Source organism: Pedococcus sp. P2_F6 (assembly GCF_056403675.1).
The window spans coordinates 226,981-333,644 of the sequence record NZ_JBFUEZ010000005.1 but is presented as its reverse complement, the minus strand read 5'-3'; the positions used below and the strand labels follow the sequence as shown (position 1 = coordinate 333,644).

Genomic DNA, 106,664 nt, shown 5'->3' with positions numbered 1-106,664 from the left:
AGCCTGGGCAGCGGGCGCGGCGGGCGCGGTGGGCGCCTGGGCGGCGGGAGCTGCCGGAGCCGACGCCGGGGACCCGTTGGGCCCGGATCCGTTCGCGGTGTCGTCGCCCGGCTGGTAGCCCGCACCGGGCTGGTAGTCCTCGAACAGGGACCACCACACCTTGTCGACGGAGTTCTTGTCGTTCTTGTACTGCTCATACAGCTCGTCCACGAGCCACTCGTTCGGCCCGAAGGCCGACATGGGGTCGTTGGTCGGGGACTGGTCGGGCACGGCGGATACGCCTCTTTCGTAGCGTCGACAATGACGGGCAATGGGTGTTCCCAGCCTAGCCCCGCCCGCCGTGCCGTGCGGAGGCGGGCAAGACTTTCCGATGGGCTCGTCACCACGCGCCCGAACGACCGCCCGTCGACCAGCGGCGGGTATGCCGCGGGGCCGGCTCCCGTGGTGGGAACCGGCCCCGCGGCATACCTGCGTGGTCTAGCTGATGTCGCTGCGCACCGTGCGCCAGGAGCCGAACCCGGCCAGCACCGCGGCGTAGGCGGCCAGCACGAGGGCACCGGCCCACCACGCGAGCGGCTTCACGGCGTTCTCCCCACCCTGGGTCACGCCGTTGACCATGGCCTGCGTGGCTGCGGACGGCAGGTACTGGACGATGTGGTCGCGACCCCAGTCCCAGAAGCTGAGCCCGAAGCCGGCCAGCGGCTCGACGATCCACGCGACACCGATCGAGATCAGCAGGGCGGCGACCTGGTTGGGGATGAGGATTCCCGCCCCGAGTCCGATCAGCGCCCACAGCCCGAGGACCAGCAGGCTCAGGGCCAGCGTCCGGAAGACCCCACCGGTCGGGAACGGCGCGAATCCCCGGGCATTGAGCACGATGGCGCCGGCGATGATCGACCCGGCCAACGAGATGAGGCCGTAGATGGCGCCGATGCCGAGCAGCGCGATGACCTTGGCGCCCATCACCCTGGCCCGCTTGGGCGTGCCCAGGAACGTGCTGGTGATGGTCTTGTGGCGGTACTCGCTGCCGATCTGGAGGACGCCGATCGTCAGGGTGAGCAGGTAGCCGATGCTCAGGCCGCTGGTGTAGACGCTGTTGGCGATCTGCTCGGGCGTGCCCGTGGGCGGGCCCTGACCGGCCGGGACGCTGGGGTCGGGAGCCTGGGTGAACAGGAATCCGAACAGCACGGCGAGGCCGGCTCCGGCGAGGAACATGGCGATGGCCAGGCCCCACCACATCCGGGTCGTGAAGAACTTGCGGAACTCTGCGCGGATCGCGGCGGTCATCCGTTCGCCCCTTCCTCTCCGGTGATGGCATCTCGCTCGGTCGCGGCGCCCTGTCCGATCGACGCGCCGTCGCCGAGGTTGCGGTTGGTGCCTTCGGTCAGCTCGAAGAACAGCGCCTCGAGGTCGGTCGTGGCCTGGCGGAGCTCGTAGACGGGGAGCCCGGCTCGCAGCGCCACGTCGCCGATGAGGCGCAGGTCGTGGGTCTCGGCGAGCAGGGCGCCGTCCTTGACCTCGCTGGTCACGTCGGCGACGCGCAGGGCTCCCGCGAGCGCGTCGAGGTCGGTGGTGCGCACGATCGCGTGGGCCTCGCCGTGCAGGTCCGCCATCGCGCCCTGCTTGACCAGCTTGCCGTTGTTGATGATGACCACGTCGTCGACCGTCTGCTCGACCTCCTGCAGCATGTGGCTGGAGATGAGCACCGTCTTGCCCTGGGCGGACAGGTGGCGCAGGAACCCGCGCAGCCAGCGGATGCCCTCGGGGTCGAGGCCGTTGGCGGGTTCGTCGAGGATCAGCACCTGGGGGTCGCCGAGCATCGCGGCCGCGAGGCCGAGCCGCTGGCGCATGCCCATGGAGTAGCCGCCGGCGCGCTTCCGCGCCGCTGCCGGGATGCCGACGAGCTCGAGCATCTCGTCGACCCTCTGGGCCCCCACCCCGGCGGTGTCAGCCAGCACCCGCAGGTGGTCGCGTCCGGTGCGGCCCGGGTGGAAGTTGGTGGCCTCCAGCGCCGAGCCGACGACCGCCATCGGCTGGGTGATGTCGTGGTAGGCGAGGCCGCCGATCGTCGCCGCGCCGCTCGACGGCTTCACGAGGCCGAGCAGCATGCGCAGCGTGGTGGTCTTGCCCGCGCCGTTGGGCCCGAGGAAGCCGGTGATCCGGCCGGGCTCGACGCTGAAGGACAGGTTGTCGACGGCGGTGAAGGTGCCGAACCGCTTGGTCAGGTCGCGCACCTCGATGCGGGTGCCGTCGCTAGGCCTGCTCGCTGTGGTCGTGGTCATCGTTCCCCCGGGTTGAGTGGCATGCGCTCATCCTGCCAACTGACGTGGGGGGAGGGTCAACCGGGTTGTCGGGTCGACGCGTTGCCGGGCCCCGCGCCCCCGCGTGAGGTATGCCGCGGGGCCGGCCCCGCGGCATACCCCGCCGTCGCCGGCGAGTCGGCTGGGACGCGGCCCGGACCTTAGGATGTCCGCACTATGACCGAATGGTTGCTGGTCCTGACCGGCGTGGGTTTGACGATCGGCACAGCCATCTTCGTGGCCACGGAGTTCTCCCTGGTCGCCCTCGACCGGCCGACGGTGCAGAAGGCGGTGGACGCGGGGGACGCGCGAGCCGAGGTGGTCCTCGGGTCGCTGCGACGGCTCTCGACCCAGCTCTCAGCGGCCCAGGTCGGCATCACGCTGACCACGCTGGTCCTCGGGTTCCTCGCGACACCCTCGCTCGGTGCGCTGCTCGAGACGCCGCTGAAAGCGTTGGGGCTGAGCGGTTCGACGCTCGACTCGGTGGCCGCCGGACTGGCGCTGCTGATCGCGACGCTGTTCTCGATGGTGTTCGGTGAGCTCCTCCCGCAGTTCCTCGGCATCTCCGCGCCACTGGCCACGGCCAAGATCGTGGCGATGCCGGTGCGGGGGTTCGCGCTGGTGGCCCGCCCCCTGATCTTCGTGCTCAACGGCTCGGCCAACCTGTTCCTGCGCGCGCTGGGCATCACACCTCGCGAGGAGCTGTCCGGTGCCCGCACACCACAGGAGCTCGCGTCGCTGGTGCGACGCTCCGCCCAGGCGGGGACGCTCGACCCGGGCACCGCGCGGCTGGTCACCAAGTCGCTGGACTTCGGTGAGCAGACCGCCGCCGACGTGATGAGCCCGAGGGCCAGGGCCTCGTCGATCGAGCGCACCGCCACCGCCGAGGACGTGGTGCGGCTGGCCCGGCGCACGGGCCACTCGCGTTTCCCCGTCACCGGCGAGGACTGGGACGACATCGACGGCGTCGTGCACGTCAAGCGCGCCATCGCCGTGCCGCACGAACGGCGTGACGACGTGCCCGTGTCGGCGCTGATGGTGCCGCCGCTGCTCGTGCCGGAGACGATCCGGCTCGACCCGCTGCTGCTGATGCTGCGCGAGCACGGACTCCAGCTGGCCATCGTCGTCGACGAGTACGGCGGGACGGCCGGCATCGTCACGTTGGAGGACGTCGTCGAGGAGATCGTCGGCGAGGTGTCCGACGAGCACGACGTCTTCCGCACGACCGGCCGCGAGTTCACCGACGGGTCGTGGACGGTGCCCGGGCTGTGGCGACCAGACGAGGTGCGCGAACGCCTGGGAGCGGTGGTCCCGGACGGACCTGCCTATGAGACGACCGGTGGCTTCGTCATGGCCGAGCTCGGCCGGATCCCCGTGGTCGGTGACACCGTGCGGATCCCCGGCTGGGAGATCACGGTCCTCGCCATGGACGGCATGCGGGCCGACCGGCTGCGGTTCGTCCCGCTGGCGACCACCGAGGGTGGTGCCGACGGCGAGGTCGAGGGCAGTGCCGACGCTGGCTCTCGCGGCGAAGCACGTCCGGTCGGCGACAGCCAGGTGGAGTCGTGAGCACCGGCGCCGTCTGGGTCACCATCCTGCTGCTCCTGCTGAACGCCTTCTTCGTGGGTGCGGAGTTCGCCGCGATGTCGGCTCGACGCTCCACCCTCGAACCCCTCGCCGCCTCGGGGTCGCGCCGGGCCCAGGTCTGCCTCGACGCCCTCGAGCAGATGGGATCGCTCCTGGCCTGTGCCCAGCTCGGCATCACGGTGTGCTCGGTGCTCCTGGGCGCCATCTCCGAGTCTGCCCTCCACCATGCCCTCGAACCCGTCGTCCACCACCTGTCCCTGCCCGACGGGGTCACCGACGGCGTGGCCCTCGCCCTGGCCCTGCTGGTCGTCGTCTACCTGCACGTCGTGGTCGGCGAGATGATCCCCAAGAACCTCGCGCTGGCCGGACCCGAGCGCTCGGCACTGATCCTCGTGCCCGTCCTGCTGTTCGTCACCAAGGCGCTGCGTCCGATCATCTGGGTCATGGAGGCCATCGCGAAGTCGCTGGTGCGACTGTTCGGCGTTGAGCCCAAGGACGAGATCACGTCGGCGTTCACGGTCGAGGAGGTCGAGCACATCCTGGCCGAGAGCAGGCACGAGGGGCTGATCGAGGAGGGCCAGCACGGCCTGGTCGGCGCTGCCCTGGAGTTCAGCGACAAGGACGCGGTGGACGTCGCCGTGGCGCTGGAGGACCTGGTGACGCTGCCGTTGACGGCAACCCCTGACGACGTCGAGCGACTCGTCGCCAAGCGGGGCTTCTCGCGCTACCCCCTGCTGAACCGGGCCGGAGAGCTCACCGGCTACCTCCACCTCAAGGACGTGCTCTACGCCGACGACACCGAACGCGACATCGCCGTCCCGGTGAAGCGGGTCCGCAAGCTCGCGACGGTGCAGGCCGCCGACGAGGTCGAGGAGGTGCTCCGCACGATGCAGCGCACCGGCGCGCACCTCGCGCGGGTGGTCGACCCCGAGGGCCGTGACATCGGTGTGGTCTTCCTCGAGGACGTCATCGAGGAGCTGGTCGGCGAGGTCACCGACGCCTCCCAGCGCTGACCTCCACCTGCCCGGTCGAGTGGTCAGGAACTCACTCTCCTGAGCCGGTCGGCCGTCGATTTGTGGCCTCTCGCGAGGTATCTGTGGATGACGAGGCACGAAGGCACGCGGCATACCGCACCCTGAACGCATGCCGCGCATCCCCATCCCCGTGGCCCTGCGGGGTGGAGCCTTCACGGTGGCCCAGGCCAGGGCGGCGGGCCTCGGGGCGAGTCGCCTCGGAGGGCCGGACCTGAGTCGACCCACGCACGGAGTCCGCTCCCTGGCGACGCCCGAGACCTTCCGGGACCGGGTCGTCGCGACCCGAGTCGCGCTCCCCTCCGATGTTGCCTTCTCCCACCTCACGGCTGCCCGGTTGTGGGGGCTCCCTCTGCCGCGTGAGCTGGAGGACGGTCCGATCGACGCCATGCGGGCGACCTCGGTGGCGCGGGTCCGCCGGCGCGGCTGCGTCGGAAGGCGCGGATTGGAGTCCCGGGCGACCACCAGGAACCACGGCCTGCTCCTCACCTCGCTCGAGGACACGTGGTGCGACGTGGGCGAGACCCTCGAGCTGGATGACCTGGTGGTGGTTGGCGACGCCGTGGCGCGGCGGCTCGCAGACGTGACGCCGCTGCGCGATGCGCTCCTGCGGCGGGTACGGCCGAGGGGCGCCGTCGCGCTCAGGGCAGCCCTCGGACTGGTCCGGGTCGGCTCTGACTCACCCATGGAGTCCCGTTGTCGACTGGTCTTCCATCGGGCCGGCCTGCCGGAGCCGGAGCTCAACGCCGTGATCACCCACCCCGGTGGTGGCTTTCTGTGCCGGGCCGATTTCGTCTGGCGTGAGCGGCGCGTCCTGGCCGAGTACCAGGGCAGCGACCACTTCGAGTCGTTCCGCCGTGGAGATGACGACATCTCGCGACGGCTGCTGCTCGAGGACGACGGCTGGAAGTACGTGGAGATGACCAAGCGTGACTACTACAACGCAGCGAGACGGGCCGGGCTGCTGGCCAGGCTCGCGGCACACCTGGTCTGACGCGCGGGCCCATGACGAGAGGCCCGGAACTGACGTCCAGCGATGGGCTGGACATTCGTTCCGGGCCTCTCGACCTGTGTGCCCCCGGCAGGATTCGAACCTGCGCCACCGCCTCCGGAGGGCGGTGCTCTATCCCCTGAGCTACGGGGGCGGACACGTGCGCCCCGCGAGGGAGGCGCGAGCCGAGGTTAGCAGCCTAGGGTGGGCCCCATGGAACCAGGGGGACTGGTGTACGTCTGCGACGACACAGAGCAGATCAGGCGCCTCATACGGGTCAACCTCGAGCTCGAGGGCTACGACGTCCGCGAGGCGGCTGACGGTGCGCAGCTGGTGGACGAGCTGCGCGCGCGCACGGACGTACCCGGAGTCATCACCCTCGATGCCCAGATGAGTCCTCGCGACGGCTGGTGGGCGATCTCCCAGATCCGCGCGGACCCCCGCCTGGCCAACGTCCCGGTCATCATGGTGACGGCTTCCGTCCAGCAGCACGACCGGGTGCAGGCCGAGGGGTCGGGGCTCGACGCGTTCGTGTCCAAACCGTTCGACCCGGACTACCTCATGAAGCTCGTCGGCGGCTTCATGGCCGAGGGCAGGGCACACCAGCCCGCGCCCTAGACTTGCGCGGGTGACTCCCGAAGAGCTCTCCGCAGCCATCCGCGCCGCCCTGGTCGAAGCCGTCGCCGCCGGCGACCTCCGCGTGGACGTGCCGGCGGAGGTTCGCGTGGAGCGACCCCGCAACCGCGACCACGGGGACTGGTCCACCAACATCGCGCTCCAGCTCGCCAAGGGCGCGGGTATGCCGCCGCGAGACGTGGCCACCCCGCTCGCCGAGCGCCTCGGCCAGGTGGCCGGCGTGAAGGCCGTCGACATCGCCGGCCCCGGTTTCCTCAACATCACGCTCGACGCGTCATCGGCCGGCGAGCTCGCCCGGTCCATCGTCGAGGCCGGTCAGGCCTACGGCCGCAACGACTCCGAGGCGGGCCACGTCATCAACCTCGAGTACATCTCGGCGAACCCCACGGGGCCGCTGCACCTCGGTCACACCCGCTGGGCCGCCCTCGGTGACTCGATGCACCGGCTGCTGCTGGCCTCCGGGGCCGACGTCAAGGCCGAGTACTACATCAACGACGCCGGGGCGCAGATGGACAAGTTCGCCGGGTCGGTGCTGGCGCGGGCCAAGGGGGAGCCGACCCCTGAGGGTGGTTATCCCGGCGCCTATGTCGACGACCTCGCGGCGCAGGTGCTCGCAGCCCAGCCGGACCTGCTCGAGCTGCCCGAGGACGAGGCGTTGGCCGTGACCCGGGCCGTGGCCTACCGGGCCCAGCTCAAGGACATCCAGGACACCCTCACCGACTTCGGCGTCACGTTCGACGTGTGGTTCTCCGAGGCCGAGCTGCACGCTTCGGGTGCGGTGGAGCGGGCCGTGGATCGCCTGCGCGAACAAGGGCACGTCTTCGACAAGGACGGTGCCATCTGGCTGCGCACCACGGACTTCGGCGACGACAAGGACCGCGTGCTCGTGCGCGCCAACGGGGAGCCCACGTACTTCGCCGCGGATGCCGCCTACTACCTGAGCAAGAAGGACCGCGGCTTCGACGAGAAGATCTACCTGCTGGGCGCCGACCACCACGGCTACATCAATCGGCTCAAGGCGATCGCGGCCTGCGCGGGCGACGACAAAGAGCACAACATCGAGGTCCAGATCGGCCAGCTGGTCAACCTTGGCGGCGCCAAGCTGTCCAAGCGGGCCGGCAACATCATCGAGCTGCGCGACCTGATCAACTGGATCGGGACCGACTCGATCCGCTACTCCCTCGCCCGCTACCCCGCCGACAGCCCGCTGTCGCTCGAGGGGGAGGAGCTGCGCAAGCAGACCAACGACAACCCCGTGTTCTACGTGCAGTACGCCCACGCCAGGACCTCCAACGTGGCGCGGCTCGCCAACGAGGACGGGGTGCTGCGGCAGGACGGGTTCGACCCGTCCCTGCTGACCGACCCGACCGAGGCGTCGCTGCTGGCGATCCTCGGCGACTTCCCGCGGGTCGTGGCCCACGCAGCCCACCTGCGTGAGCCGCACCGGGTCGCCCGCTACCTCGAGGACCTCGCGGGGCACTTCCACAAGTGGTACGACACGTGCCGCGTGCGGCCGATGACCGCCGACGAGGAGCTCACCGACGTCCACCGCACCCGGCTGTGGCTCAACGACGCCACCCGCCAGGTCTTGGCCAACGGACTGGACCTCCTGGGGGTCTCCGCACCCGACAGGATGTAGCCCATGCGCGCTCACGAGGCTGGAGCCCTCCACGCCGAGGGATACGGCGGACCGCCGCACTGGCTGCCGTGGCCCACCGACGTCATGGAGCTGCTGCCGCAGCTCTGGCCACAGACGATCGGTCGTGATGCGCAGGGCCGGCTGACCGTCGGTGGGCTCGACGTGGTGAGTATCGCGCGCGAGTTCGGCACCGCGGCATACGTCGTCGACGAGGAGGACTTCCGCGCCCGGGCGCGGGCCTTCCGCGACGAGTTCGCCGAGCCGTTCGCGGAGCTCGGCGGGGTCGACGTGTTCTATGCCGGCAAGGCGTTCCTGTGTACCGAGGTGGCACGGTGGGTGGCCGACGAGGGCCTGTGCCTCGACGTCTGCTCGGGTGGTGAGCTGGCGGTGGCGCAGCGGGCGGGCTTCCCTGCGGAGCGGATCGGGTTGCACGGCAACAACAAGTCGGTGGCCGAGATCCGCCAAGCACTGGACTACGGCGTGGGACGGATCGTCGTCGACTCGTTCGAGGAGATCGACCGCGTCGCCGACGTCGCCGGCGAGCTCGGCGTCCGGGCCCCCGTCATGGTGCGCGTCACGGTCGGGGTCGAGGCGCACACCCACGAGTTCATCGCCACCGCCCACGAGGACCAGAAGTTCGGCTTCTCCCTGGCGGGGGGCAAGGCTGCCGAGGCGGTCAGCCGCATCCTCGCGCACGGCGACCGGCTCGAGCTCCTGGGACTGCATTCCCACATCGGCAGCCAGATCTTCGACACCGCAGGCTTCGAGGTCTCGGCCCGGCGCCTGATCGGGTTGCATGCCGAGGTAGCGAGAGAGCACGGCCTCCACCTGCCCGAGCTGGACCTCGGTGGCGGCTACGGGATCGCGTACACCACCGAACACACCCCGCTGTCACCCCGCGAGCTGGGTGAACAGATGGCCGACCTCGTCCGGCGCGAGCTCAAGGCGGTCGGCGACGGGAGTCCTGACACCCCCACGCCGAGGATCTCGATCGAACCGGGACGCGCCATCGTGGGCCCGAGCACCTTCACGCTCTACGAGGTCGGCACGGTCAAGGACGTCGATCTCGGCGGGGGGATGGCCCGCACGTACGTCTCGGTCGACGGCGGGATGAGCGACAACATCCGGACCGCCCTCTATGACGCCGACTACTCCTGCACGCTGGCCAGCCGCCGCTCGGACGCCGCGCCACGGCTTGCCCGCGTGGTCGGCAAGCACTGCGAGAGCGGCGACATCGTCGTCATGGACGAGTACCTGCCTGACGACATCACCGCGGGCGACCTGATCGCCGTCCCCGGCACGGGCGCCTACTGCCGCTCCATGGCCAGCCAGTACAACCACACCCCGCGACCCCCGGTGGTCGCCGTCCGCGACGGTCGGGCCCGGGTCCTCGTCCGCCGCGAGACCGTGGAGGATCTGCTGGCGCTGGACGTTGGCTGACGAAGGATTGGCGCGGATGGACGCGGCAGCGACAGTTCGTCCGGATGACGGAACAATGAGCGTCCACACCGTGGACACCGGCACGATGGCCGGGATCCGGGCACGATGGCCTGGATCCAGCAGCAGGCCCACCAGGGCGCGAGGAGCACGCAGTGAGGGAAGTCAGCGTGAGTGAGAGCGAGCAGGCAACGGCCGAGCGGCCGCTGAGGGTGGCACTGCTCGGGTGCGGTGTCGTCGGCTCGTCCGTGGCCCGGATGCTCACGCAGCACTCCGACGACCTCGCGGCCCGTGTGGGTCGGCCCCTCGAGCTGATCGGCATCGCGGTGCGCCGGGCCGGCAAGGACCGCTCCGACCTGCCCGTCGATCCCGCCCTCTTCACGACCGACGCCGAGTCGATCATCACCTCCGCCGACATCGTCATCGAGGTGATCGGGGGCATCGAGCCGGCCAGGACCCTCATCGAGCTGGCCATGAAGAACGGCGCCTCCGTGGTGTCCGCCAACAAGGCGCTGCTGGCCGAGGCGGGTCCCGCCCTGTACGCCGCCGCGGCAGAGCACGGCGTCGACCTCTACTACGAGGCCGCGGTCGCCGGGGCCATCCCGATCCTGCGGCCGATCCGCGAGTCGCTCGCCGGCGACGACGTGCGCAAGGTGCTCGGCATCGTCAACGGCACCACCAACTACGTCCTCGACAAGATGGACTCAACGGGCATGGGGTTTGCCGAGGCCGTCGAGCAGGCGCAGGCGCTCGGCTATGCCGAGGCCGACCCGACAGCCGACGTCGAGGGCTTCGACGCCGCCGCCAAGGCCGCCATCCTCGCCTCGCTCGCCTTCCACACGCGCGTCTCCAGCGACCAGGTCTACCGCGAGGGGATCACCGAGGTGTCCGCTGCGGACATCCAGGCCGCACGCGAGATGGACTGTGTCGTCAAGCTTCTCGCGATCTGCGAGCGCACCGAGGTCGTCGGCGCCGACGGCAGGCTCGCGCCCGGCGTCAGCGTCCGGGTCCACCCGGCCATGATCCCTCGGTCGCACCCCCTCGGCGGTGTGCGCGATGCCTTCAACGCGGTCTTCGTGGAGGCCGATGCGGCCGGCCAGCTGATGTTCTACGGCAAGGGTGCCGGAGGTGACCCCACCGCCAGCGCCGTGCTCGGTGACGTGGTGGCCGTGGCCCGGCACCGCGTCGGCGGCGGTCGTGGCCCCGGCGAGTCGGCCTATGCCGACCTGCCCGTGCTCGACATGGGTCAGGCCCTCACGAGGTACCACATCAGCCTCGACGTGGCAGACCGCCCGGGCGTCCTCGCCCAGGTCGCGACGGCGTTCGCCGAGCACGGCGTGTCGATCGAGACGGTCCGCCAGCACCTCATCGCCGCCGACCCGGACAGCCCCGACGGCGACGCCGCCGAGACCCGCGCCAACCTCATCGTCGTGACGCACATCGCCCCAGACGCCGCCCTCGCGGCGACCGTCGAGGCCCTCGCCGGGCTCGACACCGTCCGCGAGGTCGTGTCGGTCATGCGGGTCGAGGGGGAGTGATGGCCGGGCTGTGGCGCGGGGTGATCCGCGAGTATGCCGATCGGTTGCCGATGCTCCAGGGCGCACCTGTGGTGACGCTCCAGGAGGGCGGCACGCCGCTGATCCCCGCGGAGCACCTGTCCGAGCTCACCGGGGCACAGGTCTTCGTGAAGTACGAGGGACTGAACCCGACGGGGTCCTTCAAGGACCGGGGGATGACGGCGGCGATCTCGCTGGCCGCAAAGCACGGCGCCAAGGCCGTGATCTGCGCGTCGACCGGCAACACCAGCGCCAGCGCGGCGGCCTATGCCACCAAGGCGGGCATGGCCTGCGCGGTGCTCGTCCCCGACGGCAAGATCGCCATGGGCAAGCTCAGCCAGGCGATCGCGCACGGCGCGACCCTGCTCCAGGTGGACGGCAACTTCGACGACTGCCTCACGCTGGCTCGCAAGCTGGCCGAGTCCTATCCCGTCGAGCTGGTCAACTCGGTCAACCCCGCGCGGATCGAGGGCCAGAAGACCGCCTCCTTCGAGGTCGTTGACGCGCTCGGCGACGCCCCCGACATCCACTGCCTCCCGGTGGGCAACGCGGGCAACATCACCGCCTACTGGAAGGGCTACCGCGAGTACCACCGCGGCAGCGAGCAGCCCGGCCCGGCGACGAGGCTCCCGCAGATGTGGGGCTTCCAGGCGGCCGGCGCCGCACCCATCGTCCTGGGACATCCCGTCGACGACCCCGACACGATCGCCACGGCGATCCGCATCGGCAACCCCGCGTCGTGGAAGCAGGCCGAGGCCGCCCGCGACGAGTCCGGCGGCCGCATCGAGTCCGTCACCGACGAGCAGATCCTCAGCGCGCACCGGATCCTCTCGGCGCGCGAGGGCATCTTCGTCGAGCCCGGCTCGGCGGCGTCGGTCGCCGGCCTCCTGCAGGCTGCCGAGGCCGGACACGTCCCCGCCGGTGCCACCATCGTCTGCACGGTCACCGGGCACGGGTTGAAGGACCCGCAGTGGGCGCTCAGGAACGCCGACGGCTCCGACGTCACCCCGACGCGGGTGCCGGTGGACGCCTTCACGGCCGCGCAGGCCCTGGGGCTGCAGGACTGATGGGCGAGCTCCTCGCCGGCAGCTCCGTGCAGGTGCGGGTGCCGGCCAGCAGCGCGAACCTGGGGCCGGGCTTCGACTCGGTCGGGCTGGCCCTCGGACTCTGGGACACCTGCGTCGCGACCGTGACCGACGAGCCAGGCGTGCGGGTCGACGTCGAGGGCGAGGGCGCCGACGAGGTCCCCCGCGATGCCAGCCACCTGGTCGTCTGCGCCATGCTGCGGGCGTGGGAGGAGCTCGGCACCCAGCCTGCCGCCGGACTGCACCTGCAGTGCCGCAACGAGGTGCCGCACGGGCGCGGACTGGGGTCCTCCGCCACGGCGATCGTGACCGGAATCGTTGCGGCACAAGCACTTCACGACGTATGCCGCGGGGTCACCGATCCGCCCGACCTCACCTTCACCAACGACCTCGCGGCCCGCCTCGAAGGGCATCCGGACAACTCGTCGGCGTCGGTGTACGGAGGTCTCACGCTGTCCTGGGCCGACTCGCCCGAGGGCGGCACCCAGACCCTTCGCCTCCAGCCCCATCGCGACGTGCGTGCGCTGGTGCTCGTCCCCGCGGCCCAGCTGTCCACCGCGAAGGCACGGTCGGTCCTGCCGACCCACATCCGGCACGGTGACGCCGCCCTGAACTCGGCCCGCGCGGCCCTGCTCGTCCAGGCGTTGACCAGCCAGCCGGCATACCTGCTGGCGGCGACCCGGGAGTGGCTGCACCAGGAGGCGCGCAGGGACTCCTTCCCGGCGTCCATGGCCGTCGTCGACGAGCTGCGCGACCGCGGCCACGCAGCCGTGATCTCGGGGGCCGGACCCTCGGTGCTCGTCCTCACCACCGACGACCGGGTGTCCGCCATCGCCGGGGAGGCTGGCGACTCGTGGCAGGTCCTCGACCCGGGCATCCCGGAGACAGGTGCGCAGGTCAGGCGCCTGCGACACGGAGGGGACATTCTGGGCAGTCGGGACTGACGCAAGCGCCAACGGTGTTACATTGGGTGCGCACTCGCAGCCGATGCCTCCTCTTGCGCATCCAGCAGCGAACTGCACCCACCACATGTCGGCGGCCTTCGTGCTGCCACGCCTCCCTGTGCTGCATGTGGCTCCATCGGTCAGCACTTCTGACCCAAGCACCGGTCCGGGATCTGAACACCGGACCGCGAACGAGGGGGAAGGATCCTTCGTGACAGACACCACCACTCTCGACTCTGCGGGTTCGCAGGACGAGAAGCCGCGCCGCTCCGGCGCACTGAGCACCATGAAGGTTGCCGAGCTCCAGGGCCTGGCCGCCAGCATGGGCATCACCGGCACCGCCAAGATGCGCAAGGGTGACCTCGTCACCGCCATCAAGGACCGCCAGTCCGGAGCAGGAGCGCCGGCACGCCGGACCGCCCCGCAGCAGGAGCGTCCGGCCCGGGCCGAGGCGCCCGCCACCGACCAGCAGGCCGGCAGTGAGCAGCAGTCAGGGCAGGAGTCGGGCCCGCAGTCCCGCACCGCGCGCGGCGACCGTGCCGAGCGCGGCGACCGCGCCGACCGCGCCGACCGTGCCGAGCAGGGCGACCGCGCCGACCGTGCCGAGCAGGGCGACCGCGCCGAGCAGGGCGAGCAGGGCGACCGGGACGAGCGCCCACAGGGCGAGCGCCCGAACCGCAACCGGGCCGACCGGGCAGCGCGCCTGCAGGCTCAGCGCCAGAACCGCGAAGGCGCGCGCGACGGCGACCAGCAGGACCGTGGACCGGACCGCGACCAGCAGGACCGTGGACCGGACCGCGACCAGGTGGGCCGCGACCAGAACCGTGACCAGAACCGCGACCAGGACCGGGACCAGAACCGGGACCAGAACCGGGACGCAGCACAGGCCCGCGACAACCGCGACGACCGTTTCCAGGGTGACCGACGCGAGCGTCAGCAGGCCGACCGACAGAACCGCGACGACCGTTTCCAGGGCGACCGGGACAACCGGGACAACCGCGACGACCGCGACGACCGGGGTGGCCGCCAACAGGGCGGGGCGGCCGGTCAGGGCCAGCAGGGCGGCCAGCGCAACCAGGGTCAGCAGGGTCAGCAGGGCCAGCAGGACCAGCAGGGCTACGACGACGACGGCGACGGCCGCGGCGGACGTCGCCGCAACCGCAACCGGAACCGCAACCGTGACAAGCGCGGGCAGCGCGGCGACTACGGCAGCGACTACGAGAACGAGCCGATGGTCGAGGAGGACGACGTCCTCGTGCCCGTCGCGGGCATCCTCGACGTGCTCGACAACTACGCCTTCGTCCGCACCTCCGGCTACCTGCCGGGCCCCGGCGACGTCTACGTCCCGCTCGGCATGGTCAAGAAGAACGGCATGCGCAAGGGTGACGCGGTCACCGGTGCCGTGAAGGCCCAGCGCGAGGACTCCCAGCAGAACCAGCGGCAGAAGTTCAACGCGCTGGTGCGCCTCGACACCGTCAACGGGATGACCCCCGACGATGCCCGCAAGCGGGTCGAGTTCGGCAAGCTCACGCCGCTGTACCCCCAGCAGCGCCTGCGCCTCGAGACCGAGCCGGGCATCCTCACCACCCGCGTGATCGACCTCGTCGCGCCGATCGGCAAGGGCCAGCGCGGCCTCATCGTCGCCCCGGCCAAGGCCGGCAAGACGATGGTCATGCAGGCCATCGCGAACGCCATCACGACGAACAACCCCGAGTGCCACCTGATGGTCGTGCTCGTGGACGAGCGTCCCGAGGAAGTCACCGACATGCAGCGCGCGGTCAAGGGTGAGGTCATCTCCTCGACCTTCGACCGACCCGCCGAGGACCACACGACGGTCGCCGAGCTCGCGATCGAGCGGGCCAAGCGTCTCGTCGAGATGGGCCACGACGTGGTCGTGCTGCTCGACTCGATCACCAAGCTGGGTCGCGCCTACAACCTCTCCGCCCCGGCTAGCGGGCGCATCCTGTCCGGTGGTGTCGACTCCGCGGCGCTCTACCCGCCGAAGAAGTTCTTCGGGGCCGCGCGCAACATCGAGAACGGCGGTTCGCTGACGATCCTCGCGACCGCCCTCGTCGAGACCGGGTCCCGCATGGACGAGGTCATCTTCGAGGAGTTCAAGGGCACCGGGAACATGGAGCTCAAGCTCGACCGTGGTCTGGCCAACCGCAGGATCTTCCCTGCGGTCGACATCAACAACTCAGGCACCCGCAAGGAGGAGATCCTCCTGTCGGGCGACGAGCTCAAGATCATGTGGAAGCTCCGGAGGGTCTTGGCCGCGCTCGACCAGCAGCAGGGGATCGAGCTCCTGATCGACCGGCTCAAGAAGACCAAGAGCAACATGGAGTTCCTCATCCAGGTCCAGCAGAACTCGTCCATCCGCCTGGATGACGGCGACAAGGACTGACTCCGACCGGACTTGTCGGCACGACAGCCGGCCTGACAACCGGCACGACAGCCGGCACGACAAACGGCACGACAACGGGCTGGGGTCCGCCACCAGGTGGTGTCGGACCCCAGTTGCGTGTCTCACGGCCTAGCATGGGTACGCGCACCACCAACTGCACGACGACCGAAGGGAATGGCAGTGACCGCGGCAGAGGCAATCCGAGTGCTCGTCGCTGACGACGACCCGGATATTCGCGATCTCGTCGAGTTCAAACTCACCCAAGCCGGTTATGCCGTGCAGGCTGTTCCCGACGGACTGAGCGCCTGGGAGGCGTTCCAGGCCGAGGCGCCGGCGCTCGTCATCCTCGACGTGATGATGCCCGGCCTCTCGGGCATCGACGTCCTGCGCAAGATCCGGGACAGCGGTGCCGCCACCGTCCCGGTCCTGTTGCTCAGCGCGAAGTCGCGAGACAGCGACGTCGACACCGGCTTCGCCGTCGGCGCCGACGACTACGTCATCAAGCCATTCAGTCCACGAGAGCTGTTGCACCGGGTCAACGGGATCCTGGCGCGCGTCCGGTGACCCGGCACGACCTGCTGTGGGCCTCCTCAGCTCTGGTCCTGCTGGCCTGTCTTGCCCTGGTGCTGCTCATCGTGCTCACCAAGGTGTCGCGCACCGTCCGCGAGCGACGCACCGCTGAGCTCGTCGCACCCCATCGTGCGCACCTGCTCGCTGTCGCCTCCGGTGAGGACGATGACGGGAGCCATCGTGACGCCCTCATGGAGGTGGACGGTCCCGCCCGCGAGGCAGTGGATGACGTCGTCCTCGAGCTCCTGGGCAAGGTGCGCGGGGTCCCGGCAGAGGAGCTGGCGTCGGTGCTCCTCGTCCATGGCGCCGTGGACCGCGCACCCCACGACCTGCGCGACCGCAGCACCCTGCGTCGGGCACGGGCGGCGCACATCCTCGGCCTGTGCCATGTGGGCACGGCGCTGCCGCTGCTCGTCCAGGCGCTCGGCGACCCCGCGCCAGAGGTCCGCGTCGCCGCGACCAGGGCCCTGGGCCGGCTCGGCGAGCCGACGGCGTCGGCCGCCCTGCTCGTGGCCGTCGGGGCCGAGCGCGTGGTCCCGGCCGGGCCCGCTGCTGACGCCCTCGAAGGAATGGGGGTCGGCATCTCCGGATCGCTGGTGAACGCCCTGTCGGCGAGCAGCCCGACCACTCGCACGGTCGCGGCATACCTCAGCGGGGAGGGCAGCTTCTCGCGGTCCCTGGACGCGCTGCGCGTCGCCCTGGCGAGCGACGACGACCACACCGTGCGTGAGGCGGCGGCGGTCGCCCTCGGACGGATGGGCCGGGCCGAGGACGTGGCGGGGCTCCTGCGCCAGACCGCAGCGGACCGGCCACGATCACTGCGTCGGGCTTGCGCCGCGGCCTTGGGTGAGCTCGGCGAACCCTCTGCCGTCGACGGTCTGGGCGAGCTGCTGGGCGACCCGGATCCGCGGTTGGCCGAGATGGCGGCCACCTCGCTCCTTGCCCTGGGCCCGGCCGGGCGTGCCGTGCTCGAGTCGGCGCCGACCAACGCGTCTGTCGAGACGGCACTGGCCCTGGCCCGCCTGAAGGGGAGCGCGGCGTGAGCTGGGAGGGCTCCGTCGACGGCCTCCGGGCCGCGGTGGTCTGGGTGATGGACTTCAGCTCGGTGCCGATCCTTGTCTACTTCGCGGTCATCAACCTCTCCTACCTCCTGCTGATCGTCCTGGCCAGCATCGACTTCCGGGCCCAGCACCGCCGTCGCGAGGCCGTGGTCGAGACCTTCGGTGGTGCGCTGACCCCGGGGGTCTCACTCCTCGTGCCGGCCCACAACGAGGAGATGGGCATCGTGACCTCGGTGCAGGCGCTGCTCTCACTGCGCTATCCCCGGCACGAGGTGGTCGTCGTCGACGACGGCAGCTCCGACGCGACCTTCGAGCGACTGCGCGCGGCCTTCGACCTGGTCCCCATCCCGCGCGAGATCCCGCAGGACGTCCCGATCCGGGCGCGGATCATCGACGTGCACGTGCCCCGTGACGGTCGGACCCGGCTGCTCGTGGTGCGCAAGGAGAACTCCGGCCGGTCCGAGGCGATCAACGTGGCCCTCAACGCGGCCACCGAACCACTCGTCGCCATGATCGACGCCGACTCCATCCTCGAGCCCGACGCCCTGCTCCGGGTGACGCAGCCATTCGCCGACGACCCGATCCGCATGGTGGCGGCCGGGGGTGCCATCCGGCCCGTCAACGGCAGTCGGGTCGTCTCCGGGCGCATCGTCAAGGTCCAGATGCCGAAGCCGTGGCTGGCCCGCATCCAGGTGGTCGAGTACCTCCGCGCGTTCCTGCTCGGCCGGACCGGGTGGTCGCGTTTCGGGGCCCTCATCCTGATCAGCGGGGCGTTCGGCCTGTTCCGCCGCGACGTCGTCGTCGAGGTCGGTGGGCTCGACCCCGACAGCATCGGTGAGGACTTCGAGCTGGTCCTGCGCATCCACCGCAAGCTGCACGACGAGAAACGCGACTACCGCGTCGGGTTCGTCCCGGAGCCGGTCCTGTGGACCGAGGTCCCCTCGACCTTCTCGGTGCTGCGCAACCAACGGCGACGCTGGCACCGCGGGCTGTGGGAGACCCTGTGGGCCTACCGCGGCATGCTGCTGCGGCCCCGCTACGGCAAGGTCGGCCTGATCGCGTTGCCCTACTACTGGGTCTTCGAGCTCTTCGCCCCGCTGCTGGAGTTCTTTGGCATCATCATCGTGCCGCTCGCGCTGGTCCTCGGCGTGGTCAACATCCCCTACGCGCTGCTGTTCCTCGCGCTGGCCTACGGTCTCGCGGTCCTCGTGACGCTGTCGGCCATGGCCGCCGAGGAGTGGTCGTTCCACCGTCACGAACGGTGGCGCGACCTCGGGCTCACCCTGGTCGCGTCGGTGCTGGAGAACGTCGGCTACCGCCAGCTCACCGTGTGGTGGCGCCTCGAGGGCTGGTGGGCGAGCTTGCGGCGCAAGAAGCAGGTGTGGGGTGTGATGACCCGCACCGGCTTCGGCGAGGCGGGCGAGTGACCAAGCTCGGCAGCCGTTCGGTCTCCCGACAGCTCAGGGTCCTCGGGCTCTCGCTGGTCCTGTTGTTCCCCATCGTCGCGATCGCGTCGCTCTCGAACATCACCAGCCAGAGTCGCGACGTCCAGGCGCTGACGCTGTCCTACGGCCCCGCCTTCGACGCCAACAACGCCGTCCTCATCGAGATGACCGAGGCCAACGCCGGGTGGAGCCAGCTGATCGGCGGCTCCGCCCCGCTGACGCGCTACGACCTCAAGCGCGAGCCGGTCTCCGCGGACCTCGCCACCATCGAGCGCGCCCTGAGGTCCCCGACGATCCGCGCCGAGACCCGCTCGACGTATGCCGCGTTGCTGGGCACTCAGCGCGCTGCCGTCGACGCGTGGTTCAAGGCGGCGCGGGCAGCCGAGGTCGGCGCGCAGGGCACCCCGTCGGCGCGCAGCGTCCTCGAGGCCGACGCGATCGACCGGTTCCGGCAGTTCCGCGCCAGCAACCGGGGTCTGCACGAGGAAATCCGACTCGAGCGGGACGCGGCTCGGGAGGGCGCGCGGGACTCGGTCCAGAGGATCGTGGCGATCGCGGCCGGCACCATGGTGCTGGCCATGGCCATCGTGCTCGGTGGGTGGCGGCTGCTGGAGCGATCGGTCAGCGGCCCGCTGGAGCGGTTGCGATCGGTCGTCGAGCGCCAGCGTGACGGTGACCGCGACGCCCTGGCCGACGTCGAAACCGGCGCCGCGGAAGTTCGCGGACTGGCTGCCGACTTCAACGGACTGACCCGCTCCAACCAGGTGCTCCAGGAGCAGCAGTCGGTCGTCCTGCTCGCCCACCAGCTGGTGCTCGACGTCGCCCGGGTGGTGCACGGGGCGCCGGACATCGACTCCGCCCTGCACACCGTCTGCGCGATGCTCGGGCAGGGCCTGTCCGTCGACCGGATCATGCTCTACACCCACGACGAGTCGGGGGTGATCGACCAGCGGACCCAGTGGCACCGTGACGACCTGCCCGACCTCGGGGCGCTGCCACCATCCCTCGCCGGCGAGGTCAAGGAAGTCGGGGACGAGCTGCGCCGCGAAGCCACCGTGTTCGTCCTCTCGGACTTCCTCCACGCAGAGGTCCAGACACAGGACCGCGCCGGGCGGTTCTACCGCGCCACCGGCGCCAAGTCGCTCCTCATGGTGCCCGTGGGCATCGGCGAGCAGGGCCTGGGCGTGTTGTCCCTGATGACGGTCGACACCCCGAGGCGCTGGCGCCGCTACGAGATCCAGGCAGTCCAGCAGTGTGCGGGCTACGTCGCCCAGTCCATCGTCGACCTTCGGCTGCGCGAGATGCGCGAGGCGCAGGTCGACCAGCTCACCGCACTCGACCGGCAGAAGACCGACTTCATGGCCACCGTGTCCCACGAGCTGCGGACGCCGCTGACCTCCATCAACGGCTACCTCGAGCTCCTCGAGGACGGTGACTTCGGCGACCTCTCCACGGCACAACGTGGTGCCCTCGACATCATCGGACGCAACGCCAGCAGGTTGCGCGGCCTCATCGAGGACCTCCTCGTGCTCAACAAGATCGAGGCCACCGGGTTGCAGTCCTCGGTCGAGGAAGTCGCCGTGGACGAGCTGGTGGCGGACGTCGCCGACATGCTGCGCCCCGTGGCCGACGCGGCCGGCGTCACGCTGGTCGTCGAACCCATCGACCCCCAGCTCCTGATCCGGGTCGACCGGGGTCAGCTGGAGCGCAGCCTCATCAACCTCGGGTCGAACGCGGTCAAGTTCACCAGGTCCGGCGGGCAGGCAACCATCGGCGCAGCGGAAGCCAACGGTCGCGTCGTCGTCACGGTGGCCGACACCGGCATCGGCATCCCCGAGGGGGACCTGCCGCAGCTGTTCGGCCGCTTCTTCCGCGCCTCGAACGCCACAGCCGCCGCGATCCCCGGCACGGGTCTGGGGCTGGCAATCGTGCGGGCCATCGTCGAGGGCCACGGTGGCGAGCTGTCCATCGACTCGGTCGAGGGCGAGGGCACCGTCATCCGGGTGGCCCTGCCGACGGGGAATGTCGGCACCCTGTCCACCGTTTAGGAGATGTGCGCCGCTCTCTGGCACACTTGACTGCTGACCGGTTCACGGCATGGACACGTCCAGGGCAACCCGCCCAGCCGACCCGGCCACATGACTCAAGGAGCACGTTTTGCAGAAGGACATCCACCCCGAGTACGTCGAGACCACGGTCACCTGTACCTGTGGGTCCACGTTCACCACTCGCAGCACCGCGACCTCCGGCCAGATCCGCGCCGAGGTGTGCTCGCAGTGCCACCCGTTCTACACCGGCAAGCAGAAGATCCTCGACACCGGTGGCCGCGTGGCCCGGTTCGAGGCCCGCTACGGCAAGAAGGCTGCTGCCGAGAGCAAGTAGCTTTCCCGATGCGCCGGTCCTGACCTCTGGGGTCAGGGCCGGCGCATTGCTTTCCCCGCCTCGCCGTCCCTGCCACGTCGCCGTCCGCGCACCACCACCCGGCACCACCACCCGCACGACCTCAGGAGCCCTCATGTTGGAGTCCGCTGCAGCGCTCGTCCAGGAGCATGCCGACCTCGAGAAGCAGCTGGCGGATCCCGAGGTCTTCGGCGACCAGAACCTGGTCCGCAAGCTGAACAAGAGGTATGCCGCGCTGGCGCCGACCGTCGCGGCATACCACGCGTGGCATGCTGCGACCGACGACTTGGCGGCTGCGCGCGAGCTCGCCAAGGAGGACGAGGGTTTCGCCGCCGAGGTGCCCGGGCTCGAGGCACGTCTCACCCAGACCGAGGACACCCTCCGCAGGCTGCTCATCCCGCGCGACCCCGACGACGACCGCGACGTGATCCTCGAGGTGAAGGCCGGTGAGGGTGGCGAGGAGTCGGCCCTGTTCGCCGGCGACCTGTTGCGGATGTACCTGCGGTTCGCTGAGCGGCGCGGGTGGAAGACCGAGGTCATCGACGCGACCGAGTCCGACCTGGGCGGCTACAAGGACGTGCAGGTGGCGGTGAAGGCCAAGGGCACGCCGGCGCTGGGGGAGGGCCCCTGGGCGAGGCTGAAGTACGAGGGCGGCGTGCACCGCGTGCAGCGGGTGCCCGTCACGGAGAGCCAGGGCCGGATCCACACGTCCGCGGCCGGGGTCCTGGTCATGCCCGAGGCGGAGGAGGTCGAGGTCACCATCGACGCCAACGACCTCAAGATCGACGTCTACCGCTCGTCCGGGCCCGGCGGCCAGTCGGTCAACACAACCGACTCGGCTGTGCGGATCACCCACCTGCCGACGGGGGTGGTGGTGTCCTGCCAGAACGAGAAGAGCCAGCTCCAGAACAAGGAGTCGGCGATGCGGGTGCTGCGCGCTCGGCTCCACGCTGTCGCCAAGGAGGCCGCCGACGCCGAGGCGAGTGCGGCCCGACGGAGCCAGATCCGCACGGTCGACCGCTCGGAGCGGATCCGCACCTACAACTTCCCCGAGAACCGGCTGTCCGACCACCGCACGGGCTTCAAGTCCTACAACCTCGACGCCGTGCTCGACGGCGACCTCGAGGCAGTGGTCCAGTCCGCCGTCGACGCCGACGAGGCCGCGCAGATGGCGGCCGTCGCCGAGGGCGCCGGTCAGTGACGACCTTGCGATCGGAGGTCGTGCGGGCCACGGCTGAGCTCGCCGAGGAGGGTGTGCCCTCGCCCGAGGCGGACGCCGTCGCCCTGGCCGCGTTCGCCCTCGGCAGCGATGTCGCGGAGGTCAGGCGTCGCATGGTGATGCTCGACGAGGCCGATCCCGGTTTCCTCGATCGCTACGCAGGTCTGGTCGCGGAACGTGGTGCACGGATCCCGTTGCAACACCTGACCGGGCGGGCGGGGTTCCGCCGGCTCGAGCTCAGCGTGGGGCCCGGCGTCTTCGTGCCGCGGCCCGAGACCGAGTTCGTCGCCGGGCTGGCCATCGACGCCGCACTCGCACTGGAGGCGCCGCTGGTGGTGGACCTGTGCACCGGTTCGGGCGCGATCGCGCTCGCGGTCGCCGACGAGGTGCCGGCCGCGACCGTGTATGCCGTGGAGCTGGGTCGCGAGGCGCACGCCTGGGCCGAGCGCAACGTCGCCGACTCCGGCCTCGCGGTCGACCTGCGTCAGGGCGACGCCACCGAGGCCCTCCCCGAGCTGGAGGGGACGGTCGACGTGGTCGTGTCGAACCCGGCCTACATCCCGCTCGGCATGGTGCCGCTCGATCCCGAGGTCCGCGACCACGATCCCGAGCTCGCGCTCTATGGCGGCAGCGAGGACGGTCTTGCCATCCCCCTGGCTGTGGCGGCGCGCGCGGCTGTGCTGCTGCGCCACGGTGGGTTGCTGGTCATCGAGCACGCCGACAGCCAGGGAGTCACGCTGCCGGGTGCCCTGCGCCGGACCGGCGAGTGGACCGAGGTGGCCGACCACGACGACCTGACCGGTCGTCCGCGAGCCACCACCGCCATCCGGGCCTGACCCCGGCGCCGCGGCCCGGGTCGCAACGACAGCCCCGTCCGACCCGACGGCCGTCAGCGCAACAGGTAGAACCGCCAGAACCCGAAGTCCTCGATCGGCAGCACCTCGAGGGAGCTGAAGCCGGCCTGCTCGGCATAGCGACGAAGGGTCGAGGGACGCATCACCGTGCCCGTGCCGACGCTGTCGTGGCCGGACATGCCGTCGGGCAGGCAGATCAGCAGGCTGTAGCCGTACATGACGCGCTCGAGCTCGTCGCCGTCCGGCGCGAACTCCTCGGCGACTGCCTCGTCCATCACCACCATGAAGCCGTTCGGCGCGAGCGAGGCCCGCGCGGCGGCCAGCACCTCCACCGGGCGGGGCATGTCGTGGACGCACTCGAAGGCGAACGCCGCGGTGAACTGCCCCACCGGCATACCTGCGGCGTCACCGGCCGTGAACGTGACCCGGTCGGCCACGCCCTGCTCCGCGGCGTTGGCGGTGGCCATCGCCACCGAAGGGGCGTCGATGTCGTACCCGTGGACCGTGGCGCCGGGATAGGCCTTGGCCAGCGCGATGCTGGACCAGCCGGCCCCGCAGCCGACATCGGCGATCGTTGCCCCGGGAGCCGACAGGGGATCGTGCACGGACGGGACCGCGGCCAGGGCGTCAGCGAGCCGCAGCTCGTACCACGGCCGGTTGGCATCGGCCTGGGACTCACGGGCATCGGTCCCGAGCTGGTCCCAGCTCACCCCACCGCCGTGACGGTAGGCGTCGAGCAACCCGCCGAGCTGCGGACCCACGGCCGCGAACATGCGCGCCACGGGAGCCAGGTAGCTCAGGCTGCTCTCGTCCGTCAGCACCTCCTGGGCGGCCGCCGGGATCGAGTAGACGCGGGAGTCAGGGTCGTCGTCGGGGCGGTCGAGGGCCAGCAGGCCCGTCACGGCCTGCTGCTCCAGCCACTCGCGCGCGTACCGTGGGTGGGTGCCGGTGCGTTCGGCGAGGTCCGGTGCCGTGGCCGGTCCGTCAGCAGCGAGGGTGCGGTACCAGCCGAGCCGGTCGCCGAGGTAGATGGACATGATGTCGGCGGTGCCGAGCAGGGCCCCGAAGATCCGTTCGGCGAGCTCGTCGGTGGTCGGAGTCGTCGGCGGGGGCGTCGTGGGGGGCAAGGTGGTGTTGCTCATCCCGACATGGTGCCGCCGCTCGTGGGGCCCTGCCCTCGGCCACCTGACGTACTGACCTGCGACGGGTCCTAGGCTGGCGAGCATGAGTCCGGTCTATGACTGCAGCACCGAAGAAGGCCGTGTCGAGGGCGTCGCCAAGGCGGTCGAGGCGGTCCGCGCCGGGGAGATCGTCGTCCTGCCCACCGACACGGTCTACGGCGTCGGTGCCGACGCGTTCTCGGCCGAGGCGGTGGCGTCCCTGCTAGCTGCGAAGGGACGCGGTCGCGAGATGCCTCCGCCGGTGCTGGTGCCCAGCGTGCGCACCGTCGACGGGCTGGCGACCGACGTGCCGGCCTGGGCGCGCGACCTGATCCGCGAGTTCTGGCCAGGGCCACTCACCCTGGTCTTCAAGGCCCAGTCCTCGCTGATGTGGGACCTGGGCGAGACCAACGGCACCGTCGCGCTGCGGATGCCCCAGGACGACATCGCGCTCGCAGTGCTGAGCGAGGTGGGGCCGATGGCGGTGACGAGCGCCAACCTCACCGGCCAGCCGGCGGCCACGACCGTCACGGCGGCGGCCTCCCAGCTCGGTGCGGCCGTGACCGTCTACCTCGACGGCGGGCCGACCACGAGCACCGAGGTGTCGACGATCCTGGACTGCACCGGCGAGGAGTTCGTCCTGCTCAGGGCGGGAGCCATCACTGTCGAGCAGATCAGGGCCGTGCTCGAGACCGAGGACGCCTCGGAGGACGACGCGTCGGGCACCCCCGAGGACGCACACGACGAGGCAATAGAGTTGCCTGCGGATCCCACCGTCGACAGCCCCCTGCCAGGAGACACCCATGAGCGCTGACACCTTCTACGGTTCCGACTTCGGTGCCCTCGAGTCGTTCGATCCCGAGATCGCGGGGGTGCTCGTTTCCGAGCTCGACCGCATCCGCGGAGGTCTCCAGCTGATCGCGTCGGAGAACATGTCGAGCCCCCGGGTGCTCACGGCACTGGGCTCCACGCTGTCCAACAAGTACGCCGAGGGCTACCCGGGTCGCCGCTACTACGGCGGCTGCTCCGAGGTCGACAAGGCCGAGATCCTCGCGATCGAGCGGTGCAAGGCCCTGTTCGACGCCGACCACGCCAACGTCCAGGCGCACTCCGGCGCCAGCGCCAACCAGGCGGTCTACGGCGCGTTCATGCAACCCGGCGACACCATCCTCGCGATGGCCCTGCCGATGGGCGGCCACCTCACGCACGGCACCAAGGTGTCCTTCTCCGGCAAGTGGTTCAATGCCGTGCACTACGGCGTCGACAAGCAGACCGAGAACATCGACTACGCCGAGGTCGAGCGCCTCGCCAAGGAGCACCGACCCAAGGTCATCCTCGCCGGCGGGTCGGCGATCCCACGGCTCATCGACTTCGAGTTCTTCCGCAAGCTGGCCGACGAGATCGGCGCGATCTTCTGGGTCGACGCCGCCCACTTCATCGGCCTCGTCGCAGGCAAGGCGATCCCCAGCCCCGTGCCCTACGCCGACGTCGTCAGCTTCACGACCCACAAGGTGCTGCGCGGACCACGCTCGGGCGCTCTCGTCTGCAAGGAGGAGCACGCGGCCAAGCTCGACAAGGCCGTCTTCCCGATGATGCAGGGCGGCCCCCAGATGCACACGATCGCGGCCAAGGCGGTCAACTTCAAGGAGTGCGCGACTCCTGAGTACCAGGCCTACGCCAAGCAGGTCATCGAGAACGCCTCTGTCCTCGCGACCTCGCTGGGTGAGCGGGGGATCCGTCCGACGACCGGCGGCACGGACACCCACCTGAGCCTGCACGACCTCCAGGGTGTGGGCGTCACCGGCGCCGACGCCGAGGCGCGGGCCGACGCCGCGGGCATCGTCCTCAACAAGAACGCCATCCCGTTCGACCCGCAGAAGCCCAACATCGCCAGCGGCATCCGCGTCGGCACGCCGTGCGTGACCACCCAGGGCATGGGCACCGACGAGATGCGCGAGATCGCCGAGCTGATCGCCAAGGCCGTCACGGAGGGTGACGCCGACCCCGACCACGCCGTCTCCAAGGAGGTCCGCGCCAGTGTCACGGACCTCGTCACCAGGTTCCCGGCCTACCCTCGAGGCTGAGTCCCGACCCACCCGAGCTCTGGGAGACACGCCTAGGTGCGCGAGTACCTCCTCGTCCTGATGGTCGCCGCGGTGATCACGTATGCCGCGACGCCGCTGATGCGCGCTGTCGCGGTGCGGACGGGCGCCTTCACGCCGGTGCGTGACCGGGATGTCCACTCGACCCCGATCCCGCGGCTCGGGGGAGTGGCGATCTACCTGGGGTTCGCCGCCTCGATGGTCGCGGCGAGCCACCTGCCGTTCCTCGGCCAGGTCTTCCGGCTGGGGCCAGAGCTCCGGGGGGTGCTCGTGGGCGCCGGCATAGTCTGCGTGATCGGCGCGATCGACGACATCCGTGAGATGGACTGGTTGACCAAGATGGGCGGCCAGATGATCGCCGCGGGGATCATGGCCTTCAGCGGGGTGCTGCTCTACCAGCTGCCGATCGGCGGCGTGACCGTGCTCCCGCAGCCGATCATGGTGGGGCTGACGGTCTTTGCCGTCGTGCTGTTCACGAACGCGGTCAACTTCATCGACGGGCTCGACGGGCTGGCCGCCGGCGTCGTCGTGATCGCGGGTGCGGCGTTCTTCATCTACAGCTACGGCATCTCGCGCAGCTACGACCCGCCCAACGTCTTCTCGTCGGCGACCCTCATCTCGGCGGCGCTGATCGGCTGCTGCGTCGGGTTCCTCCCCCACAACTACCACCCGGCCCGGCTCTTCATGGGCGACTCGGGCGCCCTGCTGCTCGGGCTGCTGCTCGCCGCCGCGACGATCTCCACCACCGGAAACGTCACGCCCGCGCAGGTGAGCACGAACCCTGTCGCGGCGACCCTGTTGCCGCTGGTGGTCCCCGCGGCGATCATCCTGCTGCCCCTGGTCGACATCCTGCTGGCCGTGGTCCGCCGGACCCGGCGCGGCGAGCGACCGTGGCACCCGGACAAGCAGCACCTGCACCATCGCATGCTCCAGCTCGGTCACGGTCACCGCCGCGCGGTGTTCCTCCTGTGGCTGTGGGCCGCGGTCGCCGCGCTCGGGTCGGTGAGCTTCATCTTCATCGACGACGCCAGGGTCGCCGGCGGGGGAGTGCTGGCCGCCGTCGTCGTCACCGGGGTGCTGACCATCTGGCTGCCCCGCTGGTCCGTCCCGGGACACCGCCCGAAGCTGACTGACGCCGCCGGCTAGCTAGCCGCCCGGCATACCCAGTCGTCGTTCGAGGCCGGCCCGCACGGACGGCCACTCCTGCGCCAGCACGCTGAAGACCACCGTGTCGCGGAAGCTGCCGTCAGCGCGCTTGGTGTGCCGTCGCAGGATGCCCTCACGGGTGGCGCCGAGCTTGGCGATGGCCGCCTGCGAGCGCAGGTTGACCGCGTCGGTCTGGATCTTGACCCGACCGAACCCGCAGTCGAACGAGTGTCCCAGCAGCAGCAGCTTGCACTCGGGGTTGACCTGGGTGCCCCACCACCGGGACGCGTACATCGTCCAGCCGAGGTGCACCCGCTCGTTGGCGAGGTCGACGTCGCCGAGCGAGGAGGTGCCCACGATCGTGCCGGCCTCGCCGAGCCCACCCTCGCCTGTGAGCCGGACCGTGTATGCCGTGCGGCCGGCAGCGCGTGCCGCGATGTTCCCGGCGGTGTCCGCGCGGGTGGCGGCGAGGTCGGCCGGGGGCGGTCGCATGATGAAGCCCTGGTCGTAGACGGCCGGGTCGGTGTAGACCGCGTGCAGGCCTTCCGCGTCGCCGGGCGCCATCACGTCGAGGCGGACGAACCGGCCCGGGAGGGCGTCACCGGTCGGGGGAGTGGCTGACATGTCGGCAGGCTATCGGTGCCCGGAATCCCGTCACAGCCAAGGAGATCCGTGCCACGTGACGCGCGGCGGCATCCGGGCACGGACCCCCGGTAGCGGGGTCCAAACGCTTGTGATACCTTTCACAAGCACCCCAAGGAGGGTGCAGACCACCCCGTTCGCCAGGCACCGCAGCCCCGACGAATCAGGCAGGCCAGATCGATGAGCGAAGCTCCGCAGACCGACCGCGACCCGTTCGCGGTAATGCTGCGTGGGGCCTTCCTGCCGACGTTGGCCGTCGGACCAGTTGCCGTCGTCGTGGCGGCGGTCGTGGGCGGTGGCAAGGCGGCCCTGGGCGCTGCCCTCGGCTTCGCGATCGCCATGGTCTTCTTCGCCCTCGGCCTGCTGGTCATGCGCCGCCTGGGTGGGGCGTCAGACCCCCTGCGCTTCCTCGCCAGCGCCCTGGCCGTCTTCATGGGCCAGATGATCTTCCTGCTGCTCGTCATCATCGCGCTGCAGGACGCGTCCTGGCTGGACGGCACCGCCTTCGGTGTCGCCGTCCTCGCCGTCGCGCTGGTGTGGCAGGTGTTCCAGGTGATCGCCTTCGTCCGTTCCCGCAGGCTTGCTTTCGACGCACCGCAGGAAACCGGGCAGGATGGGGGCTCGGCCACATGACCATGGGAGCTCACCGTGACCACACCCTCCTCGCAGCCGTCGCCGGAGTCCCGGCAGACGCCGCTGCAGCAGGCAGACTCGGGTCATCAGCGGCTCGACGAAGCACGGATGTGGAACGTCGTGTCCTACCTCATCACCGGGCCGGCGATGTTCGGCGCGGCAGGGTGGGGACTGGACCGCTGGCTGGGCACGACGTGGCTGGTTGCCGTGGGGATCGTGGGTGGGATGGCCCTGTCGCTGTACCTCGTGTGGTTCCGGTACGGTACGCAATGACTTCCGCAGGTCAGCTCCCCCCTGTGTATGCCGGGCCCGGGCGCGAGAACGCTGCCTTCGTTGGCCCGTGGACTGTTTCGAACGCAAAGCTCAAGGAGAACCTGTGAGTCTGAACGTGCTGGGCACCATCAGCCTGGCTGCCGAGGGCGGTGAGGGCGAGGGCTTCCACGCCCCGACGCCGGCCGAGTTCTACCAGCCCCTGATCGGGCACGGCGACTTCGCGATCACCCGCCCGATGGTGGTCCTGGCCATCTCCGTGGGCTTGATCGCGTGGTTCCTCGTGGCGACGACCAAGCGTGCAGCGGTCGTTCCGGGCAAGGGCCAGTGGGTCACCGAGAACGCCTACAACTTCGTGCGCAACGGCGTGGCCCGCGACATCATCGGCAGCCACGACTTCCTCAAGTTCGTCCCGTTGCTGTTCAGCATGTTCATGCTGATCCTGGTCAACAACCTCTTCGGCATCATCCCGCCGATCCAGTACCCCACGATGAGCCGCATCGGCTTCCCGATCGCGCTGACCCTGCTGGTCTTCGTGATCTACCACGCTGTCGGCATCAAGAAGAACGGCGCGTGGGGACACGTCAAGCACATGATCCCGCCGGGGCTGCCCAAGGGCATCTACGTGCTGATCATCCCGCTCGAGCTGCTGACCTACTTCGTGACCCGCCCGCTGACGCTCGCGCTGCGACTGTTCGGCAACATGTTCGCCGGCCACATGCTCCTGCTGCTGTTCATCACCGGCGGCGAGTACATGCTGATCCACGGCGGGCTCGGGCTCAAGGTCGCGGGCGTCGGCTCCTTCGGCATGGCCTTCGTGCTGACCGCCTTCGAGGGACTGATCGAGTTCCTGCAGGCCTACATCTTCACGCTGCTCGCAGCCACCTACATCGCCGGCTCGCTCGCCGACGAGCACTGAGATCGTCCGGGCCTCGAGGCTCGGTGCAGGACCGCCAGACCCACAACTGAATACGCCACACGAACTCCCGCTCGGCGAGGTGCCGACGGATCTGATAACCGAAAGAGGACCTCTGACATGACTGGCAACATCGCCATCCTCGGCTACGGCCTGTCTGCGATCGGCCCCGGTGTGGGCATCGGCTTGATCTTCGCCGCCTACATCAACGGTGTCGCCCGCCAGCCCGAGGCGCGCGGCGTCCTCCAGGGCATCGCCATCCTCGGCTTCGCCCTCGCGGAGGCGCTGGCCATCTTCGGTCTGGTTCTCGCGTTCGTCTTCAAGTAAGCCGAACCACCCAGCCCAACGCCCCCTGGCACCACAGCACTAGGAGAACCCGTGCAGCACTTCACCGGCATCACGCAGGTGGTTGTCGCGGCCGCCGCCGAGGACAAGACCGGCGAACGCCTGCCGATCCTGCCCCTCTGGGGTGAGCTGATCTTCGGCGTCATCGCCTTCGCGATCCTGTACTGGGTCGTGGCCACCAAGGTCGTGCCCAACCTCGAGAAGGCGTACGCCGAGCGCACCGCCGCGATCGAGGGCGGGATGCAGCAGGCCGAGGAGGCCCAGCAGCAGGCCCAGGCGGCACTGGAGCAGTACCAGGCCCAGCTGACCGAGGCTCGTGCCGAGGCTGCGCGGATCCGCGAGGAGGCTCGCGAGCAGGGTGCGGCCATCGTCGTCGAGATGCGCGGTCACGCGCAGACCGAGGCGGCGCGCATCACCGAGGCGGCCCACAAGCAGATCGAGGCCGAGCGCCAGCAGGCGGTCGTCTCGCTGCGTGCCGAGGTGGGTCGCCTGTCGACCGACCTGGCCAGCCGCATCGTGGGTGAGTCGCTGCACGAGGAGACCCGCCAGAAGGGCATCGTCGACCGGTTCCTGGCCGAGCTCGAGGCCGGGGAGATCCAGCCCGAGAAGGTCGGGGAGGACGCCTGATGCGTGGATCGTCGCGTGCGGCCGCCATCGCCGGGAGCAAGGCGCTCGACGCCGCGCTCGCCGGTGGGGCAGACCCTCGCGCGCTCGGTGACGAGCTGCTCGCAGTCGTCGGTGTCATCGACGGGTCGGCCACCCTGCGCCGCGCCCTCGCCGACCCGTCCCGCGAGGGCGTCGAGAAGCAGACCCTGGCCGAGCGCCTGCTCGAAGGCAAGGTCTCGGCCGAGGCGATCGTCGTGGTCAAGAACCTCGTCGGGCAGCGCTGGTCCACCGAGCGTGACCTGTCCGACACCCTCGAGGAGCTTGCCGTCACGGCGATCCTCGCGGGCGCCGAGAAGGCCGGCCGGATCGACCGGGTCGAGGACGAGCTGTTCCGCTTCGAGCGCATCGTGGCGGGCAGCCCCGAGCTCCGCGACCGCCTCACCAACCGCCAGGGCGACGTCGACGCCAAGGCCGGCGTGGTGAGCCAGCTGCTCGACGGCAAGGCCAGCGAGGAGACGGTGCACCTGGCTCGCCAGGCCGTGCTGCATCCGCGTGGTCGCAAGCTGGACCGCACGCTCGAGCACTACCTCGGTCTCGCGGCCAGGCGTCGTGAGCAGATCACCGCGGTCGTGACGGCGGCGACCGACCTCACCGAGCAGCAGCGCGAGCGGTTGTCGGCGGCGTTGCAGAGCATCTACGGCAAGCCGGTCCTGCTCCAGGTCGTCATCGAGGAGCAGGTCCTCGGCGGCATCCGGGTCCAGGTCGGTGACGAGGTCGTCGACGGCACCGTGCTGCGGCGCCTGGACGAGGCCCGCCGGCACATCGCCGGCTGACCCACCGCCCCAGCGCCACGACACCAAGAACGTGGCATACCGCACCACAACTGAAGAAGCTGGACCACACCACAGACTTTGGCCCGACCCACCGGGCCAGCAATCGAGGAGAAGAGATCACATGACGGAGCTTTCGATCCGTCCGGAGGAGATCCGGGACGCGCTGGACAACTTCGTTCAGTCCTACGAGCCCGGGACGGCCTCGCGCGAAGAGGTCGGCCGGGTCAGCGACGCCGGTGACGGCATCGCGCACGTCGAGGGCCTGCCGTCGTGCATGACCAACGAGCTGCTCGAGTTCGAGGACGGCACGCTGGGCCTCGCGCTCAACCTCGACGTCCACGAGATCGGTGTGGTCATCCTCGGTGACTTCTCCAAGATCGAGGAGGGCCAGGAGGTCAAGCGCACCGGAGAGGTCCTGTCGGTCCCGGTCGGCGACGCGTTCCTCGGTCGCGTGGTCAACCCCCTCGGCCAGCCGATCGACGGCCTCGGCGCGATCGAGACGACCGAGCGTCGCGCCCTCGAGCTCCAGGCGCCCACGGTGGTCCAGCGCAAGTCGGTGCACCAGCCGCTGCAGACCGGCCTCAAGGCCGTCGACGCCATGACCCCCATCGGTCGCGGGCAGCGCCAGCTCATCATCGGTGACCGCCAGACCGGCAAGACCACGGTCGCGGTCGACACGATCATCAACCAGAAGCAGAACTGGGACTCCGGCGACCCGGAGCAGCAGGTCCGCTGCATCTACGTCGCCATGGGCCAGAAGGGCTCCACCATCGCTGCCGTCCGCGGCACCCTGGAGGAGGCCGGCGCGCTGGAGTACACCACGATCGTCGCGGCCCCCGCGTCCGACTCGGCGGGCTTCAAGTACCTCGCGCCCTACACCGGTTCGGCCATCGGCCAGCACTGGATGTACCAGGGCAAGCACGTCCTCATCGTGTTCGACGACCTGTCCAAGCAGGCCGAGGCCTACCGCGCCGTGTCGCTGCTGCTACGCCGCCCGCCGGGCCGCGAGGCCTACCCCGGTGACGTGTTCTACCTGCACTCCCGCCTGCTCGAGCGTTGCGCCAAGCTCTCCGACGACCTGGGCGCGGGCTCGATGACCGGTCTGCCGATCATCGAGACCAAGGCCGGCGACGTCTCGGCGTACATCCCGACCAACGTCATCTCCATCACCGACGGCCAGATCTACCTCCAGGCCGACCTGTTCAACGCCAACGTGCGTCCCGCGATCGACGTGGGTGTCTCCGTCTCCCGAGTCGGTGGCGCCGCGCAGATCAAGGCCATGAAGGACGTCTCCGGTCGTCTGAAGCTCGACCTCGCGCAGTTCCGCGCGATGGAGGCCTTCGCGATGTTCGCCTCGGACCTCGACCCGGCCTCCCGCGCCCAGCTCGCGAAGGGTGCCCGCCTCGTCGAGCTCCTCAAGCAGCGCCAGGCCGCGCCGTTCCCGGTCGAGGAGCAGGTCGTGTCGATCTGGGCCGGCACCGCGGGTCAGATCGACTCCGTCGCCGTCGAGGACGTGTCCCGCTTCGAGAGCGAGTTCCTGGACTACCTGCGCCGCGAGAAGTCCGGTCTGCTGAGTGCGATCCGCGAGTCCAAGAAGTTCGAGGACGAGACCCGCGCCGGACTCGAAGAGGCCGTGACCAAGTTCAAGGAGCAGTTCCAGGCGTCCGGCGCCGAGAACACCCCCGTGGGCCACGAGGCCGACCCGGGTGCGCTCGAGCACGACGTCGAGCAGGAGAAGATCGTCAAGCAGAAGCGCTGACCGGTATGCCGGGTGCGCACCTCGTGCGCACCCGGCACCGCAGCGACCGTGCCGCCCACGCGGCATACCCGACAGTGCAGGACCAAGACGTGCAGCACACGACGACACGAAACTGAGAGAGGCGGCAACATATGGGAGCGCAGATGCGGGTCTACCGCCAGCGCATCCGGTCCGTCCAGGCGACCAAGAAGATAACGCGCGCCATGGAGCTGATCGCAGCCTCCCGCGTGGTGAAGGCGCAGCAGCGGGTGCGGGAGTCCTCGCCCTATGCGCGCGCCCTGACCCGAGCGGTCTCGGCCGTCGCGACCTTCTCCAACGTCGACCACCCGCTGACCACCGAGCACGAGGACGTCCGCCGTGCGGCGGTCCTCGTGGTGACGTCCGACCGCGGTCTGGCCGGCGCCTACAGCTCCTCGGTGCTCAAGGAGAGCGAGCGCCTGATCGGCGACCTGCGGGGCGCCGGCAAGGAGGTCGTCCCCTACCTCGTCGGCCGCAAGGCGGTGGGGTTCTACAAGTTCCGCAAGCGTGAGTTCGCGGACGAGTGGACCGGGTTCACCGACCAGCCGACCTTCGAGGTGGCGCGGGAGATCGGCGACGCGCTCGTCGCCGCGTTCAACCAGGACTTCGCCGAGGGCGGGGTGGACGAGGTCCACATCGTCTTCACGCGCTTCGTCAACATGGTGACGCAGGAGCCCGACGTCATCCGCATGCTGCCGCTCGAGGTGGTCGAGGGTGAAGAGGCCCCCGCCGAGGACGACGTCCTGCCCCTCTACGAGTTCGAGCCGAGTGCCGAGCAGGTGTTGGACGCGCTGCTGCCCAAGTACGTGGGTGCGCGCATCTACAACTGCCTCCTGCAGGCTGCCGCGTCCGAGCTGGCCTCGCGCCAGCGGGCCATGAAGTCGGCCACGGACAACGCCGAAGAGCTCATCAAGAAGTACACCCGGCTGGCCAACCAGGCTCGCCAGGCCGAGATCACCCAAGAGATCAGCGAGATCGTGGGCGGCTCCGACGCCCTCGCCGACGCCAGTTGAGAAGGTAGAGAGAAACCAATGACTGCCACTGTCACTGAAGAGACCAAGGCCGCCACCCCCGGTGGCATCGGCCGCATCTCCCGCATCATCGGCCCGGTCGTCGACGTCGAGTTCCCCGCCGACGCGATGCCCGAGCAGTACAACCTGCTGACCACCACGGTCGAGCTCTCGGGTGAGAAGAACAACCTCAACCTCGAGGTCGCCCAGCACATCGGCGACAACATGGTCCGCGCCATCTCGCTCCAGCCGACCGACGGCCTCGTCCGCGGCACGCAGGTGCAGGACACCGGCGGCCCCATCACGGTCCCCGTGGGCGACGCGACGCTCGGCAAGGTCTTCAACACGACCGGTGACGTCATGAACCTCGCCGAGGGTGAGACCTTCGAGGTCAAGGAGCGCTGGGGCATCCACCGCAAGGCCCCTGCCTTCGACCAGCTCGAGTCCAAGACCGAGATGTTCGAGACCGGCATCAAGATCATCGACCTGCTGACCCCCTACGTGCAGGGTGGCAAGATCGGCCTGTTCGGCGGCGCCGGCGTGGGCAAGACGGTGCTCATCCAGGAGATGATCGCCCGTGTCGCCCGCGACCACGGTGGTGTGTCGGTGTTCGCCGGTGTCGGCGAGCGCACCCGTGAGGGCAACGACCTCATGGTCGAGATGGAGGAGGCCGGCGTCCTCGGCCAGACCGCCCTCGTCTTCGGCCAGATGGACGAGCCGCCGGGCACCCGCCTTCGTGTCGCGCTCTCCGCGCTGACGATGGCGGAGTACTTCCGCGACGTGCAGAACCAGGACGTGCTGCTCTTCATCGACAACATCTTCCGCTTCACCCAGGCCGGTTCCGAGGTCTCCACCCTCCTCGGCCGGATGCCGTCCGCCGTGGGCTACCAGCCGACCCTGGCCGACGAGATGGGCACGCTCCAGGAGCGGATCACCTCGACGCGTGGTCACTCGATCACCTCGATGCAGGCGATCTACGTGCCGGCCGACGACTACACCGACCCGGCCCCGGCGACGACCTTCGCCCACCTCGACGCGACGACCGAGCTGTCCCGCGAGATCGCCTCGCTCGGCATCTACCCGGCCGTGGACCCGCTCAGCTCCACCTCGCGGATCCTCGACCGCCGCTACATCGCGGAGGACCACTACTCCACCGCGGTGCGGGTCAAGCAGATCCTGCAGCGCAACAAGGAGCTCCAGGACATCATCGCGATCCTCGGGATCGACGAGCTCTCCGAAGAGGACAAGATCCTCGTCAACCGCGCCCGTCGCATCCAGCGCTTCCTCGGTCAGAACACCTACGTCGCCAAGCAGTTCACCGGCATCGAGGGTTCGACCGTGCCGCTGGCCGACACGATCGAGGCGTTCACCAAGATCGCCGACGGCGAGTACGACCACGTGCCGGAGCAGGCGTTCTTCATGTGTGGTGGCCTCGACGACGTCGAGCGCCAGGCCGCCGAGATCGAGAACAGCCTCTAGGTCGGCGGACGCCGTCCCTGAGGACAACGAGACGTAACTGGAATGCCACTGGGGCCGGCCGCACTGGGTCGGCCCCACGGCATACCACTGGTCGGCGGGGCACCCACCGCGGGCCGATAGACTTCACACGCACCACTCGTGCCGTACCACCGGAGGACACCGTGAGCACCCTGCAGGTTGAACTCGTCGCAGCGGACCGCAAGGTCTGGGAAGGCGACGCCGACATGGTCGTGGCCCGCACGGTCGACGGCGAGCTGGGCATCCTGCCCGGCCACACCCCGCTGCTCGGCGTCCTGGTCGAGGGTGAGGTCCGGATCAAGTCCGGCGAGGGTTCGCAGTCCGCCACCATCGACGGCGGGTTCCTGTCCGTCGACCGCGACAAGGTGATCATCATCGCCGAGGCCGTCGACGCCTCGGCCTTCAAGGCCTAGCCGCCGGGACACTCAGCCGGGACACTCGGAAGGAGAGAGCATGTCGCCCGTCATCTCCGCGGAGATCGTCGCCGGCGCGCTCATCCTGCTTGCGGTCCTCGCGCTCACGTACATCTTCGTGCGGCGCCGGCTGCTCGCCTCCGGTGCGCCGCTCATGCTCTGCGCGCTCCAGCCCCACGGTCGGTCTCAGTACCGCCTGGGGCTGCTGCGGTTCTCGGGCTCCAGCCTCGAGTGGTACACCCTGATCGGCCCGTCGCCGCGGTCGGCCAGGACGTGGGACCGGACCCGTCTCGAGCTCGGGCCACCAACGCTACCGGAGACCACGATCGCCGGGCTCCCCGAGGCCGTGACCGTGGACTGCCACTACGGCACCGACACCTTCTCCCTCGCCCTGGCGCCTTCTGCCTACACGGCCATGCGCAGCTGGCTGGAGAGCTCGCCTCCCGGCTTCAACGTCAACGTCGCCTGAGGGCAGGCGCTCTGGTCGCCAGCGGGCCGGCGCGGTCGGTGCGCGCTAGGCCTTCCGTTTGCCAGGACCCTCGGCACGGCCGCCGCCGGGCTGCCAGAGGACGTCACCCCCGATGGGGAGGTTGGCGACGCGGGCGAGCACGAACAGCAGGTCGGACAGCCGGTTGAGGTACTTCGCGGTCAGGACGTTCACGCCACCCTCGCCCTTGGTTCCAGAGCCGGGCTGGTCGCCGTAGGCCGCGATGGCTGCCCAGGCCTGCCGCTCCGCGCGGCGGACCACCGTGGTGGCGACGTGCAGGTGGGCCGATCCCACGGTGCCGCCGGGCAGGATGAACGAGCGGAGCTTCTCCACCCGTTCGAGGTAGTGGTCGCAGTCGGTTTCGAGCTCGTCGATCCAGGCGGCCTCGACGCGCAACGGTGGGTACTCATACGTCTCCTGGAGCGGCGTGCACAGGTCGGCGCCGACGTCGAACAGGTCGTTCTGGACCCGCAGCAGGGTGGCTCTGATGTCGTCGGGCAGCTCGCCTGCCGCCAGGGCGACCCCGATGGCGGCGTTGGCCTCGTTGACGTCGGCGTACGCGAGCAGCCGCACGTCGGTCTTGCTCGTCCTGCTCATGTCACCGAGGTGGGTCTGGCCGTCGTCGCCCGTGCGGGTGTAGATGCGCGTGAGGTTGACCATGGCTGCAGCCTCTCAGACGGCGGCGTCGAGGACGTCACCACCCGGCATACCCGTGCCTGTGCACTCGCATAGGGTGGGCGGGTGGCAGAACGTTTCCGGGTCGTCGGCGGCACCAGGCTGCGCGGCGAGGTGGCCGTCTGGGGCGCCAAGAACAGCGCCCTCAAGCTCATGGCGGCAGCGCTGCTCGCGGTGGGTCGCACCCGGCTGACCAACGTCCCGGCCATCCTCGACGTGACGATCATGGCCGAGCTCCTGCGCCGACTCGGCTGCACCGTCGACTACGACGCCGTCGCCGGTGTCGTGGAGATCGAGGTGCCGGACCAGATCGGGCACCGCGCCGACTACGACCTGGTCCGCGCCCTGCGAGCCTCGACCGCCGTGCTGGGCCCGCTGGTCGCGCGCACCGGTGCGGCCGACGTCGCGATCCCCGGTGGTGACGCCATCGGGTCGCGTGGCCTGGACCTGCACGCCGCAGGACTCGAGGCGTTGGGCGCCAGGGTCCACGTCACCCACGGCTTCCTCGTCGCGGAGGCGCCCGGGGGGCTCGACGGGGCCGAGATCCGCCTCGACTTCCCGAGCRTCGGCGCCACCGAGAACGTCCTGACCGCCGCGGTCCTGGCGCGGGGGACGACCCGCCTGGAGAACGCCGCCCGCGAGCCCGAGATCGTCGACATCGCGGAGATGCTCATCGCGATGGGCGCCCGGATCAGCGGGGCCGGCTCGTCGGTGATCGACATCGAGGGCGTCCGGTCGCTGCGACCCACCGAGCACGCCGTCGTCCCCGACCGGATCGCGGCAGGCACGTGGGCGTTCGCGGCGGCCGCCACGCGCGGCGACGTCGAGGTGGTGGGAGCCCGGCCGGAGCACCTCCTCAGTGCCCTGGAGCTGGTCAGGGCGAGCGGCGCCACCGTGACGACGACGGACCGTGGGTTCCGGGTGGACTCCGGAGGCCGTCGACCGCAGGCCTTCGACGTGGCCACGCTGCCCTATCCCGGCTTTCCCACCGACCTCCAGCCGTTCGCCCTGGCGTGCAACGCGGTGGCCGAGGGGTCGGCGATGATCACCGAGAACCTCTTCGAGGCTCGGTTCCGCACCGTCCAGGAGCTCAACCGGCTCGGTGCCGAGACCCGCATCGACGGCCACCACGTGATGGTCCACGGTGTGGAGACGCTGTCGGGAGCGCCGGTCGAGGCCAGTGACATCAGGGCGGGGGCGGCCCTGGTGATCGCGGGGCTCGTGGCCGACGGGATCACGACGGTGAGCGGTGCCCAGCACATCGACCGCGGCTATGCCGGGTTCGCCGAGAGCATGCAGGGGCTGGGGGCGGACGTCACGCGTGAGCCGGATGACGACCCCTTCGTCTGAGCCGTCTCAGCACCTTTACCAGATCTTGATCTGGGTCGCGGCAACCGAAGCCCCCCAACCAGGCGTCCTTGTGGGTGAATGTTCACGGACAAGGGGGTTCGCATGTCGATCAGCGCTACCGGGGCTCTTCCGGTCCAGGTTCGTGCCATGCACACCGGCCAGGAGGTCGCGATCATCGGCCGGATCGACGTGCACTCCGTCCCCGACGTACGACTACTCCTGCACGAGATCATCGACACGGGTTGCGGGGACGTCCACATGAGGCTCGCGGGCGCCGAGATCGGCGACGCCACCGGGCTGGGAGTCCTCGTCGAGGCCTACAACCGAGCCCGCCGTGCGGGTCGCCGGCTGGCCGTCGTCGACATGACGGAGCGCACCGGTCGGCTGTTGCGTGCATCACGCCTGGACCGTGCGCTGGTGCTCCGCGAGGCCGTCCCCGCCGCCACTGTGGTGGCCGTCACCGCCTGAACGGCTCCCTCGGCGCACACCGCCGCCGGTACCTTCGGCCCTATGGCTGAGCACAGTGACGTCCCGACCTCCCCCTCAGCGTCGCCCGTCAGCCCGGCGTCCGTGACCGATGCGTCAGCACCGTCCCGTCCGGAGCGTGACCGCCCCTGGGTGATGCGCACGTATGCCGGCCACTCGAGTGCCGCTGCCAGCAACGAGCTCTACCGTCGCAACCTCGCCAAGGGCCAGACCGGCCTGTCGGTCGCCTTCGACCTGCCGACCCAGACCGGTTACGACCCTGACCACCCTCTGGCGCGCGGCGAGGTCGGCAAGGTGGGTGTCCCGATCTCGCACATCGGTGACATGCGCGCGCTGTTCGACCAGATCCCCCTGGACCAGATGAACACGTCCATGACGATCAACGCCACGGCGATGTGGCTGCTCGCGATGTACCAGGTCGTGGCGGAGGAGCAGGCCGAGGCGACCGGCGCCGACCCGCTTGCGGCCGTCCGCGCCCTCGCCGGCACGACGCAGAACGACATCATCAAGGAGTACCTGTCCCGCGGGACCTACGTCTTCGCGCCGGGCCCCTCGCTGCGCCTGATCACCGACATGGTCGCCTACACCGTCTCCGACATCCCCAAGTGGAACCCGACCAACATCTGCAGCTACCACCTCCAGGAGGCGGGCGCGACTCCGGTACAGGAGATCGCGTACTCGATGTGCACCGCCATCGCCGTGCTCGACGCGGTGCGCGACTCCGGCCAGGTGCCGCCGGAGCGGTTCGGCGAGGTCGTCGCCCGGATCTCCTTCTTCGTCAACGCCGGCGTGCGGTTCGTCGAGGAGATGTGCAAGATGCGGGCCTTCGTCGAGCTGTGGGACGAGCTGACCCGCGAGCGCTACGGCGTCACGGACGCCAAGCAACGCCGTTTCCGCTACGGCGTCCAGGTCAACTCCCTCGGCCTGACCGAGGCCCAGCCCGAGAACAACGTGCAGCGGATCGTGTTGGAGATGCTCGCCGTCACGCTGTCGAAGGACGCCCGCGCCCGGGCGGTGCAGCTCCCGGCCTGGAACGAGGCGCTGGGCCTGCCGCGACCGTGGGACCAGCAGTGGTCGCTGCGGATGCAGCAGGTGCTGGCCTTCGAGTCCGACCTGCTCGAGTACGACGACCTGTTCACCGGGTCCCTCGTCGTGGAGGGCAAGGTGGCCGAGCTCGTCGCCGGCGCCAAGGCCGAGATCGCCCGGGTGGAGGAGCTGGGCGGGGCTGTCCCGGCCGTCGAGAGCGGTTACATGAAGTCGGCCCTCGTGGCCTCGCACTCGCTGCGTCGTCAGCGCATCGAGGCCGGCGAGGACGTGGTCGTGGGCGTGAACCGGTTCCAGACCACCGAGCCCAACCCGCTCACGGCGGACCTAGACGCGGCCATCCAGACCGTCGACCATGACGTGGAGGCCAAGGCGGCAGCGGCTGTCCGGGAGTGGCGCGAACGGCGTGACGCCGAGCCGCGTGGCCGGGAGCGCGCGGCCGCGGCCCTCGCTGCCCTCGGCGCCGACGCCCGCAGTGGAGCGAACCTCATGCCGGCGTCGCTCGAGGCCGCGCGTGCCGGGGTGACCACCGGTGAGTGGGCCCAGGCGCTGCGAGAGGAGTTCGGCGAGTTCCGCGCCCCGACGGGGGTCTCGGGTTCGGTCGGTGTCTCCAGCGGCGGCAGTGACGAGCTGAAGGCGGTTCGGGAGGAGGTCAGCCGAACCGGTGAGGAGCTGGGGGAGAAGCTGCGTGTCCTCGTCGCGAAGCCGGGGCTCGACGGTCACAGCAATGGCGCCGAACAGGTCGCCGTCAGGGCGCGCGATGCCGGTTTCGAGGTCGTCTACCAGGGGATCCGGCTGACGCCGGAGCAGATCGTCGCAGCCGCGGTCGCCGAGGACGTGCACCTGGTCGGGATCTCGATCCTGTCGGGCTCGCACATGGAGCTGGTGCCCGAGATCCTCGCCGGCCTGCGAGCGGCAGGTGCCGGCGACGTGCCCGTGATCGTCGGAGGGATCATCCCCGACACCGACGCCCGCGCGTTGCGCGCCCTCGGCGTGGCCGCGGTCTTCACTCCGAAGGACTTCGGACTCAACGACATCATGGGCCAGTTCGTGACGATCATCAGGTCCGCACGCGGGCTGGAGACGGCCGCCGCGACCGGCTGAGGGACCGACACGCAAAAAGTTTTGTGCGCGTTGTGGCGATTCGCGTCCGGCTCGCGCCGCAATGGCCTAATTTCAGCGACGGCGTGGTGAACCAGTGGGGGCGCGTGTCCTTCACACGTGACGGGCGATCCCCGGGGCGAATGGTCGTGGCCGCGCGCAGAAGGAGACCACGTGTCGATGGAATCTCAGGGAAGGCGCCGCGGCTACACAGCTGTCGTCGGCGTCAGTGCCCTGTCGATAGTGGCTGCGGCAGCCCTCAGCGCTGCGCCGGCCATGGCGAGCACCCAGCCCAGCCCGGTCAAGCACCGCGGGACCGCCCACAAGGTTCCCGCAGGACTCACCGGTGCGGGCTCCTTCGGGTTGGGCACCCAGCGGTCACAGGCGGAGAAGCTCGACCGCAGCCTCGTGGGTGCCAAGGGCCCGGTCGACGTCATGATCGAGCTCGACCCGGCACCCGCGTCGGCTGCCTACGGCCAGGCTCGGTCGCGGGGTGGCTCGGCAGCCCGGCTCGCTGCGCGCACCCAGACGGCCACGATCAAGCGCGCCCAGGCGTCGGTCGAGGCCCGCTTCGGGGAGTCGCAGACCAAGGCGCGCACCCTCTACCGCGCGCACGCCCTGTACTCCGGTATCGCCGTGCGCACCGATGCGAGCAAGCTGAAGGCACTCGCCGCCATCCCCGGCGTGAAGGCGGTCCACCGCATCACGCCCAAGTCCCCGTCCAACTCCTCGTCGGTGCCGCTCATCGGAGCCCCGGAGGTCTGGAAGGGACGCAGCGAGACCGGTGAAGGCGTCCGAGTCGGCGTCATCGACACCGGCATCGACTACACGCACGCGGACTTCGGCGGACCTGGCACCGGCGCGGCATACGCCACCGCCAAGGCCTCGAACACCTTCACGCCCACCGCCAAGGTGGTCGGCGGCTACGACTTCGCGGGTGACGCCTACAACCCCGGTGACGGCGTTGCCGTTCCGGTGCCCGACCCCAACCCGCTGGACTGCGAGGGCCACGGCTCCCACGTCAGCGGCACGGCGGCCGGTCTCGGCGTGACGAAGGCGGGGGCGACCTACACCGGTGGCTACGCCACCGACATCGACCCCGCGTCCCTGGCCATCGGTCCCGGCGTCGCACCCGGTGCGTCGCTCTACGCACTCAAGGTGTTCGGCTGCGAGGGCGACACCAGCGTCGTGGGCCAGGCCCTCGACTGGGCGGCCGACCCCAATGGCGACGGTGACCTGTCCGACCGCCTCGACGTCGTCAACATGTCGCTGGGTTCCAGCTACGGCTCCCCGGACGACCCGGACGCAGTCGCGTCCAACAACCTCGCCGCCCTCGGCACCGTCGTCGTCGCCTCGATCGGCAACAGCGGCGACGTCTACGAGGTGGGCGGCTCGCCGGGCAACGCCACGCGCGTGCTCGCCGTCGCCGCGTCCGACGACCGCGACTCGGTCGTCGATGGCCTCAAGGTCGAGAGCCCCAGCGGCATCGAGCCGGCCGACACCGTCGACGGCACCCAGGACAACGTGTTCGGCGCCCTGAAGTCGGTGGCCTACGACTGGGCGACCAAGCCCGGCCTGACGAACACCGACGTCGTCACCCTCGGCGACTGGAGCCAGACGGCCTCGGCCACGAACAACACGGATGGCTGCTCGGCCTTCTCCACCGCGGATGCGGCCAAGGTCGTGGGCAAGATCGTCATGACCAAGTGGTTCGACGGCACGGGCCGTCGCTGTGGCTCGGTCGGTCGTTCGGGTCAGGCCAAGGCGGCCGGCGCAGCCGGGGTCATCTTCGGCAGCGACGTGAATGCGTTCTCTGCCGGCGTGACCGGTGACGTGGACATCCCGGCGATGCTCACCGTCAACCAGGCGACCGTCGCGATCAAGGGACAGCTCGACGGGGGAACCCCGGTCAAGGTGACGATGACCAACGCGCTGCGCAACAGCGTGACCATCGTCAGCCCGGGCGCCGTCGACCAGGTCGCGGGCTTCTCCTCGCGGGGTGTCGGCATCGCCGGCAACGTCAAGCCCGACGTCGCAGCCCCCGGTGTGACCACGTTCTCCGTCGCCGTCGGCACGGGCAACGAGGGGATCGCCGAGAGCGGCACCTCCATGGCTTCTCCGCACGTGGCCGGCGAAGCCGCGCTGGTGCGTGGCGCCCACTCCACGTGGACCTCCGAGGAGGTCAAGGCCGCCATCATGAACACGGCGACCCAGGACGTCTTCGTCGGCCCGAACCACACGGGTGCGGTCTACGGACCTGAGCGTGTCGGTTCCGGTCGCGTCAAGGCCGACGACGCCGTCGACACCACGACCCTGGCCTACGTCAAGGACACCCCCGGTGCCGTCAGCGTCTCCTTCGGGCCGGTTGCAGTGACTGCGGCCACCACGACCCTGACCAAGACCGTGCACGTCGTCAACAAGCGCCCCACCGGGTCGGCGTCGTACACGATCGGCTACCAGGCGGCGCACCCGTCCCCGGGTGTGACGTACTCCTTCAGCCCCAGCCAGGTCAGCCTCCCGGCCGGCGGTTCGGCTGACGTCACGGTCACGGCCACCATCACGCGCTCGGCGCTCACGGCGGTCCAGGACCCCACGACGGCAAAGGACCCGCTGACCTACGGCATCGACCGCAGCTACCGCGCTGACGCCAGTGGCCGCATGGTGCTGACGCCTGCCGGTCTCACGCCGGGCTCGGCCCTTCGCGTGCCGGTGTGGTCCGCTCCCCGCCCGGCCTCGGCCATGGCGGCCGCGGCCAAGAGCACGGTCACGGGCGCGGGTGCGGTCAAGAACGGCACGCTGGCCCTCGGCGGCCTGGGTGTCTCCCAGGGCGTTGGCACGACCGGCTACGAGTCGACCGTGTCCACCTTCCAGCTGCAGGCCAGCAGCCCGAAGATCCCGAGCTGCTCCTCGGCCCTGGTCGTCGACTGCATCGCCTTCGCCGACGACCGCTCGGCCGACCTGCGCTACGTCGGTACGGGTTCGGACGCCTTCTTGTACGCCCCCGCCGACATCGGCGGCTCGAAGCTCAGCTTCGGGGTCAGCAGCTACGGTCCCTGGCGCACGCCGGCCTCGTACACCGAGTTCGACGTGTACCTCGACACCAACCCGTCGACCCCGGGCCCGGAGGCCGTTGCCTACAACACCAGGGTGTCCACCACGGACGACTACGACTACTTCGTCGTGGACGTCGTCGACCTTCGCACGGGGCCGAACCGGTTCCACTCGATCTTCGACTCGTCCGAAAACTACGGCCCGGAGTCCGTCAACAACGTCGACGGTTCCTTCGACACCAACCTCTTCAACAGCGACTCACTGGCCCTTCCGGTCTCCGTGGGTGCGCTGAGCGAGGCAGGTCTGGTCGCGGGTGCAACGCCCAAGATCAAGTACTGGGTCGAGTCCTACACCGCCGAGGCCGGTCAGGTCGACGCGGTTGGTTCCCAGGCTGCTCCGATGACCCTCAGCGTGGCCTCGCCCGCGCTGGCGGCCTACAGCGACGACTACGGCACGATGCTCAGCACCGACGCCCCGGGCGCCGTGCTGAACGTCCGTCGCGACGACGCGTCGTACGCCTCGGACAAGCCGCAGGGTCTGCTGCTCATCCACCACCTCAACACCGATGGTGCGAGGGCACAGGTCGTCGCGGTGAAGGCTGCGTCGTCGACCAGGCTCACCTCGAGCTCGACGTCGTACACCTACGGCGGCAAGCCGGTCTTCACGGCCTCGGTCACGCCGTCCACCGCGACCGGGACGGTGTCCTTCAAGGACGGCGGCAAGGTCGTCAAGACGGTGGCGGTCAGCGGTGGCAAGGCGATGTGGACCGCTTCGGGCCAGACCCGTGGGACGCACTCGATGACGGCCACCTACAACGGAGATGCGATCACGAACGCCAGCACCTCCGCCGTCGTCAAGGTCACGGTCAAGGGGCTGGTGAGCAAGACCTCGCTCAGTGCCAACGACCGCGACTTCTTCAAGGGCTACCGCCCGACCCTGACCGCCACGGTCAGCCCGTCGGCTGCCACCGGAACGGTGACGTTCCGGGACGGCTCGAAGGTGCTGGCCAAGGTCGTGGTGACCAAGGGCAAGGCCGTCTACCGGGCGCCGGTCCTGGCGCGCGGCACGCACAAGCTGACGGCGACCTACAACGGGTCAGGGGTCTACAACCCCTCGGCCTCGGCGGCGGTCTCGGTGGTCGTTCGCTGACAGCAACTCAGCAAGGCTGAGCTCTGGGCCCCTGCCTCTCGGCGGGGGCCCAGAGCCGTCTCGGCCAGAAGTGGAAAGGCGTGGGTCAGAGCCAGGTGCCGCGTCGCAGCACCCGCTGCACCGACAGGTCCTCGTCAACGACGACGAGGTCGGCTGCGGATCCTGCCGACAGCGACCCGACCTCTGGCAGCGCCAGCGCCCGCGCCGGGGTCGCCGAGGCCGCCTTCACCGCATCGGCCAACGGGACGCCCAGCCCGTCGACCAGCCAGCGCACCTGGTCCACGAGGGTGCTCACCCCGCCGGCGAGGCTCCCGCTGTCGGTCAGGCGGGCGGCCCGATCGCGGACCGTGACGTCGAGGCCGCCCAGCGAGTAGGCGCCGTCAGGGAGGCCGCTGGCAGCCATCGCGTCGCTGACCAGGGCGATGTGGTCGGCTCCCACGGCGTCGAACACCATCCGCACCGTGCCACCGTCGAGGTGGACGCCGTCGGCGATCAGCTCGAGCACCGCCTCGCCCCGCGCGGCTGCGGCGATCGACGCGGCGACCGGTCCCGGTGCCCGTGACAGGAGCGGTGGCATGCCGTTGAAGAGGTGGGTCACGAGCGGCAGCCCACCCCGGGCGCGTTGTGCCGCAACGGATTCCAGAGCGCGCGAGGCGAGGCTGTAGTCGGCGTCGGTGTGCCCCAAAGAACCCAGAGCGCCGACGCGAGCGAGTGCCGTGGGCACGGCGTCGCCCCCGGCGCGCTCGGGCGCCCACGTCATGTGGGCGAACGAACCCTCCCCGCCCGCCTCGGCCAGGGCTTCGACCAGGGCGACGTCGGCGTCGATGAGGGCGGCAGGGTTCTGGGCGCCGCACCGGACCGTGGACAGGAACGGCCCTTCGAGGTGTATGCCGGCCAGCTCGCCACCGCGCACCAGCTCGCCCAGGGCGTGCGCCCCGTCGAGCAAGGTCCGTGCCGGAGCCGACACGAGTGACCCGATGACCGTGGTCGAACCGTGGTCGTGGTGGTGCGTGGCGGCCCTGCGCCCGCTCTCGACATCCGGCCCGAACTCGCCACCGTTCCCACCATGGCAGTGGATGTCGACCAGACCCGGCAGCAGGGTCAGTCCCGCGCGCCAGCCCTGCGGCGAGGCGACGCCCACCCAGTCGGGAGGCAGGGAGCTGCGCTCACCGGCATACGAGACGACGGTGTCCGTGACGGCGACGGCGCCGTCGGCCACGACGCGGTCCGGCAGGACGACGGTGCCGGTGAGCAGGATGCGGTGGGCGCTCGGGGTCGCAGGGGTCACGTGAGGATGATGGACCGTGACAGGTGCCGGGGTCGATCCGGGTCCACGCCGGCCTGCTCCGCCTTGGCGACGCAGAGTCGGTGCAGGCGCACGAGGTCGGCCAAGGGGTCGATGTCCCGGTGCTCGAAGTGGGCACCGGTGGCGCGGACGTCCTCCGGCAGCCCCTCGGGGACCTCTCCGAAGGCCCACGTCGCCCGTCCCGCGTTCGCGATGCTGATGGGGCCGTGGCGGTACTCCATGGCGGGGTAGGCCTCGGTCCAGAACTGCGCCGACTCGCGCAGCTTCAGGGCTGCCTCCTGGGCGAGCCCGTTGGTCCAGCCGCGTCCCACGAAGGTGATCTGCTCGACGTCACGCAGGCCTGCGAACGCGGTGTCCGCGTCCTGCGCGAGGACGTCCTCGGCGTCGGCGATGGCACCCGTGAGGTCCTCGCCCAGCGCGGCTCGCAGCAGCGCGAGGGTCGTGGTGGCGAAGCGGGTCTGGACGACCGACCGCTCGTCGACCTCCGGCAGCATCAGCTGGTGGGTGCTCAGGGAGGGGATCGGGGTTCCCTCGGTCGCGACGATGGCGGTGGTGACCTGTCCGCGGGCGTTCAGCGCCTCGAGGAGCTCCACCACCTCGGTCGTCGTGCCCGACCTGGAGATGGCCACGACGTGGTCGTAGGTGCGCTCGAGCGGGAACTCGCTGGCCGCATGGGCGTCGGTGTGGCCGAGGCCCGCCGACTCGCGCAGGGCGGCATACGCCTGGGCCATGTAGAAGGACGTCCCGCACCCGGTGACGGCGACGCGGGCGCCGTCGGAGGGGAGGGCCGCGCGGGCCTCGGGCACCCGGCTCAGGACGGCTCGCCAGTCGGCGGGCTGGGTGGCGATCTCGGCGGCCAGATGCGTGGTGGACACGACGCGGAACTCCTTCAGTGAGTGGATAAGACCGAACTAGATGGTCTTCCATCAGATTCGATCAGTCAAGAGGATGACCCATTTACCCCGGTTTGTTTGGATTGACGCCTGAGATTGCTTTCAAATTCCTCCGCCAGGAGGCTTGACTGGGCAACGGTGTGGGGCCAGTGTGTTGTCGAGCCTCGCTGATCCTGAGCGAAGCGCGCGTTAACCGCTACGAAACGATCAATGTTGAGAGATCAGGGGCGAAACCGGTCAGGCAACGGCGCCTGATCGTCCACGAGAGATGTGAGGTATGACGTGAGCACCAGACGACACCTGCCGGTTGCAGGTCTGATCGCGGGGACCGCGGTCGTGGCACTCGGCCTCGCGGCCTGCGGAGGCGGGACGGGAGCCGGTTCCACCGACGGCGGAGGAGGATCGAAGAAGGGGACGACGATCAAGCTCGTCGCAGCCGAGTACTCCAAGGACCACACCAAGGCCTTCTGGGACCAGTTCGCCACGGCGTACAAGGCCAAGACGGGCAACACCCTCGAGGTGCAGATCGTCAGCTGGGACGACATCGACCAGCAGAGCTCGACGATGGTCCAGAACAACAACCCGCCGGACATCCTCAACCTCAACGCCTACGCGAGCTACGCCAAGGACGACCTGCTGTACAGCTCCGACGAGGTGCTGTCCGACTCGGTGAAGTCCGACCTGCTCGACGCGTTCGTGAAGTCGGGCACCTACAACGGCAAGATGTACGGCATGCCCGACCTCAGCTCGGCCCGGGCGATGTTCTACAACAAGACCCTCTTCAAGGAGGCCGGCATCGCCGCGCCGCCCAAGACCTGGGCCGAGTTCGAGGCGGACGCCCAGAAGATCAAGGACCTCGGCAAGGGCACCATCGGCTACGGCCTGCCACTCGGCCCGGAGGAGGCCCAGGGTGAGTTCTCGATCTGGCTGTTCAACAACGGCGGTGACTGGAAGAAGGACGGCAAGTGGGCCATCAACAGCCCCGAGAACGTCGAGACGCTGACCTTCCTCAAGAGCCTGGCCACCAAGAAGCTGACCCAGAACAACCCCGGCAAGTCCAACCGGCAGGACGCCTTCGACCTGTTCGCGTCCGGCAAGGTCGGCATGGTCGTCGGCTTCTCCCCGCTGGCCGGGACGCTCGACAAGGACAAGAAGGTCGACTACGCCGTGGCGCCGATGCCGACCAAGGCTGACGGTGGGACGCCGCAGACGTTCGGCGTCACCGACTACCTCATGGCCTTCAAGAAGAAGGGGAACCAGGACGCGGTCAAGGCGTTCTACGACCTCTACTACCAGAAGGACCAGGTCAACACCTTCATCAAGGCAGAGGGCTTCCTGCCGGTCACCAAGTCCGGCATCCAGGAGTTCTCCTCCGACGCCGCGCTGAAGACCTACCTCGAGACCCTGCCGAACGCCCACCTCACGCCGACCGACGACCCCACGTGGGACAAGGTCAAGCTCGCGGTGCAGCAGAACCTCGGAACGGCTGTCACCGGCGACCCGAAGGCGGTCCTGGACAAGCTCCAGCAGTCCGCCGAAGCCGGCGGCTGAGCGTGACCCAGCCCATCGGTGCTGGAGCGGGTGTGGTCGGGCAACCGGCCGCACCCGCACCATCCGCCCCGCCCTCGCCGCCGAGCCGTCGTCGGGGAGTCCGGTCCGCACGGCACGGTCGCGGCGGACGAGTCTCCGGCTGGACCGCGCTGCTGTGGCTCGGCCCGGCGCTCGCCCTGATCTTCGGGGTGGTCGTCTGGCCCGCGGTGGAGCTCGTGCGGGCTTCGCTCTCGCGGTACTCGATCACCGGGCTGCGCAAGGGTGACGCCGGGCTGGACAACTACCGCAACGTCCTGGCCAACGAGAGCCTCGGCACGGTCCTGACCAACACCCTCGTCTGGGTCGTGGCCGTCGTGGTGCTGACCATCCTGATCAGCCTGGGTCTGGCCCAGTTCCTGACCAAGGACTTCTGGGGTCGCCGGCTGGTCCGATGGGCCGTGATCGTGCCGTGGGCGGCGTCGCTGGTCATCACCGCGCGGCTGTTCACCCTGATCTACAGCTACTACTACGGCACCATCAACGCCGTGCTGCTCGACCTGCACATCGTCGACACCCCGATCGACTTCCTCGGGAGCGACCGCCTGATCATGTCCTCGATGGTGGCTGTCGGCGTCTTCGTGTCGATCCCGTTCACCGCGTACGTCTTCGTTGCCGGCCTCAACGCGATCCCGACCGACGTCTACGAGGCGGCCCGGATCGACGGGGCGTCGCCGTGGAAGATCTGGCGACTGATCACCCTGCCCCTGCTGCGGCCGGCGATCCTCGTGGCCACGGTGCTCAACATGATCTACGTCTTCAACAGCTTCCCGATCATCTACACGCTCAACGAGTCCAACCCGGGCTTCAGCCACGACACGACGATCACGTTCATGTACAAGCTCGCCTTCAAGAGCGCGGAGAAGGACGTGGGGCAGTCGGCTGCGGCCGGCCTGTTCAACGTCTGCCTCATCCTCGTGGCGGTGCTTGTCTACCTGCGGGTCTCCCGCTGGCGCGAGGAGGAGTCGTGACCGCCACGACCACGACCAGGGGTATGCCGCGCAGCGCGGCACCCGAGCCCGCCCGTCCGAGCGGCTGGCGCGGCATCCGCCCGTGGGCGATGCCCCTCATCGGCCTCGGCGTCGCGTTCGCCTTCGTCTGGCCCTACCTCGTCATGCTGCTCGACGCGTTCCGTCCGAGCAGCGACGTGGTGCGGACACCGCCCTCGGTCCTGCCAGAGGTGTGGAAGTGGACGACGTTCTCCGAGGTCCTCGGCGACGAGCGCTTCCTCCACTGGCTCCGGACGTCGGTGATCGTGGCCGTCGCCTCCACGGCGATCGTCGTCGTGGTCGCCATCCCAGCGGCCTACTTCACCGCACGCTTCAAGTTCCGTGGGCGGATGGCCTTCCTGTTCCTGGTCCTGGTCACCCAGATGTTCTCGCCGACCTCCCTGGTGGTGGGCATCTACCGCGAGTTCTTCACGGTCAACCTGGTCAACACCTACCTCGCCCTCATCCTCACGAACGCGGCGTTCAACCTGGCCTTCGCGATCTGGATCCTGCACGGCTTCTTCGCCTCGATCCCGCGCGAGCTCGAAGAGGCGTCGGAGCTCGACGGCTGCGGGAGGCTCGGCACCCTGTGGCGGGTCATGCTTCCGCTCACGCTCCCCGGTCTGGTGACGGCCACGATCTTCACCTTCATCGCAGCGTGGAACGAGTACGTCGTGGCGCTGACCCTGATGCTCGACGACGCCAAGAAGCCGCTCACCGTCGGGATCAACTCCTACGTCACGGGCTACGAGCAGAACTGGGACCAGCTGTTCGGGGCCTCGATCATCGCGATCGTCCCTGTCGTGATCCTCTTCGCCCTCATCGAGAAGCACCTCGTGGGCGGCCTCACCTCCGGAGCGGTCAAGTGAGCGAGCCGGACGGGCGCAGCATGGACCGCGGCGCGCGCTGGAGTGCGTTGCTCGGCCTGCTCGCCGAGCACGGGCGGCTCAGCGTCGCCCAGGTGGTGGAGTCGCTGGGCGTCTCCGAGGCCACCGTGCGTCGCGACTTCGGGGACCTCGCGGCCCAGCAGCTCGTGACCCGCACCCACGGCGGCGTGGTGGCCAGCGCGGTGGCCTACGACCTGCCCGTGCGCTACAAGCAGGGGGGCGGCGACTCGGCCAAGGAGCGGATCGCCGCCTGCGCCGCCGACCTCATTCCGGAGGGTTCCGTCGTGGGCTTCAACGGCGGCACGACGACCAGCGCCACCGCGCGCAAGCTCGCGGCGAGGGCCGACCTCGCGGCGTCGTCCCGGCGTCCCTCGATCACGGTCGTGACCAACGCCCTCAACATCGCGACCGAGATGGTGCTGCGGCCGTTCATCCGCTGCGTCTCGCTCGGTGGGGTGGCGCGGCCCGAGTCCTACGAGCTCTCGGGCCCGCTGGCCTCGATGGTGCTCAGCGAGCTGTGGCTGGACACCGTGGTCCTGGGCGTCGACGGCGTGTCCGCCGTCGGGGGCGCGACGTGCGAGCACGAGGGCGAGGCCGGGATCAACTCGCTCATGGTCCAGCGCGCCGACCGCGTGGTGGTCGTGAGCACTGGGGACAAGGTGGGTCGACGCGCCTTTGCCCGGATCTGCTCCTCGGAGCGGATCCAGGTGCTCGTGACCGACGCCACTGCACCGGCTGCCGCGCTGGCCGAGTTCCGGGCGGCCGGCGTCACGGTCGAGATCGTCTGAACCGCACCCCTCACACCCGCGCCAGGCGGCATACCCACCATCGCTCGGTCGCTCGGTCGCTCGGTCGCTCGGTCGCTCGGTGCTCGGTCGCTCGGTCGCACGGTCGCACGGTCACTCGGGAGCCGCTGCGGGTTCTACCCTCGAAGCCATGAGCGACCTGCACTGCGCCGCGACCCTGCTCATCGCGCGCCACGGCGACGCCGAGTACGGCCACCCGTCGGTGCTGTCCGACGAGGGTGGCTGGCTGTCGCCGAAGGGGGTCAAGCAGACCGAGTCCCTGGCCGCCGCGGTGGCCGCCCGCAGGATCGCCCGGGTCTACACGAGCACCTTCGCCCGGGCCATCGAGTCGGGCGCGATCGCCGCGCGGACCCTCGGGGTCGAGCCGCGGGCCGTCCCCGGGCTGGAGGAGTTCTCCGTCGGGGCCCTGGCCGGTCGGCCGCACGACGACCCGGAGCTCGCCTCGGTCTTCAAGTCCTGGCTGCACGGCGACCTGCGACGGTGCATCCCCGGCGGGGAGACGGGGGAGGAGGTCGTGGCCCGGTATCGCGAGGCGCTGCAGGGGATCGCCGACCAGTTCAGGGGTGAGACCGTGCTGGTCTTCTCGCACGGCGGCGTCATGTCGTTCGTCCTGCCGCGGATCTCCGGGAACGTCCGCGACGACCTCGCCGCCGCCAAGTACCTCCCCAACTGCGGCGTGGCCGAGGTGTCGGTGGACGGGGACGGCTTCGAGGTGCTCAGCTGGCCGGGATCGACCGACCGCGCCGTCGTCTAGCTCGTCCAGTCGGTCGTGCCGCTGCGTCCCCGGCTAGAACAGGCGGTGCTCGCTGTTGTCGATGCCCTTGAGGGCGTCGTAGTCGAGCGTGACGCAGCGGATGCCACGGTCCGTGGCCAGGGTGCGCGCCTGGGGCTTGATCTCCTGGGCGGCGAAGACGCCCGTCACGGGGGAGAGGTGCGGGTCGCGGTTCATCAGCTCGAGGTAGCGGGTCAGCTGCTCGACACCGTCGATGTCGCCCCGGCGCTTGATCTCGACGGCGACCGAGCCGCCCGTGGCGTCCTTGCAGAGGATGTCGACCGGGCCGATGGCCGTCATGTACTCACGTCGCACGAGGCTGAAGCCCTCGCCCAGGGTGTGGATGTGCTCGGCCAGCAGCTTCTGGAGGTGAGCCTCGACGCCGTCCTTGATCAGCCCCGGGTCGACGCCCAGGTCGTGCGCGGAGTCGTGGAGCACCTCGTGGATGAGCACCCGTAGCCGGTCCTCCGACTTCGCGTGCTGCACCTGCCACACGGCGGTGACCCCGTCGGCGGCCTCGTGGGTCTCGGGCTCGACCTCGGCCATCGCGCACGGGGGCGACATCCAGTTCAACGGCTTGTAGGAGCCGCCGTCGCTGTGGACGAGCACGGAACCGTCCGCCTTGACGAGCAGGAGCCTCGTCGCCAGGGGGAGGTGGGCCGAGAGACGTCCGTCGTAGTCCACCGAGCACTTCGCAATGACCAACCGCACGAGGGGTCACTCTACGGCCCGCGGACCGTTGCGCGTGCCGGGGTGCTGAGCGCACACTCATGGGCAAGAGGTGAGTGGTATGCCGTCCGTCCTGGGCAACGTTGCCGGTCTCGCCCTCGTGATGGGCACCCTCGTGAGTGGGGTGCGCTGGCTCACCACGGGCCAGCCACCCAGGCTGCTCGAGCCCACCGTCACCAGGGCGCAGTCGTGGCGCGCCTCGCGGCGCCCAGCGGTGGAACCCATCCCGCCCGTCCTGCTGGCCCTGGAGCTCAGCCGTCTCGCCGCGCACATCCGCCGGGTCGAGGAGGGGGACCAGCCCCGCAAGGCCGAGCGGCTGATGTCGGCGCGACTGGCCTACGACCACGCGTTGCGTGACTACTGCAAGGCGGTGGACATCCCGGTGCCGACCGCGATCCGCGGGCTGTCCCGCGAGCAGCGCTTCCACATGGAGTCCGCACTGATCGGGGCCGGTCACGACTGGTGAGGCCTGGTGACCGAGCAGGCAGGGTGGTGACCGTCACGCTGCCCGGGGGTCCACGCGGCATACCTGCTCTGCCAGACTCGCGGCATGGCTCGTGAGTTCAGCAAGGTCGGAGTAATCGGTCTCGGCACCATGGGTGCGGGCATCGTCGAGGTGTTCGCCCGCAACGGCATCGACGTCGTGGCAGTCGAGGTCGACCAGGCGGCGGTCGAGAAGGGCCGCGGAGTGCTCGAGCACTCCACGGGCCGGGCAGTCAGCCGCGGCAAGCTGAGCGAGGAGGACCAGGCGGCGCTGCACGCGCGAGTGCACTTCACGTCGAGCCTCGACGAGCTCGCCGACTGCCAGCTCGTGGTCGAGGCGGTGCCGGAGCACCTGGAGCTCAAGAAGGAGCTCTTCGGCAAGCTCGACGCGATCGTCGGCCCCGATGCCGTCCTCGCGACCAACACGTCGTCGCTGTCGGTCACCGAGATCGCGGTGGCGACCGGCAACCCCAAGCGGGTCGTCGGCATGCACTTCTTCAACCCCGCCCCCGTCCTGCAGTTCGTCGAGGTGATCCGCACCGTCGTCACCGAGGACGAGGCGTTCGAGGACGTCAAGGCGCTCGCGATCCGGCTCGGGAAGCAGCCGGTCATCGTGGGGGACAAGGCGGGCTTCATCGCCAACGCCCTGCTGTTCGGCTACCTCAACCACGCCGTCTCGATGTTCGAGTCGCGCTATGCCAGCCGCGAGGACATCGACGCGGCGATGAAGCTGGGCTGCGGCTACCCGATGGGTCCGCTGGCGCTGATGGACCTGATCGGACTCGACACCGCCTACGAGATCCTCGACACGATGTACAAGCAGGGCCGCGACCGCCTGCATGCCCCGAGCCCGGTCATCAAGCAGATGGTCAGCGCCGGACTCAAGGGTCGCAAGAGCGGCCGTGGGTTCTACACCTACGCCGAGCCCGGCAGCAGCCAGGTCGTCGACGACGGGCTCACCCCGGCGTCGGCCGGCGAGTCCGGGGCCACCCTGCGCGAGGTGCGCACCGTCGGCGTCGTGGGTTCGGGAACCATGGCGACCGGCATCATCGAGGTCTTCGCCAAGGCCGGCTACGACGTCGTCTACGTCACCCGCAGCCAGCCCAAGGTCGACGCGGTGACAGCGGCCATCACCAAGTCGCTCGAGAAGGCCGTCCAGCGCGGCAAGCTCAGCGAGGAGGACCGCGCCGCGGCCCTGGGCCACCTGACCGGTACCACGTCCCTGGACGACCTGGCCACCGCCGACCTCGTGGTCGAGGCCGTCGTCGAGGACCTGGCGGTGAAGAAGGCTCTCTTCGAGAACCTCGACGAGATCTGCAAGCCGGGCGCGATCCTGGCCACCACGACGTCGTCGCTGCCCGTCGTCGACTGCGCGGCCGCCACCTCGCGCCCGCAGGACGTCATCGGGATGCACTTCTTCAACCCTGCCCAGATCATGAAGCTCGTCGAGGTCGTCCACACGGTCTCGACCGCGCCGGACGTCGTGGCGACCGTCCAGGACGTCTGCGCCAAGGTCGGCAAGCACGCCGTCACGTGTGGCGACCGCTCGGGGTTCATCGTCAACGCCCTGCTGTTCCCCTACCTCAACGACGCCGTCAAGATGCTCAACGCCAACTACGCCACGGCCGACGACATCGACACCGCGATGAAGACCGGCTGCGGGCTGCCCATGGGGCCGTTCGAGCTGCTCGACGTCGTCGGCAACGACGTGTCACTGGCGATCCAGCGCGAGCTCTACCTCGAGTTCCGCGAGCCCGGTTTCGCGCCGGCCCCGCTGCTCGAGCACATGGTCACGGCCGGCTACCTCGGTCGCAAGACCGGGCGCGGCTTCCGCACCTACGCCTGAGCGCCGCCGTCGCCGTCGCCGCGGCGAAGGCGCTGGTGCGGTTCTGCGAGAATCGGATCCATGCCCCGAGCCAACCGGCGTCGCCGTGACGACGCCCCGCTGAACCTCGACCGCGCGGTCGGGGGGACCGCACGTCGGGAGGGGTATGCCGGGGGCGAGTGGTTCGTTCGCCGCGTCACCGGCAGTGCTGCGAGCCGCGCCTACCTGTGTCCGGGCTGCCAGCAGAACATCCCGATGGGCACGCCGCACGTGGTGGCGTGGCCCGCCGAGGGGATGGGTGGCCTGGACGACCGTCGGCACTGGCACACGCCCTGCTGGGAGGCGCGCGACCGCCGGCACACCCGCGGCGCCACCCGCTGACCCACCCCAGACCCCGGCGTCCTCGGCCGTCGATCTGGGGCGTCAGTGGCACGGATGAACGTGACAGGCGCGGTTCCAGGTCGATCCGTGGCGCTGGTGGCGCGGATGGCCGCACCAGCACGCTGGCCAGCGAGATCAGTGACGGCGCTGCCGCGGCAGCAGGACCTCTTCGTAGAGCAGCAGCAGGCCGGCTGCCACCGGGATCGCGAGCAACGCACCGAGGACACCCAGGAGCGTGCCGCCGGCGAGGGCTGCCACCACGGTGACGGCGCCCGGAACCGACACGGTGCGCTGCATGATCCGGGGCGCGACGACGTAGTTCTCGACCTGCTGGTAGACCACGTAGTAGATGATCGCGATCACGGCCTTCTTGGGTTCGTCGAACACCGCGACCAGGCAGACGACCGAGGCCCCGATCGTGGCACCGACCATCGGGATGAGCCCGAGGAAGCCGACCGCCACCGCCAGCACCGCGGCATACGGGATGCCGACGATCAACATCATGATCCACGAGCAGATGGCATTGATGGTCGCGACGGCGACCTGGCCCGCAGCGTAGGAGCCCGTCCTGCGCATGATCTCCTCTGACAGCGAGATGACCCGGGGACGACGCGAGGCCGGGACGATCGCATAGGCCCCCTGCTTGACCCGCGGGAAGGACGCGAGGAGGAAGAGCGTCAGGACGAGCACGGTGAAGGTCTGGAAGATGCCGCCGATGACGGCGGCCCCGACGCCGAGCACGCCGCCGAAGACCTGGCTGATGAAGTTGCCGTCGGTGATCCGCTTGTTGAACTCGGCCTGGATCTTGTCGACGACGTCGTAGTGCCGGTCGAGGTCCTTGACGAAGTTGCTGCGCAGGATCTGGTCGAGGTAGTCGGGCGCCTTCTGCGCGAGGTCGCTGCCCTGGGTGATGACTGGTGGGACGACCACGAGTCCGAGCAGGGTGAAGACGGCCACGACGCCGGCGAAGACCACCGCCACGGCTCCGCCGCGGCGCATGCCGTGGCTGGTGAGGAACTCGACGAGCGGGTTCAGCGTGAGGGCGAGGAAGAAGGCGATGACGACGAGCGTGAGGACCGTGGTGAGCCGACCCATGGTCTGCCACAGCAGCAGCGCGGTGAGCACGCCGATGCCCCCGACGAAGCCCATGTAGAACGGTGACTGCCGGTTGAGCGGTCTCCCGGCCTGTCCGTAGCGGCGGCCCCGCCCCTGCTGCTGGCCACGCCCACGCTCCTGGTCGCCGCCCTCGTCGGCGTCGTCGCCCTCGTCGATGCGGTTGTCTCTCCCGTCGGCGAGTCCTTGGTCGCGGCCCCGGTCAGGGCGTCCGTCCGCGCCCGCTCCGGCCTCCCCGTCGTCGCCCGCTCCGGCCTCCCCGTCGTCGCCCGACCGGCGAGCGGGCAGGATGTCCGCGAGCAAGCCGGTCGGCGAGAAGGTCGTCTCGGACTCCGCGACCTGGTGCGGATGGTTGCTGGCGAGCAGGGCGGCGCGCTGAGCGCGGCGGAACTCACGCCACCTGTCCAGGGCTGACATGGGTCCGAGCCTATGGCACGGCAGTAGGACGCTCGGGCATCGCCGCAGGTCAGGTGTTGCGGAACCGGTCGATCTGCGGGAGCAGGGCGGCCCGCTTCTCGGCGTCCGTCACGCCGAGCCCAGCCTCGGGGGAGAGGGTGAGCACGCCGACCTTGCCCTGGTGGGCGTTCCGGTGCACGTCGAGCGCAGCCTGCCCGACCTCGTCCATGGTGTAGGTCTTGGAGAGGGTGGGGTGGATGAGGCCACGGTTGATGAGCTCGTTGGCCTCCCACGCCTCGCGGTAGTTGGCGAAGTGGCTCGAGATGATCCGCTTGAGGTTCATCCACAGGTAGCGGTTGTCGTACTCGTGCATGTAGCCCGACGTCGAGGCACAGGTGACGATGGTGCCGCCCTTGCGCGCGACGTAGACGCTGGCCCCGAAGGTCTCGCGCCCGGGGTGCTCGAAGACGATGTCCACGTCGTGACCGCCAGTGAGCTCACGGATCTTCTTGCCGAGCCGCTGCCACTCACGCGGGTCCTGCGCGGTGTTGTCGTCGTTCCAGAACTTGTAGCCCTCGGCGCTGCGGTCGATGATCAGCTCGGCGCCCATGTCGCGGCAGATCTGGGCCTTCTCCGGCGAGGAGACGACGCAGATCGGGGTGGCGCCACCGGACAGCGCCATCTGGGTGGCGTAGGACCCCAGACCACCTGAGGCGCCCCAGATCAGGACTCGGTCGCCGAGCTTCATGGCGGCGCCGTTCTTGGAGATCAGCTGGCGGTATGCCGTGGAGTTCACCAGGCCGGGAGAGGCCGCCTCCTCCCACGTCAGGTGGGCCGGCTTGGGCATCAGCTGGTTGGACTTGACGATGGCGAGCTCGGCGAGGCCACCGAAGTTGGTCTCGAAGCCCCAGATCCGCTGCTGCGGGTCGAGCATGGTGTCGTTGTGGCCCTCGGCATCCTCGAGCTCGACCGACAGGCAGTGCGCGACAACCTCCTGACCCGGCGTCCACTTGGTGACTCCGGGCCCGGTCCGCAGGACGACGCCGGCGAGGTCGGAGCCGACCACGTGGTAGGGCAGGTCGTGCCGCTTGGCGAACTCGGAGGTGCGGCCGTAGCGCTCGAGGAACCCGAAGGTCGACACCGGCTCGAAGATGGAGGTCCACACGGTGTTGTAGTTGATGGCGCTGGCCATGACGGCGACGAGCGCCTCACCGGGCGCGAGCTCGGGCACCGGGACGTCGTCGAGGTGCAGCGACTTGCGCGGATCCTTCTCCTTGGTGGCCAGGCCCTCGAAGATGCCCACCTCGTCCTTGTGCACCGTCACGGCGCGGTAGGTCTCGGGAATGGCCAACCCGGCATACGTCTCCCGGGTGCGGTCCCCGGAGAGGATGGCGTCGCGGATTTCCTGCATGGGTCTGTCTCCTCGGCGTCGTCGGCACGGCTGCAGGCGAAACTACTGCGGAGTAAGGCAATCGGGATGCTGGTGAGACTCCGGTCACGCGGTGACCTACCTCACGCCAGCCGTCAGTGGGTCTCGTGGGCAGGCTGGACGAGCTCGACCAGGATGCCGCCAGCGTCCTTGGGGTGGATGAAGTTCACCCTCGAGTTGGACGTGCCGCGCCGCGGCTCGTCGTAGAGCAGCCGCAGACCGCGGTCGCGCAGCACCTGGCTGACCGCCTCGACGTCCTCCACGCGGTAGGCGACCTGCTGGACGCCCGGCCCGGAGCGGTCGAGGAACTTCGCGATCGTCGACTCCGGTGACAGGGGCGCCAGCAGCTGGATGTGCGACCCGCTGCCGCCGACCGCCATCATCGCCTCGCGGACGCCCTGCTCCTCGTTGACCTCCTGGTGCGCCAGCGTCATCCCGTAGGTGTCGCGGTAGAAGGTGATCGCCTCGTCGAGGTCGCGCACCGCGACCCCCACGTGGTCGATCGCGGTGAAGAGCTCGGTGGGCAGTTCAGTCATGGTCGCCAGCCTAGGCCGAGCCGGGTATGCCGCGACATGAGCGATGCGTCACGCTCCAGACCGCGCCCCTAGACTGGCGACCATGTCCGCACTGTCCCGGGACGACGTCGCGCACCTCGCCGGCCTCGCCCGCATCGACCTGTCCGATGCCGAGCTCGACCGGATGGTCGGAGAGCTCGGCGTCATCCTCGAGTCCGTCGCCAAGGTGCAGGAAGTCGCCGCGGACGACATCGAGCCGATGTCCCACCCGCTGCCGCTCACCAACGTCACCCGCCCGGACGAGGTCCGTCCGTCGCTCGGGGCGCAGGCGGCCCTGTCCGGGGCGCCGGAGCAGGAGCTGCAGCGCTTCTCGGTGCCGCGCATCCTCGACGAGGACTGACGGGCCACGCCAGACCGAGCCCCGCCGCGCCCACTGCGGCCCACTGCGGCCCACGCCGCCGACCCCATGTCCGCGTCCCACCAGCGACAGACCGAGGACCACCACCCGTGAACTCCGACATCACCCGTTCCAGCGCCGCCGAGCTCGCGCATGCGCTGAGCTCCCGCGAGCTCAGCTCCGTCGAGGTAGTGCAGGCCCACCTCGACCGCATCGCGGCCGTCGACGCCGACGTGCACGCCTACCTCCACGTGGACGGCGAGGGTGCCCTCGCGGCGGCCCGTACCGTGGACGAGCGGCGCGCATCGGGGGAGGAGCTCCACGTCCTCGCCGGCGTGCCGATCGCCGTCAAGGACGTGATGGTGACCCAGGGACTGCCGACGACCTGCGGGTCCAGGATCCTCGAGGGGTGGATCCCGCCCTATGACGCCACCGTCGTGGCCCGGCTCAAGTCGGTCGGCATGCCGATCCTCGGCAAGACCAACATGGACGAGTTCGCGATGGGCTCGTCCACCGAGCACTCCGCCTACGGCCCGACCCACAACCCGTGGGACCTCACCCGCATCCCCGGCGGGTCGGGAGGTGGCTCCTCAGCCGTCGTCGCGGCATACGAGGCGCCGTTGGCGATCGGCACGGACACCGGTGGCTCGATCCGCCAGCCGGCCTCGGTCACGGGCACCGTCGGGGTCAAGCCGACCTACGGCGGGGTGTCCCGCTACGGCCTCGTGGCGCTCGCCTCCAGCCTCGACCAGGCGGGCCCGTGCACGCGCACCGTCCTCGACGCTGCGCTGCTGCACTCGGTCATCGGCGGGTACGACCCGATGGACTCCACCTCGATCAACGCCCCGGTGCCCTCGGTCGTCGAGGCCGCACGCCGCGCGGACGTCAGGGGGCTCAGGGTCGGGGTGATCAAGGAGCTCGGTGGCGAGGGCTACCAGGCTGGCGTGCGCGCCCGCTTCGACGAGTCCGTCGCCCTGCTCCAGGAGGCCGGTGCCGAGGTCGTCGAGGTGTCGTGCCCGAGCTTCGACTACGCGCTCGCTGCCTACTACCTGATCCTGCCCAGTGAGGCGTCCTCCAACCTGGCCAAGTTCGACGCGATGCGGTACGGCCTGCGGGTGCTGCCCGAGGGCCTCGACGACCCCAGCGCCGAGCAGGTCATGGCGGCCACCCGTGACGCCGGCTTCGGCGACGAGGTCAAGCGCCGCATCATCCTCGGCACGTACGCGCTCTCGAGCGGTTACTACGACGCCTACTACGGCCAGGCCCAGAAGGTCCGCCGGCTGATCGCGAACGACTTCGAGGCCGCCTTCGGTCAGGTCGACGTGCTGGTCAGCCCGACGGCACCCACCACCGCGTTCAAGCTGGGCGACAAGCTCGACGACCCGATGTCGATGTACCTCCAGGACGTCGCCACCATCCCCGCCAACCTCGCCGGGGTGCCCGGGATGTCACTGCCGAGCGGCCTGGCCGACGAGGACGGCCTGCCCACCGGCATCCAGATCCTGGCGCCGGCAACGAAGGACGAGCGGCTCTACAACGTGGGCGCGGCCCTCGAGAAGATGCTCGTCGACAGGTGGGGCGGCTCACTGCTGGCCAAGGCCCCCCAGCTGACCGCGAAGGGAGCGTGACCACGATGAACACCGCTACGGCCACCGCCGAGGAGATCGTCGACTACGACGAGGCGCTCGAGCGCTACGACCCCGTGATGGGTCTCGAGGTGCACGTCGAGCTCAACACCGCGACCAAGATGTTCTGTGGGTGTGCCACCGAGTTCGGCGCCGAACCCAACACCCAGGTCTGCCCGGTCTGCCTGGGGCTGCCGGGTGCGCTGCCCGTCGTCAACGAGAAGGCGGTGGAGTCGGCCATCCGGATCGGCCTCGCGCTCAACTGCGAGATCGCGCAGTGGTGCCGGTTCGCCCGGAAGAACTACTTCTACCCGGACATGCCGAAGAACTTCCAGACCAGCCAGTACGACGAGCCGATCGCCTTCGAGGGCCACCTCGACGTCGAGCTGTCCGACGGCACGGTCTACCGCGTCGCGATCGAGCGCGCGCACATGGAGGAGGACACCGGGAAGTCGCTGCACATCGGTGGCGCCACGGGACGCATCCACGGCGCAGACCACTCGCTGGTCGACTACAACCGGGCCGGCATACCCCTCATCGAGATCGTCACCAAGCCGCTGACCGGTGCCGGTGAGAGGGCGCCCGAGGTGGCCAAGGCGTACGTCGGTGCGCTGCGCGAGCTGCTGCGCGCCCTGGGGGTCTCCGACGTCAAGATGGAGCAGGGGTCGCTGCGCTGTGACGCCAACGTCTCGTTGCGCCCCAAGGCCACCGGGGACCAGAGCCAGGACGACGTGCCGCTCGGCACCCGCACCGAGACCAAGAACGTCAACTCCCTGCGCAGCGTCGAGCGCGCGGTGCGGTACGAGATCACCAGGCACGCGGCGATCCTCGACAAGGGCGACAAGATCATCCAGGAGACACGACACTGGCACGAGGACACCGGGGTCACGACGAGTGGCCGCGAGAAGTCCGACGCTGAGGACTACCGGTACTTCCCGGAGCCTGACCTCGTGCCCGTCGCACCGACGCGCGAGACGGTGGAGGAGCTCCGCGGCACCCTGCCCGAGGCCCCTGGCCTTCGCCGCAAGCGGCTCCAGGCCGAGTGGGGCTACAGCGACCTCGAGATGCGTGACGTCATGAACGCCGGGGCGGTCGCGCTGATCGAGGAGACGGTGGCTGCGGGCGCGACCCCGGCCGGCGCACGCAAGTGGTGGACCGGTGAGCTGGCCCGTCGCGCCAACGTCGACGGCACCTCCGTGGAGGACTTCGGCGTCACGCCTGCCCACATCGCCGAGCTCGACGGTCTGGTCCGTGGGGGCCGCCTCAACGACTCGATGGCCCGCCAGGTCCTCGACGGCGTCATCGACGGTGAGGGCACGCCCACCGAGGTCGCCGACGCCAGAGGGCTCGAGCTGGTGCAGGACGACGACGCCCTCGAGGCGGCTGTCGACAAGGTCATCGAGGCCAACGCCGACGTGGCCCAGAAGGTGCGCGACGGCAAGGTCCAGGCCGCCGGTGCCCTCATCGGTCAGGTGATGAAGGAGATGCGGGGCCAGGCCGACGCAGGCAAGGCCCGCGAGCTGATCCTGGCCAAGCTCACCTGAGTTCGTCGCCCCTGTTGGAAGGGGGACTTCCGGATATCCGGACGTCCCACTTCCAAAGACGGGGTGAGGTATGCGCGGGCGCTAGAGGGTTGCCAGGTTGAGCGCGACCAGCTTGTCGTCGCCGGCCCGCGGGCTGCCGCGGAAGGTGTTGCTGGTCAGCACCCACAGCCGTCCGTCCGGACCCGCCACTGCGTCACGGAGCCTGCCGTAGCGGCCGTGAAGCAGTCGCTTGGGGGTGCCGATGCCATTGGCAGTCAACGGAACTCGCCACAGTGACTGACCCCGCAGGGCTGCCATCCAGACCGCGCCGTTCGCCACGGCGATCCCACTCGGAGACGCGTCGGAGGTCGCCCACTGGGCGAGGGGGTCCGTGAACTTCGAGCGACCCGCCCGTCCCTCGACGACCGGCCAGCCGTAGTTGCGACCCGGCACGATCAGGTTGAGCTCGTCCCAGGTGTTCTGTCCGAACTCGCTCGCGAACATCCGTCCGTCGGGGGCCCAGGCGATGCCTTGCACGTTGCGGTGCCCGTACGTCCAGACGGGGGAGTTGCCGAACGGGTTGCCCGGCGCGGGTCTGCCGTCGGTCGTGATGCGCAGGATCTTCCCGCCGAGGGCGCGCTCGTCCTGGGAACGCTCGGAGTGGCCGGCGTCGCCCGTGGTGACGTAGAGGTAGCCGTCCGGGCCGAAGGCAAGTCGCCCGCCGTTGTGGTTGCCTGCCTTGGGTATGCCGCGCAGCACCACGGTCGGCTTCGTCGCCTTCCCGCCGCTGAAGGTCAGCCGGACGACCCGGTTGTCGTCCGCGGCGGTGAAGTAGACGAAGATGCTCTTGTCGCTGGCAAACCGTGGTGACACCGCCACGCCCAGCAGCCCGCCCTCGCCATCGGGTCGCACACCCGGGATCTCGCCGAGCACCGTCGGCGCGCGGCCGCTGCGGAGGTGCAGCAGCTGCGCCTTGTCGCGCAGCGTGACCAGGGCGGAGCCGTCCGGGAGGAACGCGATGGCCCACGGGACGTCGAGGTTGGTCGCGAGGGTGGAGGTCGCGGGGATCGCCCTGGTTGGGGTCGTTGTCGGGGTCGTCGTGGCGCCACTCGTGGTCGAGCCGGTCGGCGTCGAGGTGGCCGTGGTCGAGGAGGTCAGCACGGGCGCGGAGACGGTCGTCCCGTCGCCCGACCCGTCTGTGCCCGAGCACCCGCAGACCAGCAGCACGGCAGCCACCCCGGTGGTGGCAGCCGCCCCTGCGGAGGTGCGCCGGCGACGAAGCGGTGCACGCGGCATACCCCATTGTGCGTGACGGGGGCGCGTTCCACCTGACAGCGGCGGGTACTCGCCCCCGGGCGGACGTGCCGCCACCGCGTGGGGTCTCGGGGCTAGCGTGGGAGACATGACGCTGGTGACCCTGCCGGGGCAGGAATGGGTGAACGTGGTGGGACCGATCACGGGGGTCGAGCTCGCCGTGTGGGAGCTCGACGGCGCTCCGGACCGGGCCGAGGAGATCAGGGTCGTCGTGCCGCCGTACATCGGGGCCGGTGGTCGGCTGGGCGCCCTCTCGCACGTGCCCAACCTCGAGCTCGTGCAGCTCCTGACGGCCGGTTACGACGACGTGCAGGCCGTGCTGCCCGACGGAGTGAGGCTCGCGAACGCCACCGGGGTCCACGACGCCTCGACGGCAGAGCTGGCGGTGGCGCTCACGCTGGCGAGCCTGCGCGACTTCCCGGACTTCTTTGCGGCCCAACGGGAACGCACCTGGCTGCCCTCGACGTTCCACCACGCCCTGGCCGACAAACGGGTGCTGGTGCTGGGCTACGGCGCCATCGGGCGGGCGATCGCTGCCCGGCTCACGCCGTTCGAGGTCCAGGTGACCGCGGTGGCGAGCCGTGCGCGGGCGGGCGACGAGCTCGTGCGGTCCGTCCACGGGGTCGACGAGCTGCCGGACCTGCTGCCGCTGCATGACGTCGTCATCGTGATCGTGCCGTTGAGCGCGCACACAGCGGGCCTGGTCGACGACGACTTCCTGGCTGCCATGCCCGACGGTGCCCTGGTCGTCAACGTCGCGCGGGGCGGTGTCGTCGACACCGACGCGCTGGTGCGGCACGCGGCGGCCGGCCGGATCCGGGCTGCCCTGGACGTCACCGACCCCGAGCCGCTGCCCCCCGACCACCCCTTGTGGACCACGCCGGGAGTGATGATCACTCCGCACGTCGGCGGGGCCTCGACCGCGTTCATGCCACGCGCCGCGCGCCTGCTGCAGGAGCAGCTGGGGGCGTATGCCGCCGGGAGACCGTTGCGCAACCTGGTCTGACCACTCGCGCTGGCACGGAGGATTCCGGCCTGCGCTCCGATGAGTTCTGCGGTGCTTCCGGGTCGATATCGACAACACGTGTCGGACGGCCAGAGGAGTGCCAGTATGGGAAACATGGGTGAGACCGTCGTCGGAATAGGCACACGCAAGGGCTTGTGGCTGGCTCGCAGTGAGGACCGGCAGTCATGGCGGGTCGAGGGTCCGCACTTCCTGATGAGCGAGGTGCTGTCGCTGCTGTTGGACACCCGCACCGACCCCACCAGGCTGCTCGTGGGGTTCCGCTCGTCGCACTGGGGTCCGTCGTTGCAGCACTCCGACGACCTCGGGGCCAGCTGGGTCGAGCACCCCGACGGGTCGATCCGCTTCCCGGAGGACACCGACACCGCGCTCAAGGCCACGTGGCAGCTGGTGGCCGACCCGCACGACTCGTCCGTGGTCTGGGCCGGCACCGAACCCCAGGGGCTGTGGCGCAGCGCAGACCGGGGAGAGACGTTCGAGCTCAACCGGGGGCTGTGGGAACACCCCCACCGCCCCGAGTGGGGCGAGGGCTTCGGTGGCGGAGCCATCCACACCGTCCTGCCGAGCCCGGTCGACGCCGACAGCATGCTCGTCGCGATGAGCACCGGTGGCGTCTACAACACCCGTGACGGCGGGGCGTCGTGGAACCCCGGCAACACTGGCATCCACGCCTACTTCCAGCCGCACGACGAGTGGCCCGAGTTCGGGCAATGCGTCCACAAGGTGGTGCGCGACAGCGGCACCCCGACCCGGCTCTACGCCCAGAACCACAGGGGCGTCTACCGTTCGGACGACGACGGGGTCACCTGGACGTCGATCGAGGCGGGGCTGCCGACGAACTTCGGCATGACCGCCCTGGCGCATCCCCGTCGCGGGGACACCATGTGGCTGGTGCCGATCGCCTCCGACGGTGAGCGCATCCCACCGGGAGCCGAGCTCCAGGTCCAGCGCACCGACGACGCCGGGGCGACCTGGCGCACCCAGCACGACGGACTGCCCTCCCCGTGCTACACGAACGTGCTGCGTGATGCCGCAGGCCTGGACGACCACCCCGAGGAACCGGGCCTGTACCTCGGCACGCGCAACGGCGAGGTCTACGCGTCGGTCGACGGCGGCGACTCGTTCACGCGCGTCGTCGAACAGCTGCCGGACGTGCTCTGCGTGCGGGCGGTCACGCTTCCATGACCGCTCGCGTGGTGCTCCCGGGCCTGTTGCGCGAGCTGGCCGACGGTGCGGCCGAGCTGCCCGTCGAGCTGGGCGCCCAGGCCTCGCTCGCCGATGTGCTCGACCGGGCGTTCGAGCCGTGGCCGATCCTGGCGTCGCGCGTGCGGGACGAGCGCGGCGAGATCCGCCGACACGTCAACATCTTCGTGGACGGTGAGGACGCCAAGCGTGCCGACGGGGTGCAGACCGCGGTCACCCCGAACTCGACGGTCCACGTCATCAACGCCGTGTCCGGCGGCTGATCGCCCCCACTTGTTGCCACCTCGTCGTCACCAACCGCCGATTTCGGCTCCCGGTGACGAGCGCGCGGCAACAAGTCGTGGACCTCAGGCGGTCCAGGCCCCTTCGTCCCACGCCGCTCGCAGCACGGCGAGGTGGGGTTCGAGGTCCCACCCTCGCTCGGCGAGCCAGGCGTCGTTGCGATAGGTGCCGGCATACCTCTCCGAGCCGTCGCAGAGCAGCGAGACGATGCTCCCGCCTTCGCCCCGCTCGGCCATCTCGCACGCGAGGCGCAACGCGCCGAACAGGTTGGTGCCGGTCGATGCGCCGCCGCGCAGCCCCGTGCGTTCGGTAAGGAAACGCATCGCCGCGACGGAGGCGGCGTCGGGCACCAGCATCATCCGGTCCACGACGCTCGGGACGAAGCTCGGCTCGACCCGCGGCCGGCCGATGCCCTCGATGCGCGACCCGCATGCTGCCGTGACGCCGGCGTCGTCGCCGCAGAACGCCGGGAGGAAGGCCGAGTGCTCGGGGTCGACGACACACACCTGGCTGGCCAGGCCCCGATAGCGGACGTACCGCCCGATGGTCGCGCTGGTGCCGCCGGTGCCCGCGCCCACGACGACCCAGTGGGGGACCGGGTGCCGCTCGCGACCCATCTGCTCGAAGATCGACTCCGCGATGTTGTTGTTGCCGCGCCAGTCGGTCGCGCGCTCGGCATAGGTGAACTGGTCGAGGTAGTGGCCGTCACGCTCCTCCGCGAGCTGTCGCGCGACCTCGTAGACCTCGCCAGCGTCGTCCACGAAGTGGCACCGGCCGCCCTCGCGCTCGATGAGGGCGATCTTCTCCGGGCTGGTCGTCCGCACCATGACGGCGATGAAGGGCAGGCCGAGCATCCGGGCGAAGTACGCCTCGCTCACCGCCGTGGAACCGCTCGACGCCTCGATGACCGTGGTCCCGTCGTGCAGCTCACCGTTGCACAGGGCGTAGAGGAACAGGGACCTCGCGAGGCGGTGCTTGAGGCTGCCGGTGGGGTGCGTCGACTCGTCCTTGAGGTAGAGGTCGACGTCGGGCAGCCCCGGGAGCGGCACGTGCACGAGGTGGGTGTCGGCGCTGCGGTTGGCGTCGGACTGGATCCGGCGGATCGCCTCGTCGAGCCAGGGCCGGTCGGTCGGTGCGGTCGCCCTGACGTCGATCAGGGCGGGCGGCTGCTCCATCGGTCGTTCCTCACTGGGCGGAGAGGTATGCCGCGGCCGCGGGTTCACTGCCTCGGGTCCACCTCGTCGTGGTGGGACGAAGGGTAGCGGCCGAGGTGGCTGGCTCGCTCAGCCGTGGCGGCTGATCCGGGGCGGCAGTCGCCGCGCCCTGAGCGCTGCTGTCAAGACTGGTTGTTGAGGTCCAACGGGTCCATGCTCGGGGTATGACCCTCGCCAGTGATGACAAGGTGCTCATCCTCTTCCGCCACGCCAAGGCTGAGCAGGTCATCGGCAAGCCGGACCACGAGCGCGCGCTCACCGGCCGGGGCAGGCGCGATGCCCGGGCGGCCGGCGTCTGGATGCACGAGCATGAGCTCGGTCCCGAGCTGGTGCTGTGCTCGACGGCGATGCGCACCCGACAGACGTGGGCCGCGGCGGTCGAGGGAGGAGCCTGCGGCGAGACCATCGAGTACGCCGACGGCATCTACTCCGGCGGCGCGCAGACCGTGCTCCAGACGGTTCGGGAATCGGCGGGGGAGGCGCAGGTCGTGATGGTGGTTGGGCACAACCCCACGATGGCAGCCCTCGCCAGCGGGCTGTCCGAGGGCGACGGCTCGTCGGCGGCGCACGAGTGCCTGGCCGCCGGGTTCCCGACGTCGTCGCTCGCCGTCCTGCGCTATGCCGGGCCCTGGTCCGGGCTCGACTTCGGAACGGCCGCGCTTGAGCGCTGCCACGTCTCTCGCGGCTGACCGCGCAGGTGGCCCCGCTGGTGTCCGCAGGGCTGGCGGCGCTGGGAACCGCACGGCATACCCGGCGGTTTTCGGCTTGTGAGACCGGCGTCCCACCCTGTGGACCCGAGTTCTAGACTCGGCCCATGACGACCACCGAACCCGCCACGGGGGCAGCCACCAACGGCGTCGACATCAAGCCGCGCAGCCGTGACGTGACCGACGGCATCGAGAAGACCGCCGCGCGCGGCATGCTGCGCGCGGTGGGCATGGGTGACGACGACTGGGTCAAGCCGCAGATCGGCGTGGCCAGCTCGTGGAACGAGATCACGCCCTGCAACCTGTCCCTCGACCGGCTCGCCAAGGCCGTCAAGGACGGCGTGCACGCGGCCGGTGGTTACCCCCTCGAGTTCGGCACCATCTCGGTCAGTGACGGCATCTCGATGGGCCACGAGGGCATGCACTTCTCGCTGGTGAGCCGCGAGATCATCGCCGACTCCGTCGAGACCGTCATGAACGCGGAGCGGCTCGACGGCTCGGTCCTGCTCGCCGGCTGCGACAAGTCGCTGCCGGGAATGCTCATGGCCGCGGCGCGCCTCGACCTGGCCAGCGTCTTCCTGTATGCCGGGTCGATCCTCCCGGGGATCGCCAAGCTCTCGGACGGCTCCGAGAAGACGGTGACGATCATCGACGCCTTCGAGGCCGTCGGGGCGTGCGCCGCGGGGCTGATGTCGCGGGCCGACGTCGACGCGATCGAGCGCGCGATCTGTCCGGGCGAAGGTGCCTGCGGCGGCATGTACACCGCGAACACGATGGCTTCGGTCGCCGAGGCCATCGGGATGTCCCTGCCCGGGTCGGCGGCGCCGCCCGCCACCGACCGCCGCCGCGACGGGTTCGCCCGCAAGTCGGGTGAGGCTGTCGTCGGTCTTCTGCGGCGGGGCATCACGGCACGCGACATCATGACCAAGGAGGCGTTCGAGAACGCCATCGCCGTCGTGATGGCCTTCGGTGGCTCGACCAACGCCGTGCTGCACCTGCTCGCGATCGCCAACGAGGCCGAGGTCGACCTGACTCTTGACGACTTCTCGCGCATCGGGGCCCGGGTGCCGCACCTGGCCGACGTCAAGCCGTTTGGCCAGTACGTCATGACCGACATCGACCGGGTCGGGGGAGTGCCGGTCGTGATGCGCGCGCTGCTCGACGCGGGGCTCCTGCACGGCGACTGCCTGACCGTCACCGGCAAGACGATGGCCGAGAACCTCGCCCACATCGCCCCGCCCGACGTCGACGGCAAGGTCGTCCGGGCGATGAAGGAGCCGATCCACAAGACCGGTGGGATCACGATCCTCAAGGGCTCGCTGGCCCCCGAGGGCGCTGTGGTCAAGTCGGCCGGCTTCGACTCCGACGTCTTCGAGGGCACCGCCAGGGTGTTCGACGGCGAACGCGCTGCGATGGACGCCGTCGCGCAGGGATCCCTCCAGGCGGGCGACGTCGTCGTCATCCGTTACGAAGGACCCAAGGGCGGCCCGGGGATGCGCGAGATGCTGGCCGTGACCGGTGCCATCAAGGGTGCCGGGCTGGGCAAGGACGTGCTGCTCCTGACCGACGGCCGCTTCTCCGGCGGTACCACCGGTCTGTGCGTGGGACACGTGGCGCCGGAGGCGGTCGACGGCGGACCCATCGCGTTCGTCCGGGACGGTGACCGCATCACGCTCGACGTGGCGAACGGCGTGCTCGACGTCCACGTCGACGAGGCAGAGCTGGCTCGTCGCGCAGAGGGCTTCGTGCCGCCGGAGTCCAAGTACCCCCGCGGCGTCCTGGCCAAGTACCGCAAGCTCGTCGGCAGTGCCAGCGGCGGGGCCGTCTGCGGCTGAGGGTCTGTGACTGAGACGACAGGTCCGGATCGTGGGACCCGTTGTCTCGCACGTTGACACCCTTCGGGCCGCGCGGGAGAGTTCTCGTGTGGCACGAATTCTCGTACTTCATTAGCGCGCAGGCTCCTTGAGCCAGCGCGCTGCCCTCCGTCGTCCTCACCCGAGGACTGGAGGGCTTTTTTGTGAGCAGGCACAGCGTGAGCAGGCACAGCGTGAGCAGATCAGCGTGGTCCAGCACCAGCGAGAACCGAAAGCGGTAGAGACGTGAGCGACACGAAACCGGCCCCGAGTCCGGCCCCGAGTCCAGCCAGCGCGCCCAGCCCGCCCAGCCCCTCCAGGCTGGCCGAGCAGGCGAGGGCGAAGGTTCCCGCCCAGGTGACCGGCGCCCAGAGCCTCGTGCTCTCCCTCGAGGCCATGGAGGTCGACACGGTCTTCGGCATTCCCGGCGGGGCGATCCTGCCGGCCTACGACCCGCTGCTCGACTCGGTCAAGGTCCGCCACATCCTGGTCCGCCACGAGCAGGGCGCCGGCCACGCGGCGGAGGGATACGCCAGCGCGACCGGCAAGGTCGGGGTCTGCATGGCGACGTCCGGTCCGGGTGCCACCAACCTCGTGACCGCCATCGCCGACGCCTACATGGACTCGGTGCCGATCGTGGCCATCACCGGCCAGGTCGCCTCCGCCGCCATCGGCACGGATGCCTTCCAGGAGGCCGACATCCGTGGCATCACGATGCCGATCACCAAGCACAACTACCTGGTCACCGACGCCTCGCAGATCCCTCGTGTCATCGCTGAGGCGTTCCACATCGCCTCCACGGGCCGGCCCGGCCCCGTCCTCGTCGACATCTCGAAGGATGCGCTCCAGGCGAAGACCACCTTCGCGTGGCCGCCCAAGTACGACCTGCCCGGCTACCGGCCCGTCGCCCGGCCGCACAACAAGCAGATCCGCGAGGCCGCTCGACTCATCGCCCAGGCCAAGCGGCCCGTGTTCTACGTCGGTGGCGGCGTGATCCGCGGCAATGCCTCCGACGCCCTGCGCGAGTTCGTCGAGCTGACCCAGATCCCCGTCGTGACCACCCTGATGGCGCGGGGCGCCGTCCCCGACAGCCATCCGCTCCACCTCGGCATGCCGGGCATGCACGGCTCGGTCGCCGCGGTCACGGCCCTCCAGAAGTCCGACCTGCTGATCACCCTCGGTGCGCGCTTCGACGACCGGGTGACCGGCCAGCTGTCGACGTTCGCACCAGAGGCCAAGGTCATCCACGCCGACATCGACCCCGCCGAGATCTCCAAGAACCGCAACGCCGACGTCCCGATCGTCGGCGACGTGCTCGAGGTCATCAGTGAGCTGGTCAAGGCGGTGGCTGCCGACCACGAAGCCGGGACGGTCGGCGACTACGACGCCTGGCGCGAGCAGACGGCCGGCTGGAAGTCCACCTTCCCGCTCGGCTACACCTCGCCCGAGGGCGAGGAGGGCGTGCCGCCGCAGTACGTCATCGAGCGCATCGGCGCCCTCAGCGGACCCGAGTCGATCTACGTCGCCGGCGTCGGCCAGCACCAGATGTGGGCGGCCCAGTTCGTCCAGTACGAACGCCCGAACGCCTGGCTCAACTCCGGGGGCCTCGGGACGATGGGGTATGCCGTGCCGGCCGCCATGGGTGCGAAGGTCGCCCAGCCGGACCGTGTGGTGTGGGCCATCGACGGGGACGGGTGCTTCCAGATGACCAACCAGGAGCTGGCGACCTGCGTCATCAACAACATCCCGATCAAGGTCGCGATCATCAACAACAGCAGCCTGGGCATGGTCCGCCAGTGGCAGTCCCTGTTCTACGACAAGCGCTACTCCAACACTGACCTGCACACCTCGGTCGGCCGCCGCATCCCCGACTTCGTCAAGCTGGCTGACGCCTACGGCTGCGTCGGACTCCGGTGCGAGCGTGCGGAAGACGTGGATGCGACCATCAAGAAGGCCATGGAGGTCAACGACGTCCCGGTCATCATCGACTTCGTCGTCCACCGCGACGCGATGGTCTGGCCGATGGTCCCGGCCGGGGTCAGCAACGACGCCATCCAGGTCGCGAAGGACACCGCGCCGCAGTGGGACCGTGAAGAGGACGAGGCCACCGAGCAGCCCGAGGACGCAGACAAGGACGGACGGTAGATGGCGATGAGCAAGCACACCCTGTCGGTCCTCGTCGAGAACAAGCCCGGCGTCCTGGCCAGGATCGCAGCGCTCTTCTCGCGGCGCGGCTTCAACATCGACTCGCTCGCCGTGGGCCCCACCGAGCACCCGGAGATCTCGCGGATGACGGTGGTCGTCGACGTCGACGCCCTGCCGCTGGAGCAGGTCACCAAGCAGCTCAACAAGCTCATCGAGGTCCTCAAGGTCGTCGAGCTCGAGCCCACCGCCTCGGTCCAGCGCGAGATCCTGCTGGTCAAGGTCCGCACCGACGTGCACAGCCGCAGCCACGTGCTCGAGACGGTTCAGCTGTTCCGTGCCAAAGTGGTCGATGTCGCCAGCGACACCCTGACCATCGAGGTCACCGGCAACCGCGACAAGCTCGCCGCCTTCCTCGAGGTCATCGAGCCGTTCGGCGTCAAGGAGCTCGTCCAGTCCGGCATGGTCGCGATCGGACGTGGTACGCGGTCGATCACCGACCGGGCGCTGCGGACGGCCTAGCGCAGGGGAGCAGCGCAGACGGTTCGAAGCCACGCTGCATACCTGAATGTCTTTGCAGTCCAACAGATTTCACTGATCACCCGAAGCAAGCCAGACAACACTAAGGAGTGGCCACCGTGGCCGAGATGTTCTACGACGACGACGCTGACCTGAGCGTGATCCAGGGCAAGAAGGTGGCCGTCATCGGCTACGGCAGCCAGGGCCACGCCCACGCGCTCAACCTTCGCGACTCCGGGGTCGACGTGCGCGTCGGCCTCGCCGAGGGCAGCAAGAGCCGCGCCAAGGCCGAGGCCGAGGGGCTCACCGTGCGATCCGTGGCGGATGCCGTGAAGGAGGCCGACCTCGTCGTCATCCTCACGCCCGACCAGGTGCAGCGCACCGTCTATGCCAACGACATCGCGCCCAACCTCAAGGACGGTGCCGGCCTGCTCTTCGGGCACGGCTTCAACATCCGGTTCGACTACATCAAGCCCGAGGCAGGCTCCGACGTGATCATGGTGGCCCCCAAGGGTCCCGGTCACCTGGTGCGCCGTGAGTACGTCGACGGCCGCGGCGTCCCCGTGCTGCTGGCCGTCGAGCAGGACGCGTCCGGCGACGCCTGGGCGCTGGCCCAGTCCTATGCCAAGGCCATCGGCGGACTGCGTGCCGGCGGCATCAAGACCACCTTCACCGAGGAGTGCGAGACCGACCTGTTCGGTGAGCAGGCCGTCCTCTGCGGGGGTGCATCCCAGCTCGTGCAGTACGGCTTCGAGACGCTTGTTGAAGCCGGCTACCAGCCCGAGGTGGCCTACTTCGAGTGCCTGCACGAGCTCAAGCTGATCGTCGACCTCATGGTCGAGGGCGGCATCGCCAAGCAGCGCTGGTCGGTGTCCGACACGGCCGAGTACGGCGACTACGTCTCCGGTCCCCGGGTCATCGACCCCCGCGTCAAGGAGAACATGCAGGCGGTGCTCGCCGACATCAAGAACGGCGCCTTCGCCAAGCGGTTCATCGACGACCAGGACGCGGGCGGCCCGGAGTTCAAGGCCCTGCGTGAGAAGGGTGCCCAGCACCCGATCGAGGGCACCGGCAAGGAGCTCCGCAAGCTGATGAGCTGGATCAAGGAGACGGACTCCGACTACGTCGAGGGCTCCGCGGCCCGCTGACAGCGCGCCCGCTGACGGTCCCCACCAGGCATGCCGGCCGGCCCCGTTCGCGGGGTCGACCGGCACTGTTGTCCCCAGGTTGTCCCCAACGGTGGACAAACCTTGCACACCAAGCGGGTGCCGGTGATCCGCGTGTCACATGTCGAGCCGGGGCATCCACATGCTGAGCGCGGTCGTATGCTGACCGCGGGCACAGCGCGGTGCCGGACCCCCCATCAGTGACCCATCAGTGGCCGACCACTGACCCACCAAAGGACTGACACGTGAGCAAGCCGATCGTGCTGATCGCCGAGGAACTCTCGCCCGCCACCCTCGACGCCCTAGGGCCCGACTTCGAGGTGCGCCACGTCGACGGCGCCTCCCGCGAGGCCCTCCTCCCGGCTCTCGCCGACGTCGACGCGGTCCTCATCCGTTCCGCCACGAAGATGGACGCCGAGGCCATCGCCGCCGCCAAGAACCTCAAGGTGATCGCGCGAGCGGGCGTCGGCCTCGACAACGTCGACGTGCCGGCCGCCACCCAGGCCGGTGTCATGGTCGTCAACGCCCCGACCTCCAACATCACGTCAGCGGCTGAGCTCGCGGTCGGTCTGCTGCTGTCCACGGCCCGCAACATCGCCCCCGCCAACCAGGCCCTCAAGGAGGGCGCCTGGAAGCGCAGCAAGTACGGCGGCGTCGAGCTGCTCGACAAGAAGGTCGGCGTCGTCGGGTTCGGTCGTATCGGCCAGCTCGTCGCCGAGCGTCTCAAGGGCTTCGGCATGGAGATCCTGGCCTACGACCCCTACGTCTCGGCCCAGCGCGCCGGTCAGCTCGGCGCCCAGCTGGTCACCCTCGACGAGCTGCTCGAGCAGAGCGACTTCATCACCGTGCACCTGCCCAAGAACGCGGAAACCGTGGGCCTGATCGGCAAGGAGGCCCTGACGAAGGTCAAGCCCACCGTGCGCATCATCAACGCAGCCCGCGGGGGCATCGTCGACGAGGAGGCCCTGGCCGAGGCGCTCCGCGAGGGCCGGGTGGCCGGGGCGGGCATCGACGTCTTCGCCACCGAGCCCACGACCCAGAGCCCGCTGTTCGAGCACGAGTCCGTGGTCGTCACGCCGCACCTCGGCGCCTCGACCGACGAGGCCCAGGAGAAGGCAGGCGTCTCCGTCGCGAAGTCCGTGCGGCTCGCTCTCGGCGGCGACCTCGTCCCCGACGCGGTCAACGTGTCCGGTGGTGTGGTGCCCGAGGAGGTGCGGCCCGGCATCGCCCTCGTCGAGAAGCTCGGGCGCATCTTCACCTCGCTCGCTGGCTCGGTGCCGGTGCAGCTGGACGTCGACGTCCAGGGGGAGATCACCCAGCACGACGTGTCGATCTGGAAGCTGGCCGCGCTCAAGGGCCTGTTCACCGACGTGACCGAGGACCCGGTGACCTATGTCAACGCGCCCCTGCTCGCCGAGCAGCGTGGGTGCGAGGTGCGCCTGCTCACGGACCCGACGATGCAGGACTTCCGCAACGTCACGATCCTGCGAGGGACCCTGGCGGACGGTGCGACGATCAGCGTCGCCGGCACGCTCACCGGCCCGCGCCTGATCGAGAAGATCGTGGGCGTCAACGGCTTCGACATCGAGGTGCCGCTCACCGAGCACCTCGCCTTCTTCACCTACGTCGACCGTCCCGGCGTCATCGGCACCGTCGGCCGGCTGCTGGGCGACGCCGACGTCAACATCGCCGGGATGCAGGTGGCCCGCAACGAGAAGGGTGGCCAGGCCCTGGTTGCGCTCACCGTCGACAGCAGCATCCCCGCTGACGTCCTCGCCGCGATCGCCAGCGAGGTCGGTGCCGACGTGAGTGTCGTCGACCTGAGCTGAACCGTCCGCGCCGCACGGCGCGAAAGGACAACCACCAGGTATGCCGGCTGGTCCCCGCTGTGGGGACCAGCCGGCATACCTGTGTCTGGGCATGGTCGGTGTGCAGGCTCAGACCGGCGGTGGGTCGTCGTGGAGCACCAGGTTGAACATGATGTTGTCGCGCCACTCTCCGTCGAGGTACAGGAAGGCCGGGATCCGGCCGCACTCCTCGAAACCACACCGACGCAGCACTCGCTGGGAGACGAGGTTCGAGACGTTCGTGCCTGCCCCGAGTCGGTGCAGGTCCAGGTCCCGTGCTCGCCGGATCAGGAACTCGAGCGCGGCCACGGCAAGGCCCCGGCGCAGGTGGGCGTGGTCGATCCAGTACCCCACGTCCGCCCCGTACATGGCCCCCCTCACGATGTTCTGGAGGGTCGCTGTCCCGACGACCTCGTCACCGTGCCACAACAGCCAGGCGTCGAACAGGCCGAGCTCGACCTGGCGCAGTCGGTCGCGGATGGCCTCGCGCTGGCCCTCCTCGGTGAAGAACGCGTCCGGCCTGACCGGCGCCGGTCGAAGATGTTCGCGGTTGCGGGTGTAGGCGGCCGCGAGGGCGGCGGAGTCGTCGAGCGAGAGTGGGCGCAGGGAGTAGTCGTCGGGCAGCACCTCGTCACCCTAGGCACTGGCATGGTCCGCGACGCGGCAGGGCGTCAGAGGTTGAGGGGAAGCACTGTGGCGGCGCTCACGTCCAGACGTGTCTCACTGCGTGGGAAACGGGTGTCGTTTAGTTGGACGTCCACGTAACCTCGAAGACATGACGCGGCAGGTCGTAATTCTTATCCGCCGCGGCGAGTTCCGGTAGTCAGCCCACTCGCCGCGGAGATCCCGCGTGCGTGGCTGACAGTGGCGCCCCGTTAACCGGAGAGCGCCCAGCGAGACACCGAGAACCCAGACAAACCCGAACCCTGTTGGGACACAGGGGCATCCGCAAAGGAATGAGTGACATGAGCGAAGAGGCCGAGAAGGCACGTCAGGCACTGCAAGAGTCGATGGACCTGCGCGAGCAGGGTCACTCCGACGACTGACGTCGCAGGCATGATCCACCGCACCATCTGGGTGCGACGACGAACGGCTTCGGGCACCCGCCCGGGGCCGTTCGTCAGGTGAGACACCAGTATCAGATCGCAAGACCGTCTTTAGGCTGGAGACATGGCTCCCGACAGCACTGGCAACGACACCGTCAACCTCGCCGTCATCGGCGGCGACGGGATCGGTCCGGAGGTCGTGGCGGAGGGCATCAAGGCCCTCGAAACGGTCACTGCCGGCACGGGGGCCAAGTTCCACACCACCGAGTACGACCTGGGCGCCCGTCGGTGGCACGCCACGGGCGAGACCCTGCCCGACTCGGTGCTCGAGGAGCTCCGCGGCCACGACGCGATCCTCCTCGGGGCGATCGGCGACCCGACCGTCCCCAGCGGCGTGCTCGAGCGCGGTGTGCTCCTGCCGCTGCGCTTCGCCCTCGAGCAGTACGTCAACCTTCGTCCCGCCAGGCTCTACCCCGGCGTCCTGAGCCCGCTGGCCGTGGAACGCGTGGCGCCCGGCGGCATCGACTTCGTGGTGGTCCGTGAGGGCACCGAGGGCCCCTACGTGGGCAACGGTGGTTCGTTGCGCGCGGGCACCCCGCACGAGATCGCGACCGAGGTCAGCGTCAACACCCGATTCGGCGTCGAGCGGGTCGTCCGCGACGCGTTCGCCCGCGCGCAGGCCCGCCCCCGCAGGCACCTCACGCTCGTGCACAAGCACAACGTGCTGACCCACGCCGGTCACCTGTGGCGGCGCACCGTCGACGAGGTGGGCGCCGAGTTCCCCGAGGTCACGACGGCCTACCAGCACGTCGACGCGGCCACGATCTTCCTGGCCACCGACCCCGGTCGGTTCGACGTGATCGTCACCGACAACCTGTTCGGCGACATCATCACCGACATCGCGGCCGCCATCGTCGGCGGGATCGGCCTCGCCGCCAGCGCCAACATCAACCCCGACCGCACGGCACCGAGCATGTTCGAGCCCGTCCACGGGTCCGCACCCGACATCGCAGGTCAGGGCAAGGCCGACCCGACCGCCACCATCCTGTCCGTCGGCATGCTGCTCGAGCACCTGGGGCGCACCGACGAAGCCGCCAGGGTCGAACGCGCGGTCGCCGCCGACCTCGCGACGCGGGGGAGCGCCGTTCGCAGCACGACCCAGGTCGGCGACGCCATCGCGTCCCTCCTGTAGGTCACCGGCTGCATCCGACGTCTCCTGCCCGGGTGGTGTGCCGGACAGGTAATCTCGGCAGGAGCAGCCCCGCCCTGACGGGGGCGACACCCAGGAGGACTTCATGAGCCAGACCACCGCCCCGCTGACCTTCGAGGTCACGCGTCGCACCGACCCGCGGCCGGACGCGGAGCGCGAGGCAGTACTGGCCAACCCGGGGTTCGGCACCACGTTCACCGACCACATGGTCACCGCCGTGTGGCGCAAGGGCGAGGGGTGGAGCGAGGGCAAGGTCACGGCCTACGGACCCATCACCCTGATGCCGTCGGCGGCGGTGCTGCACTATGCCCAGGAGATCTTCGAGGGCATGAAGGCCTACCGGCACGCGGACGGGTCGATCTGGACCTTCCGCCCGGAGGCGAACGCCCAGCGGATGCGGCGCAGTGCCCGTCGGATGACGCTGCCCGAGCTGCCCGAGGAGGACTTCCTCGCCTCGCTGCGGGCACTGGTCGAGGTCGACCAGGCCTGGGTGCCCTCCGGTACCAGTGGTGAGTCGAGCCTCTACCTGCGGCCCTTCATGTACGCCTCGGAGGCCTTCCTCGGGGTGCGACCCGCGACCGAGGTGACCTACTCGGTCATCGCCTCCCCGGCCGGCGCCTACTTCAGCGGCGGCATCAAGCCGGTCACCCTGTGGCTCTCGACCGACTACGCGCGCGCCGGCGAGGGCGGCACCGGCGCGGCGAAGTGTGGCGGCAACTACGCCTCGAGCCTCGCGGGCCAGCTCGAAGGAATCGAGAACGGTTGCGACCAGGCGGTGTTCCTCGATGCGTCGACGCACACCTTCGTCGAGGAGCTCGGCGGCATGAACCTGTTCTTCGTGACCAAGGACAACAAGCTCATCACGCCAGAGCTCACCGGCTCGATCCTCGAGGGTGTCACGCGTTCCTCCGTGCTCGCGCTCGCCAAGGAGATGGGGCTGGAGCCCGAGGAGCGACGCATCCCGATCCAGGAGTGGAAGGACGGAGCGGCCAGCGGGGAGATCGTCGAGATCTTCGCCTGCGGCACCGCGGCCGTCATCACGCCTGTGGGCGAGCTGCGCTGGGCAGGCGGCTCCTGCGACCACCGGGGCGGCGTCGACTACGGCGAGGTGACCCGCACGATCCGTGAGCGGCTCCTCGACATCCAGTACGGCCGCACCGAGGACACCCACGGCTGGTTGACGCGCCTCGTCTGACCCGTCGGGTGACTAGTCAATGGTTTGTGATTGGACCATTGACAGGGTGAGTCTCGTGGGTGAAATATCGGCTCCACTTCGCACCGAAGACTAGGAGCCCGTATGGCCAGCGTCAGCAAACTCTCGGACGACGAACGCCGGTTGGCGGAACTCGGCTACAAGCAGGAGCTCAACCGGTCGTGGTCGGGCTTCTCCAACTTTGCGATCTCGTTCTCCATCATCTCGATCCTCGCGGGCTGCTTCACGACGTTCGGCCAGGGCTTCAACAACGGTGGCCCGATTGCGATCTCGTGGGGCTGGCCCATCGTGTCGCTGTTCATCCTCATCATCGGTTTCACCATGTCCGAGCTCGTGTCGGCCTACCCGACCTCCGGCGGCATCTACTGGTGGGCCAGCAAGATGGGCGGCGCGCGGGCCGGCTTCTTCACGGGCTGGCTCAACCTGATCGGTCTCGTGGCCGTCACGGCCTCGGTGGCCTACGGGTGTGCGACCTTCATCGACCTGACCCTCAGCACGTTCTCCGAGAGCTACGCCGGCAGCTACTCGTTGACGAGGGTGTTCTGGACCTTCCTCATCGTCCTGGTGCTCGCCTCCGTGCTCAACATCTTCAGCGGCCACCTGATGGCACTGATGAACAACGTCTCGGTCTGGTGGCACGTCGTCGGTGCGGCAATCGTCATCCTGATCCTCATCCTCGTGCCTGACCACCACCAGAGCTTCTCCTACGTCTTCACCGAGCGGTTCAACAACTCGGGCTACAGCGGAGGCTCGAACAGCTCGGTGAAGTACTGGTTCCTCGTGGTGCCCTTCGGGCTGCTGCTCACGCAGTACACGATCACCGGGTTCGACGCCTCGGCCCACCTCTCGGAGGAGACCTCTGCCGCCTCACAGGCAGCCGCCAAGGGGATCTGGCAGTCCATCTTCTACTCGGCCATCGGTGGCTGGATCCTGTTGCTGTGCTTCCTGTTCGCCGTGCCCGACAAGGACGGTGCGCCGGACAACGCCGGCGTCGGCGGCGGGGGCGTGGCCTACATCTTCACGAACGCGATGAGCTCCAAGTGGGCCACCGCGATCCTGCTCATCTCCGCGATCGGCCAGTTCTTCTGCACGACGTCCTGCATGACCAGTGCCTCGCGCATGACGTTCGCGTTCAGCCGCGACGGTGCGATCCCGGGCTCGCGGCTGTGGTCCTCGCTCTCTGCCAACAAGGTCCCGGCCAACGCGGTCATGCTGGTTGCCGTGGTGGCCGCGCTGATCACCCTGCCGGCTCTCAAGGAGGTCAACATCGGCACTGCCGACAAGCCCCTCATCGTGCCGGTGGCCTTCTACGCCGTCGTCTCGGTGGCGGTGATCGGCCTCTACCTCGCGTTCCTCATCCCCATCTGGCTGAGGTGGCGGATGGGTGACTCCTTCCAGCCAGGCAGCTGGAACAACGGTGCGAAGTACAAGTGGATGAACCTCATCGCGGTCATCGAGATCGCGATCATCTCGGTGTACTTCATCATGCCGTTCGTCCCCGCCGGGGTGCCGTTCACGGACGACTTCGACTGGAAGTTCGTCAACTACGCACCGATCCTGACGATCGGGTCGCTGATCGTGCTCGCCGTGTGGTGGCAGGTCTCGGCCCGCAAGTGGTTCAAGGGCCCGAAGCACACCATCGACCAGGCGGTCGTCGAGGCCTTCGGCGAGTGAGCCACGGGGTCACCCTCGACCAGGCGCTCGCCCAGCTCCCTGCCCTTGCGGGCGATCGGGAGGTGAGTGAGCTGGCCGGTGGGCTGACCAACCACAACTACCGGGTCCGGACGGCGACGCAGGACGTCGTCGTCCGGATCTCGCCGCCCACGACGGACCTGCTGGCCGTCAACCGCGAACACGAGTGGCTCAACAGCCGTGCCGCGGCGCTGGCCGGAGTCGGCGCTCCCGTCGTCGACTACCTCCCGGGACAGGGGGTGCTCGTCGTCGGCTTCCTCCCGGGGCGGACGTATGCCGCGAGCGACGTCGCGTCCAACCTGCGGCGGATCGCCGCTGCGCTCCGCCTGCTCCACGCCGGGCCCCCCTTCGCCTCCGACTTCGACATCTTCGACATCCAGCGTCGCTACTGGGGCATCGTCACCCAGCGAGGGCTGCGCGTCCCCGACGGGTATGTCGAGCTGCGCGACGTGGCTGCGCGGGTCGAGGCCGCGCTGCGCCGGTTCCCCGAACCCCGGGTGCCGTGCCACAACGACCTGCTGGCGGCCAACTTCCTGGACGACGGCGGCAGCATCCGCATCGTCGACTACGAGTACTCCGGCACCAACGAGGCGTCGTTCGAGCTGGGAAACCTGGTCAACGAGTCGCAGCTCGACCATGAGCACCTCGTGGAGCTGGTCGACTCCTACTACGGGTCGGTGGACGAGCGGCTGTTGGCACGAGCGGAGCTGTGGGGCCTCGCCGGCCGCTACGCGTGGACCCTCTGGGGAGCGATCCAGCACGGCGTGTCCGACGTGGAACACGACTTCTGGGACTTCGCCCTCGAGCGCCACGACCTCGCGGCGGCGCTCTTCACGAGCGCGCGGCTTGACGAGCTCATCGATGCGGCCACCACTGCGGTGTCCGGCGACGTGACGGGCGACCCGGCGTGAACGAGCAGCTGCCGGAGCGGGCCCGGGTCGTCATCATCGGTGGCGGCGTGATCGGGTGCAGTGTCGCCTACCACCTGGCCCATCTCGGCTGGACCGATGTGCTGCTCCTCGAACAGGGTTCGCTCTCGTGCGGCACGACGTGGCACGCTGCGGGGCTGGTCGGCCAGCTGCGGGCCACTGAGGCGAGCACGCGACTCGTGCAGTACTCGACGGACCTGTACTCGCGCCTCGAGGCGGAGACGGGTCTCGGCACGGGATACCGCGTCTGCGGCGGGCTCACCGTGGCCCGCACCGAGGAGCGCATGGTGGCGCTGCGGCGCACGGCTGCCAGCGCCGCGGCATACGACCTGGACTGTGAGCTGCTCACCGCGGGGCAGGCGCACGAGCGCTACCCACTCATGCGCGCCGAGGACCTGGTCGGTGCGATCTGGCTCCCGGGTGACGGGAGAGCGGACCCGACGGACCTCACCCAGGCCCTGGCGAAGGGCGCGCGGATGCGTGGGGTGCACATCGCTGAACGGGTGCGCGTCACGGACGTGCTGACGAAGGGCGGCCGGGCCACGGGCTTGCGGACCGACGAGGGAGACGTCGAGGCGGAGGTCGTCGTCAACTGTGCCGGCCAGTGGGCCAAGGCCGTGGGGGAGCTGGTCGGGGTCACCGTGCCGCTGCACTCCGCCGAGCACTTCTACGTCGTGACCGAGCAGATCGAGGGGGTGCACCGTGACCTGCCGATCCTGCGCGACCCGGACGGCTACACCTACGTCAAGGAGGAGGTCGGGGGTCTCCTCGTGGGCGGGTTCGAGCCGGTGGCCAAGCCGTGGGTCCCCCCGGACCAGATCCCTTACCCGTTCGAGTTCTCCCTGTTGGACGAGGACTGGGAGCACTTCGAGGTCCTCATGGACAGCGCCGTCCACCGGCTGCCTGTGCTCGCGGAAACGGGGATCCGCAAGTTCTACAACGGGCCGGAGAGCTTCACCCCCGACAACCAGTTCATCATCGGCGAGGCGCCCGAGCTGGCCGGCTTCTTCGTCGCGGCGGGCTTCAACTCAGTGGGGATCGCGTCGGCGGGCGGAGCCGGTCGGGCGCTCGCGGAGTGGATCGTCGAAGGCGAGCCGACCACCGACCTGATCAGCGCCGACATCCGCAGGTTCTCCCCGTTGGCGGGCAACAACGACTGGCTGCGCCGCCGCGTGGGCGAGGTGTTGGGGCTCCACTATGCAGTGCCGTGGCCCAACCGTGAGCTCGAGACAGGGCGACCGCTGCGCCGTTCACCCGTCCATGACCTGGTCGTCGCCCAGGGTGCCTGCCTGGGGAGTCGGAACAACTGGGAGCGGCCGAATGTCTTTGCGCCCCATGGTCTCCCGCCTGTCATCGACTACTCCTGGGAACGTCCCACGTGGGTCGACTGGTCGGTCGCCGAGCAGCTGGCGACGCGGGAGGCGGTAGCTGTCTTCGACCAGACCTCCTTCTCGAAGTACCTCGTGGTCGGGGAGGGCGCCGAGCGCGCCCTCCAGTGGGTCTGCACCGCCGACGTGGGTGTGCCCGTTGGTCGCTCGGTCTACACGGGGATGCTCAACTCGCGTGGCACCTACGAGTCCGACGTGACGGTCACGAGGACTGCCGCCGACGAGTTCTTCGTGGTGAGCAGCGCCGCGACGACGGTCCGAGACATCGACTGGATGCGCCGTCACTTCCCGCCCGACGCGTCGGCGCACGTCGTCGACCTCACGAGTGCGTATGCCGTGCTCGGCGTCATGGGACCACGGTCCCGTGAGCTGCTGCAACGGTTGTCGCCCGATGCGTTCGACGACGCGTCGTTCCCCTTTGCGACCAGCAGGGAGGTCAGGGTCGGGCAGGCGACGGTGCGGGCGACTCGCATCACGTATGTCGGTGAGTTGGGCTGGGAGCTGTACGTCCCCACGGATCTCGCCGCCGGCGTCTACGAGGACCTGTTCGACGCGGGCAGCGACCTGGGTGTCGTGCCGGCCGGCTACTCCACGATCGAGTCGATGCGCCTGGAGAAGGGCTATCGCGCCTTTGGCCGCGAGCTGACGACGGAGACCGGGCCGGTCGTCGCCGGTCTCACCTTCGCGTGCAAGCTCCGGACCGACATCGACTTTCTGGGGCGAGCGGCCGTCGAGCAGTCGCGGCTGGTGCCTCCGGCCCGGCGGATCGTCTCGTTCGTGGTCGACGACCCCGCCGCCTACCCATGGGGTGGCGAGCTCGTGCTGCGCGACGGCGAACCGGTCGGCCAGGTCACCAGCGCCGCCTGGGGCGCCAGCCTGGGGAGCGGGGTCGGACTGGCCCTTGTGGGCGACCGGGCCACGGGCAGCGCCACCGCTGACTGGCTGCGCAGCGGCAGCTACGAGATCGACCTCGCGGGGAAGCGCTACGCCGTGGCGGTGGGCCTGCGTCCGCCGTTCGACCCCGACGGGCTGAGGCTCGCGCGCGAGACGGCGACGTGACGAAATGGTTCTTTCGCAGACCATTGACGCGACCCGGTGGGGGGTATTGGATCTGAACGTGAGTCCCGCCCCGCAGACGTCCCTGCCGCACGTCGTGCTGCGGCCTGCATCGGGCAACGCGTTCGAGTCGACCGTCGAGCAGCTCGCGACAGCCATCCGGCTGGGGGTCTTCACCGACGGCGACCAGCTCCCTCCCGAACGCGAGCTCGCCGAGCGCCTCGGCGTCAGCCGCAACACGCTTCGCGAGGCGATCGCGGCGCTGCGCGAGTCCGGGCTCGTCACGACGCGGCGCGGCCGCGGTGGTGGCACTGTCATCACCTACGCCGGACTGGAGCCGGGGACCGGCGCAACGCCGGTCCGCACGGGGGCGGCGCTGGCCGACGCGATCGACTTCCGGCGGGTGGTCGAGCCGGGCGCTGCCGCCCTGGCGGCCACCAAGGCGCTGGCCGCCGACCAGCGGGCCTGGTTGATCGAGAGCGCCAAAGCGGCGCGCGAGGCTCCGGACAACGCCGCCCACCGGCTGGCCGACAGCCGCTTCCACCTGGCCATCGCGACCCTCTCCGGTTCGCCGATGCTCATCGAGGCCGTCACCCGCGCCCAGTCCGCGCTGCACGAGCTGCTGACCGCGATCCCGGTGCTGCCCCTCAACATCGCCCACTCCAACGACCAGCACGAGGCCATCGTCGCGGCAGTCCTCGGCGGGGACGCCGACACTGCCCGGGCCACCATGGAAGAGCACTGTGACGCCACGGCAGCCCTGCTGCGCGGGTTGCTGGGCTGAGGCAGGACAGGGAGACGCCATGACCACACCACCCCAGCTCACCGTCGACGAGCTCAAGGCGGACATCGCCGCGGGCACCATCGACACGATCATCGTGGCCTTCACGGACATGCAAGGACGGCTGCAGGGCAAGCGGATCCACAGCCAGTTCTTCCTCGACTCGGTCCTCGGGCACGGCACCGAGGGGTGCAACTACCTGCTCGCCGTGGACGTCGACATGAACACCGTCGACGGCTACGCGATCAGCTCCTGGGAACGCGGTTACGGCGACATGATGTTCGACCTCGACCTGTCGACCCTGCGGCGCACGCCAGGTCAGCCCTACTCGGCCACCGTCCAGTGCGACCTGTCCTGGCTCGACGGCAGCGGGCCGGTGCGCCCGTCACCACGGTCGGTCCTCAAGGCCCAGGTCGACGCGGCCGCCGAGCTCGGCTTCGTGGCCCTCACCGGCACCGAGCTCGAGTTCATCGTGTTCGAGGAGAGCTTCGAGCAGGGCTGGGACCGGCGCTACCAGGGCATGACCGGCGCCAACCGCTACAACGTGGACTACTCGATCCTCGGCGGCACCAAGGTCGAGCCGCTGCTGCGCGAGATCCGCAACGAGATGTATGCCGCGGGCGTGACCGTGGAGAGCGCGAAGGGCGAGTGCAACCCAGGACAGCACGAGATCGCCTTCCTCTACGACGAGGTGCTGCGGACCTGCGACAACCACGTCGTCTACAAGACGGCTGCCAAGGAGCTCGCCGCCAAGCACGGGCAGTCGCTGACCTTCATGGCCAAGTTCGACGAGCGCGAGGGCAACTCCTGCCACATCCACCTGTCACTGCGAGGGCTCGGTGGGGAAACGGTCTTCGCCGACGAGGACCGCGAGGGTGGACGCTCACTCGTCTTCGAGCACTTCGTCGCAGGCATCCAGGCCACCATGCGGGACTTCACCCTTCTCTACGCACCGAACATCAACTCCTACAAGCGGTTCCAGCCCGGTTCCTTTGCGCCCACGGCCATCGCCTGGGGCACGGACAACCGGACCTGCGCGCTGCGGGTCGTCGGGCACGGTGCCGGGCTCCGCGTCGAGAACCGGGTCCCCGGGGGCGACGTGAACCCCTACCTCGCGGTGGCGGGCATGCTCGCCGCCGGGCTGCACGGCATACGCGAGGAGCTCCCGCTCGAGCCGGCGTTCGGCGGCAACGCCTATGCCTCCGACAAGGAGCGCGTGCCCTCGCTGCTCAGCGAGGCGCGTGAGCTGTTCGTCGCCTCGCCCGTCGCCCGAGCCGCGCTGGGGGACGACGTGGTCGAGCACTATGCCCACGCCGCCAAGATCGAGCTCACCGCATTCAACGCGGCGGTCACCGACTGGGAGCGGGTCCGGGGGTTCGAGCGGCTGTGAGCGCGACGATCCACGAGGTTCTCAACCCCGCAACAGAGGCGGTGGTGACGGAGGTCAGCCTGGCCTCGGTCGAGGACGCCGACGCGGCGATCGCCGCAGCAGAGGCTGCCGGCCCCGCCTGGCGCGCCCTGGCTCCAGCCGACCGGGGCCGGCTGCTGCGCAGGTTCGCGGAGGTCGTGGACGACCACCTCGAGGAGCTGGCCCGGCTGGAGGTGGCCAACGCCGGCCACACCATCGGCAACGCGCGCTGGGAGGCAGGCAACGTCCGCGACGTCCTGACGTACTACTCCGCCGCACCCGAACGCCACTTCGGCAGGCAGATCCCCGTCGCGGGCGGAATCGACGTGACCTTCAAGGAACCCTTGGGGACGGTCGGGATCATCGTGCCGTGGAACTTCCCGATGCCCATCGCCGGGTGGGGATTCGCCCCGGCGTTGGCAGCAGGGAACACGGTGGTGCTCAAGCCTGCTGAGCTCACCCCGCTGACGGCTCTGCGACTCGGTGAGCTGGCCCTCGAGGCTGGACTGCCCGAGGGCGTGTTCACGGTGGTCGCGGGCAAGGGGTCGGTCGTGGGCGAGCGGTTCGTCACGCACCCCGCGGTGCGCAAGATCTGCTTCACGGGATCGACCGCCGTGGGGCAGCGGATCATGCGTGGCGCGGCCGACCGGGTCAAGCGGATCACCCTGGAGCTCGGTGGCAAGAGCGCCAACATCGTCTTCGCCGACAGCGACCTCGAGAAGGCTGCAGCCACGGCCCCGTATGGCGTCTTCGACAACGCCGGCCAGGACTGCTGCGCACGGAGCCGGATCCTGGTGCAGCGCAGCGTGTTCGACAGGTTCATGGAGCTGTTCGAGCCGGCCGTGGCCGGGGTCGTGGTCGCCGCACCAGGCGACGAGGGCACCGAGATGGGTCCGCTCATCAGCGCGGGTCAGCGCGAGACCGTCCGGTCGTATGTCGAGGAGTCGCCCGAGCCGGTCGAGGTTGCCTTCCGGGGTGGGGCGCCCGAAGGCGCCGGCTACTGGTACCCGCCAACGGTCGTTCTGCCCCGAGCCACGACCGACCGCGTCTGGCAGGAAGAGGTCTTCGGGCCGGTGGTCGCCGTGATGCCGTTCGACGACGAGGCCGACGCGGTCGCGAAGGCGAACGACACGGCATACGGGCTGTCCGGCTCGATCTGGACGCGCGACGTGGGTCGGGCGCTGCGGGTGGCGCGCGGGGTCGAGGCCGGCAACCTGTCGGTCAACTCGCACAGCAGCGTGCGGTACTCCACCCCCTTCGGGGGCTTCAAGCAGTCCGGCCTCGGCCGGGAGCTCGGACCGGACGCCCTCGACTCGTTCAGCGAGGTCAAGAACGTCTTCATCTCCACTGACAGCTGAGAGGACACTTCATGGCAGGCAGGCTCCAGGGCAGGGTGGCCGTCGTCACGGGCGGGTGCAGCGGCATCGGGCTCGCGACGGTGCGACGGTTTGCCGAGGAGGGCGCCACGGTCGTGATCGGCGACCTCGACGACGCCGCGGGGGAGTCGATCGCCGCGGAGCTGGGGGGTGCCTACGTCCACTGCGACGTGACCGACCCCGAGGAGGTCGAGGCGCTGTTCCGCACGGCCAAGGAGAAGTTCGGCAGCGTCGACGTCGCGTTCAACAACGCCGGGATCTCGCCTCCCGACGACGACTCGATCCTCACCACCGGGCTCGACGCGTGGCGCCGGGTGCAGGAGGTCAACCTCACCAGCGTCTACCTGTGCTGCAAGGCTGCCCTGCCCTACATGCTGGAACAGGGACGGGGTTCGATCATCAACACCGCGTCCTTCGTCGCGGTGATGGGTGCCGCCACGAGCCAGATCTCCTACACGGCCAGCAAGGGCGGCGTGCTGTCGATGTCGCGTGAGCTGGGCGTGCAGTTCGCCCGCGAGGGGGTGCGGGTCAACGCCCTCTGCCCCGGGCCGGTCAACACGCCACTGCTGCAGGAGCTGTTCGCCAAGGACCCCGAGCGGGCGGCCAGGCGGATGGTGCACATCCCGGTCGGCCGGTTCGCCGAGCCGGTGGAGATCGCCAACGCGGTCCTCTTCCTCGCCAGTGACGAGTCCAGCTTCATCACGGCCTCGCAGTTCCTCGTCGACGGCGGGATCAGCGGCGCGTACGTCACCCCGCTGTGAGAACGAGCGCCCCTGTGAGCACCCGATGAGGACCCCGTGAGCCGCCGCCCCGTGAGCCGCCCCGTGATCGGGCTGACCTGCTACGTCGAGCCGGTGTCCCGTACTGTCTGGCGGGACGTTCCCAGCGCCACCGTTCCGTACTCCTACATCCGCAAGCTCGAGCAGGCCGGCGGGGTCGTCGTGATCATCCCGCCGCGGGCGGACGGCGACCCTGGCCTTGCCGCGGAGATCCTCTCGCGACTCGACGGCCTCGTCATCGCAGGGGGGGCCGACGTCGATCCCTCGCGATATGCCCGCGAGCGCCACCCAGCGGCCCAGGAGCCCCGGGAGGACCGGGACGCCATGGAGCTGGCCCTGGCAGCGGCCGCCGCCGAGGAGGGAGTGCCACTCCTCGGGATCTGCCGGGGTATGCAGGTCATGGCCGTGGCCGCCGGAGGCGACCTGGAGCAGCACGTGCCGGACCGGGTGGGCCACCAGGACCACTCGCCCCACGTGGGGGCCTACGGTGCCCACGCGGTGACCACCGTGGCCGGGACGCGGGTGAACTCGCTGCTGGGCGACTCCACGGTCGTGCCGAGCTACCACCACCAGTCGGTGCTGACCCATCCCGGGTTCGTCGCCGCCGCCTGGGCGGAAGACGGCACGCTGGAGGCGATGGAGGACCCGGCGGCCGGGTTCCGGCTGGCTGTCCAGTGGCATCCGGAGGAAGGCGACGACCCGCGGTTGTTCGCCGCGCTGGTGGACGCGGCCGCGCGGCACATCTCGTCGACGAGCTGACCATCATCTGGACGGGGGATGCCAACAGGCGGACCGCCCTGTCACTCTTGCACCGTGACGTCCTGGCACATGGCCACCACCATGGTGATTATCGACTAGCGCGACGAGAACTCCCTCGTCGCGCAGACCTCCCACACCCGGGGGGTCTTTTCGTTTGTCAGGCACTGTCTGTCAGCCGCTGCCAGCACCATCCCCGCCCGGCAGCGGGCGCGATGCCGGGGAGAATGACCACCAGGAACTGCTGTACCACCGAGGCGAGACCGAACCGATGAGGACACCGCGATGAGCGACCTGCACGTCTACGACACCACCCTGCGCGATGGTGCGCAGCAGGAGGGGCTCAACCTCTCCGTGTCGGACAAGCTGGCCATTGCCCTGCACCTCGACGAGCTCGGCGTCGGCTTCATCGAGGGTGGCTGGCCGGGCGCCAACCCGAAGGACACCGAGTTCTTCGCGCGCGCCAGGACCGAGCTGACGCTGCGCAACGCGACCCTCGCGGCCTTCGGCGCGACCAGGCGGGTCGGCGGCAACGCGGCCGACGACCCGCTGGTCCGTGCCCTCGTCGACTCCGGTGCCCCCGTCGTCACCCTCGTGGCGAAATCCCATGTGCGCCACGTGGAGTCGGCCCTGCGGACCACCCTCGAGGAGAACCTCGCCATGGTGCGCGACACCGTCTCCTTCCTCCACGGCGAGGGGCGTCGCGTCTTCCTCGACGCCGAGCACTTCTTCGACGGGTATGCCGCCGACCGGGCCTATGCGCTGGAGGTCATCCGTGCCGCCATGGAGTCCGGCGCCGAGGTCGTCGCGCTCTGCGACACCAACGGCGGCATGCTGCCGAACCAGGTCGCCGACGTGGTGGCCGACGTCGTCAGCACCACCGCTGCCCGGGTGGGCATCCACTGCCACAACGACACCGGTTGTGCGGTGGCCAACTCGATGGCGGCGGTCGACGCGGGGGCGACCCACGTGCAGGGGACCATCAACGGCTACGGCGAGCGCACCGGCAACGCCGACCTCCTCACGGTGGTCAGCAACCTGCAGATCAAGCGAGGCCTGCCGATGCTCGACAGCGGACGGCTCCGCGAGGCGACGCGCATCGCCCACGCGATCTCCGAGATCACCAACGTGCCGCCCTACTCGCGTCAGCCCTACGTCGGTGCCAGTGCCTTTGCACACAAGGCCGGGCTGCACGCCAGCGCCATCAAGATCGACCCCGACCTCTACCAGCACACGGACCCGCAGCACGTGGGCAACGACATGCGGATGCTGGTGTCGGACATGGCTGGTCGCGCGAGCATCGAGCTCAAGGGCCGCGAGCTGGGTTACGACCTCTCCGACGACAAGGACCTGCTCACCCGGGTGCTGGCCAAGGTGAAGGACCTCGAGCTGCGCGGCTACACCTTCGACGCGGCCGACGCGTCCTTCGAGCTGCTGTTGCGCCGGGAGGTCGAGGACGCGAGCTACGACTTCTTCGAGGTCGAGTCCTGGCGCGTCATCACCGATGCCCGTGGCGGCGGCGAGACCGCCCTGTCCGAAGCAACGGTCAAGCTCGTCGCGGGCGGCGAGCGGGTCGTGGCGACCGGCGAGGGGAACGGTCCCGTGAACGCTCTCGACCACGCGCTGCGCCGAGCACTGGCCCCGGCCTACCCCGAGCTCGACAAGCTCGAGCTGATCGACTACCGGGTGCGCATCCTCGACGCGGCCCACGGCACCGACGCGGTGACCCGGGTGCTCATCGAGACGTCCGACGGCTCGACGTCGTGGGAGACCATCGGCGTCGCGGGCAACATCATCGAGGCGTCCTGGCAGGCACTCGTGGACGGTGTCACCTACGGACTCGTGCGGGCGGGCGTCCCCGTCAGATAGCCCACCCGACCGCCGGGGTGTCTGTGGTGGTCAGTCGGTGCCGAACTCGATGGCCGCGCGGTCGAGTGCGTCGTCGTCGGAGTCGGCCTGTGCTGCATGGGGATTCGACGAGATGGCCTTGGCACCACCGGGCTCGAGATCGCCCACGAGGTCCTGGTGACGGGCGACGAGCTGGCCCTGCGCGGCATACAGCTCGAGCTTGGCCCGGGAGTCGGCGATGTCGAGGTTGCGCATCGTCAGCTGGCCGATGCGGTCGACGGGGCCGAAGGCCGCTCCCTCGGTGCGCTCCATCGAGAGCTTCTCCGGGTGGTAGCTGAAGGCGGGACCGGTCGTGTTGACGATCGAGTAGTCGTCGCCCCGGCGCAGCCGGACGGTGACCTCTCCGGTGACGACCGAGGCGACCCAGCGCTGGAGCGACTCGCGCAGCATGAGTGACTGCGGGTCGAGCCAGCGGCCTTCGTAGAGCAGCCGACCGAGGCGACGGCCCTCGGCGTGGTAGTTGGCGATGGTGTCCTCGTTGTGGATCGCGTTGAGCAGTCGCTCGTAGGTGATCCACAGCAGGGCCAGGCCGGGGGCCTCGTAGATGCCGCGGCTCTTGGCCTCGATGATGCGGTTCTCGATCTGGTCGGACATCCCGAGCCCGTGGCGTCCGCCGACCTTGTTGGCCTCGTCGACGAGGGACACCGCGTCCGGGAAGGTCTGGCCGTTGATGGCCACCGGGCGCCCCTGCTCGAACCGCACGGTGACGTCCTCGGTGGCGATTGCCACTGACTCGTCCCAGAACGCGACGCCCATGATCGGCTCGACGATCTCCATGCTCTCGTTGAGGAACTCGAGGGTCTTGGCCTCGTGGGTGGCGCCCCAGATGTTGGCGTCGGTGGAGTAGGCCTTCTCGGTGCTCGAGCGGTAGGGGAGGTCACGGGCCTGCAGCCACTCCGACATCTCCTTGCGGCCGCCGAGCTCGCTCACGAAGTCGGCGTCGAGCCACGGCTTGTAGATGCGCAGGGCCGGGTTGGCGAGCAGGCCGTAGCGGTAGAACCGCTCGATGTCGTTGCCCTTGAAGGTGGAGCCGTCGCCCCAGATGTCGACACCGTCGTCCTTCATGGCACGCACCAGCAGCGTCCCGGTGACGACCCGGCCCAGGGGGGTGGTGTTGAAGTAGGTCTTGCCGCCGCTGCGGATGTGGAACGCACCACACGCGATGGCGGACAGTCCCTCCTCCACGAGCGCGGGCCGGCAGTCGACCAGGCGCGCCAGGTCGGCGCCGTACTGCCCGGCGCGGTCGGGGACCGTGTCGATCTCGGGCTCGTCGTACTGGCCCAGGTTCGCGGTGTAGGTGCAGGGGATCGCCCCCTTCTCCCGCATCCAGGCAACGGCGACAGAGGTGTCCAGACCACCCGAGAAGGCGATCCCGACACGCTCACCAACAGGCAGGGACGTCAGAACTTTCGACACGGTAGGTCAGCCTACGGGCCGCCGCAGGAGCGCGCGCACGGGTCCGGTCCGTGGCCCGGAGCCGGGCCGGAGAGGTGGAGGTCGAGGGTGGAGGTCGAGAGGGGGACTTGACATCGATATATCGACGAGTGCATCATTCGATATATCGACGACAGACTGTCGATTGTGCGAGAGAGAGCCGTCCACCAGAGCGACGGCCCCCGCCCCCCCATTCGTAGGAGAGAACCCATGAATCGCATGAACCTGAACATCCAGATGTCCCACCCCCGTCGAGGGAGCAGCTCCGGCGAGTCCGGTCACCCCGGTCACGGCCACCACGGGGGACCCCGCCGTGGCCGCGGCGAGTTCGCCGGCTTCGGACCCGGCGCGGGCTTCGGCCCGGGTGCCGGTTTCGGCCCGGGTGCCGGTTCCGGCWGGGGGCTCAGTGGCGAGGGCCGCGGCCCTCGCGGCGGGGGTCGCGGACCACGTCGCGGCCGTCGCGGTGACGTCCGACGCGCGATCCTCGCCCTCCTCGCGGAGGAGCCGATGAACGGCTACGGCATCATCACCGCCATCGCCGAGCGCTCGGACGGCTCGTGGCAGCCGGGTCCCGGGTCGGTCTACCCGGCCCTGCGCGTGCTCGACGAGGAGGGCCTGATCGCCCCCGACGAGTCCGACGACGATCCGCGTCGCAAGGTCTTCGCACTGACCGACGACGGCCGCGCCTACGCGGAAGGCCACGGCGACGAGCTCGCGCAGGCGTTTGTCGACGCGACCACTCCCCGTCGCGGGTTCCGCGAGATGCGCCGTGAGATCGGCCAGCTGGTGGTCGCCGTCGAACAAGTCGTCGTCGCGGGCCAGCCGGCCCAGCTCGACGCCGCACAGCAGGTGCTCGCCGATGCTCGCCGCTCGCTCTACCGCATCCTCGCGGAGGACGAGACGGGCAGCGTCGACGTCACCCCGGTCGACACGCCGACCGACGCCGGCGCCTCAGCCGACTCGAGCACGGCGGCCGAGTAGTCCCCACTGATCGCGTCCAGGGCCTGCAGGAGTCGCTCCCGCAGGCCCTGGCCGCGCGTGGCGAAGTCGCGCTGGGCGGCGGCATACTCCGCTCGGCCTTGCGGTGTCTCGATGGCGACCGGGACGTAGCCGAGGGCGCTCAGGTCGTAGGGCGAGGCGCGCATGTCGAGCTCGCGGATCTCACGGGCGAGGTCGAAGCAGTCCATCACCAGCGAGCTCGGGATGGCGGGCGACAGCTTCATGCACCACTTGTAGAGGTCCATACCGGCGTGCAGGCACCCCGGCTGTTCGAGCGCCACCTGGTCCTCCCTGGTCGGCTGGAGGAGGTTCAGCGACCGGGCCGCGGGAGTGTAGAAGCGAAACGCGTCGTAGTGGGTGCACTTGATCTGCAGGCCGTCGACGACCTCGTCGGTGCCCCTCGGGCCGAGCCGTAGTGGCCAGGCTGCGTGGCGGACCTCCTCGGCGGGCTGCCGGTAGACCATCGCCCACTCGTGCAGGCCGAAGCACCCGAGCTGCGCCGGCCGCGCGTGCGTCGCCGTCACGAGCCGCCGCACGAACTCGACCGTGGCGCCGCGCGCTTCGAGGTATGCCGCGGCGTCCAGCTGGGTGCCACCGTCCACCTCGCGGTAGAACCGCCACGCGCCGCGGTCCAGGTGCGCGGCGCCCTCGAGGACCACGCCGGGTCCGGGGTGCCAGCGACGCAGCTGCGACGGCTTGAACGGGTAGTACGTGAAGAGGAAGTCCTCGACCGGGTGGGCGACGCCGCTCTGGCGACGCTCTCGATGACCCGAGGTGGCCGCGTCGACGCGGTCGGCGTGCTGGGCCTCGAGCGCCAGCCACACCGACGGCTCGAGCACCTTGGCGACCATGGTCACCAAGGCTAGCCGCGCGGCATACGCTTCCGAACTTTCGGCCACTCGCCCGAAAGTCGGCGTTGATCGCGCTGCCAGCCCCGAACTTTCGGCCACTCGCCCGAAGGTGCGGGGCGAGTGGCCTGCGCGTCAGGAACGCGCCTCGGCGTCGTGCAGGACGCGGTCCCAGTCGTGGTCGAGGTCGGTGAAGGCGATGGTTGAGTCGGATCCGTGCGGTGCGTGCGGGAGCGACCAGGTGCGGCGGTGGTGTCGCTCGACGGCGAAGACCAGCGCAGTGACGAATGCCAGGAGCAGGATGATGGTCATGACTGAAATCATGCGCTCAACCGATTCCAGACACGAGTGGCAGAACTGTCGCTGAGGGCAGTTTTTCTGCCATACTGTCGCCCATGGCCCTGTCCACCATTGCAGCGCTCATCACCGACCCCGTCGCGATGTTCGAGACCGCCATCGCGTGCGAGGTCTTCGGGCTCGACCGCACCGACGACGGAGTGCCGCCGTTCACCTTCATGATGTGTGGCGAGACCGCCGGCGTAGCTGTCCCCACGACGAGCGGTGGCGCGCTGACGCCGACGCACCAGTGGCAGGACGCCCTGGATGCCGACCTCGTGGTGATGCCTGCAGGCGGGGTCCGCGACACATATCCGGAGGAGCTGCTCGACGTGATCCGCGGCGCGCACGCCCGCGGCGCCACCATCCTGTCGATTTGCACGGGGTCGTTCATCCTCGGCGAGACCGGGCTGCTCGACGGACTGACCGCGGTGACGCACTGGCGCTACGCCGAGTCGTTCGCCCGTCGGTTCCCCAAGACCACGGTCTCCATGGACGTGCTCTACCTCGACCACGGCCAGATCGTCACCGGGGCCGGGACTGCCGCAGGCATCGACGCCGTGCTCCACCTCGTCCGTCGCGAGCTGGGGTCGACGGTGGCCACCCGCATCGCCCGCCGCATGGTCGTCCCTCCGCAGCGCGACGGCGGCCAGCGCCAGTACGTCGAGGCGCCCCTGCCCGAGACCGACTGCGAGAGCATGCAGCCGGTGCTCAACCACATCACCGATAACCTCGATGCCCCCCACACGGTCCCGGACCTCGCTCGCCTCGCGATGATGTCCGAGCGCACCTTCGCCCGCCGCTTCGTCGCCGAGACCGGCACGACGCCGCACAAGTGGCTCGTCCAGCAACGAGTGCTGCGCGCTCGCGAGCTGCTCGAGTCGACCGACCTCCCCGTGGAGTCGGTGGCGTCGCACAGCGGGTTCGGGTCGGCAGCGTTGCTGCGCACCCACTTCCAGACCGTCGTAGGCACCTCCCCCCAGCGCTACCGTCGCGAGTTCTCGCGGCGCTGAGCCGCACCTCCCCGACCTCTCCCGCGCCCGGGACGACCACGTCGCCCCGATAGGCTCGTCGGGTGCGCATCGCGAGATACACGACAGGTGAGGACCCGGCCTACGGCATCGTCGAGGGGGAGCCGGGTCGCGAGTTCATCGCCCAGGTCCAGGGCGACCCGCTCTACCAGCCCCTGGTGCTCACGGGCGAGCAGGTTGCGCTGGCCGACGCAAGGCTGCTCGCGCCCGTCATCCCGCGCAGCAAGGTGATCGGCATCGGTCGCAACTACGCCGACCACGCCAAGGAGATGGGCGGCGAGCCGCCGGCCCAGCCCATGATGTTTCTCGTTCCCAACACCGCCGTCGTCGGCCCTGGCGACCCGATCGTGATGCCCGCTGGGGCGGAGGAGATCTCCTACGAGGGCGAGCTCGCAGTCGTCATCGGCCGGATCGCCAAGGACGTGCCACGGGAGCGCGTGAAGGAGGTCGTCTACGGCTACACCTGCGCCAACGACGTCACCGCCCGCGACTGGCAGCGTGGCGACGGGCAGTGGGCCCGCGCCAAGGGTTTCGACACGTCCACGCCGCTCGGTCCGTGGATCAGCACCGAGCTCGACGTCAGCGACCTGCGGATCCAGACCCGTCTCGACGGCCAGACCCGCCAGGACGGCACCACGGCGGACATGGTCTTCGACGTCGAGACCCTCGTCTCGTACGTCAGCTCGGCTTTCACGCTCCTGCCCGGAGACGTCATCCTGACCGGCACGCCCGCCGGTGTCGGCCTCGTGGAGGCAGGTCAGCGGGTGGAGGTCGAGATCGAGGGCATCGGCACGCTCAGCAACACCTTCGTGCGCCGCTGAGACGAGGTATGCCGCGGGGCCTGCCACGCGGCATACCTCGCGTGTGCGGTCAGCGGTCCGAGGCGGCGCCCACCGGGGCGCCGGACGGTGAGTCGTCGAGGGCGCGGTCCCTCAGCTCTGCGATGGACGGGGCCGGTCCGCCCACGGGCCCGACCGGGCCGACGGACAGCCGGGCGGCCAGGTCCTGCAGCTCCACCGGGACTGCGGACTCGCCCAACCCCGCCCTCGCCGCCGCCCGCGAGACGTCGTGGAGCAGCGCTTCCGCTTCGGCGTCCGGGCCCTCCGCCAGCGTCGCGATGGCCATCGCAGCAATCGTCTCCAGCTGCCAGCCGAGGTCGCTCGGGTCATAGTGTCGGATGGACTCGGCGAGGACGCCACGGCCGCTCTCGGACTGGCCGTCGCACACCAGGGCGAAGCCGAGGATCTGGAGTGCGTTGGTCAGGGCGTAACCGGTGCTCATGCGACGGCTGCGCCGCACGGCGTCCTGGGCGATGGAGATGGCGAGGGCCGGTGCGTCCGCCATGAGGTGGCCCCGCGCCAGGTCCACGAGGGCCGAGATCGCCTCGGTGTCGTCAAGGGCGAGCTCGAGCCCGATCTGGCCGTGGCGCACGACCTCGGCTGCGTCGTGGCGCTGGGTGGCCGCCCAGGCTGCGGCACTGTGCGCGCGATGTCGCATCCCACGGTGGTCCGCGGCCGTGGCCACCGCGATCGCCAGGTCACTCTCGGCTCGCGCAGCCTCATGGTCGTCGAGCTCCGCGGCGATCACCGCACGGAAGCAGTGCGCCAGGACCCGGTGCACCGTGTCCGAGGGCTCGAGCTGGTCGACGGCCGCGAGCAACGGGGTCGCGAGCTCGGGCCCCTCGACGACATAGGACGCGCTCCCCGCGACGACCCGCGCCCTCGGCAGCCACGGTCCTCGGTGCCGCGACGCGAGGACTGTCCTCATGAGGTCGAGCAGGACGTCCTGGCGTCCCAGGAGTGCAAGTGCCCGACGTCGGCTCCCCAAGAGGGCGGTCGCGCGGTCCGGTCGTGCGGTGGCAACCAGCTCTGCGACCACCTGCCGGAGGATGGGCAGGTCATCATTGGTCGCAGCCAGGAACTCTTCGGGAACGAGCTCCTCGAAGTCCACCCGACCAGCCTCCTCGAGCCACTGGTTGGCCACCGCCAGCAGGACAGCGTGCTGGCGAGCTCGTTCGCCGTCGACACCCTTCGCGCGGTCCGGATCGCCTGCTCCCGGTGCGGCGGCCCCTCCATCGGCCAAGCACACCGCCCGCACCGTGTGCAGAAGTCCGAAACGGCGGCCGGAAGGGGATTCGATGGGCTGCACCAAGGCGTGCCGGACCAGCGCCTCGATGGCGAGGAGCGCATCCTCGTGCGGCGATCCCGAGGGAGCGGCTGCCACGGCTGCCACGGCGGCGGACGCGGTGAGGCGGTCGGGGGAGCCGTCCAGGACGGCGAGAGCCGCGAGGGCCGCCCGCTCGTCGGGACGTAGCAGGTCGAGGCTCCAACGCACGAGGGCTGTGAGGGAGGACTGGCGGCTGCCGGGCTCGGTCACGCCGACCTCTTCGACCAGGGGTAGGCGGGCAAGGAGCTCCTGCGGGGGGAGCGTCGCGACTCGTGCCGCAGCCAGCTCGATCGCGAGGGGCAGTCCGTCGAGACGCTCGCAGAGCTGCACCACCGCCTCGCCGTCCGAAGCACCCGTGTACCCCGCGACGACCGCCCCTGCGCGTTCCACGAACAGCTGCCGCGCCGTGGTCCCGGGATCGAGGAAAGGGACCGTGACGACGTGCTCGCCCGGGATGCCCAACGGCCCCCGCGACGTCGCCAGCACGCTCGTGGAGCCATGACGCTCCAGCAGCTCGCGGATCTCGCCCGGCGCGTCGGCAAGGTGCTCGAGGTTGTCGAGGGCCAGCAGCATCGGCTCGTCGTCGAGCACGTCGCCGAGGTCAGCAGGGGCGACGCCCAGTGTGCGTGAGACCGTGTCGACCACTGATGCGTCCACGGGTTCGTTGGCGAATGACACCCACGTCACGGGTCCCGGGTCCCGGAGGGCGAGGGCCTCCTGGGCCGTGCGGGTCTTGCCGACCCCGCCCGGCCCGGTCAGCACCACGAGACGGCGGGAGCGCAGGGCGTCCGCGGTGCGTGCGATGACTTCGTCCCTCCCGATCGAGGGTGCGAGGGGCACGGGAACCGGCTCCACCCGGATCACGGGAGGTCGGGTGCCCAGCAGCGCCGGGTTCTGGTGCAGCACGCGATCCGCCAGCGATGCCAGGGCTGGGCCGGGGTCCAGTCCCAGCTCGCGAGCCAGGTGATGCCTGGCGCGTCGCAAGGCGTCGAGGGCGTCGGCCTGACGGCCTGCGCGCGCGAGCGCGGTCACCAGCAGCTCCCAGAGGTGTTCGTGGTCGGGGTGCTGCTCGGTCAGTTCCTCGAGGTCGGGAAGCGCCGCCTGGTGCTGGGCCAGGGCCACCTGGGCCTCGGCGAGAAGCTCGCGGCCGAGCAGCCGCTCCCGGTGGAGGGGTTCGAGCCAGTCGGCGGCGAACGGCATCGCCACGAGGTCTGCCAAGGGGTCCCCTCGCCACTCCTGCAGGGCCCGGGAGACGAGCTCCGCCGCAGCCTTCGGACGACCGGCGGCGAGGGCGTCGCCGCCGGTCGCGAGCAGGTCCCGGAAGCGCGAGACGTCGACCTCGTCGGGGGCCGCGCTCAGCTCGTACCCTTCGCCATGGCCGACCAGGCGGCTCGGCGACCCGGCTGGTCGCTGTGGCTCGAGGGCCTTTCGAAGGGTCGAGACGTAGACCTGGAGGTTCTGGCGGTGGTGCTCCGGTACGTGCTCCCCCCACACGCCCTCCGCCAGGCGGTCCACGGAAACGGTGTGGTTCGGCTCGAGGGCCAGCTGGGCCAGAACCGCCCGCTGCTTGGGGCCTCCGCAGTCGATGGGGGATCCGTCCTCTGCGAGGACCCGCATGCTGCCCAGGAGCTTGATCTCCACCGACCCTCCGGCTGCTCAGCCACCCGGCCCGCGCCGGAGGGCCTCATGGTAGGCACCAGCCCCGGTGCCCAGACACCACCAAACAACGCAGAAGGGCCGACAGGCGGGGGCCTGTCGGCGCTTCGGTGGTGGCGAGCTATTGCACGCGGCACCAGGTGGGGGAGGTGGAGACCCAGACCCCGGCGGTCGAGTGGATCTCGGACTGGTACTGGTAGCCCTGGTACACGCCGTTGTAGTACCAGTACATCTCGATGCTGACGTTGTAGGCGTAGCCGGAGCGGGCCGCGAAGGTGAAGACGTCGTTTCCCATGCCCAGACCGCTGCGGGTGGAGAGGTAGCCAGCGGAGGGGTAGACGGTCCGCAGCACCCAGCCGGAGGTGTTGTACTCGAAGACCTTGAACCGGTAGGAGACCGCCCAGCCGGGTCCCCACCAGTGCAGGTCGGGGGCCTCGGCGGAGATCGTGCGGTAGTTGCAGGTCGCCGCGAGCGTGATGCTCGGCGTCGCGGCCGAGGCGGAGGTCGCGGTGACCGTGCCGAGTCCGACGACGCCTGCGAGGACGAGGACGAGGGCGGCGAGGCGTCGACGCAGTCGACGCGGGGTCCGGTGGCTGGATGTCGGGGTCGGGGTGGGCTGGGGGGTGCGGGTGCTGGTCGTGGTGGGCTGGGGGGTGCGGGTGCTGGTCGTGGTGGTCATCGTTCTCTCCTCCTCAGGGAGTCGGTCCGGGTGGTTCTTGCTGACAGGGGAACCGTCCCAAGACCCGCTTCAGGACCACTTCAGCCCGATCGCGCAGGCCCTGAAGCGAGGTATGCCGCGCAGCTGGCCACGCGGCATACGTCCAGTCCGTGGGTGGTCCCTAGAATCGGGGCACCATGACTGAGAAGCCCTCCACCGCACCCCGCCTCCGCGTCGCGCCGTCACCCACGGGCGACCCGCACGTCGGCACGGCCTACATGTCGCTGTTCAACCTCGCCTTCGCGCGCCAGCAGGGCGGCTCGTTCGTGCTGCGCATCGAGGACACCGACCGGGCCCGGTTCCAGGCCGACAGCGAGCAGCAGGTCTTCGACACGCTGCACTGGCTCGGGCTGCGATGGGATGAGGGCCCGGACGTGGGTGGGCCGTTTGCGCCGTACCGCCAGAGCGAGCGGCTGGACACCTACCGTCCCTACGTCGAGCGACTGCTGGAGGAGGGCAAGGCCTATCACTGCTGGTGCTCGACCGAGCGACTGACGCAGATGCGCGAGATGCAGCAGAAGCTCAAGCAGCCGACCGGCTACGACCGGCTGTGCGTCGGCAAGACCCGGGAAGAGCGCGCCGAACTGCCTGGTTTCTCGCAGACCCCCGTCGTCCGCATGCTCATCCCCGAGGACGCCCCGCTGCAGTTCGACGACCTCATCCGCGGCCGCGTCTCGGCGCCCCGCCCGGACGACCAGGTCATCCTCAAGGCAGACGGGTTCCCGACCTACCACCTTGCCGTCGTGGTGGACGACCACGAGATGGGGATCACCCACGTCGTGCGCGGCGAGGAGTGGATCTCGAGCACTCCCAAGCACATCCTGCTCTACCAGTGGCTGGGGCTGGAGCCGCCGGCGTTCGCCCACATGCCGCTGCTGCGCAACACGGACAAGTCCAAGATCTCCAAGCGCAAGAACCCGGCCGCCAGGCTGACCTGGTTCAAGGAGCAGGGCTACCTGCCTGAGGCTCTGGTGAACTTCCTTGCGCTGCTTGCCTATCCACCCGCCATCGGCGCGGACGGCAGTGACGTGGAAGTCTTCACGTTCGAGGAGTTCAGCGCCGACTTCGACTGGGGCAAGGTCAACCCGGTCGGGCCGATCTTCGACCTCAAGAAGCTCGAGTGGCTCAACGGTGTCTACATCCGCGAGCTGGGAACCGGTCAGCTCGCCTCCCGGCTGCTGCCCTACCTCGAGCGTGACGGCGTCCTGTCGGGCAACCCGAGCCTGGGCGAGCTCGCCCGACTGGAGAAGGTCACCGAGCTGATCCAGACCAGGATGGCGCTGCTGTCCGAGGCGAGCGCGCTGGTGGCGCCGTTCTACACCGCCGACGACGCCTTGGAGATCGCCGAGGACGCGCGCGCCCAGCTCAAGGACGACTCGCGTGAGGTGCTCGGGGCGGCGATCAAGGCCATCGAGGACCTCGACGACAGTCGTTCGGGCGTGCTCGGCTCCGAGAGCGGCTGGAAGGCCGCGGTGATCGAGGCGGCACTGCGGTCGGCGATCGTCGAGGGGATGGGCATCAAGCCCAAGTTCGCCTTCGGCCCGCTGCGCACCGCCGTGTCCGGGCAGCGGATCAGCCCGCCGTTGTTCGAGTCGATGGAGATCCTCGGCAAGACCTCGACCCTGGCGCGACTGCACCGGCTGCACGACGAGCTCGCCTCTTCCTGACAAACCCCGGCGAGGGAGCCGATTTGGGAACGCACCCGACGGGCCGGTAGTATCGCGTCTCGGTTCACTCCCATGAAGGCCTTCGGGCGCGCTGGAAGTGATACCCCCTTGGGGTATGGTGTAATTGGCAACACTACGGTTTCTGGTACCGTCATTCTAGGTTCGAGTCCTGGTACCCCAGCTCAGGCGCAAGCCCTTGTGGCACACGCCGATTCGGAGAAATCCACTGCCTGCCGGTATGGTTCTCTCCGCTGCCCGCCGCGCAACTGCGTGCGGGCAACACGCTAGGGCCCCGTTGTGTAGCGGCCTAGCACGCCGCCCTCTCAAGGCGGTAGCGCGGGTTCGAATCCCGTCGGGGCTACCAGCAGAAGCCTCCGTCCACGGACGGGGGCTTCTCCCATGTCCGGCTCCGTCCCGGGCGACCGGGGCCCCGTGCTGCGGAGGTCAGGCGTGGTTCTGCTGCTGCTGCTGCGCGTGGTGCCGCGCGAGCACCTCGGTGAGCTTGTTGGCACCGGCGATCACCGTGGCCGCGTGCAGGCGCCCGGGCTGGCGCGACAGCCGCTCGATCGGACCTGAGATGGAGACGGCGGCGACGACGCGACCGGAGGGGCCACGGACGGGCGCGGACACGGACGCGACGCCGGCCTCGCGCTCGCCGACGCTCTGGGCCCAACCGCGGCGACGGACGCCGGAGAGGGTCGTCGCGGTGAACTTCGCGCCGTGCAGCCCGCGGTGCAGCCGGTCGGGCTCCTCCCAGGCGAGCAGCACCTGGGCGGCGGACCCGGCGAGCATCGACAGGGTCGCGCCGATCGGGATCGAGTCCCGCAGGCCGACCGGACGCTCGGCTGCCGACACGCAGATGCGGTGGTCGCCCTGGCGGCGGAAGAGCTGGGCGCTCTCGTTGGTGTGGTCGCGCAGGGCTCCGAGCACTGGGCCCGCGGCGGCGAGCAGACGGTCCTCACCAGCGGCAGCGGCGAGCTCGGCAAGCCGGGGACCCAGCACGAACCGACCCTGCAGGTCACGCGTGACCAGGCGGTGGTGCTCGAGTGCCACGGCAAGCCGGTGGGCGGTGGGGCGAGCCAGGCCGGTCGCGGTGACGAGCTGGGCGAGGGTCGACGGCCCGGCCTCGAGGGCGCCCAGGACGATGGCTGCCTTGTCGAGAACGCCGACTCCACTGGTTGTGTCCATGGCTTGATATTGACGTCTCATTCGCTGAGACGCAAATCCGTGGGCGTGTCCTGCGTGCGAACCTCGGATGGCAGCACGGCGCCGTGCTCACGAAGGACGCGGCGACGCCCTGCCCACGACGTGACGAAGGCCGTATTCGAAAAGAAGGGTGAAGACGTGTCAGGAACGCTGGCCGAGAAGGTCTGGGATGCGCATGTTGTCCGGCGCGCCGAGGGCGAGCCGGACCTGCTCTACATCGATCTCCACCTCATCCACGAAGTCACCTCGCCGCAAGCCTTCGACGGCCTGAGACTGGCCGGTCGCACGGTCCGCCGCCCCGACCTGACCCTGGCCACCGAGGACCACAACGTCCCGACGACACCCGGCCCGATCACCGACCTGGTGAGCAAGACCCAGGTCGACACGCTGCGGCGCAACTGCGAGGAGTTTGGCGTCCGGCTCTTCCCGATGGGCCACGCAGAGCAGGGAATCGTCCACGTCGTCGGCCCCCAGCGCGGCCTGACCCAGCCGGGCATGACCATCGTCTGTGGCGACTCGCACACCTCGACCCACGGCGCGTTCGGTGCCCTGGCCTTCGGCATCGGCACCTCCGAGGTCGAGCACGTGCTGGCCACCCAGACCTTGCCCCTCAAGCCGTTCCGCACCATGGCGGTCAACGTCGAGGGTGAGCTCCAGCCCGGAGTGACCGCCAAGGACATCACCCTTGCCGTGATCGCCAAGATCGGCACCGGCGGCGGCCAGGGCTACGTCCTGGAGTACCGCGGGAGCGCCATCCGTGCGTTGTCGATGGAAGCCCGGATGACGGTCTGCAACATGTCGATCGAGGCTGGTGCCCGCGCGGGCATGATCGCCCCCGACCAGACCACGTTCGACTACCTCCAGGGGCGCGAGCACGCGCCGACCGGCGCTGACTGGGACGCCGCCGTCGCCGACTGGAGCACCCTGCGCAGCGACGACGACGCGATCTTCGACGCCGAGGTCGACCTCGACGCCAACACGCTCACGCCGTTCGTCACCTGGGGCACCAACCCCGGCCAGGGACTGCCCCTCGGCGAGTCCGTGCCCGACCCGGAGACGATGGGCGACGACAACGAGAAGGCGGCAGCCCAGCACGCCCTCGACTACATGGGCCTGACCGCCGGCACCCCGCTGCGCGAGATCCGCGTCGACACCGTCTTCGTCGGCTCCTGCACCAACGGCCGGATCGAGGACCTGCGGGCCGCCGCCGAGGTGGTCAAGGGGCACAAGGTCGCCGACGGAGTCCGGATGCTCGTCGTCCCCGGTTCGGCGCGGGTGCGCCTCCAGGCCGAGGAGGAGGGCCTCGACAAGGTGTTCACCGCTGCGGGAGCCGAGTGGCGTCTCCCCGGCTGCTCCATGTGCCTGGGCATGAACCCCGACCAGCTCGCCCCCGGGGAGCGCAGCGCCTCCACGTCCAACCGCAACTTCGAGGGCCGGCAGGGCAAGGGTGGTCGCACCCACCTGGTCAGCCCGCTCGTCGCCGCGGCCACCGCGCTGCGCGGCACCCTGTCCAGCCCGGCGGATCTCGTCGACCTCGTCGATGCCGGCACCTTCGAGGGGAGCAAGTGATGGACGCCTTCACGACCCACACCGGCATCGGGGTCCCACTGCGCCGCAGCAACGTCGACACCGACCAGATCATCCCGGCCGTCTACCTCAAGCGGGTGACGCGCACCGGTTTCGAGGACGGCCTGTTCGCCGCCTGGCGCAAGGACGAGACGTTCATCCTCAACAACCCGTCGTATGCCGCGGGGTCGGTCCTCGTGGCCGGCTCCGACTTCGGGACGGGATCGTCTCGCGAGCACGCCGTGTGGGCGTTGATGAACTACGGCTTCCGCGTGGTCCTGTCCTCGCGGTTCGCTGACATCTTCCGGGGCAACAGCGGCAAGCAGGGCCTGCTGACCGCCCAGGTCGCCCAGGACGACATCGAGCTGATCTGGAAGTACCTCGAGAACGAACCCGGCGCATCGGTGACCGTCGACCTCGTCTCGCGCACCGTCACCGCCGGAGACATCGTCGCGCCCTTCGAGGTCGACGACTACACCCGCTGGCGGCTGCTCGAAGGGCTCGACGACATCAGCCTCACCCTGCGCCACGAGCAGGACGTGACGGACTTCGAGGCCCGCCGACCGGCATACAAGCCGTCCACGACCGTGGCCTGACGCGCGCGGCGCGCCGAGAGGGCGCAATTTCCCCGAAGTCGCAGGCCGAGGCAGGCGAAGACGGCCCCCGATGCTCCGCGTCGGGGGCCGTTCCGGTCCCCGTGCGGTGTCCTGCAGGTC

General features: G+C 69.8%; 94 protein-coding genes and 3 tRNA genes. 75 read left to right on the top strand and 22 right to left on the bottom strand.

The window, feature by feature from the left end:
* The 3 genes from AC1DWP_RS16725 to AC1DWP_RS16715 form a co-directional block, all read right to left on the bottom strand.
* Window positions 1-240: 2-oxoglutarate dehydrogenase E1 subunit family protein (locus tag AC1DWP_RS16725; RefSeq protein ID WP_477615617.1), on the bottom strand; the 240-nt coding region annotated here is incomplete at its 3' end.
* A 237-nt stretch (window positions 241-477) separates the two neighbouring features.
* Entirely contained in the window at window positions 478-1,287 is an 810-nt protein-coding gene (locus tag AC1DWP_RS16720) for an ABC transporter permease (RefSeq protein ID WP_477615605.1), read from the bottom strand.
* Entirely contained in the window at window positions 1,284-2,282 is a 999-nt protein-coding gene (locus tag AC1DWP_RS16715) for an ABC transporter ATP-binding protein (RefSeq protein ID WP_477615604.1), read from the bottom strand. Before AC1DWP_RS16715 ends, AC1DWP_RS16720 begins: the two co-directional genes overlap by 4 nt.
* A 195-nt stretch (window positions 2,283-2,477) precedes the next feature.
* On the opposite strand from AC1DWP_RS16715, the gene AC1DWP_RS16710 reads away from it, so the two are divergent.
* The 3 genes from AC1DWP_RS16710 to AC1DWP_RS16700 all read left to right on the top strand — a co-directional run bounded on the left by AC1DWP_RS16710 (window position 2,478) and on the right by AC1DWP_RS16700 (window position 5,912).
* Window positions 2,478-3,869 carry a hemolysin family protein gene (locus AC1DWP_RS16710; RefSeq protein WP_477615603.1) on the top strand — a complete coding sequence of 464 codons (1,392 nt, stop codon included), beginning with the start codon at window positions 2,478-2,480 and terminating at the stop codon, window positions 3,867-3,869.
* Window positions 3,866-4,900, top strand: coding sequence for a hemolysin family protein (locus AC1DWP_RS16705; protein WP_477615602.1), 1,035 nt, complete (start codon window positions 3,866-3,868; stop codon window positions 4,898-4,900). Before AC1DWP_RS16710 ends, AC1DWP_RS16705 begins: the two co-directional genes overlap by 4 nt.
* Before the next feature lie 130 nt (window positions 4,901-5,030).
* Window positions 5,031-5,912, top strand: coding sequence for a hypothetical protein (locus AC1DWP_RS16700; RefSeq protein ID WP_477615601.1), 882 nt, complete (start codon window positions 5,031-5,033; stop codon window positions 5,910-5,912).
* Window positions 5,913-5,991: 79 nt separating this feature from the next.
* On the opposite strand, the gene AC1DWP_RS16695 is transcribed toward AC1DWP_RS16700, so the two are convergent.
* Window positions 5,992-6,063, bottom strand: a tRNA-Arg gene (locus tag AC1DWP_RS16695).
* 59 nt (window positions 6,064-6,122) lie between these two features.
* Between AC1DWP_RS16695 and AC1DWP_RS16690 the strand changes: the two genes are divergently transcribed.
* From AC1DWP_RS16690 to prmC, 14 genes are all read left to right on the top strand, one after another.
* Window positions 6,123-6,527, top strand: a complete 405-nt coding sequence (locus AC1DWP_RS16690) for a response regulator (protein WP_477615600.1) — start codon at window positions 6,123-6,125, stop codon at window positions 6,525-6,527.
* 10 nt (window positions 6,528-6,537) lie between these two features.
* A complete protein-coding gene (gene argS / locus AC1DWP_RS16685) occupies window positions 6,538-8,184 on the top strand; it encodes an arginine--tRNA ligase (protein ID WP_477615599.1) in 1,647 nt (548 codons plus the stop codon).
* Between the two features lie 3 nt (window positions 8,185-8,187).
* Complete coding sequence (gene lysA, locus AC1DWP_RS16680; RefSeq protein WP_477615598.1) at window positions 8,188-9,624, top strand: diaminopimelate decarboxylase; 1,437 nt, start codon at window positions 8,188-8,190, stop codon at window positions 9,622-9,624.
* A 167-nt stretch (window positions 9,625-9,791) separates the two neighbouring features.
* Window positions 9,792-11,159 carry a homoserine dehydrogenase gene (locus AC1DWP_RS16675; RefSeq protein WP_477615597.1) on the top strand — a complete coding sequence of 456 codons (1,368 nt, stop codon included), beginning with the start codon at window positions 9,792-9,794 and terminating at the stop codon, window positions 11,157-11,159.
* Window positions 11,159-12,244, top strand: a complete 1,086-nt coding sequence (gene thrC, locus AC1DWP_RS16670; protein ID WP_477615596.1) for a threonine synthase — start codon at window positions 11,159-11,161, stop codon at window positions 12,242-12,244. Before AC1DWP_RS16675 ends, thrC begins: the two co-directional genes overlap by 1 nt.
* Window positions 12,244-13,206: a homoserine kinase gene (thrB, locus tag AC1DWP_RS16665; protein WP_477615595.1), complete on the top strand. Its 963-nt coding sequence runs from the start codon at window positions 12,244-12,246 to the stop codon at window positions 13,204-13,206. Before thrC ends, thrB begins: the two co-directional genes overlap by 1 nt.
* Window positions 13,207-13,492: 286 nt before the next feature.
* Window positions 13,493-15,610 (top strand): transcription termination factor Rho, encoded by a 2,118-nt coding sequence (gene rho / locus AC1DWP_RS16660; RefSeq protein ID WP_477615616.1) that lies wholly within the window; start codon window positions 13,493-13,495, stop codon window positions 15,608-15,610.
* Window positions 15,611-15,790: 180 nt separating this feature from the next.
* The gene (locus AC1DWP_RS16655; protein ID WP_477615594.1) at window positions 15,791-16,174 is read left to right on the top strand and encodes a response regulator transcription factor; all 384 of its coding nucleotides are present in this window, start codon (window positions 15,791-15,793) and stop codon (window positions 16,172-16,174) included.
* Entirely contained in the window at window positions 16,171-17,223 is a 1,053-nt protein-coding gene (locus tag AC1DWP_RS16650) for a HEAT repeat domain-containing protein (RefSeq protein WP_477615593.1), read from the top strand. The genes AC1DWP_RS16655 and AC1DWP_RS16650 overlap by 4 nt, the downstream gene beginning before the upstream one ends.
* On the top strand, window positions 17,220-18,668 hold the full coding sequence (locus tag AC1DWP_RS16645; RefSeq protein WP_477615592.1) for a glycosyltransferase family 2 protein: 1,449 nt from the start codon (window positions 17,220-17,222) through the stop codon (window positions 18,666-18,668). Before AC1DWP_RS16650 ends, AC1DWP_RS16645 begins: the two co-directional genes overlap by 4 nt.
* Window positions 18,665-20,734, top strand: coding sequence for an ATP-binding protein (locus AC1DWP_RS16640; protein ID WP_477615591.1), 2,070 nt, complete (start codon window positions 18,665-18,667; stop codon window positions 20,732-20,734). The genes AC1DWP_RS16645 and AC1DWP_RS16640 overlap by 4 nt, the downstream gene beginning before the upstream one ends.
* A 109-nt stretch (window positions 20,735-20,843) precedes the next feature.
* Window positions 20,844-21,068, top strand: a complete 225-nt coding sequence (gene rpmE / locus AC1DWP_RS16635) for a 50S ribosomal protein L31 (RefSeq protein ID WP_179420590.1) — start codon at window positions 20,844-20,846, stop codon at window positions 21,066-21,068.
* 133 nt (window positions 21,069-21,201) lie between these two features.
* Window positions 21,202-22,287 (top strand): peptide chain release factor 1, encoded by a 1,086-nt coding sequence (gene prfA / locus AC1DWP_RS16630; protein WP_477615590.1) that lies wholly within the window; start codon window positions 21,202-21,204, stop codon window positions 22,285-22,287.
* Window positions 22,284-23,141, top strand: a complete 858-nt coding sequence (gene prmC / locus AC1DWP_RS16625) for a peptide chain release factor N(5)-glutamine methyltransferase (RefSeq protein WP_477615589.1) — start codon at window positions 22,284-22,286, stop codon at window positions 23,139-23,141. The genes prfA and prmC overlap by 4 nt, the downstream gene beginning before the upstream one ends.
* A gap of 53 nt (window positions 23,142-23,194) precedes the next feature.
* On the opposite strand, the gene AC1DWP_RS16620 is transcribed toward prmC, so the two are convergent.
* A complete protein-coding gene (locus AC1DWP_RS16620; RefSeq protein ID WP_477615588.1) occupies window positions 23,195-24,301 on the bottom strand; it encodes a class I SAM-dependent methyltransferase in 1,107 nt (368 codons plus the stop codon).
* 82 nt (window positions 24,302-24,383) lie between these two features.
* On the opposite strand from AC1DWP_RS16620, the gene AC1DWP_RS16615 reads away from it, so the two are divergent.
* From AC1DWP_RS16615 to AC1DWP_RS16605, 3 genes are read left to right on the top strand one after another with little or no spacing between them, the layout of a single operon-like run.
* On the top strand, window positions 24,384-25,133 hold the full coding sequence (locus tag AC1DWP_RS16615; RefSeq protein ID WP_477615587.1) for an L-threonylcarbamoyladenylate synthase: 750 nt from the start codon (window positions 24,384-24,386) through the stop codon (window positions 25,131-25,133).
* The gene (locus AC1DWP_RS16610; RefSeq protein ID WP_477615586.1) at window positions 25,123-26,403 is read left to right on the top strand and encodes a serine hydroxymethyltransferase; all 1,281 of its coding nucleotides are present in this window, start codon (window positions 25,123-25,125) and stop codon (window positions 26,401-26,403) included. The genes AC1DWP_RS16615 and AC1DWP_RS16610 overlap by 11 nt, the downstream gene beginning before the upstream one ends.
* A gap of 36 nt (window positions 26,404-26,439) precedes the next feature.
* Window positions 26,440-27,567, top strand: a complete 1,128-nt coding sequence (locus AC1DWP_RS16605; RefSeq protein WP_477615585.1) for an MraY family glycosyltransferase — start codon at window positions 26,440-26,442, stop codon at window positions 27,565-27,567.
* Here the strand turns inward: AC1DWP_RS16605 and AC1DWP_RS16600 are convergent, their stop codons facing one another.
* Entirely contained in the window at window positions 27,568-28,191 is a 624-nt protein-coding gene (locus AC1DWP_RS16600) for a GNAT family N-acetyltransferase (RefSeq protein WP_477615584.1), read from the bottom strand.
* A gap of 198 nt (window positions 28,192-28,389) precedes the next feature.
* Between AC1DWP_RS16600 and AC1DWP_RS16595 the strand changes: the two genes are divergently transcribed.
* The 11 genes from AC1DWP_RS16595 (at window position 28,390) to AC1DWP_RS16545 (ending at window position 36,978) form a co-directional block, all read left to right on the top strand.
* A complete protein-coding gene (locus tag AC1DWP_RS16595) occupies window positions 28,390-28,842 on the top strand; it encodes a hypothetical protein (RefSeq protein ID WP_477615583.1) in 453 nt (150 codons plus the stop codon).
* 15 nt (window positions 28,843-28,857) lie between these two features.
* A complete protein-coding gene (locus tag AC1DWP_RS16590; protein WP_477615582.1) occupies window positions 28,858-29,115 on the top strand; it encodes an AtpZ/AtpI family protein in 258 nt (85 codons plus the stop codon).
* A gap of 103 nt (window positions 29,116-29,218) precedes the next feature.
* A complete protein-coding gene (atpB, locus tag AC1DWP_RS16585) occupies window positions 29,219-30,031 on the top strand; it encodes a F0F1 ATP synthase subunit A (RefSeq protein ID WP_477615581.1) in 813 nt (270 codons plus the stop codon).
* 117 nt (window positions 30,032-30,148) lie between these two features.
* Window positions 30,149-30,355: an ATP synthase F0 subunit C gene (atpE, locus tag AC1DWP_RS16580; RefSeq protein ID WP_056883533.1), complete on the top strand. Its 207-nt coding sequence runs from the start codon at window positions 30,149-30,151 to the stop codon at window positions 30,353-30,355.
* A gap of 69 nt (window positions 30,356-30,424) precedes the next feature.
* Window positions 30,425-31,000, top strand: a complete 576-nt coding sequence (locus AC1DWP_RS16575; RefSeq protein ID WP_477615615.1) for a F0F1 ATP synthase subunit B — start codon at window positions 30,425-30,427, stop codon at window positions 30,998-31,000.
* Window positions 31,000-31,812, top strand: a complete 813-nt coding sequence (locus AC1DWP_RS16570; RefSeq protein ID WP_477615580.1) for a F0F1 ATP synthase subunit delta — start codon at window positions 31,000-31,002, stop codon at window positions 31,810-31,812. Before AC1DWP_RS16575 ends, AC1DWP_RS16570 begins: the two co-directional genes overlap by 1 nt.
* A gap of 121 nt (window positions 31,813-31,933) precedes the next feature.
* A complete protein-coding gene (gene atpA / locus AC1DWP_RS16565; RefSeq protein WP_477615579.1) occupies window positions 31,934-33,571 on the top strand; it encodes a F0F1 ATP synthase subunit alpha in 1,638 nt (545 codons plus the stop codon).
* Window positions 33,572-33,702: 131 nt separating this feature from the next.
* Window positions 33,703-34,602 (top strand): F0F1 ATP synthase subunit gamma, encoded by a 900-nt coding sequence (locus AC1DWP_RS16560; protein WP_477615578.1) that lies wholly within the window; start codon window positions 33,703-33,705, stop codon window positions 34,600-34,602.
* An 18-nt stretch (window positions 34,603-34,620) separates the two neighbouring features.
* Complete coding sequence (atpD, locus tag AC1DWP_RS16555) at window positions 34,621-36,078, top strand: F0F1 ATP synthase subunit beta (protein WP_477615577.1); 1,458 nt, start codon at window positions 34,621-34,623, stop codon at window positions 36,076-36,078.
* Between the two features lie 161 nt (window positions 36,079-36,239).
* A complete protein-coding gene (locus AC1DWP_RS16550; protein WP_477615576.1) occupies window positions 36,240-36,509 on the top strand; it encodes a F0F1 ATP synthase subunit epsilon in 270 nt (89 codons plus the stop codon).
* 40 nt (window positions 36,510-36,549) lie between these two features.
* Window positions 36,550-36,978, top strand: coding sequence for a DUF2550 family protein (locus tag AC1DWP_RS16545; RefSeq protein WP_477615575.1), 429 nt, complete (start codon window positions 36,550-36,552; stop codon window positions 36,976-36,978).
* A 45-nt stretch (window positions 36,979-37,023) separates the two neighbouring features.
* On the opposite strand, the gene AC1DWP_RS16540 is transcribed toward AC1DWP_RS16545, so the two are convergent.
* A complete protein-coding gene (locus AC1DWP_RS16540; protein ID WP_477615574.1) occupies window positions 37,024-37,656 on the bottom strand; it encodes a cob(I)yrinic acid a,c-diamide adenosyltransferase in 633 nt (210 codons plus the stop codon).
* A gap of 81 nt (window positions 37,657-37,737) precedes the next feature.
* Here AC1DWP_RS16540 and murA point away from each other — a divergent pair, with 81 nt between their 5' ends.
* The 4 genes from murA to AC1DWP_RS16520 all read left to right on the top strand — a co-directional run bounded on the left by murA (window position 37,738) and on the right by AC1DWP_RS16520 (window position 45,852).
* Window positions 37,738-39,021, top strand: a complete 1,284-nt coding sequence (gene murA / locus AC1DWP_RS16535) for a UDP-N-acetylglucosamine 1-carboxyvinyltransferase (protein ID WP_477615573.1) — start codon at window positions 37,738-37,740, stop codon at window positions 39,019-39,021.
* Window positions 39,022-39,123: 102 nt separating this feature from the next.
* Window positions 39,124-39,489 carry an STAS domain-containing protein gene (locus tag AC1DWP_RS16530; RefSeq protein WP_477615572.1) on the top strand — a complete coding sequence of 122 codons (366 nt, stop codon included), beginning with the start codon at window positions 39,124-39,126 and terminating at the stop codon, window positions 39,487-39,489.
* Window positions 39,490-39,642: 153 nt separating this feature from the next.
* Window positions 39,643-41,655 carry a protein meaA gene (locus tag AC1DWP_RS16525; RefSeq protein ID WP_477615614.1) on the top strand — a complete coding sequence of 671 codons (2,013 nt, stop codon included), beginning with the start codon at window positions 39,643-39,645 and terminating at the stop codon, window positions 41,653-41,655.
* 177 nt (window positions 41,656-41,832) lie between these two features.
* Window positions 41,833-45,852 carry a S8 family serine peptidase gene (locus tag AC1DWP_RS16520; protein WP_477615613.1) on the top strand — a complete coding sequence of 1,340 codons (4,020 nt, stop codon included), beginning with the start codon at window positions 41,833-41,835 and terminating at the stop codon, window positions 45,850-45,852.
* A gap of 85 nt (window positions 45,853-45,937) precedes the next feature.
* On the opposite strand, the gene AC1DWP_RS16515 is transcribed toward AC1DWP_RS16520, so the two are convergent.
* Together AC1DWP_RS16515 and AC1DWP_RS16510 are read right to left on the bottom strand one after the other, a co-directional pair.
* Window positions 45,938-47,140: an N-acetylglucosamine-6-phosphate deacetylase gene (locus AC1DWP_RS16515; RefSeq protein WP_477615571.1), complete on the bottom strand. Its 1,203-nt coding sequence runs from the start codon at window positions 47,138-47,140 to the stop codon at window positions 45,938-45,940.
* Window positions 47,137-48,033, bottom strand: coding sequence for an SIS domain-containing protein (locus AC1DWP_RS16510; protein ID WP_477615570.1), 897 nt, complete (start codon window positions 48,031-48,033; stop codon window positions 47,137-47,139). Before AC1DWP_RS16510 ends, AC1DWP_RS16515 begins: the two co-directional genes overlap by 4 nt.
* 300 nt (window positions 48,034-48,333) lie before the next feature.
* On the opposite strand from AC1DWP_RS16510, the gene AC1DWP_RS16505 reads away from it, so the two are divergent.
* The 5 genes from AC1DWP_RS16505 to AC1DWP_RS16485 all read left to right on the top strand — a co-directional run bounded on the left by AC1DWP_RS16505 (window position 48,334) and on the right by AC1DWP_RS16485 (window position 53,074).
* Complete coding sequence (locus AC1DWP_RS16505; protein WP_477615569.1) at window positions 48,334-49,602, top strand: extracellular solute-binding protein; 1,269 nt, start codon at window positions 48,334-48,336, stop codon at window positions 49,600-49,602.
* A gap of 2 nt (window positions 49,603-49,604) precedes the next feature.
* A complete protein-coding gene (locus tag AC1DWP_RS16500; protein ID WP_477615568.1) occupies window positions 49,605-50,609 on the top strand; it encodes a carbohydrate ABC transporter permease in 1,005 nt (334 codons plus the stop codon).
* The gene (locus AC1DWP_RS16495) at window positions 50,606-51,496 is read left to right on the top strand and encodes a carbohydrate ABC transporter permease (RefSeq protein WP_477615567.1); all 891 of its coding nucleotides are present in this window, start codon (window positions 50,606-50,608) and stop codon (window positions 51,494-51,496) included. The genes AC1DWP_RS16500 and AC1DWP_RS16495 overlap by 4 nt, the downstream gene beginning before the upstream one ends.
* Window positions 51,493-52,302 carry a DeoR/GlpR family DNA-binding transcription regulator gene (locus AC1DWP_RS16490; protein WP_477615566.1) on the top strand — a complete coding sequence of 270 codons (810 nt, stop codon included), beginning with the start codon at window positions 51,493-51,495 and terminating at the stop codon, window positions 52,300-52,302. The genes AC1DWP_RS16495 and AC1DWP_RS16490 overlap by 4 nt, the downstream gene beginning before the upstream one ends.
* A gap of 148 nt (window positions 52,303-52,450) precedes the next feature.
* Window positions 52,451-53,074 carry a histidine phosphatase family protein gene (locus AC1DWP_RS16485; RefSeq protein WP_477615565.1) on the top strand — a complete coding sequence of 208 codons (624 nt, stop codon included), beginning with the start codon at window positions 52,451-52,453 and terminating at the stop codon, window positions 53,072-53,074.
* 33 nt (window positions 53,075-53,107) lie between these two features.
* Here the strand turns inward: AC1DWP_RS16485 and nucS are convergent, their stop codons facing one another.
* Entirely contained in the window at window positions 53,108-53,803 is a 696-nt protein-coding gene (nucS, locus tag AC1DWP_RS16480; RefSeq protein WP_477615564.1) for an endonuclease NucS, read from the bottom strand.
* A 79-nt stretch (window positions 53,804-53,882) separates the two neighbouring features.
* Between nucS and AC1DWP_RS16475 the strand changes: the two genes are divergently transcribed.
* The 3 genes from AC1DWP_RS16475 to AC1DWP_RS16465 all read left to right on the top strand — a co-directional run bounded on the left by AC1DWP_RS16475 (window position 53,883) and on the right by AC1DWP_RS16465 (window position 56,510).
* Window positions 53,883-54,287, top strand: a complete 405-nt coding sequence (locus AC1DWP_RS16475; protein ID WP_477615563.1) for a hypothetical protein — start codon at window positions 53,883-53,885, stop codon at window positions 54,285-54,287.
* An 84-nt stretch (window positions 54,288-54,371) separates the two neighbouring features.
* A complete protein-coding gene (locus AC1DWP_RS16470; RefSeq protein ID WP_477615562.1) occupies window positions 54,372-56,150 on the top strand; it encodes a 3-hydroxyacyl-CoA dehydrogenase family protein in 1,779 nt (592 codons plus the stop codon).
* A gap of 60 nt (window positions 56,151-56,210) precedes the next feature.
* Window positions 56,211-56,510 carry a hypothetical protein gene (locus AC1DWP_RS16465; protein WP_477615561.1) on the top strand — a complete coding sequence of 100 codons (300 nt, stop codon included), beginning with the start codon at window positions 56,211-56,213 and terminating at the stop codon, window positions 56,508-56,510.
* 135 nt (window positions 56,511-56,645) lie between these two features.
* Here the strand turns inward: AC1DWP_RS16465 and AC1DWP_RS16460 are convergent, their stop codons facing one another.
* The 3 genes from AC1DWP_RS16460 to mce form a co-directional block, all read right to left on the bottom strand.
* Window positions 56,646-58,040 (bottom strand): AI-2E family transporter, encoded by a 1,395-nt coding sequence (locus AC1DWP_RS16460; RefSeq protein WP_477615560.1) that lies wholly within the window; start codon window positions 58,038-58,040, stop codon window positions 56,646-56,648.
* Window positions 58,041-58,089: 49 nt separating this feature from the next.
* A complete protein-coding gene (gene ccrA / locus AC1DWP_RS16455; protein WP_477615559.1) occupies window positions 58,090-59,430 on the bottom strand; it encodes a crotonyl-CoA carboxylase/reductase in 1,341 nt (446 codons plus the stop codon).
* Window positions 59,431-59,543: 113 nt separating this feature from the next.
* A complete protein-coding gene (mce, locus tag AC1DWP_RS16450; RefSeq protein ID WP_477615558.1) occupies window positions 59,544-59,984 on the bottom strand; it encodes a methylmalonyl-CoA epimerase in 441 nt (146 codons plus the stop codon).
* 82 nt (window positions 59,985-60,066) lie between these two features.
* Between mce and gatC the strand changes: the two genes are divergently transcribed.
* The 3 genes from gatC to gatB all read left to right on the top strand — a co-directional run bounded on the left by gatC (window position 60,067) and on the right by gatB (window position 63,529).
* A complete protein-coding gene (gene gatC / locus AC1DWP_RS16445; RefSeq protein WP_477615557.1) occupies window positions 60,067-60,363 on the top strand; it encodes an Asp-tRNA(Asn)/Glu-tRNA(Gln) amidotransferase subunit GatC in 297 nt (98 codons plus the stop codon).
* Between the two features lie 107 nt (window positions 60,364-60,470).
* Window positions 60,471-61,988 (top strand): Asp-tRNA(Asn)/Glu-tRNA(Gln) amidotransferase subunit GatA, encoded by a 1,518-nt coding sequence (gene gatA / locus AC1DWP_RS16440; RefSeq protein ID WP_477615556.1) that lies wholly within the window; start codon window positions 60,471-60,473, stop codon window positions 61,986-61,988.
* Window positions 61,989-61,993: 5 nt separating this feature from the next.
* Window positions 61,994-63,529 (top strand): Asp-tRNA(Asn)/Glu-tRNA(Gln) amidotransferase subunit GatB, encoded by a 1,536-nt coding sequence (gene gatB, locus AC1DWP_RS16435; protein WP_477615555.1) that lies wholly within the window; start codon window positions 61,994-61,996, stop codon window positions 63,527-63,529.
* An 81-nt stretch (window positions 63,530-63,610) separates the two neighbouring features.
* Here the strand turns inward: gatB and AC1DWP_RS16430 are convergent, their stop codons facing one another.
* Entirely contained in the window at window positions 63,611-64,804 is a 1,194-nt protein-coding gene (locus tag AC1DWP_RS16430; protein ID WP_477615554.1) for a PQQ-dependent sugar dehydrogenase, read from the bottom strand.
* 106 nt (window positions 64,805-64,910) lie between these two features.
* Here AC1DWP_RS16430 and AC1DWP_RS16425 point away from each other — a divergent pair, with 106 nt between their 5' ends.
* The 3 genes from AC1DWP_RS16425 (at window position 64,911) to AC1DWP_RS16415 (ending at window position 67,312) form a co-directional block, all read left to right on the top strand.
* Window positions 64,911-65,828 (top strand): 2-hydroxyacid dehydrogenase, encoded by a 918-nt coding sequence (locus AC1DWP_RS16425; RefSeq protein WP_477615553.1) that lies wholly within the window; start codon window positions 64,911-64,913, stop codon window positions 65,826-65,828.
* A gap of 114 nt (window positions 65,829-65,942) precedes the next feature.
* Window positions 65,943-67,031, top strand: a complete 1,089-nt coding sequence (locus AC1DWP_RS16420; RefSeq protein WP_477615552.1) for a WD40/YVTN/BNR-like repeat-containing protein — start codon at window positions 65,943-65,945, stop codon at window positions 67,029-67,031.
* The gene (locus AC1DWP_RS16415; protein ID WP_477615551.1) at window positions 67,028-67,312 is read left to right on the top strand and encodes a MoaD/ThiS family protein; all 285 of its coding nucleotides are present in this window, start codon (window positions 67,028-67,030) and stop codon (window positions 67,310-67,312) included. The genes AC1DWP_RS16420 and AC1DWP_RS16415 overlap by 4 nt, the downstream gene beginning before the upstream one ends.
* A gap of 84 nt (window positions 67,313-67,396) precedes the next feature.
* On the opposite strand, the gene AC1DWP_RS16410 is transcribed toward AC1DWP_RS16415, so the two are convergent.
* Window positions 67,397-68,506, bottom strand: a complete 1,110-nt coding sequence (locus AC1DWP_RS16410) for a PLP-dependent cysteine synthase family protein (protein WP_477615550.1) — start codon at window positions 68,504-68,506, stop codon at window positions 67,397-67,399.
* Between the two features lie 203 nt (window positions 68,507-68,709).
* Between AC1DWP_RS16410 and AC1DWP_RS16405 the strand changes: the two genes are divergently transcribed.
* From AC1DWP_RS16405 to serA, 6 genes are all read left to right on the top strand, one after another.
* Entirely contained in the window at window positions 68,710-69,234 is a 525-nt protein-coding gene (locus AC1DWP_RS16405) for a SixA phosphatase family protein (RefSeq protein ID WP_477615549.1), read from the top strand.
* A gap of 125 nt (window positions 69,235-69,359) precedes the next feature.
* Window positions 69,360-71,087 carry a dihydroxy-acid dehydratase gene (gene ilvD, locus AC1DWP_RS16400; RefSeq protein WP_477615548.1) on the top strand — a complete coding sequence of 576 codons (1,728 nt, stop codon included), beginning with the start codon at window positions 69,360-69,362 and terminating at the stop codon, window positions 71,085-71,087.
* Between the two features lie 264 nt (window positions 71,088-71,351).
* Window positions 71,352-73,250: an acetolactate synthase large subunit gene (locus AC1DWP_RS16395; protein WP_477615547.1), complete on the top strand. Its 1,899-nt coding sequence runs from the start codon at window positions 71,352-71,354 to the stop codon at window positions 73,248-73,250.
* Between the two features lie 6 nt (window positions 73,251-73,256).
* Window positions 73,257-73,769 (top strand): acetolactate synthase small subunit, encoded by a 513-nt coding sequence (gene ilvN, locus AC1DWP_RS16390; protein WP_140741388.1) that lies wholly within the window; start codon window positions 73,257-73,259, stop codon window positions 73,767-73,769.
* Window positions 73,770-73,885: 116 nt separating this feature from the next.
* Window positions 73,886-74,914 carry a ketol-acid reductoisomerase gene (ilvC, locus tag AC1DWP_RS16385; RefSeq protein ID WP_477615546.1) on the top strand — a complete coding sequence of 343 codons (1,029 nt, stop codon included), beginning with the start codon at window positions 73,886-73,888 and terminating at the stop codon, window positions 74,912-74,914.
* Between the two features lie 263 nt (window positions 74,915-75,177).
* Window positions 75,178-76,761 carry a phosphoglycerate dehydrogenase gene (serA, locus tag AC1DWP_RS16380; RefSeq protein ID WP_477615545.1) on the top strand — a complete coding sequence of 528 codons (1,584 nt, stop codon included), beginning with the start codon at window positions 75,178-75,180 and terminating at the stop codon, window positions 76,759-76,761.
* A 108-nt stretch (window positions 76,762-76,869) separates the two neighbouring features.
* On the opposite strand, the gene AC1DWP_RS16375 is transcribed toward serA, so the two are convergent.
* The gene (locus tag AC1DWP_RS16375; RefSeq protein ID WP_477615544.1) at window positions 76,870-77,406 is read right to left on the bottom strand and encodes a GNAT family N-acetyltransferase; all 537 of its coding nucleotides are present in this window, start codon (window positions 77,404-77,406) and stop codon (window positions 76,870-76,872) included.
* 329 nt (window positions 77,407-77,735) lie between these two features.
* On the opposite strand from AC1DWP_RS16375, the gene AC1DWP_RS16370 reads away from it, so the two are divergent.
* The 12 genes from AC1DWP_RS16370 to cimA all read left to right on the top strand — a co-directional run bounded on the left by AC1DWP_RS16370 (window position 77,736) and on the right by cimA (window position 92,282).
* Window positions 77,736-77,825, top strand: coding sequence for a 3-isopropylmalate dehydrogenase (locus AC1DWP_RS16370; RefSeq protein ID WP_477615543.1), 90 nt, complete (start codon window positions 77,736-77,738; stop codon window positions 77,823-77,825).
* 124 nt (window positions 77,826-77,949) lie between these two features.
* Window positions 77,950-79,017, top strand: a complete 1,068-nt coding sequence (locus tag AC1DWP_RS16365) for a 3-isopropylmalate dehydrogenase (protein WP_477615542.1) — start codon at window positions 77,950-77,952, stop codon at window positions 79,015-79,017.
* A 103-nt stretch (window positions 79,018-79,120) separates the two neighbouring features.
* The gene (locus tag AC1DWP_RS16360; protein ID WP_477615541.1) at window positions 79,121-80,230 is read left to right on the top strand and encodes a branched-chain amino acid aminotransferase; all 1,110 of its coding nucleotides are present in this window, start codon (window positions 79,121-79,123) and stop codon (window positions 80,228-80,230) included.
* Window positions 80,231-80,332: 102 nt separating this feature from the next.
* A complete protein-coding gene (locus tag AC1DWP_RS16355; RefSeq protein ID WP_477615540.1) occupies window positions 80,333-81,922 on the top strand; it encodes an amino acid permease in 1,590 nt (529 codons plus the stop codon).
* The gene (locus tag AC1DWP_RS16350) at window positions 81,919-82,851 is read left to right on the top strand and encodes a phosphotransferase (protein ID WP_477615539.1); all 933 of its coding nucleotides are present in this window, start codon (window positions 81,919-81,921) and stop codon (window positions 82,849-82,851) included. Before AC1DWP_RS16355 ends, AC1DWP_RS16350 begins: the two co-directional genes overlap by 4 nt.
* Entirely contained in the window at window positions 82,848-85,316 is a 2,469-nt protein-coding gene (locus tag AC1DWP_RS16345; protein WP_477615538.1) for a GcvT family protein, read from the top strand. The genes AC1DWP_RS16350 and AC1DWP_RS16345 overlap by 4 nt, the downstream gene beginning before the upstream one ends.
* 58 nt (window positions 85,317-85,374) lie before the next feature.
* Window positions 85,375-86,097: a FadR/GntR family transcriptional regulator gene (locus AC1DWP_RS16340; protein WP_477615537.1), complete on the top strand. Its 723-nt coding sequence runs from the start codon at window positions 85,375-85,377 to the stop codon at window positions 86,095-86,097.
* Between the two features lie 19 nt (window positions 86,098-86,116).
* Entirely contained in the window at window positions 86,117-87,484 is a 1,368-nt protein-coding gene (locus tag AC1DWP_RS16335; RefSeq protein WP_477615536.1) for a glutamine synthetase family protein, read from the top strand.
* The gene (locus tag AC1DWP_RS16330; protein WP_477615535.1) at window positions 87,481-88,860 is read left to right on the top strand and encodes an aldehyde dehydrogenase family protein; all 1,380 of its coding nucleotides are present in this window, start codon (window positions 87,481-87,483) and stop codon (window positions 88,858-88,860) included. The genes AC1DWP_RS16335 and AC1DWP_RS16330 overlap by 4 nt, the downstream gene beginning before the upstream one ends.
* An 11-nt stretch (window positions 88,861-88,871) precedes the next feature.
* Window positions 88,872-89,639: a 3-oxoacyl-ACP reductase gene (locus tag AC1DWP_RS16325; protein WP_477615534.1), complete on the top strand. Its 768-nt coding sequence runs from the start codon at window positions 88,872-88,874 to the stop codon at window positions 89,637-89,639.
* 36 nt (window positions 89,640-89,675) lie between these two features.
* Window positions 89,676-90,416: a gamma-glutamyl-gamma-aminobutyrate hydrolase family protein gene (locus AC1DWP_RS16320; protein WP_477615533.1), complete on the top strand. Its 741-nt coding sequence runs from the start codon at window positions 89,676-89,678 to the stop codon at window positions 90,414-90,416.
* A 282-nt stretch (window positions 90,417-90,698) separates the two neighbouring features.
* Window positions 90,699-92,282 carry a citramalate synthase gene (gene cimA, locus AC1DWP_RS16315; RefSeq protein WP_477615532.1) on the top strand — a complete coding sequence of 528 codons (1,584 nt, stop codon included), beginning with the start codon at window positions 90,699-90,701 and terminating at the stop codon, window positions 92,280-92,282.
* A gap of 30 nt (window positions 92,283-92,312) precedes the next feature.
* On the opposite strand, the gene argG is transcribed toward cimA, so the two are convergent.
* Window positions 92,313-93,737 (bottom strand): argininosuccinate synthase, encoded by a 1,425-nt coding sequence (gene argG / locus AC1DWP_RS16310; RefSeq protein ID WP_477615531.1) that lies wholly within the window; start codon window positions 93,735-93,737, stop codon window positions 92,313-92,315.
* 228 nt (window positions 93,738-93,965) lie between these two features.
* Here argG and AC1DWP_RS16305 point away from each other — a divergent pair, with 228 nt between their 5' ends.
* Complete coding sequence (locus AC1DWP_RS16305; protein ID WP_477615530.1) at window positions 93,966-94,736, top strand: PadR family transcriptional regulator; 771 nt, start codon at window positions 93,966-93,968, stop codon at window positions 94,734-94,736.
* On the opposite strand, the gene AC1DWP_RS16300 is transcribed toward AC1DWP_RS16305, so the two are convergent.
* Both AC1DWP_RS16300 and AC1DWP_RS16295 read right to left on the bottom strand, forming a co-directional pair.
* The gene (locus AC1DWP_RS16300) at window positions 94,631-95,605 is read right to left on the bottom strand and encodes a 3-methyladenine DNA glycosylase (RefSeq protein ID WP_477615529.1); all 975 of its coding nucleotides are present in this window, start codon (window positions 95,603-95,605) and stop codon (window positions 94,631-94,633) included. The two genes, AC1DWP_RS16305 and AC1DWP_RS16300, sit on opposite strands and share 106 nt — an antisense overlap.
* A 132-nt stretch (window positions 95,606-95,737) precedes the next feature.
* Window positions 95,738-95,914, bottom strand: coding sequence for a hypothetical protein (locus AC1DWP_RS16295; protein ID WP_477615528.1), 177 nt, complete (start codon window positions 95,912-95,914; stop codon window positions 95,738-95,740).
* A gap of 83 nt (window positions 95,915-95,997) precedes the next feature.
* On the opposite strand from AC1DWP_RS16295, the gene AC1DWP_RS16290 reads away from it, so the two are divergent.
* A complete protein-coding gene (locus tag AC1DWP_RS16290; protein WP_477615527.1) occupies window positions 95,998-96,951 on the top strand; it encodes a GlxA family transcriptional regulator in 954 nt (317 codons plus the stop codon).
* Between the two features lie 62 nt (window positions 96,952-97,013).
* Window positions 97,014-97,790: a fumarylacetoacetate hydrolase family protein gene (locus tag AC1DWP_RS16285; protein ID WP_477615526.1), complete on the top strand. Its 777-nt coding sequence runs from the start codon at window positions 97,014-97,016 to the stop codon at window positions 97,788-97,790.
* 49 nt (window positions 97,791-97,839) lie between these two features.
* Here AC1DWP_RS16285 and AC1DWP_RS16280 read toward each other — a convergent pair whose 3' ends face one another.
* Together AC1DWP_RS16280 and AC1DWP_RS16275 are read right to left on the bottom strand one after the other, a co-directional pair.
* A complete protein-coding gene (locus AC1DWP_RS16280; RefSeq protein WP_477615525.1) occupies window positions 97,840-100,776 on the bottom strand; it encodes an AfsR/SARP family transcriptional regulator in 2,937 nt (978 codons plus the stop codon).
* Window positions 100,777-100,912: 136 nt separating this feature from the next.
* Window positions 100,913-101,470: a hypothetical protein gene (locus tag AC1DWP_RS16275; protein ID WP_477615524.1), complete on the bottom strand. Its 558-nt coding sequence runs from the start codon at window positions 101,468-101,470 to the stop codon at window positions 100,913-100,915.
* 176 nt (window positions 101,471-101,646) lie between these two features.
* Between AC1DWP_RS16275 and gltX the strand changes: the two genes are divergently transcribed.
* From gltX to AC1DWP_RS16260, 3 genes are all read left to right on the top strand, one after another.
* Window positions 101,647-103,176, top strand: a complete 1,530-nt coding sequence (gltX, locus tag AC1DWP_RS16270) for a glutamate--tRNA ligase (protein ID WP_477615523.1) — start codon at window positions 101,647-101,649, stop codon at window positions 103,174-103,176.
* A gap of 109 nt (window positions 103,177-103,285) precedes the next feature.
* Window positions 103,286-103,357, top strand: a tRNA-Gln gene (locus AC1DWP_RS16265).
* Between the two features lie 107 nt (window positions 103,358-103,464).
* A tRNA-Glu gene (locus tag AC1DWP_RS16260) sits at window positions 103,465-103,540 on the top strand.
* 80 nt (window positions 103,541-103,620) lie between these two features.
* Here AC1DWP_RS16260 and AC1DWP_RS16255 read toward each other — a convergent pair.
* Entirely contained in the window at window positions 103,621-104,364 is a 744-nt protein-coding gene (locus AC1DWP_RS16255; RefSeq protein WP_056922488.1) for an IclR family transcriptional regulator, read from the bottom strand.
* A 156-nt stretch (window positions 104,365-104,520) separates the two neighbouring features.
* Here AC1DWP_RS16255 and leuC point away from each other — a divergent pair, with 156 nt between their 5' ends.
* Window positions 104,521-105,951, top strand: coding sequence for a 3-isopropylmalate dehydratase large subunit (gene leuC / locus AC1DWP_RS16250; protein WP_477615522.1), 1,431 nt, complete (start codon window positions 104,521-104,523; stop codon window positions 105,949-105,951).
* The gene (gene leuD / locus AC1DWP_RS16245; protein WP_477615521.1) at window positions 105,951-106,544 is read left to right on the top strand and encodes a 3-isopropylmalate dehydratase small subunit; all 594 of its coding nucleotides are present in this window, start codon (window positions 105,951-105,953) and stop codon (window positions 106,542-106,544) included. The genes leuC and leuD overlap by 1 nt, the downstream gene beginning before the upstream one ends.
* Window positions 106,545-106,664 lie beyond the last annotated feature (120 nt).

Coding starts and splice junctions, on each gene's coding strand:
- AC1DWP_RS16470 (WP_477615562.1), top strand. CDS start 54,372: ATGGCTCGTGAGTTCAGCAAGGTCGGAGTAATCGGTCTCGGCACCATG.
- AC1DWP_RS16255 (WP_056922488.1), bottom strand. CDS start 104,364: ATGGACACAACCAGTGGAGTCGGCGTTCTCGACAAGGCAGCCATCGTC.
- AC1DWP_RS16335 (WP_477615536.1), top strand. CDS start 86,117: ATGACCACACCACCCCAGCTCACCGTCGACGAGCTCAAGGCGGACATC.
- AC1DWP_RS16615 (WP_477615587.1), top strand. CDS start 24,384: ATGAGTCCGGTCTATGACTGCAGCACCGAAGAAGGCCGTGTCGAGGGC.
- atpA (WP_477615579.1), top strand. CDS start 31,934: ATGACGGAGCTTTCGATCCGTCCGGAGGAGATCCGGGACGCGCTGGAC.
- thrB (WP_477615595.1), top strand. CDS start 12,244: ATGGGCGAGCTCCTCGCCGGCAGCTCCGTGCAGGTGCGGGTGCCGGCC.
- AC1DWP_RS16355 (WP_477615540.1), top strand. CDS start 80,333: ATGGCCAGCGTCAGCAAACTCTCGGACGACGAACGCCGGTTGGCGGAA.
- ccrA (WP_477615559.1), bottom strand. CDS start 59,430: ATGCAGGAAATCCGCGACGCCATCCTCTCCGGGGACCGCACCCGGGAG.
- AC1DWP_RS16275 (WP_477615524.1), bottom strand. CDS start 101,470: ATGACCACCACGACCAGCACCCGCACCCCCCAGCCCACCACGACCAGC.
- AC1DWP_RS16485 (WP_477615565.1), top strand. CDS start 52,451: ATGAGCGACCTGCACTGCGCCGCGACCCTGCTCATCGCGCGCCACGGC.
- AC1DWP_RS16475 (WP_477615563.1), top strand. CDS start 53,883: ATGCCGTCCGTCCTGGGCAACGTTGCCGGTCTCGCCCTCGTGATGGGC.
- AC1DWP_RS16325 (WP_477615534.1), top strand. CDS start 88,872: ATGGCAGGCAGGCTCCAGGGCAGGGTGGCCGTCGTCACGGGCGGGTGC.
- AC1DWP_RS16365 (WP_477615542.1), top strand. CDS start 77,950: ATGGCTCCCGACAGCACTGGCAACGACACCGTCAACCTCGCCGTCATC.
- AC1DWP_RS16560 (WP_477615578.1), top strand. CDS start 33,703: ATGGGAGCGCAGATGCGGGTCTACCGCCAGCGCATCCGGTCCGTCCAG.
- atpE (WP_056883533.1), top strand. CDS start 30,149: ATGACTGGCAACATCGCCATCCTCGGCTACGGCCTGTCTGCGATCGGC.
- AC1DWP_RS16610 (WP_477615586.1), top strand. CDS start 25,123: ATGAGCGCTGACACCTTCTACGGTTCCGACTTCGGTGCCCTCGAGTCG.
- thrC (WP_477615596.1), top strand. CDS start 11,159: ATGGCCGGGCTGTGGCGCGGGGTGATCCGCGAGTATGCCGATCGGTTG.
- AC1DWP_RS16295 (WP_477615528.1), bottom strand. CDS start 95,914: ATGACCATCATCCTGCTCCTGGCATTCGTCACTGCGCTGGTCTTCGCC.
- AC1DWP_RS16460 (WP_477615560.1), bottom strand. CDS start 58,040: ATGTCAGCCCTGGACAGGTGGCGTGAGTTCCGCCGCGCTCAGCGCGCC.
- prfA (WP_477615590.1), top strand. CDS start 21,202: ATGTTGGAGTCCGCTGCAGCGCTCGTCCAGGAGCATGCCGACCTCGAG.
- AC1DWP_RS16715 (WP_477615604.1), bottom strand. CDS start 2,282: ATGACCACGACCACAGCGAGCAGGCCTAGCGACGGCACCCGCATCGAG.
- AC1DWP_RS16545 (WP_477615575.1), top strand. CDS start 36,550: ATGTCGCCCGTCATCTCCGCGGAGATCGTCGCCGGCGCGCTCATCCTG.
- lysA (WP_477615598.1), top strand. CDS start 8,188: ATGCGCGCTCACGAGGCTGGAGCCCTCCACGCCGAGGGATACGGCGGA.
- AC1DWP_RS16690 (WP_477615600.1), top strand. CDS start 6,123: ATGGAACCAGGGGGACTGGTGTACGTCTGCGACGACACAGAGCAGATC.
- gltX (WP_477615523.1), top strand. CDS start 101,647: ATGACTGAGAAGCCCTCCACCGCACCCCGCCTCCGCGTCGCGCCGTCA.
- gatB (WP_477615555.1), top strand. CDS start 61,994: ATGAACACCGCTACGGCCACCGCCGAGGAGATCGTCGACTACGACGAG.
- AC1DWP_RS16525 (WP_477615614.1), top strand. CDS start 39,643: ATGCGCACGTATGCCGGCCACTCGAGTGCCGCTGCCAGCAACGAGCTC.
- AC1DWP_RS16570 (WP_477615580.1), top strand. CDS start 31,000: ATGCGTGGATCGTCGCGTGCGGCCGCCATCGCCGGGAGCAAGGCGCTC.
- cimA (WP_477615532.1), top strand. CDS start 90,699: ATGAGCGACCTGCACGTCTACGACACCACCCTGCGCGATGGTGCGCAG.
- AC1DWP_RS16530 (WP_477615572.1), top strand. CDS start 39,124: ATGTCGATCAGCGCTACCGGGGCTCTTCCGGTCCAGGTTCGTGCCATG.
- AC1DWP_RS16420 (WP_477615552.1), top strand. CDS start 65,943: ATGGGTGAGACCGTCGTCGGAATAGGCACACGCAAGGGCTTGTGGCTG.
- AC1DWP_RS16600 (WP_477615584.1), bottom strand. CDS start 28,191: ATGTCAGCCACTCCCCCGACCGGTGACGCCCTCCCGGGCCGGTTCGTC.
- AC1DWP_RS16300 (WP_477615529.1), bottom strand. CDS start 95,605: ATGGTCGCCAAGGTGCTCGAGCCGTCGGTGTGGCTGGCGCTCGAGGCC.
- AC1DWP_RS16360 (WP_477615541.1), top strand. CDS start 79,121: ATGAGCCAGACCACCGCCCCGCTGACCTTCGAGGTCACGCGTCGCACC.
- AC1DWP_RS16700 (WP_477615601.1), top strand. CDS start 5,031: ATGCCGCGCATCCCCATCCCCGTGGCCCTGCGGGGTGGAGCCTTCACG.
- rho (WP_477615616.1), top strand. CDS start 13,493: ATGAAGGTTGCCGAGCTCCAGGGCCTGGCCGCCAGCATGGGCATCACC.
- gatC (WP_477615557.1), top strand. CDS start 60,067: ATGTCCGCACTGTCCCGGGACGACGTCGCGCACCTCGCCGGCCTCGCC.
- atpD (WP_477615577.1), top strand. CDS start 34,621: ATGACTGCCACTGTCACTGAAGAGACCAAGGCCGCCACCCCCGGTGGC.
- leuD (WP_477615521.1), top strand. CDS start 105,951: ATGGACGCCTTCACGACCCACACCGGCATCGGGGTCCCACTGCGCCGC.
- ilvD (WP_477615548.1), top strand. CDS start 69,360: ATGACGACCACCGAACCCGCCACGGGGGCAGCCACCAACGGCGTCGAC.
- AC1DWP_RS16405 (WP_477615549.1), top strand. CDS start 68,710: ATGACCCTCGCCAGTGATGACAAGGTGCTCATCCTCTTCCGCCACGCC.
- AC1DWP_RS16415 (WP_477615551.1), top strand. CDS start 67,028: ATGACCGCTCGCGTGGTGCTCCCGGGCCTGTTGCGCGAGCTGGCCGAC.
- AC1DWP_RS16520 (WP_477615613.1), top strand. CDS start 41,833: ATGGAATCTCAGGGAAGGCGCCGCGGCTACACAGCTGTCGTCGGCGTC.
- AC1DWP_RS16710 (WP_477615603.1), top strand. CDS start 2,478: ATGACCGAATGGTTGCTGGTCCTGACCGGCGTGGGTTTGACGATCGGC.
- AC1DWP_RS16595 (WP_477615583.1), top strand. CDS start 28,390: ATGAGCGAAGCTCCGCAGACCGACCGCGACCCGTTCGCGGTAATGCTG.
- AC1DWP_RS16370 (WP_477615543.1), top strand. CDS start 77,736: ATGAGTGACATGAGCGAAGAGGCCGAGAAGGCACGTCAGGCACTGCAA.
- AC1DWP_RS16290 (WP_477615527.1), top strand. CDS start 95,998: ATGGCCCTGTCCACCATTGCAGCGCTCATCACCGACCCCGTCGCGATG.
- AC1DWP_RS16540 (WP_477615574.1), bottom strand. CDS start 37,656: ATGGTCAACCTCACGCGCATCTACACCCGCACGGGCGACGACGGCCAG.
- AC1DWP_RS16720 (WP_477615605.1), bottom strand. CDS start 1,287: ATGACCGCCGCGATCCGCGCAGAGTTCCGCAAGTTCTTCACGACCCGG.
- AC1DWP_RS16620 (WP_477615588.1), bottom strand. CDS start 24,301: ATGAGCAACACCACCTTGCCCCCCACGACGCCCCCGCCGACGACTCCG.
- AC1DWP_RS16430 (WP_477615554.1), bottom strand. CDS start 64,804: ATGCCGCGTGCACCGCTTCGTCGCCGGCGCACCTCCGCAGGGGCGGCT.
- AC1DWP_RS16425 (WP_477615553.1), top strand. CDS start 64,911: ATGACGCTGGTGACCCTGCCGGGGCAGGAATGGGTGAACGTGGTGGGA.
- AC1DWP_RS16465 (WP_477615561.1), top strand. CDS start 56,211: ATGCCCCGAGCCAACCGGCGTCGCCGTGACGACGCCCCGCTGAACCTC.
- AC1DWP_RS16410 (WP_477615550.1), bottom strand. CDS start 68,506: ATGGAGCAGCCGCCCGCCCTGATCGACGTCAGGGCGACCGCACCGACC.
- mce (WP_477615558.1), bottom strand. CDS start 59,984: ATGACTGAACTGCCCACCGAGCTCTTCACCGCGATCGACCACGTGGGG.
- ilvN (WP_140741388.1), top strand. CDS start 73,257: ATGAGCAAGCACACCCTGTCGGTCCTCGTCGAGAACAAGCCCGGCGTC.